Source organism: Brucella sp. HL-2, assembly GCF_025846885.2.
In the GTDB taxonomy this organism is placed as follows: Bacteria; Pseudomonadota; Alphaproteobacteria; order Rhizobiales; family Rhizobiaceae; genus Brucella; species Brucella quorumnocens.
In genome coordinates this window covers 1-114,343 of the sequence record NZ_JAOYTK010000012.1, presented here as the reverse complement: position 1 = coordinate 114,343, position 114,343 = coordinate 1, and the positions used below count along the sequence as shown (strand labels likewise).

Here is a 114,343-nt window from a genome sequence, read left to right as displayed (position 1 = left end):
GTGAAGTGTTTTCAACCACCGAAGCAAGAATCCTTCGCTTTTTGAAGCAAGGCGGATGTGATGTTCAGGACTCTGTACGTGATACGCACGTCCTGCTTGTGGGAGAACAGGGTACGATCGCTGCAACGCGTGTGGAACTCGAGGCGATGCAGAAGCGCGGCATCCTAAAGTGCGAAGGGCAACGCTTGGTGATCTCTGGGGCTACCCGTAGGACAGCGAGTAAAAGCTTAAAAACTGCGCGCAAGACAGAGACCGTCGAATTTGAACATGGGGAGAGGATTGAAATCAATCCGTCTGAATCCCCTTTGGCTAAGCTCTATCGTCTCCGCAATAGCGATGGCGAGACTTTCATTTCTGACGATGAGTTTCGGGCAGGCGAACGGTTGCGCTCCGATTTTACCCGTGGTTCCATGATGCCATCGATTTCGGCTCGATGGGATGTCGGCATTAGCAACTCAACGCGGTCGGGCTCAGGCGGAATGGCCGAACTCACCGATATTGCGCTTGCAAGTCGGATGCGGGTAGAGCGCGCATTGGAAGCAGTTGGACCTGAATTAAGCGGCGTCCTGATCGATGTGTGTTGTTTTCTCAAAGGTCTTGAGACTGTCGAGCGCGAACGTCAATGGCCGGTGAGGTCAGGAAAAATGCTGCTCAAGATGGGGCTTGCAATGCTGCATAGACATTACAATCCGCAAGGAAAAGAGCGTCCATCTCCCACGGTTCTGCATTGGGGAGCGAGTGATTATCGACCAACTGCCCATCCTGGCCAGGGTTGAATCGGAACGCATCCCGAAAAGTGTGAAACGGTTTTCGGATAAGATGCGCGGATTGACTGCATTGACCTGACCGAAAGTTTAAATAAAAAGCAGTCAAATACGGGGGTGAGAATGCAAAGCAGTCGGCAAAATCTGGAACGAGTTCTGTCAAAGCTGGAGGCGCGTGCGGGCGACGAACAGGTGTTCGGCACGGTCTATGCGAATGAAGCACGTGCTGAGGCCGATGCTTCAGACAAACGCCTGCAAGAAGGGTGCTCGCGCGGTCCACTCGATGGTCGAATTGTTTCGATCAAGGATTTGTTCGATGTGAAAGGGGAGCCGACATTAGCGGGTTCCGTCATTCGCAAATCGGCTTTGCATGCGCAGTGCGATGCAGTCGTCGTGCAGAGATTGAAAGATGCTGGCGCCGTCATTGTCGGCAAAACGCATATGACCGAATTTGCATTTACCGCGGTTGGATTAAACCCGCATTACGGCGTGCCGGGTAATGCGATTGATTCAAATAGAGTCCCCGGCGGCTCCTCCTCAGGAGCTGCGGTTTCTGGAGCTGAAGGCACCAGCGAGATTGCCATCGGTTCCGATACAGGAGGCTCCATTCGCATCCCTGCGGCTCTGAACGGCTTGGTCGGTTTTAAGCCCACCGCGCGCCGCATTCCCTTGGATGGTGCTTTTCCGCTCACGCCCGCTCTTGATTCAATCGGACCTTTGGCAAAGACTGTTGCCGACTGCATTCTTGCAGATGCTGTAATGGCTGGTGAAGCGCCCATTCTGCCAGAGGCAGCATCATTAAGCGGTCTGACTATAGGATTGCCAAAAGGGCTACTTTTGTCAGAGTTGGTGCCGGAGGTGGCGGCTGCGTTCGATTCCGCAATTTCAGTTCTGGTTGCAGCTGGTCTGCCGATCGTTGAACTGGAATTGGATGATCTCATTCTTCAACTACGCGATGCGACGCGCATCGGTTCGATCGTTGGCATCGCGGCCAGTCGTATTCATGCCGAAACATGGCTCAAAGACCCAGATGCGAATGTCGATGACAGGGTAAAGCATACGCTTTCAAAGCGGTTGAACGTCTCCGATGAGGACTTCGCGGCGTTGATGCATACGAGAACAAGGCTCGTATCTGAAGTGGATCAGCGGCTCGCTGGTATCGATTTTTTTGTGACGCCGACAACGCCGATTGTCGCGCCCACAATTGCATCGGTCAGCGAGGGTGCTGCGGAATATGATCGCGTTGAGGGGCTTTTGTTGCGAAATACGCAAATTGCCAATCAGTTCGATCTTTGTAGCATAACACTACCCCTACCAGTTACGGGAATGCCGGTCGGTCTGATGATGACAGCACGCAATGGAACCGACAGGCAGTTGTTGTCCGCAGCACTTTTAGTAGAGCAGTTGCTAAAGCATGTCGCAGTTAAATGAACCCATTTGAGCGCGACATGCTCTACAGCATAATTCTTTAAACTTGAATCAGTTTAAGGTAAAATTATGCTGTAAATATAAAGTGTTAGAGCGACCTTTGTGTGCCCAAGGGCGCGCACGGCGCTCTAGGCTGAAACTTTCAGCGCTTCGGCATCACGACGGATACGCGCAACCATGGAACGCAGACCATTTGAGCGCTGCGGTGTGAGGTGCTCATCAAGCCCGAGTTTTTTGAGCACTTCTTCTGGATCAGACGAAACGATTTCTGAGGCCTTACGGCCCGAATAGAAAGCCAGCACAATAGCGACCAGACCCCGCACGATATGTGCATCGGAATCACCAAGAAATTCGATAACCGGATCGTTGCCTTCATGCGGAATGGTTTTGAGCCACACCTGGCTGACGCAGCCCTGCACTTTGTGCACTGCATCGCGGGCGTCGTCTGGATAGGCTGGCAATTCCTTACCCAGATCAATCACATAACGATAGCGGTCTTCCCAATCGTCGAGAAATTCGAAGTCGGAGATGATGCTGTCGATGGTGGTAGTCATGATACTTGCCCGAAATCCATTTGGTATATGCGGCCTATATAGTGATAAAAGCCGCAAACGTCACGGAAAACCGTTAGTCTTTGTGGGAATTGCGCCGGTTGGATAATGCGTAAGAATAGATAGTTAGAGCGGTTCCGACGATTCGATCTTAGCTGGAACCGCTTTAAGCGTGCGCAGTGCCACTGAACGCGGCGTGGGAATCGGAACAACGTGTGATGGGCTTTGTGTCGGCTCCGCTGGCAGCTCGTTCTTTGCGATAATAGGCTCATCCGGTAGAGGCGCTTGTTGTTTCGCGCCGAAACGATCACTCAGATATTCGAGTATGCCGCCACTACGTTGGAGCATTCCGCTTGCGGCGTTCGAAAGGATTGATGTTCCGTTTTCACAGAATGATGGGTTGTTTACGCAGAGCTTGCCGATTTCCAATGCTGTTTTGCCATTGGCCAATAGCTGATCAACGGAGTCGGGCTCGCCTTTGGCCTGAACTGGAGCCTTTTGAGGTGGGGTTTTTTCGTCCGCAGGAAAGAAGTGCGGCATTACCATGAATGCCAGCGACAGCCAGATTACGGATTTGATGAGAAAACGGATCATTACGCTCGGGGGGTGTTGGCCGGGATTGGTGGGATCATTGTCCTCTCAATTTGAAAAGATTCCGTAACCAAGTCGTTAGAGCATAATTCCTTAAACTTGGATCAGTTTAAGGTAAAATTATGCTCTCATTTTAAAGTGTTATAACAATATCCGATGAGTGGGACTCATGGGATATTGGTTAAGCCCGTGTGGCGATTGAACCTTTTCAAGGCGTGATGCGTCAGCATCTCAGCGCCTTGGTGTTAGAGCGACCTTTGTGCGCCCAAATGGGTGCACGGCGCTCTAGAGCCTGTTCGAGGTGTTTTGTTGGCACTTCTCAATGTGTCGATATCCACCATCTGTTTACCATAGCGGAAAAACTCGGGCTCTGATCTGTCAGATTCTGCATAGAGACGCTCAACATGCTCTCGCTTTATCGTTTCTTTAAAGCCTCACCTGCAATTCTAGCGTCAACAGGCAGATCCCTGATGGACATGCCACGCGAGTATTGAGTGAGTAAGGCAAGTTGAACGCCATTCTTTTAAACGTAGCACAGACCGTAGGCACGCAGGTGCAGGCGCTTGCGCGTTTTCACGAACGTTTTTGCCAGCGCTGGGCCGAGCAGTCAGATGCTTTGACGATTCGTGTCGTCGGTTCGTTTATGCTCGTTCCTGTTCTCCTGTTTGCAGCAGTGCTTGCATCGGGCGTTACGACTGATTTTGCAGCGTTTGCTGTGCTCGCCGCCAGTTTTGCCGGTGCGGCGATGATTTTCTGTTCGTTGAGCCTTATGGGCTTAAGCGCCGGTGTTCTTGGTACACTGAACTTTGCAATCTATGGAGCGGCTCTTGCCGCGATAGGTGCGTTTGCGAATACCAGCAATATTGCTCTTTGGGTGATGGCAGCAGCATTGCCTCTTGAGGTCTGGTTTGTAAGCCGCAAGCCTTTGGCAACGTCCGCAGCTGTTGCGGCTGCAGGCTTGGTTCTCAGCGTTTTAGCACTGACAAGCAGTATTGCAGTTGCGGGTGGATCACTGGCCTCGCTGATCGTCGTGATGCTTTATATGGCGAGCCTCGTTGCTCGCAGCTTCACAATCAAAAGTGCTGTTGTCTCGAAGCCGCTCAATCAGCAAAAGCCAGTGGTGTCAAAAGGCGATGTTCAGCTCTCAATGGATTTTGAGGGTATCATTTCCGAAATTGACGCACAGTCGGCTGCACTTCTCGGCGTCGAACCTAAGATGTGCGAAGGCGTGGCATTCATCGACCGCGTTCATGTCGCTGATCGGGTAGAATATCTTTCACTTCTTGCAGACTTGCGTTCGGGGCGTTCTACGCGCCCGGCGGATATACGCCTGCGTACGCTTGAAAATGGCAAACCGGTTTTCCTCACTTTCCGCATGGAAGGCGTAGCTAGCAATGGCGTCATTATACTCGTTGGGCGCTCGCTTGAGGGTGAACAGAAGCTCATCGACGAAATCAATACGCTGAAGGCGCAACTTGAAGCCGAACGCATCGGCAAAGGCCGTCTACTGGCAACGGTAAGTCATGAACTGCGCACGCCGCTGAACTCAATCATCGGCTTCTCAGATATGTTGTCGCATGAAATGGGCTGTCAGCTGCAGAATGAAAAGCAGCGCGAATATGCAGGCCTTATTCATAAGTCGGGCCATTATCTGCTCGAACTGGTGAACTCGGTTCTTGATAACTCGCGGCTTGAAACCGGCACTTATTGCATTGAACCGCAGAGCTTCAATTTCCGCGATGCGGCTGAAATGTGTGCCGCGGTCATGCTCCCACAGGCTGAAAAGAAGGGCCTCGCTCTTTGCCATCGCGTAAATGCGACTACGGGAGAAGTGGTCGCGGACCGTCGTGCAGTGCAGCAGGTTTTGCTCAATCTCACAGCCAATGCGGTAAAATTCACGGAACCAGGCGGTTGCGTCACAATCGATGCGTCCCGTGTGATTGTCGGTGGCCGGCCTCAACTCGAAATCGTCGTTTCCGATACTGGTATTGGTATCGATCCAGAAGACATGCAGCGCATTGGATCGCCATTCGTGCGGGCCGACAATAATTATACACGCGCGCAAGAGGGAACTGGTCTTGGCCTGTCAGTGGTCAAGGGCCTGGTGGAACTGCACCAGGGCACAATGCAAATTAAAAGCTGTGTCGGCGAAGGAACGGTCGTAACCGTTCACTTGCCAGTGGCCGGTCCGCAAAAACTGTACGAACAGGAATCTTTGGGAGCAGAAGATCAACAGCAACTTGGCACGGTGATTGATATGCACCGTCACCAGGGAGAACGGAATAATGAGTGGCAGAAAGACGAAGTCCGGGAACAAAGCCCAGAGCGGATCGATGCGCAAACCCGCAAAACAGCATAGTCTCGGTCGCCGCCTGCTCAAATTCTTTTTCAGCTCGGCTTCCGCGCTGGCGATTTTCGCTGGCGATTTCATTGTACGTAATCCCGTCTTAACCGGCGGCGCAACTGCGTTTGCCGTAGTATTGGGCTTTGTTTCGGCCAATGCGCTCTGGTATCAGCCGGAAGCACATAATGCCGTCTTCTTTAAAACGCGGGCGGACTTCGTCTTCAAGGCGACACCGCGTGCAGTTCTGCCCGGAACGGCTGCTGTAACTAAAACCGAAGAGACACCAACGAATACTGTAGGTACAGACACGCCTGAGTCGACCCCGTCGCAACCACAGACCGAAGCCGCAGAACTGTCTCCGGATCGCCTGCAAGTGACTGGCTCTATCGATGAAATGCTGCCTGCACTTGCGCCTAATGCCGATATTGAGATCGCACGGCTGCAGCAAAGATTGCTGACGCTCGGTATCTACCAAGGCGCAGTTGATGGCTTCACTGGGCCGCAGACGCGTGAGGCTATCGATCGTTGGCAGGCTCTCCAGAAGAAGGTCGGTGTTCCGGCGCAAAATAGTGCAACTCAGATGGCAAATGAGGATGATGTGGCCAAGGTTATCGACCTGGCCGTACCGTCACCCCGTCCTGAGCCTGCAGTTATGAAAGTCGATGCAACCGCCAAACGCGCGCCGGATCTTGCTTCGCTGGAACGCAAGCCAGCACAAGAAAAGAAGCAGATGGCGGTCACGCCGGCTGTGCAACAGCAAGCTAAGATTTCCTCACAGGACATCGTTCGCGTGCAGGCCGGTCTGAAAGCCTTTGGTAATGAAATGGTGAGCGTTGACGGTGTGCCCGGTAAATCCACACAGGATGCAATTCGCGAATTCCAGAAGCTGTTCAACTTGCGTGTAACCGGCGAAGTTGATGCTGCGTTGATCTCTAAAATGCGTGAAATTGGTCTCATAAGTTAGGGTCTGTTGAGAATTAGGATTTGGAGACCGGTATGAGAGAAAATCGTTCAGCTTCAGCAGCAAAGCCGATGGTGGAGCATATCTCCATCAAGGCTTTGCGACGCAAAAATGGGGTATTATCACCATATCCTTCGGACGCGGCGAATTTCACTGCAGAATGCGTCGAACAGGCCCTCATGGTGTTTACACCACTTCGGCCGTCTCGTCAGTTCTGCAACAAAATGCGTGCATGCGACGCTGGAAACCCAGAGCATTTCCTGTTTAAGATGAATCGTTAGAAATGCTCTATCTGTTTGTTTTTGTGCAAGTCTTTTTCCCAAAACCGGTTCTCACTTTTGGGGGACATGCTCTAGTTTTCAACAAACCCTATGCCGGGTGACACATGCGTCTGACATCGGATTTCTGGGTCTCAGCATTGATACGCAAAGTACAGAGCGAGGGCGGTTTTGCGTATCTCGCCCGCCGAGGTTCGAAAGAAGCGGGCGCTATCTTCATCAAACTCAGTTCACGCTTCGGCACCTGCGACCTCTACTCGCCAGCTCCGCAAACGTCCTATGAAGAGAATACTGATGGAGAACGCATGTTTTTGCGCATTCTCCATGATGTTGACGACATCAGAGCAAGCGAGCGCATGGAGCGCGAAGTTCGCTTTGATCCTGATCTGTGGCTGATTGAGTTAGAAGATGTGGCCGACCCGGCGAGCCTATTTTCGATTTCACCGGATAATTTATAGGCTCGTGCGCATTGTTGCCGGGCTTTCGTCGGCAGCGGTTGCCATCTCGCGTAACTTACTGCGCAGCAGTTTCGACATATCATCGGCCTTCCAGCGACGGACAAGCATCATCGCTTTCTCGCGGTCAATGGAACGGTAGATCTGAATGAATTCGCGCAGACTATGGCGGTCCGCCGCAACTGGACCCAGGATTGCTGACATCGTCATGAAGCATTCGGCAGCTGAAAGCCCGAGTGCACGCAAAGCTATAGGCAGGTATGATTCCGGCCACTGACCGATGATGCGATCCGCACGTTCAAACGATACGTCCAATGAATCGGCCAATGCCGTGCGGAAAATCTGATCATCAATCAGCAGCGCCGTGTCTATAAGATGTTCAGGTCCTGAAAGCGCACTCGTGCCAAAAAAGGACGGCTGTTGGGATGAACCGTCATTTGCTTTTTCATTGATGCTTAAACCGACCGAAGTGCTTGGCCTATCGGTTTCAAGGCCGGCAAGGTTTTCCTGCAACGCCAACAAGCGATCAATCGCCGGATCAGCGAAGCTTCGCAGGACACCTTTTAGAATTGGGTCATCAGATTGCCTGCGCGCGATGGCACGGGCATGGGCAAGGCCATTCTTACCGATGATCTCGACGAGATCTTCTGACCGGAGAACTAGAGAACGCAAAAGGATAGGTGCGGATATCTCAACAGGTTCGTTTGCCAGCGACAGGACAAGACGGCGCGGTGCGTCTTCGATATGCGCGAGCGCATGTGCTGCTTGCCGTTTGCCGCGCATGGTAGCGCGTTCAAGAAGCGGAAATGTCAGGTCTTCGAGCTGATGAGCTTCCTGGCGTCCGGGGCGCGTGATCGAGGCAAACGCAGCTATTGCAGCGACCAGAAGGTCGTCTACTTTGCTGCCATCAGCTCTTGATTTTGATTGGTTCCGATTACCTGAAATCTCTTCCAGGACGCGGAACTGATCGTTTGTCACGCAAGGTACTCCGGTAGGCTAAAACTATTAACGCGGCCTGCCGCATGTCGGCAGATTGGATAATAGGTACGAAGCCTTAGCAACTCATTAACCGTGAGTGAGAAAGCGTCTGTTTTGCAGGTAGTTAGAGCGGTTTCAGTCCCGCTTTTGGCTAAAATGCTTTAACCCGCTTCATATGGTAGACAACTGGCTTGGGTGAAGAAGTTCTTCACCTGTTGCTGCCAGCTTGCATCTGGAATGAAACTCCGCAGGACAACTGCTGCCTCGCTAACATCCTGTTCGATAATGATGGAGCGACCATCATTCTGCACGCCCTCGGCGCGAAGAGCCGCAATGCCGATCGGATCAGCGATGATCAGATCAAGCTCGCGGTCTGTCGATACATTGTCGTTGAGGCTGTAAAGATTATCGCCATTGGGCGCATAAACAGACAGCGACCAGAAAGGCAGATTGCCCTCCGCGGTGATATGTACCGGCCCATCCGTGAGATCGAAGCGGCATGCTGCCTGTTCCATCAGCGGATCCTGATCACTTACCAGTCCTGATTTCTCAGATAAATGATGAAAGCGATAGGCATCACCCAAAGCTTCTAAATGCGACCAGGCATTTTTGCTGGAGTATAGCGGGACGAGCAACAGAACGGCGATATGTACGATAGCGGCACCTACCAGACCAAGAAGCAACAGACGGAGGAGTTTAGCCACGGCACGCCTCCACATTTGCAACAGGCACAATACGCGGCATGACAAGATCAACCAGTCCGGAAGAGCTTGCAGCGGGTGTGTCGTAGAGCGTCATGACCAGCACAAAATTGCCGCTTCCTTCGACCGGAAGCCAGTTGTCGGGGCTGGCATTCGGCCCGATGGTGACTTGTACGCTACCGTCGTTGTCGTAAAGCACTTCGCGTGAGTGGAGTGCTGGCTGGAGGCCAGCGCGGGGTTTTATCGGTTCCAGATTGGAATTGGCCGGATAGAGGGTCCAGAAACGCGCGGACGGTGTGAAACCGCTCAGACGGTAGCTGCATCCGCTTTTAAGCTCACGTCCGTTGCTATCGCGGCGCGCATAAAAGGGAAGCCCTTCCGCAGTTCCCAGTGCGAGATAGGCTTTGCGCGCGGCACGTGCCTTGGAATAAGGGTCAGCATCGGTTGTGCCAGACGCCGGATAGGCATTCCATGCCCCAAGCTGCAATTCGCCGAAGCCGTCAAAATGGTCGAGTGTGTAATCGGTTGCCCATATGCCGCCGCCAAGCGCAATAGCCAATACCGTCAAGACTTTGAGAATTGTTTTCAGCATTCTAGAGCGTTTTTGGTTTAGTTTTGGTCATTAGAAATGCTCTATCTCTTTGTTTTTGCGCACATCTTATTCGGAAAACCGGTTCCCACTTTTCGGGATGTGCTCTATGCTCAAAGTACCGATACTTTGGTGCGTCCGGCAAGAGCCGGAACAGGCGGTGCGTTGCGGAATTTGTCGTTAAGCTCCTTGAGCGCTTTCGTGGCTACTGGCGAGAGGACACGTGGTGGCGCCACCATCATTTCGTCCGGCTTATCTGTCGAGGCAATTTTGGGGGCAGTCGTCTTTACTGGTACCGGGAAGGCCGGCGTAATACCCGGTATCGGCTTCAGATCGATATTCTGATGGGCATAGCTCATCATCCGCTGCCAGGCCATGGCAGGCAGAACGCCGCCGGTCAGATCTTTCATTGGAGTAAAGTTGTCATTGCCAAACCAGACTGCGGCAGTGAAGTTGCCCGTAAAACCTACAAACCATGCATCGCGATAATTCTGCGTCGTTCCGGTTTTGCCGCCGACGCGTGTCATCGGCAATGCCGCACGGCGAGCCGTGCCGCGTTCAGGAACCTGCACCAGCATGGAATTCATCTCGAAAGCGGCTTTCTCGGACAAAGCGCGATGAGGCTTGGGTGCATCGCGGGTGAAATCCCAGAGTACCTTGCCCTCCGACGAAACGATTTGCGTGAATGCGTGACGATTGCCAGCCATGCCGCCATTCGGGAACACGTTGAAGCCTGTTGCCTGATCCATCACGGTCATCTCAGACGTGCCAAGCACCATCGTCTTGTGCGAAGAAATCGGCGATTCCACACCCATGGCTTTGGTCAGCGCCACAATAGGAGCTGTGGTTAGATGATCGCGGGCTAGTCGCACTGGAACAGAGTTCAGTGATCGCACCAGTGCAGTTGTCAAATCAACACGACCCGCGAAACTGCGACCATAATTGCGGGGAGACCAATTGCCCCAACTAATCGGTGCGTCGGAAACAATTGTGCTAGGCGTCAGGCCCTTTTCCATTGCTGCCGCATAAACGTAGGGCTTAAACGACGACCCAGCTTGGCGGAGTGCCTTTGTCGCGCGATTAAACTGGCTTTCGCCGTAATCACGTCCACCGACAAGCGCGCGCACCGACCCATCATTTGCGATAACAACGGTTGCAGCTTCGGAAACATTATATTCCTTGCCGTGCTGGCGGAGATGAAATTCGAGTGATTCTTCGGCAGCTTTTTGAAGGTTGCGGTCGAGTGTCGTGCGCACGGTCAGCGTATGTTGCGGTAGTTTCCCCGCAACCTTTTTCACTTCTTCAAAAGCCCAGTCGAGGAAATAATCTGGACTTTCATTCTTGGCGCGATCGATCACACTTGCTGGATTGCGGCGCGCAACTGCGACCTGACCATCGCTCATGAAGCCGCTTTCCACCATGTTGGAAAGAACGACGTTTGCGCGTGCACGTGCGGCCGGAAGATTGACATGCGGTGCAAATTTGGCGGGCGCTTTGAACAGGCCTGCCAGCATTGCGGCTTCGGCAAGGTTCACATCCTTGATATTCTTACCGAAATAAAACTCGGATGCCGCCGCTATCCCAAAGGTGCCGCCGCCCATATAGGCACGGTCGAGGTAAAGCTGGAGGATCTCTTTCTTGGTGAGATTGCTTTCAAGCCAGAGAGCGAGAAACGCTTCTTTGATCTTTCGCTCGAGGGTGCGTTCGTTGGAAAGAAACAGGTTTTTGGCCAACTGTTGCGTGAGCGTTGAGCCCCCCTGAACAACACCATTGGCACGGAGGTTCTGGCTCAGTGCACGACTAAGGCCCCAGAAATCGATGCCGTAATGATCGAAAAAGCGTCGGTCCTCTGTGCCGAGGACGGCCTTGATGACATGATCGGGAAGTTCATCAATCGGTACAGCCTGGCGATGCAAGATACCGCGCTGGCCAAGCTCGTTGCCGTAGCGGTCGAGAAATGTAACGGCATAATCGTCCTGCGCGCGCCAGTCTTTCTTGGTTTCTTCGAATGCGGGCATGGCAAGCCCCAGCATAACGACAGAACCTATGACGCCGAGGGTGAAACTCTCATCCAGAACTTCCACGACAAGGCGCCGGAAGCCGCGTACACGAAAGCGACGAGAGAAGATGGCGATATTTTCCCACCACTCCCCGGCGTAAAAACGAAGATTGTAGAGACCAGAATCGATCCAGGCATCAAGGCCAATCAAACGCGAAACCCGGAATGGTTTGCGCTTTTGCTCTTCAGGATCTTTTTTCGCCGTTTTACGCATAAACTCTACTTCGGCACCGAGAAAATTGGGAGACGAGCAAAACCTGCCCGTCAATCATAACAGATTAATAAGCGAGAACTCACGTTAATTAGTAAACGAAATCCATAAAACTTTTGGGAAAAAAATCAGAAATAGGAAAATAGTCCTTGACGGCGTAACGGTGGTTTGCTATCAATCAGATACAGTCAAGAAAGTGTGACTGATGCTGATACAGCCTCGATACCCCCGGCTTTATCAGCACCCAAAACCCCGGAAGCAAATTGCTTTCGGGGTTTTGCGTAAAAAAGAGGTTCAAACTTACTACAAAGCATATTGGGCAAAGCTCTTTGAAAACGCGGAAAATTGACGAGTGCCGTGAGGCTCGGGTCAGGCTGGCTTTTCGCCTGCAAATGAAACACGCCGTTGCCGTCAATGAGATAGCACAGGTGATGGGCTGTTCTGAAAGACAATATCTTTACTGGTTAAAATGTCTTGGTCTTGATGAGCAGATATTCACCAAGCCATCCGGTACGGAAAGTGCCCTGCAACGGTTGCAATCGGAACTCAACAAACTGATCGATGGCGATGAACTACCGGATAAGAGCAAGGCCGAAGCCCTGATGGCGCTGGCCAAGGCTGTTAAGACTGTCGGTGAGCTCGCTTCCGAAACGGCTCCGTCCGAACAAGGTCGCGACACCGGCGCGCTGGTGAGCTTGAGTGAAATTAGTCGGGCTTTGGCACTCATTGACAGGAGAATTGACGAACTTGCACAAAGGCGCGCGCAAGAAATTCTGGGGCGCGGACTTGACGCGACAACAGATAATGGCGGCGGAATGCGAATGGCTGATCAAGGCGCGTGACGCGCAATTGCCGCCATCGGGTGACTGGCGGATCTGGCTAATTCTTGGTGGGCGCGGTTCCGGAAAAACAAGGGCAGGCGCCGAATGGGTGTCTGGTATGGCGCTCGGGCTCAAACCTTTCGCAGCGCGGGCCTGTGGACATATTGCACTTGTCGGTGAGACTTTTGCCGATGCGCGCGAGGTGATGGTGGACGGTCCATCGGGTATTCTGTCTGTCTCACGTGCCAGTCGCCCACGTTATGAGACAACACGTCGGCGGCTCCTCTGGGATAATGGTGCTGTGGCATCGCTCTATTCCTCCGAAGACCCGGATAGCTTGCGTGGTCCACAATTTGATGCCGCATGGTGCGATGAGTTGGCGAAGTGGAAGAACCCGCAAGCCACATGGGACATGCTGCAATTTGGGCTCAGACTGGGTGATTTTCCCCGCCAGGTTGTGACAACGACGCCACGTGCAGTGCCATTGCTGAAAACGCTGATGACCGACAATTCAGTGTCCATGACACATATGCGGACATCAGAAAATGCCAGCAATCTGGCCGAAGGCTTCATGCAGACCATCAATCAGCATTATGCCGGCACGCGGCTTGGACGGCAGGAACTGGATGGAGAGCTGATTGAAGAACGTGCGGGTGCTTTGTGGTCGCGGGAGCGGATCGAACAATGTTTCGAACGGGAAGCGCCACAGCTTGTGCGTATTCTGGTGGCCGTTGATCCACCCGCTTCCTCGGGCAAGTCATCGGACGCCTGTGGGATAGTCGTTGCCGGTCTTGATGAAAATGGCGTGGGCCATGTGCTTGCTGATGCAAGCATGTCCATGGCCAAACCGCATCAGTGGGCACGACGCGCGATTGCGCTCTATCACAGCTTTGAGGCGGATGCGATTTTGGCCGAAGTCAATCAGGGGGGCGAGATGGTTGCGGCAGTTCTTTCGGCAGAAGACGTCTCTGTGTCTGTTCTGATGCGGAGGGCATCGCGTGGCAAGTGGTTGCGCGCGGAGCCGGTGGCAGCACTCTACGAACAAGACCGGGTTCGACATACCGGACGCTTTCCGGCGCTTGAGGATGAAATGTGTGATTTTGCGCCCGAAGGACTATCAAGCGGACGTTCGCCGGATCGGCTCGATGCGCTGGTTTGGGCCTTGGGTGAGCTAATGCTTAATGCAGATCGAAAGCCGCGTATCCGCCGCTTCGGTTGAAAATTCAGAGAAATTGGAGAGCCAATATATGGCGTGGAACTGGCCGTGGCGCAGAAGTGCCGCGAATGCACCCTTGCATTCTTATGACGGACGGCAGACCAAGATGGCGAACGGCTTTGTGGCCTTGCATATGGAACGTGGGCCTTCGTGGATCGCGCGGGATTATATATCGCTCGCCCGCGAAGGGTTTATGCGCAATCCGGTGGCGCACCGCTGCGTGCGTCTGATTGCAGAAGCGGCGAGCAATGTGCCGTGGTTGCTTTATGAAGGCTCTACCGAACATGAAATACATCCCTTGCTTGATCTCATTGCAAGGCCCCAGGGAGGATTGGACGGTAGCAGTTTCTTCGAGAGGCTTTACGGGCATCTGCTGATTTCCGGTAATGCCTATGTGGAGCGTGTCGATTTGCCGAGTGGTCGCATGGAATTGCATCTTTTGCGGCCTGAGCGGGTAACACTTGAAACATCGAGCGATGGCTGGCCGCAATCGCTGATCTATCGTTCTGGCAACACAAGCAGAGCCGTATCGCTTTCTGGATCGACCGCTTCTGGGCTGCATCTTAAATTGTTCCACCCGCTGGACGATCATTATGGATTTCCGCCGCTGGAAGCAGCCCTTATGGCGCTCGATATTCACAATGCGGCTGGTGCCTGGAACAAAGCTTTGCTGGATAATTCTGCTCGTCCATCCGGTGCGCTGGTTTATGCACCAAAAGACGGTGGCAATCTAACGGAAGAGCAGTTTGAGCGGCTTAAGGTGGAGCTGGAGGAAGGATATACGGGAGCATCAGGCGCGGGGCGTCCGTTGCTTCTCGAAGGTGGGCTTGACTGGAAGGCCATGGGCTACAGCCCGCAGGATATGGATTTCATCGAGGCAAAGAACGGTGCTGCACGTGACATCACACTGGCTTTTGGCGTGCCGCCGATGCTGCTCGGTATTCCGGGCGACAATACTTACGCCAATTATGCAGAAGCCAATCGCGCCTTCTATCGCCTGACTGTTTTGCCACTGATCAACCGCACGGCCAAAGCGCTGGGCTGCTGGCTGGGGCCACTGTTTGGTGATGATCTGAGACTTGAGCATGATTCAGACCGGATTGAGGGATTGTCCCTTGAGCGCGAGTCCTTGTGGCGGCGTGTCTCGGAGGCTTCGTTCCTGAGTGACGATGAAAAACGCGATGCAGTTGGTTATCAGTCGCGTGCAGAAAGGAGAACGCCATGAGCAATCTGAGCGAAACCGTCCTAACTTCTGATGCGACATTGGTGTGGTTCGCAAAAATTGCTGGAGCCGTGGCAGGTTCCGCAGTCTCGCTCGCCTATATGTTGCCGAACGGCAAACGCGAGGCAGCGATACGTTTCGCAGTCGGTATCATATGCGGGATGGTTTTTGGCGGCGCAGCAGGGGTGAAGATCGCAGAAACGCTGTCGCTACAGGCCCTTCTTGGACGGGCGGAACTGATGTTGATGGGATCGACTGCTGCAAGCCTTGCCGCATGGTCCGCGCTCGGCGTTCTCAAGCGACTTGCTGAACGAGTAAAGCAGGCGCCGCTTCCCGGATTTCCATTTTCTGAGAGGAACAGGAATGAAAAGTCCTGAATTCAGGCTTGAAACCAAGCGTGCCTCTCTTGCTCTGGAAGAGGTTGAAATTGACGGCAGCTTCTCAGGCTACGCCAGTGTCTTTGGTCTGCCTGACCTTGGTAATGACGTTATCGAAAAGGGCGCATTTGCGAAGTCGCTTTCATCGCGAAAGTCATCTGGTGTACGTATGCTGTGGCAGCACGACGCTGCCGAACCGATAGGTGTCTGGACAGATATCAGGGAAGATGCCCGCGGGCTTTATGTCGAAGGCAGGCTTGCCAAAGGTGTCGCGCGGGCACGCGAAGCGCTGGAGCTGATGCGCGCGGGTGGACTTGATGGGCTGTCCATCGGCTTCCGAACGGTCAAGGCCCGCAAGGATGGGCGTACCGGCTTACGTCACATTGTTGAAGCGGATCTATGGGAAATCTCGGTGGTCACGTTTCCGATGCTGCCACAGGCGCGGATTAATAACCTGAAGGCTGATTTGCCAACAGTCAGACAGTTTGAACGCTGGCTCACGCGGGATGCGGGGCTGAGCCGTTCCTCTGCACGTACGGTTATAGCAAAAGGCTATGCAGCACTTGCAGCTTTTCACGACAGGAACGGGCGGGAAGCCATCCAGTCAGACAACGCAGGTCTCGCACAGCGTATGCGCGCCGCCTGCAACATGATGTCTTTTAAATAATCAGGATCAATATGAAAAATATCAATGCAATCCCGCTCGAAACCAAGAGCGTGGAAACGAAGGCGCTTGGCTCGAATCTTGGCCCCAATCTTGGTAATGACGGCGATGTGTCGGAAGCCTTCGATGAATTCATGACAGCCTTCTCGGCTTTTCGCGAGGCCAATGATGAACGCCTGAAGAAGGTTGAAAAAAGTGCCGATGTTGATGTGCTTTTGCGCGATAAGGTTGATCGCATCAACCGCGCTCTTGACGAGCAGAAACAGGCGCTTGATCAATATGTGCTAAAAACTGCGCGCCCGCCAATGGGCAAGAATATGCCTGTCGCCAATGTCGAACATAAACAGGCTTTCGATGGTTATGTTCGTCGTGGCGATGAACAGGCGCTGCGTGGTATCGAGTTGAAGGCGCATTCTTATGCGTCAGGCCCGGATGGTGGTTATCTTGTGCCGGCAGAACTCGAAATGGAAATCGGCCGCAGGCTGGCGGTGCTTTCCCCGATCCGCGGCATCTCCAGCGTACGCCAGGTCTCAGGCGCTATCCTGAAAAAGCCGTTCTCGGTTAGTGGTCCTGCTACGGGGTGGGTCGGCGAAACGGATGCGCGTCCGCAGACGGCTTCGGCAAAGCTTGCGGAACTCCAGTTCCCGACCATGGAAATCTACGCCATGCCAGCGGCGACCTCATCACTGCTCGACGATGCCGCAGTCAATGTGGAACAGTGGATTGCTGAGGAAGTGGAAGCAGCTTTTGCTGAACAGGAGGGCGCTGCGTTCATCACCGGCAACGGTGTGAACAAGCCGATGGGCTTCCTGAGCTACGATACGGTCGAGGATGCAAGCTGGACCTGGGGTAAGATCGGACACATCGCAACTGGTGTTGATGGTGCGCTGCCTGCTTCGGATCCGTCCGATAAGCTCATCGAGCTCATCTATGCGCTGAAAGCCGGTTATCGACAGAACGCAAATTTTGTCATGAATCGTAAGACCCAGAGCGTGTTGCGGAAGCTGAAAGATGCGGACGGCAATTATCTCTGGCAGCCACCTGCAGCCGTTGGTGAAAAAGCTTCACTGATGGGCTTTGGCCTTGTTGAGGCTGAGCATATGCCGGACATTGCTGCTGGCAATACTCCAATTGCTTTCGGCGATTTCGAGCGTGGCTATCTGGTTGTAGATCGTATTGGTTTGCGTGTTTTGCGCGATCCATATTCTGCCAAGCCGTATGTGCTGTTCTATACCACCAAGCGTGTGGGCGGTGGCGTCCAGGGTTTTGATGCGATCAAGCTTCTGAAGTTTGTAGCTTAAAGACGCGCGACAGCGGTTTTGCTGTCATTTTTTACAGTCCTTTTTGGGAAACCCTGCCGATTTTGGCAGCTAGATTCAGTTCGCGAACACGTTGAATCTTTTTCTGGGGTGTCATGCGTAACTGTCTGATTTGAGAGTTATTTTAAGGGGAAAATAAATGACAATGTTTCTTGTCACGCCACCGGCGCTCGAGCCGGTGACGGTCGCTGACGCGCGCGCGTTTTTACGAATTTCTACCGAGAGCGAAGACGACATTTTGCGGCGTCTTGTCAAAACGGCCCGTGAGCTTGTTGAAGCCGAAACAGGGTTGGCACTCATCGACCAGACATGGCGTTTGCGAGTGGACCGCTGGCCGCGTTCAGGGCGTCTGGCGCTGTTCAAGTATCCGGCGAAGGCGGTGACGGCTGTGGTTGCTTATCAACCGGATGGAAGTGCCATCAGCATGGAACCGGAAGAGTTCATGCTTCAGCATGGCCGCCGGCCGCAACGCGTTTACATGGCACAATATCCTGAAGCGCAGTCATTCTGCGGTCTTGAGGTGGACTTCATTGCCGGGTTTGGCGAAACTGGCGTCGAAGTGCCAGATGCGATCAAACAGGCGATACTCACTCTGACTGCGCACCTATACGAAAACCGTGCTGGCCTCGACAGCAAGCAGGCGGAACTTCCGCCGATCGTCGGTCAGATGGTGGATAGCTGGCGACGCATATCCCTATGAACAACGTGCTGTTTATTGACCCAGGCCAGCTCACAGCTGAGCTGGCCTTGGAAGCCATGCATCCGGCTGCAGATGGCATGGGTGGTTATCGTGAAACATGGTCGGAAATTGCGTCCGTATGGGGGCGCATCGAACCCATATCGAGCAACCAGAGAGATTTTGGAATTCGCCCACGTCCAGAGATAACGCATCGCATTCTGGTGCGTTATCGCGCGGATATTTCATCCGATCAGCGTTTACGCAAAGGCGGACGCATATTTGTGCTGCGTTCAGTACACGATCCGGATGAAAGCGGACGCTACCTCGTTTGTCTTGCTGTGGAGGAGGGACGTTGAATCTCACCATGACGCTGACCTTTGAAGGTCTCATACGAGCGCTGCGTTTCAGGCAGGCAGCTGTGCGAGAGGATATTGCCGTCGGGCGTAGGGACACCCGAGGTGACAAGCAAAAATCGAGCGGGGATCAAAATGAAGAATGGCGCGAGCGCATTGCAGAAAGCACTTTATGAGGCCTTGAAGAACGACGACGAACTTATTGAAACTCTTGGTGGTGAACACGTTTACGATCACGTGCCACCTAAAACACCTTTTCCCTATGTCACGTTGGGTGAAACACTCAGTAAAGACTGGAGTACAGCAAGTGAGCCGGGGGGCGAGCATTTTCTCAATATCCAGATATGGGCGCGCGAGGCAGGGCGCAAACGCGTGCTTGATATTGCCGGGCGCATTGCCACGCGGCTCGACGAGGAACCGCTCGAAGTGAATGGTCATCGGGTGATCAATCTCATGCTGACCGAAGTTTTGGCACGTAACACCGACGGTTTCGGCAGTTATCTTGGCACCATGCGTTATCGCGCCGTGACCGAACCTGCTGATTAGAGCGCATCCCGAAAAGTGTGAAGCTATTTTCGGACGAGATGCGCTCAAAAACAAATACTTAGAGCGGACCCGTTCTAATCGTTAGATATTACGCGTTTCCGGATGCAAATCCTATTTTCATTTAGCTGGAAATGCTCAAATCAAGGATCAATAAATGGCAGCTCAACGCGGCAAGGACATCTTGCTGAAAATCGCGACCGGCGAAAGTACGTATGAAACTTGCGCTGGCTTGCGCACCAAGCGCATCGCTTTCAATGCCGAAACAGTTGACGTAACGGACGCCGATGCGGCTGGTCGCTGGCGGCAGCTACTGGCTGGAAGCGGTGTGCAGCGCGCTTCAGTTAGTGGATCAGGTATTTTCAAAGACGCGGCTTCAGATGCATTAATCCGTAGTCTGTTCTTTAATGGAGATATCCGCAACTGGCAGATCGTGCTGCCAGATTTCGGCACCATTACCGGGCCGTTTCAGATCGTAGCGCTTGAGTATGGCGGCAATCACGACGCTGAAGTGACTTTCGAGATAGCGTTGGAATCGGCGGGGCTGATTACCTTTGGAGAGGTTCTATGATGGTCAATCGCCATCGTGGCGAGGTCGCGGCAAAACTCGATGGCCGCGACTGGACACTCTGCCTTACACTTGGCGCGCTTGCGGAGTTGGAAGCGGCATTTGAAGCAGATAATCTCTCAGACCTCATTGCACGCTTTTCGACAGGCCGACTTGCAGCCCATGATATGCAGCGCATCATTTGCGCGGGCCTCCACGGTGGTGGTCATAATGTGAGCTATGACGACGTTGCGGAAATGCGAGCTGAAGGCGGTGCAGCCGGGTTCGCATATATCGTTTCATCACTTCTGACAGCCACATTCGGAAGTGCTGAAAAGCCGGAAAGCGATTCCGCGTCAAACCCTTGAGTGCCGCAGTTGAATCAAGTCCTTCACATAAACCTTTCCCATGGGCTGAGGTGATGCGGGCAGGATTTGGTTTGCTGCGGCTTTCCTCAAAAGACTTCTGGGCAATGACCCCGCGTGAATTTTCAGCGGCCTTGAGGCCCGTATCGCGCAACACAAACGCCCCCTCGCGTGCGGCGCTTGATGCGCTCATGCACGCTTTTCCCGACAGGTAATTTAAATGACAGACGAAACTGTAACCGTTTCCGTTGAGGCGGATACGAGCGCGTTCGATCGTGCGTTGACCGATCTTGAAAAGCGCTCGTCAAGCTTCGGCTCCAACCTCACGACGGCACTCAAAAGCGCTATCGTTTCCGGTAAGGGACTGGAAGATGTGCTGCGCGGCCTCGCAAGCAACTTGGCCGGCTCGGCACTTTCCGCCGGCCTTCAGCCGCTACAAAATTTAGGCTCGTCGCTGATGTCGGGCATGATGACTGGTATTCGTGGCATCATGCCGTTTGCCAAAGGCGGTGTGGTTTCCAGTCCGACTTACTTTGGCATGGGCAATGGTTCTCTGGGCCTGACCGGAGAAGCTGGCGCAGAAGCCATTCTGCCGCTCGCGCGTGGTGCTGATGGACGACTTGGAGTTGCCACCGGCGGCAATTCTGGAAAACCTGTGCAGGTCGTCTTCAATATGTCTTCGCCTGATGCATCCTCTTTCCGCAAATCTGAAGCGCAGCTTTCAACCATGCTGGCGGGTGCGGTCCGTCGCGGTGCCCGGAGATTGTGAGATGGAAGCCTTTCATGATGTCCGGTTTCCACTCGGAGTCTCTTTTGGCGCAACCGGTGGCCCGGAATGGCGTAATGAAATCATTACACTCACATCCGGTATGGAAAAGCGCAACGCACGCTGGGCACATTCCCGTCGCCATTTTGATGCAGGCACAGGATTGCGTTCGCTTGATGATCTGAAAGCAGTGCTTGCCTTCTTCGAGGCCCGGCACGGTTCGCTCCATACTTTTCGTTTCCGCGATCCGTTCGACTTTTCATCTGCTGCCGGGAGTGTGGCACCGTCGCCGTTCGATCAACAGATTGGCGTTGGCAACGGAATACGTGCGAAATACCAGCTCATCAAACGCTATGAAACTTATGACCGTCCGATTACACGGCCCGTTAGTGGATCGGTGCAGATTGGCGTCGACGGAGTGCGGCTCGCGGAAGGCGAGGCTTTCACAATCGATAATGTGACAGGTAGCGTGATTTTCATGCCTGATTATCTGCCCGGAGAGGGAGCCACCGTGACGGCTGGGTTTCTGTTCGATGTACCAGTGCGTTTCGATACTGACCGGCTGATGGCCAGCATTGCGTCGTTTCAGGCAGGAGAAATCCCCTCCATTCCGATCATTGAGGTCAAAGCATGATTCGTGTTCCGACAGCGCTTGAATCACACTTGAAGGGTGACGTCACAACCCATTGCTTTGCCTGGCTTATAAGACGTTCGGATGGTGCCGTGCTTGGTTTTACAGACCATGATCGTGACTTGTTTCTGGATGGAATTGCCTGCGAGCCTTTGACTGGTCTGAACAGTAGCGAAGCCACGACAACGCTCGGGCTTTCTGTTGCGGGCGGCGAGGTCGAAGGCGCTCTGTCGTCAACACGCATCAGCGATGTTGATATCGAGCAGGGGCGCTATGATGGGGCGGTCATAGAAAGCTATCTGGTCAACTGGTCAAGCTCTGAACAGCACATGCTTTTGCGACGCTGGACAGTTGGAACGATCAGCCGATCGGGTGGCCGATTTGTCATGGAACTGAAAGGCGCTGCGGCGGCTTTCGATGCCGTTTGTGGCCGCCGGATACTACGTCAATGCAACGCTGTTTTAGGCGATGAACGCTGTGGTGTGAACCAAATCGATCCACGGTTCTCTGCTTTTGGTTCGGTCAATGTTGCCGAGGGTGCTGTGCTGATGGTGAGTGGACTTCAAGGATTTGCAAGCGGCTGGTTTGCGGAGGGACTGCTGACCTGGACGAGCGGCAAGAACGCGGGGAAAGCAATTCGTGTTCTGGGGCAGAATGGCAGCAGTCTGCGCCTGATCGAGTCGTCGGTTTTGCCAGCGAAAGTTGGTGACACGTTTCGCATTGTTGCCGGCTGCGACAAGAGCTTTGCCACCTGCAAAGCAAAATTTTCAAATGGCACCAATTTTCAAGGCTTTCCGCACCTTCCCGGGAATGATGCAGCCTTTGCCTATGTGAGCGGCGGTAACGAATATGACGGAAGTGCATTGGTGCCATGATGGTTGTCGAGAAAGTTTTGGCCGAGGCCGGAAACTGGATAGGGACGCCCTATCGCCACGGCGCATCAATGCGCGGTGTAAGCTGTGACTGTCTTGGGCTGGTCCGTGGTATTTGGCGGACGCTTTACGGCGATGAGCCAGAACATCCGGGGATCTACGCCCCTGACTGGGCAGAGGCTGCATCGGGCGATCCGCTCATGGAAGCGGCGCACAGGCATATGAGAGTGCGTGTCAGCAGTGCTCCCCAACCGGGGGACTTGCTCATCTTCCGCTGGCGCGCCGATGTCGCGGCGAAGCATCTCGGCATCATGATACGGGAAAACCGTTTTATCCACGCCTATGAGGGGCATTGCGTGATGGCGTCTGCACTGGTGCCGCAATGGCGAAAGCGTATCGCCGGAACTTTTATCTTCCCTGAAGCGAAAGTGTGAGTAATGGCAACAATCGTTCTGCAAGCGGTCGGTGCTGCTGTTGGTGGTATTTTTGGCCCCGTTGGGGCCGCGATCGGTGCTGGTTTGGGCGCTATGGGGGGCTATGCCGTTGATACCGCGATCATCAACTCGACCCGCCATATGGAGGGTGCACGTCTCAATGGTGGCCGCGTAGCAACAGCAGAAGAAGGTGCAGCACTACCCTTTGTCTACGGCACGGCACGACTTTCAGGTACATTGATCTGGGCGACACGGTTTGAGGAAAAGAAAACCACCGAACGCCAAGGCGGCAAAGGTGGTCCGAAAGTGACCAGCTATAGCTATTTCGGTAACGCAGCCTATGCTGTTGCGGAAGGCGAAATTGCTGGCATCCGTCGTGTCTGGGCTGATGGTCAGGAACTTAATCTCACTGAAGTCGATATGCGTATCTATCTGGGCACGCAGGAACAACAGCCCGATCCTTTGATTGAGGCCAAGCAGGGTGCAGGCAATGCGCCTGCCTATCGTGGCACTGCTTACGTGGTGTTTGAGCGTATTCCGCTTGATGTGTTTGGAAATCGTCTACCGCAATTTCAGTTCGAGGTCATGCGGCCGGTTGGTAAGGTGGCGCGCGATATTCGTGCTGTCGCGCTCATTCCCGGGTCTACCGAGTTTGGCCTCTCGCCAAGTCCGGTCAGTGACAGGCCTTTCCCTGGTGAAAGCCGCACGCTCAACCGCAATGAGAAGCGCGGGCACAGCGATTGGACTGTCGCTATTGATGAGTTGCAGATGCTCTGCCCGAACCTGCGGCATGTGGCGATTGTTCTGCCGTGGTTTGGCAATGATCTGAGGGCTGGTGCGTGCACCATTCGCCCGGGCGTCACGCATCAGAATTCATTGTCGTCGAGCCGGGCCTGGAAGGTAGAAAATATCACGCGTGCTGATGCGCACCTTATTTCGACCAGTGGTGAGGGTGCTGCTTATGGCGGCACACCTTCAGATCAGAGCGTAATCGATGCAATCCGTGATGCGAAAGCGCGCGGCCTGAAGGTAACGCTTTATCCGTTCATCATGATGGACGTGCCAGCCGATAATCAATTGCCATCACCATATGGCGGTGTCGGCCAATCAGCCTATCCATGGCGCGGGCGGATCACTTGCCATCCTGCAATCGGTGTAGCTGGCTCACTTGATAAGACAGCCGAGGCAGGAAATCAGGTCACAGCTTTCGTCAACGGAACATGGGGTTACAGGCGTTTCCTGAATCACTGTGCAAATCTGGCGTTGCAGGCCGGTGGCGTCGATGCCTTTTTGCTTGGCTCAGAACTGCGCGGGCTCACCAGCATCCGCGACAGTCGTGAAAGCTTTCCGTTTGTCACACACCTTTGCACACTCGCCACTGAGATGCGCACAAAGCTTGGACAAAGCTGCCGCATTACCTATGGCGCGGATTGGACCGAATATTTTGGTTATCAGGCGCAGGATGAAACCGGCGATCTGTTTTTCAATCTCGATCCGCTGTGGTCACATCCTGCGTTGGATGCAATTGGTATCGACAATTATATGCCGCTTGCCGATTGGCGGGATGACGATTTTGATGGGGGGAATCCTGATAGCTTCGAAGGCCCTTATGATCTCAATGGTCTGACAACCAGCATAGAAACGGGTGAGGGCTTCGACTGGTATTATGGGAGCAGCGAAGATCGTGTTGCGCGTATTCGTACTCCAATCAGTGATGGGCTTGCTGGTAAACCTTGGGTCTATCGCTACAAGGACATTCGCGCGTGGTGGAGCAATCCCCATTATAATCGCATTGATGGCGCGGAGGCTGCCACACCGACAGCTTGGGTGCCGCAATCCAAGCCGATCTGGTTTACAGAACTCGGATGCCCGGCAGTCGACAAAGGGCCGAACCAACCCAATGTCTTTCCTGATCCCAAATCATCGGAAAATGCGACGCCTTATTTCTCAAACGGTTCACGCGCCGATATCGGTATGGATCGTTTCCTGCGCGCACATTTCAGACACTGGCCTGAAAACAACCCGGTCTCGTCGGTGTATGGCGGTTCGATGCTGGACATGGATCGCGTTTATTTGTGGTCTTGGGATACGCGACCATTTCCGGAGTTTCCGCTGAAAGGTGACGTATGGGGAGATACGCCGAACTGGCGCCTCGGTCATTGGCTTAACGGGCGTATCAGTGGAGTTTCGCTTGATGAACTGATAGCTGCCATATTGGCGGACTTTGGATTGCCAGAGGCCGATTGTGCCGCGGCCGATGGGCACCTCACTGGTTTTGTGATTTCGGAACCGTCAACAGCACGTGGTGTTCTGGAGCCGCTGATGAACGTGTTTGGCGTCCATGGTTTTGAGCAGGCCGGGCGGTTCGTATTTCGGAGCGTCGCTCGTGCGGCACCGACGCTTGATGTAGTGCATATGTTGGTCGAGCCACAGGATGGCGAAGCATTGAGTTCTGTTCTCGACGATCAGGGCGATCTGCCTTCTATTGCCGAACTATACTGCAACGATCCGATGCGTGACTTTCAGGTGCTTGGGGCCTCTGTGCGTCGGGATACAGGGCAGGGCACGGAAAGCCTTAGCCTGTCTGGTTCGATGGAAACTGGGCAGGCAACGGCTCTCGCCGAAAGCTGGATGGCGCGCCGCTATGCTGAACGGCGGACCGCGAGTTTCTCTTTGCCGTGGTCTGAAGCAGCGCTTCACGTCGGCGACCGTGTCCGGCTTGATGCCTTGGGCGGCGGGCGCGACTATGTCGTAACGGCGTTGGAAGACGGAGAAGTACGGGCTATCAAAGCCGTCGCACTTGCACCGAATATTGTGTTTGCAGACAAAGGTGAAACTCCCAAGCTTCCGCCGGGAAAACCGGTCTCCGATATGAAGCCGATTTTCCATCTCATCGACCTGCCGCTTTGGCCGAGCGCGGAAGATCCCGCTGGTCAGTTCCGCATCGCTTGTCATGCGAAACCATGGCGTGGCGTCGCGGTTTACGCCTCACCGTCTGATGATGGCTTTGCCGAACGTAGCCTGATCAGCGAGCGCGCTGTGATGGGTGAACTGACAAAGCCAATTAAGGGAGCTCCAAGCGGACGTTTGATCGACGGGAATGCGATAGAGCTTGTGCTTTATTCAGGTGAACTGGGATCAAAGCCGCTTGCTCAGATTCTGAACGGGGCCAATACGGCGTTTTTAAAATCTCCCAATGGAAAATGGGAAGCTTTTCAGTTTCTCGAAGCAGAGGAAATCGGACAAAACCGCTGGCGATTGAGCAGACTTTTACGCGGGCAGCTTGGTACGGAAACAGAAAGCCTTATTGAGAAGCCAGTCGGAACCCCGTTTGTATTGTTTGATGGCGGAGTGCAGGGCATAGGACTGCACGCTTCTGAAATAGGGCTTGAGCTTAACTGGCGTATAGGGGCAGCAGGCAAATCATTCTCGGATGAATTTTTCGATACAGTGAAAGCGATCGGCGGCTTGCAAGCTCTGGAGCCTCTAAGCCCGGTACATCTCAAGACTGAGCAACTCGAGAATGGCGACTTATCCTTTCAGTGGGTCAGGCGAGGGCGGATCGATGCTGATAGTTGGATGGGCGCGGATATCCCGCTTGGTGAAGAGCGTGAAGTCTATCAGGTGGAAGTCTGGCAGTCCGATAAGCTGGTGCGAAGTGCACAGGTGCAGACCACGTCCTGGATCTATCCGAATCCAGAGCGCTTTGCTGAACTCGGCACGAATGAATTCCAGATTCGCGTAGCAATGGTGAGTTCCAAAACAGGAACTGGTGATTTCACTACGCTCGATACTTCAAACATTCTGTTAAAATGAAAAAGGAAATTGCATGATTGAAGATAAGCCTTGGTATCTGTCTCGTACTGTTTGGGCTGGATTGGTCGCTCTGTTTTTATCGTTGGCAGGCGCTTTCGGCCTTATCAGCGATACGGTCGATCAGGGTGCTTTGACCGATATATTGCTGCAACTTGCGACCGGTATCGCCAGCCTTATTGCTGTCTTTGGCCGCTTAGGAGCAACTTCGCGCATTTCATAATTTTACAAAGCGTGATAGCAAAGTTTTGAAAAGTGGCATAGTTCCGGAATGTTGACGAATGCTCCGGATAATATTATGCATAAAAACAACAGTTTAGAATGGCGTCAGCCGGGGGTATCTGGTTGATGCTGTTCTACAGACCAAAATTCCTTTGGGTCTATAAGCAGGGTGATCGTTCATGCATCGTTCAGCTGAGAGGCGCTATATAAGGGACATGATGAAACAGAACCCTGCTCTCAAAATTTTCGCGCTTCTGGCCGTTAGCATTGGTCTGTTGCCGGTTGATGCCGGTGCTTTGCCAATCGCTACGCCACAGAAGTCTAATCTTCTGGTCGCCGCTGCTGCGGATTGTGCGGCAGTGGGCGAACAAGTGGCTGCCTCACAGGGTGGCCAGTTGGCCAAGGCAACCCCGACCACACAGAATGGCCGCGCCATGTGTGTGATTGTGGTACTCGTACCTGGTCGCGATGGCGAACGCCCGCGCCGTGTAGAAGTAGCCGTACCCGCACAGTAGAGCAGTTCCAGTTACGATCGAATTGTTGAAACCGCGTCTCACTGTTTGTTCTTGCGCATTCTCCTACGCAAAACCGCTTCGCTCTTTTGCTGGAAATGCTTTAATGCGTCCCTGCGAGGAGCCTCAAACTTGCGTATCCTGATCGTTGAAGACGACAAGGACCTGAACAGGCAGCTCTCGGATGCGATGGTTGCCACAGGTTATGTTGTTGATAGTGCTTTTGATGGCGAAGAAGGCCATCATCTGGGCGACACCGAACCTTACGATGCTGTGATCCTCGATATTGGCCTTCCGCAGATGGATGGCATCAGTGTTGTGGAACGTTGGCGCCGCAGTGGTCGGACCATGCCGGTTCTGATGCTGACAGCGCGTGATCGCTGGAGTGATAAGGTTGCCGGTATTGATGCTGGTGCCGACGATTATGTCGCCAAGCCTTTTCATATGGAAGAGGTTCTGGCTCGATTGCGTGCATTGATCCGTCGCGCTGCCGGCCACGCGTCATCGGAATTGGTCTGCGGTTCTCTGCACCTAGATACAAAGACTTCAAAAGCCAGTGTGGACGGCGTGGCGTTGAAGCTGACTTCTCATGAATATCGTCTGCTTTCCTATCTCATGCATCATATGGATGAGGTTGTTTCGCGGACGGAACTGGTCGAGCATCTATACGATCAGGACTTTGACCGCGATTCCAACACGATCGAAGTTTTTGTTGGCCGCCTGCGTAAAAAGATGGGCGTCGATCTGATCGAGACAGTCCGCGGCATGGGCTATCGCATCCGCTCGGACGGGCAAAATGACACGAAGGGGAACGGGAACTGAAGCTTTTAAGCGTTTTCCCCCCTTTGCGTTCACTTGCGATACGCGTCGTCACCCTTTCGACGCTCTGGGTCATCCTGGCACTCGTCGTTGTGGCCACGCTCATCAGTACCCTTTACGGCGATGCTGCACGCAACAATTTCGAACGACTTCTGACAGCGCATCTGTTCAGTCTTGTTGGTGCGGTCAGCATATCGCCGGACGGTACGCTTCAAGGTCGGCCCGAGCTTGGTGAACTGCGTTATTCCAGCCCGCTGTCCGGCTGGTATTGGTCTGTTGATCCCGTTACTTCAAACATTAATGGCAAGTTGCAATCACTATCCTCAGTAGGGCGTATTGTGCCTGAATTACCAGTAAATCAGGCACCGTTTGATAGCTCGTTTATGCGCAGCTATACGCTGCCGGGCTTAAATGGTGAAGAGCTCTATATCGTCGAAACGGAAGTCGTTCTTGACAATGAAAACCGCGTTGCGCGCTTCCGCGTGATGGGTAACTTGAGTGAAGTCATGAACGAAATCTCTGATTTTCGCAGCAAGCTTGCTTTTTATCTGGCGATTTTCGGACTTGGCAGCGTCTTTATCAATGCTGGCATTATTCTATTCGGCTTGCGGCCACTCGATAAGGTCCGTCAGGCATTGACCGACATTCGTGAAGGTCGATCAGCGAAGCTCGATACATCGCTTCCGATTGAAATTGCACCGCTCGCAAATGAGATGAATGCGCTGATTGAAAACAACCGGCGCATTGTTGAACGTTCGCGCACACAGGTCGGCAATCTTGCGCATTCGCTGAAGACGCCTCTTTCGGTCTTGACCAATGAGGCGCGGGCGATGGGGGGCGAACAGGGGCGGGTTGTTCTTGAGCAGAGCGAAGCTATGCAGGTGCAGATACAGCATTATCTGCAACGCGCTCGTATAGCGGCACAAAGAGATAGCGTCGTATTCAGAACTCAAGTCACTCCAGTGCTTGAGCGGATGGAACGGGTGACTGCAAAGCTCAACCCGGCGTTCAAAATCATATTCAGAAATGTGTTGCCGGACGCCGTTTTTGCTGGCGAAAAAGAAGATCTGGAAGAGATTGTCGGTAATCTGCTGGAGAATGCAGGTAAATGGGGCCGCAGGCAGATTAAGATTATTTTGCGACCGGCCGCAGATGCGCAACGGCAGTTTGAGATTTTGATAGAGGATGACGGTCCTGGCCTAGCTCCTGACAAGATCGAACAAGCACTCAAACGTGGCAATCGTGTCGATGAGACCAAACCGGGCACGGGGCTTGGATTGGCAATCGTTCAGGACACTGTGCGGGAATATGGTGGCATCTTGCATTTGGACAAAAGCAACTTGGGCGGACTACAGGTTCGCGTTGTGTTGCCGCTAACTGAAGATTGATAGTTGTTTTTGCCACGAGGCGAACTAGAAGGTTAGACTTATTAGCTGCATCCTACGATAGTATGCATGCTCACTTTTTATGAAGGCCGGTTTGTTATGATAATGGTATCAAGGTTTTCTGCTCCTCTTCTGATCGCTTCGATGGCGTTCATGCTTGCTGCCTGCGGAACATCCGGTGGTGGAAAAGGTTTGGGACTGACTTCGCTTGGTGGGTCGTCTTCATCGACAGAAACGCGTCCGAACTTGCTGGCAACGCTCGGGAATGGGCTTTTGGGCAGTTCGGCAGCGCAGTTGACCGCAAGTGACCGCAAGAAGGCACTTGAAGCGGAATATAGGGCCCTTGAATATTCGCCTGCTGGTAAAGCAGTTTCATGGAGTGGCAGCGGATCGACATCTGGGGATGTAACGGCGGCACAGCCTTACCAGGTCGGTTCGCAAAACTGCCGCCAATATACCCATACTTTTACGATTGCAGACCAACTGCAAACCGCGCGTGGTACAGCGTGCCGTAACGCCGATGGCAGCTGGACGCCGCTCAACTGATCGCTCTAAAGCACGATGCGTAAAATCAAAGAGTTAGAGCGTCCTTTGTGCGTCCGAAAGGACGCGCGGCGCTCTAAGCCTTTGCGGCGAATTGCCCTAGTCTGCAACTTCAGGCAGGTTAGTGTTGGTTTTTCCCTCGGCTGAGATTAAGTCTCAGCCATGGAATTCTGGTTGACTGCCGCACTGCTGACTCTTGCAGCTACATTGACTGTTTTGTTGCCGTTGACACGGAACAAGCAGGAATTTTTGCCCCCTGAAAAGAACGACCTGGAAGTGTATCGCGACCAGTTGCGCGAGGTTGAGGCCGACGCTGCGCGTGGCATGATCGACGCTCCCAGTGCTGAACAGGCTCGTATCGAAATCTCCCGACGCATCTTGAATGCCGAAAAGGCCAGTGCGGAATCGGCTGCCAATATGCAGAAAGCTCGATCCGGTCGGGTGCTGGCTCTCGCAGCGGTTCTGGCCGTTCCTTTGATCGCCTGGGGCATTTACCCGCTTTTCGGAACGCCTGACACGCCCTCGATGCCATTGGCGGCACGTCTGGCGAATAGCCCGCAAAATAGCTCGGTTGATGAACTTATTGCTCGTGCCGAAGCGCATCTTGCGCAAAACCCCGGCGATGCACGCGGATGGGATGTATTGGCACCGATTTATCTGCGGATTGGTCGCGGAGCTGATGCAGTCAATGCCTACCGTTCCGCAATTCGCCTTGAAGGTGAAAACTTCCAACGAATTCTTGGTCTTGGCGAAGCTTTGATCGCAGTATCCGGTGGGCCAATTACCGCCGAGGCAGAAGGTCTGTTTGAAAAAGCGGCTGCGCTTGAGCCTGATGACATCCGGCCTCAATATTACCTCGCGCAAGGCGAGATGCAGGATGGTAATGCAGATGGCGCGGTAAAAAGGCTACAGACGTTCCTTGATAAAGCACCGGCAGATGCGCCTTGGCGTGCACAGGTTGAGCAGACCATTGCGCGTATCCGCGGAATTGCTCCGCAAGCGCCTGCGAACGGTCCTACAACCGAGGATGTTGACGCTGCGGCCTCAATGAGCCCTGAAGATCGTCAGGCTATGGTTGAAGGTATGGTTCAACGTTTGGACGAAAGTCTTCGCGAAAATGGCGGGGATATCGATGGCTGGAAGCGACTTGTGCGCTCATATATGATCCTTAATCGCCGGGATGATGCACTTGATGCGCTGAAACGTGGAGTTGCGGCGTTGGATGGTGAAAAGCGGGATGAGCTAACAGGCTTTGCCGCAGGACTGGGTTTGGAAGCAGGGAGCGCAACACAATGAGTGCGACCGCAGAAAGCAGTGGACGTAACACAAAGCCAAAGGGTAGTTTAACCCGTACAGTCGGCCAGAGAAAGCGCAAGCGCCTGATATTGATCGGCGGTGCTTTGGCTGTTCTCGCTGTCGCGGTTGGCCTGATGCTTATGGCTTTTAATCAGGACATTCGATTTTTCCGAACACCTGCCGATTTGACTGAACAGGAAATCACTTCGGGTGCCCGGTTCCGTTTGGGAGGCCTTGTTGAAGAAGGCTCCGTGATGCGAGAAGGCAGCGAATTGCGCTTTACCGTCACAGACACAATCAAGACCGTTAAAGTCGTCTTCGAAGGAATTGCTCCTGATCTTTTCCGTGAGGGACAGGGCGTCGTCGCGGAAGGCCGCTTCGGTTCTGACGGTGTATTTCGAGCTGATAATGTGCTCGCCAAACACGATGAAAATTATGTCCCGAAGGACCTCGCCGACAGCCTGAAGAAAAAGGGCGTTTGGGAAGGTCAATGATGGGAAACGGACCAGTAATCGGAATTGGACAAAGCTTATGAATGTCGAGATTGGCCATTTCGCGCTTGTTCTGGCACTGGCTTTGTCAGTGGTTCAGTCTATCGCGCCGGTCGTGGGTGCGCAGCGTAGAGACATGCAGTTGATGGGGGTTGCAGTACCAACTGCACTGGCCGTCTTTGCGTTGATTGCGTTCTCTTTCATGGTTCTGACATTCGCCTATGTCGTCTCTGACTTTTCGGTCCTTAACGTGGTCGAAAACTCCCATTCGCAAAAACCGATGCTTTATAAAATTACCGGCGTTTGGGGCAATCATGAAGGCTCTATGTTGCTGTGGGTGCTGATTCTTAGTTTCTTCAGTGCGCTGGTTGCAGCCTTTTCCGGCAATTTGCCAGAAACCCTGCGTGCGAACGTTCTCGGCGTTCAGGGCTGGATTGGAACTGCCTTTTTGGCCTTTATCATTTTCACTTCCAATCCATTTACGCGCATTATTCCAGCACCGATTGAAGGTGGCGATTTGAACCCGATCCTTCAGGATATAGGTCTCGCGATCCATCCTCCGTTGCTCTATCTCGGCTATGTTGGCTTTTCTGTATGCTTTTCCTTTGCTGTCGCTGCCCTGATCGAAGGTCGTATTGATGCGGCATGGGCGCGTTGGGTTCGCCCTTGGGCGCTGGTCGCATGGATGTTCCTGACGGGCGGCATTGCAATGGGCTCTTACTGGGCCTATTACGAGCTCGGCTGGGGCGGCTGGTGGTTCTGGGATCCGGTCGAAAATGCGTCCTTCATGCCATGGCTGGTTGGAACGGCACTGCTGCATTCAGCGATTGTCATGGAAAAACGCTCGGCCCTCAAAATCTGGACAGTGCTGCTCGCGATCCTGACTTTCTCACTGTCGCTTTTGGGAACCTTCCTTGTGCGTTCCGGCGTGTTGACGTCAGTGCATAGTTTTGCGACCGATCCGGGACGAGGCCTGTTCATTCTCGCTATTCTTGCCATCTTCATCGGTGGTTCTCTGTCGCTTTTCGCTCTTCGCGTTCAGAGCCTGTCTTCGGGCGGATTGTTCCAACCGATCTCGCGCGAAGGCGCCTTGGTCTTCAATAATCTCTTTCTCACAACCGCTGCCGCAACTGTTCTTATCGGTACGCTCTATCCACTCTTGCTGGAAGTGTTGACTGGTGACAAGATTTCGGTCGGCGCTCCCTTCTTCAACATGACCTTCGGGCCATTGATGATCCCACTGCTGTTCGCTGTGCCTTTTGGTCCGCTGCTTGCCTGGAAGCGAGGAGATCTATACGGCGTTGCGCAACGGCTGATGACTGCATTCGCATTGTCACTCATTACGGTCGGTATTGTGATTTGGCGCAGCGAGGCTCATTCCGTGCTCGCAGCGCTTGGCATCGGTCTTGCTGTATGGCTGATCCTTGGTAGCTTGACTGATCTCTGGTTGAAGGCCGGTATCGGCAAGGTTTCCGCGAGCAAAGCGCTGTTGCGCTTTAAAGGACTGCCACGTTCGGTATTCGGGACAGCTCTTGCGCATATTGGCCTTGGCGTGACTTTGCTCGGTATTATAAGCGTCACGACGTATGGTACCGAAAGTGTACTGTTGATGCGCCCGGGGGATACGACAAAGGTTGCGGATTATTCGCTACGCTTTGAAGGTCTACGTCCTTTGACCGGTTCAAACTTCACAGAAAACCGCGGCACGTTTACACTGCTGGATTCATCACATCGTGACCTGGGTCTGATCGAACCGTCTAAGAGGTTTTTCCCGGCCCGTCAGATGCCAACCACTGAATCAGGCATCCGTACTTTATGGTTCAGTCAGGTTTACGTGGCTTTAGGCGATGAACCTGGCAATGGCTCCATCGTGGTGCGCGTTTGGTGGAAGCCGGATGTAACGCTGATCTGGTACGGTGCGCTCATCATGATGGTGGGGGCGATGTTCTCGCTCGCTGACCGTCGCCTGCGTGTCGGCGCTCCATCAAAGGCGCGCAAGTCCGCATCAAAGAAAGCAGAGGCGACAGCATGAGGATATGCAAACGTCTTTCCTTGCTTCTTCTGGGATTGTCGCTGGTATTTAGCGGATCAGCCGCTCTGGCTGTCAATCCAGATGAAGTGCTCGGCGACCCTCAGCTTGAAAAACGAGCGCGAGAGATATCGGCGGAACTTCGCTGCATGGTCTGTCAGAACGAATCGATTGACGATTCAAATGCCGAACTGGCGCGCGACCTGCGTGTTCTCGTGCGTGAACGCCTGACTTCTGGCGATTCTGATAAACAGGTGATGGACTTTGTCGTCGATCGTTATGGCGAATTCGTTCTGCTTAAACCTCGCTTAAATGCACAGACAGCGCTTCTGTGGGGCTTCCCGGTGCTGATTCTTTTGATTGGCGGGATTGCTTTGACCATTGCGTTCCGTCGGCGCAACACTACAACCGAAGTCCAAAAGCCGCTAACAGCGCGAGAAAAAGCCGAGCTTTCCAGGCTTCTCGACGATAAGTGAGCTAATATTCTATTCTGATTTTTTTCTCAAACCTTACAAAACTTTCATCTTCCGGAAATTGAGCGGTAAGGTAGCCCGAACTATCTTGAGCTCTATAAAGGATTATAGGACCGGATTTGCCTTGGTGGGAATTCTACGTCCGAGATTGCTGCTCGTAAGGAGAGACAGATGTCGAAGATTATAACTTCAAAGTATCGCAAGGGTGTTGCAGCGGTAGCGCTGTCAGCCGCGCTTGCCGGTGCGTTCGTCGCAACTGGCCCAATGGGCGTGATGAACAATGCCCGCGCCGAAGCAGTCAGTGTCACTCCGCCTCAGCAGGCAGGCTTTGCCGATCTGGTTGAAAAAGTGCGCCCGGCAGTCGTTAGCGTTCGCGTCAAGAAGGATGTGCAGGAAGCGGATAGCCGTGGCCAGCAGTTCGGGACACCTCCCGGTTTCGATCAGTTGCCAGATGGCCATCCGCTGAAGCGCTTCTTCCGTGATTTTGGAATGGAGCCGCGCGGTGACGCACGTCCAGATAACCGCCGTCCGGGCAATCGTGGCAAGCCGCGTCCGGGTCACGAACGTCCTGTGGCACAGGGTTCCGGCTTCTTCATCTCCGAAGACGGTTACCTCATTACAAACAACCACGTTGTTTCTGACGGTGATGCCTACAGCGTCGTTCTTGATGATGGCACCGAACTCGATGCGAAGCTGATCGGCACTGATGCGCGTACCGATCTTGCTGTGCTGAAGATCGATGATGCCAAGCGCAAGTTCACATATGTAAAGCTCGGCGATGACAGCAAGATCCGAGTCGGTGATTGGGTCGTTGCTGTTGGCAATCCGTTTGGTCTTGGTGGTACGGTCACATCCGGTATCGTTTCGGCCCGCGGTCGTGACATCGGTGCAGGTCCTTACGATGATTTCATCCAGATTGATGCTGCTGTTAACAAGGGCAACTCCGGTGGCCCAGCTTTCGATCTTTCAGGTGAAGTCATTGGCATCAACACTGCAATCTTCTCGCCTTCAGGCGGCAGCGTAGGTATCGCCTTCGCAATTCCTGCATCGACTGCCAAGCAGGTCGTCGACCAACTGATCAAGAAGGGCTCTGTTGAGCGTGGTTGGATTGGCGTGCAGATCCAGCCAGTCAACAAGGATATTGCTGCTTCACTTGGTCTTGCAGAAGAAAAGGGTGCGTTGGTAGCCTCTCCTCAGGCGGATGGTCCTGCGGCAAAGGCAGGCATTAAGTCTGGCGATGTAATCACGGCGGTTAATGGTGAACCGGTTCAGGATCCACGTGATCTGGCCCGTAAGGTTGCCAATATCGTTCCGGGTGAAAAGGCTGCTTTGACGGTCTGGCGCAAGAACAAGGCTGAAGAAATCGACATTACGATTGCCGCTATGCCACAGGATCTCGGCAAGGCGGACAGCCAGTCTGGCGGGAGTGATACGGAGCAAGGCGAAACGCTCGACTCGTATGGTTTGACGGTCACGCCGTCGGAAGACGGTGACGGCGTTGTTGTCACCAATGTCGATCCCGATAGCGATGCGTCTGACCGTGGCATTCGTTCCGGTGACATCATTGTTTCGGTTAACAATCAGATTGTTAAGAGCACCAAGGATATAGACAAGGCAATTGCTGAAGCCTCAAAGGCTGGTCGTAAGGCTGTGCTGTTGCAGCTTCAGAGCAACGACCAGAGTCGCTTCGTAGCCCTTCCGATCGATCAGGGATAATGGTTGCGTGAGGCAAAGTATCTGAAAATAAAATGCCAGGCGGAGAACCCGCCTGGCATTGCTTCATTTTCTCCAACGATCCGGTTTATAGTATCGCCATGAAGATTCTCGTTATTGAAGACGACCGCGAAGCGGCCCGCTATCTTGAGAAGGCCTTTACTGAGGCCGGACATTCTGCCGACATCGCCGGCGATGGCGAAATCGGTTATGCGCTGGCTGAAAACGGCAATTATGATGTGCTGGTCGTTGATCGCATGTTGCCCAAGCGTGACGGTCTTTCTGTAGTCGCCGGATTACGTGCCAAAGGCATGGAAACGCCGGTACTCATTCTTTCCGCCCTCGGCGAAGTGGATGACCGCGTAACTGGTTTGCGCGCAGGCGGTGATGACTACCTGACCAAGCCCTATGCATTTTCTGAACTGCTTGCACGTGTTGAAGTTCTGCAACGCCGCTCAAGCCCACGCGAAGCAGATACAATCTACCGCGTTGGCGATCTGGAACTCGATAGGCTTGCCCACACAGCGCGCAGGCAGGACGTGGATATTACCCTCCAGCCACGAGAGTTTCGTTTGCTTGAATATCTGATGCGCCATGCAGGACAGGTGGTAACGCGCACGATGCTGCTTGAAAATGTCTGGGATTATCATTTCGATCCTCAGACCAATGTGATTGATGTGCACATCTCACGACTTCGCAGCAAAATCGAAAAAGGCTTTGACGGTCCGTTGCTGCATACCGTTCGTGGTGCGGGCTATATGCTCAAAGCCGGGCGCACTAAAGCCTCTACTGCGAGTGCCAAGGTGGAATGATGGGTCGTTTCTCTGCGCTTATGCGCACGACGGCAGCGCGCCTATCGACGCTTTATCTCCTTTTGTTTGCCGTAGGAGCGGTAGCACTGGTCTTTTATATGACCAATCTTTCCGCCTCCATTATCAACAGTCAGACTCAGGAAGCGCTGGGCGAAGAAGTCGCAAGCATCGGTAAGGCCTATGCGCGGGGTGGTATTCCGCAACTTGTGCGCACGATTGATTACCGTTCACGTCAACCCGGCGCCTACCTCTATCTGGTCGCAGACCCGTCTGGTCGTATTCTATCCGGCAATGTTGAAGGTGTTGAACCAGGCGTGCTGGATACGGATGGGATTGTCGAGCGCGCCTTCAAATATCGCCGTTATGGTGAGCAGGGAACCGAGACTGAACACCGTGCGATTGCAGTCGTGATTGCATTGCCTAATGGCATGCGCTTGCTGGTAGGTCGCGATTTGGGTGAGCCGGAGCGTTTCCGCGATCTTGTACGCAGTTCGCTTATGTTGGCTCTCGGTATTATGGGTGTCGGTGCGCTTCTGATCTGGTTCTTCGTTGGGCGGCGTGCACTTAAGCGCATCGATGAAGTTTCGCGTGCTTCGCAGCGCATTATGGATGGCGACTTGACAGGGCGATTGCCGGTTAATGGTTCCGGGGATGAGTTTGACCGTCTCTCCAGCAATCTCAATGTCATGCTTGGGCGCATTCTTGAACTGAATGAAGGCTTGAAGCAAGTTTCCGATAATATTGCGCATGACCTCAAGACACCACTCACACGTCTGCGCAACCGCGCTGAAGAGGCGTTATCAGGGAAGAAGGCTGGTCCTGAATATCGTGAGGCGCTGGAAGATATCATCGGTGAATCTGATCAGCTGATCCGCACGTTCAATGCGATTTTGATGATCTCACGTCTTGAAGCAGGCTATTCGGCTGAGAATTTGGAAAACATGTCGGTCGCATCTATCGTCAGTGATGTGGCTGAAATGTACGAGCCGGTTGCCGAAGATGCGGGTGCCACTTTGACACTTAGCACGCTTGATGATGCGCCGCTGCATATCAACCGTGAGCTTGTGGGCCAGACCGTCTCCAACCTCGTTGATAATGCGATCAAATATGCGCTCTCAGGCGAGAACCCTGCTGTCGTTACACTTTCCATGGAGCGTGATTCACAATGGGTGCGCATCGTGGTCGCTGATAACGGCCCAGGCATTCCAGAAGACAAACGCGAGCAAGCGACTGAACGGTTCGTACGGCTTGAGGAAAGCCGTACACAGCCGGGAGCGGGGCTTGGTTTAAGCCTTGCCAAGGCGGTTATGAAATTGCACGGTGGTGCTCTGCGTCTGGAAGATAATGGACCCGGCCTGCGTGCAGTACTTGAGTTTCCCTTGCCGAAGGACGCACAATCTTAAAGCATTTTCGGCAAAAGTGGGAGCCGGTTTTGCGTAGGATAAAGCGTTAAAACAAATAGTTATAGCGGTTCCAACTAAGACTGAATCGTTGGGACAGCTATAAAGTGACATGCTAGAGGGGATCATGGCGGCTGAAAATTCAAAGGAACTGCTTTTCGACCGTAACCTTTGTGGGCTGGCACCGCTTGATTCTGAACGAGCACAATCCTTTCTGACTGATCTTGAAGAACGGGCAAAGGAAGACGAGCTTGGTCGCGTCATCGCACTGCTGAACAATGAGAAAGCCAGGAGCTTTCTTGCAGCCGTTCTTGATCTGTCGCCGTTTATTCGTGAATCCTTGATCCGTAAGCCGCGCATTCTTGATAGAATTGCAACAGCCGCGCCCGAAGAGGCACTCGCCGATATTCTTTCCGAGATTACCGCATCCGGCACGGAAGAGGGCGTCACAGAAGCTTCTTTGATGAGCAGTCTGCGCCAGCGAAAACGTGAGGTGCATGTGCTGATCGCGCTTTGTGATCTGGCGCAAATCTTCAATACAGAAACGACAACGGGCTGGCTCACCGATCTGGCCGAAGCTTGCACGGGTGCCGCCATCCGCTTTCTGCTTCGCGACGCGGACAGTGCGGGCAAGATCAAACTGCCCGACCGTGAGAACCCTGATAAGGAATGCGGTTGGATTGTGCTTGGCATGGGCAAATTCGGCGCGCGTGAACTCAACTATTCCTCTGATATCGATCTTATCGTCTTTGTTGACGAAACGCGTCCTGCTATCGGTGATCCCTACGAATGCGTTGATACGTTTTCGCGGATGACACGGCGTCTGGTTCGCATTCTTCAGGATCGCACGGCAGACGGCTATGTTTTCCGCGTCGATCTGCGTTTGCGTCCTGATCCAGGTTCGACGCCTTTAGCGATCCCAGTTGGTGCAGCCCTTCACTATTATGAAGGGCGCGGGCAGAATTGGGAACGTGCGGCGATGATCAAAGCGCGCCCTATTGCCGGGGATCGTGAGTCCGGCAAACAGGTGTTGGCTGAGCTAGCCCCTTACGTTTGGCGCAAATATCTCGACTACGCGGCAATCGCTGACGTCCATTCCATCAAGCGGCAGATCCACGCCCATAAGGGGCACGGCGATATTGCCATTCGCGGCCATAATGTGAAGCTCGGTCGTGGTGGCATCCGCGAGATCGAATTCTTTGTGCAAACACAGCAGTTGATTGCAGGCGGACGGTTCCCTGAATTGCGTGGTAATCAAACTGTCCCGATGCTCGGAAAGCTCGCAGAGCGCGGCTGGATCAGCGAAAAAGCCCGCGATTGCCTTGCCAAAGAATATTTCTTTCTCCGCGATGTAGAACATCGCATTCAGATGATTGCCGACGAACAGACCCATATTCTGCCCGAAGACGATGAAGGCTTTGCTCGCGTCTCTCATATGATGGGTTACGCTGATACCGCAGAGTTTTCCGAAGTGTTTCTGTCAGCTCTCAAGGTTGTCGAAAAGCACTATGCCGCGCTGTTCGAACAAGCGCCGGAGCTTGGTTCCTCCAGTGGCAATCTCGTTTTCACCGGCGATGTAGACGATCCGGGTACTTTGGAAACGCTGGCCTCGATGGGCTATGAACGTCCCAGCGATATCTGCCGCGTTATCCGCACATGGCACTTTGGTCGCTATCGCGCCACGCAATCAGCAGAAGCGCGCGAACGCCTCACTGAACTGACCCCAGCCTTATTACAAGCCTTTGCTGCTACCAAGCGCGCCGATGAATCGCTCTTGCGTTTCGATGGGTTTCTGCAAGGCTTGCCTGCGGGCATTCAGCTTTTCAGTCTGCTGCAATCCAATCCGCGTCTTCTCAATCTGCTCGTGATGATCATGAGTGCGGCGCCACGACTTGCCGAAATCATCACAAGGAAGCCGCATGTTTTCGACGGTTTGCTTGATCCGGCGATTTTTTCCGAAGTACCAACCCGCACCTATCTTGAAGAGAGGCTCCGAGCATTTCTGGGCGCTGCAACCGATTTTGAAGAAGTTTTGGATCGCCTTCGTATTTTTGCGGCTGAACATCGCTTTCTGATCGGTATCCGTCTGCTGACAAGTGCAATTGATGGCGTCCGTGCTGGGCGCGCCTTTTCCGATCTGGCTGAGCTGATGATCGGTAAGGCCTTCGTGGTTGTTGAAGCCGAACTGCAACGGCGTCATGGTAAGGTTAAGGGTGCTAAGGTAGTGCTTCTTTCGATGGGCAAGCTCGGTAGCCGCGAACTGACCGCAGGCTCTGATGTCGATCTGATCCTGCTCTATGAACATGACAAGGATACTGAAGAATCCGATGGTGAGAAGCCGCTGGCTCCGTCACAATATTACATCCGGCTCACACAGCGCCTCATCGCTGCACTCTCCGCTCCGACTGCCGAAGGTGTGCTTTACGAAGTCGATATGCGATTGCGCCCATCGGGCAACAAAGGCCCTGTCGCAACCCATATTGAGTCATTCGGAAAATATCAGCGCACAGAGGCTTGGACATGGGAACACATGGCTCTGACGCGCGCACGCCCAATTCATGGCGATGCTGCATTCATAGATTTCATCAAGGGTGAAATAGAGGATGTGCTATCCACCAAGCGCGATACGACGAAAATAGCCAAGGACGTGCGTGAAATGCGCGACCTCATTTATCAGGAAAAGCCACCGCGCGACGATTGGGATTTCAAGCTGAAACCCGGCGGTATTGTCGATCTTGAATTCATAGCGCAGTTCGCGGTTCTCGTTGGAAAGGTCGCAAAGACCCCGCGTCCTCTTGCAACTGAGGAAGTGCTTGCTGGCCTTGATCCCTCATTCGCCGATCCAGCAACAATTGATGCTCTGGTTGAAGCGCATCGCTTCTATACCAATCTCAGCCAAACAATACGTCTCTGCCTTGGCAGTGACGCCACGCGTGAAGAGTTCATTCCTGGAATGATTGATATTCTCTGTCGCGCTGCCGAGCTGCCGGACATTAAACGCGTGGAGCATCACCTGACGGAACTGGCCTCGAATGTTCGAACCAGTTTTGACAAGCTGATAAACTGATTATGCTGCGTGGGTTTCAGTATGTTGGCTGGAGGCAATGGCCTGTCTCCGGTCAGGTATGCATACCGAGACCACGGTTCCAATGCCTTCAGTTGAGCGGATGCGCAGCCAGCCGCCATGGAGTTCAGCAAGAGATCTGGTGATCGCAAGGCCTAGACCTGAGCCAGTATGCGATTTTGTGAACTGGTTCTCGACCTGCTCGAACGGCTGACCGATTTTCCGCAGAGCGGATTTCGGGATACCGACGCCAGTGTCCTGAATAGTCATGAACAGAGCTGATCCAGTCTTCCGTGCGCGAACCGTGATGCGTCCATTGTGAGACGTGAACTTCACCGCATTGGATAGAAGGTTGATCAGCACTTGCTTGACGGCACGGCGATCCGCATTGAGCTGCATGGCTTCTTCAATACGCGTCTCAACTGTGATGTTTTTTTCATCTGCTTGCAAAGAAATCATGCGCACAGTTTCATTGATCAGCGGACAGAGGTCGATCTCCTCACGATCAAGCGAAAAGTGGCCCGCTTCGATCTTCGACATATCGAGAATGTCATTGATCACGTTGAGCAGGAAATTACCGCTGGTGTGAATGTCGTTGATATATTCCTCATAGCGGTCGGAGCCGAGTGGCCCGAAAGTGCCAGCCTGGATCATTTCGGAGAAACCGATGATTGCATTGAGCGGGGTGCGCAACTCGTGAGACATATTGGCAAGGAATTCGGACTTGGCGCGGTTTGCAGCTTCCGCGCGTTCCTTTTCCTGACCGTATTTGCGAGCCAGCTCTGATAGTTCACGTACGCGGTCGCGCTCACCTTTACGGGCAATGGACAGGTCGTGAATGGTCGCCATCAGGCGTCGTTCGCTATCCACCAGACGTTCCTGATGCTGCTTGATCTGGGTAATGTCGGTGCCGATGGAAACCAAACCACCGTCCTGTGTACGGCGTTCATTGACCTGTAGCCAGCGCCCATCGCTCAGTTGACGTTCGAAAGTCTGACCACCAGCGCGATTATGCTCGTTCGCCATGCGACGTTCAAAGCTGAATGGACGCGTATGCGCATCAACTTCGTTGCGCGGCACGCCGGGCTTGAGTGTCCAGACCGGAAGACCTGCGTATTCGCTGAACTTGGAATTGGCCATCACCAGACGGTTATTGGAATCCCAGAGAACGAATGCCTCGGAAATATTCTCGATGGCTTCCCGGATACGCATATCGGCTTCTGCCGTCTGCTGCGCAAAGCGATGCTGTTCACTGACGTCGAATGCAATGCCGACGAGGTGCAGATCATTTTCGGACGCGATCTCGGCACGAACCCGCATCCAGACCCAAGAACCATCCGCATGGCGCATACGGAAAACGCGATCCACATGCGAAATGTCACCAGCCGCTGCCTGTTCCGCAATCGAATAAAGATCGCCGTCTTCTGGATTGATGATTGCAGACACGTCGCCAAAGGCAAGCACAGCATCCTGCGCCTCATAGCCGAGCATCTCATACATGGAGCGCGACCAGTAGATGCGTCCGCGTGCCATATCCCAATCCCACAGACCACCACGACCACGCGCAAGCGCCATATCGATACGACGCTGGATCTGGCCGGAAAGATCGTCGGCTTCGCGGGCACGCGCTGCCTGACTGAAATAGGCATAGAGAATTGCAAACATCACTCCGGTCGTGCCTGCAAAGAGCGTCACGTTAAGCGATACGGCGCGTTTCCATTCAGCAAATATCGTGCTTTCCGGTTCCGCTGCAATGATAGCGTAAGGAACAGTCATTGGTTTTGACACTGTGCCGTAGGCAGCTTCTCCGTTCATGACGACTGTCAAAACGCCAGCACGTTCCGCAAACATAAACAGGGGCTGGATGTCGCTAAACACATCATCGGCCTGTTTGCCAACGATGTTGGTTGCGGGGCCGGAGGCTGTGACGATGACTGAATCGTCATTGACCAGAGCAATCGTCATGCCGCTCGAAGAAAGACCGCGGGAGCGAAATTCCGCAATGGTATTATCAAGATCTTTGGGCGCCATTTGCGCACCAGCCTGCGTGCCATTGGCTGCACGCTCGATCATCTGCGCCAGATTGGCAGTCGCGGCGGACAAGGCTGCCTTGTGCTGCAATTCGATGTCTTCGCGCCACGATAACATCGAGAACACGCGCGCCACGCCAAGTATGATGAGAAAGATGATGATGAGGGCCGGAACAAGACGACGCAATACGGGCTCAACCGCCACGAACTTACCGTAGGCAGGACCCGCAAGAAGCTTGGCATGCCCCGAGAGCCTGCCTTTCTTCCGCTTCCGTCCCGAGTCGCGATGCTTCCCCGCCGTCGCGTCGTACGCGTCGGTGCTTGCCATCTGTTGGCCCCTCTTGATTTGCCGTGACAGTTCCCAAGATGCGCCGGAAGCGCTGTCCGCCCGAAACTGCTTGAACTGAAATCTCTACTCAAAATGTTTCGGAATACGCCATCTCCGAACAGCTTCAATGAATCAAAAGTGATTCGCGCTGTCCAGTGAATTCGTTAACGAGATGTAAAAAACACCGCCGCCGCACTTGGTTTTTCTGTTGAATCTCAACCTGTTAAGCGGAATCAGTTTGAGAGAGTGCTCATCTAACATCATGAAAAGACTCATGAAAGCCGTAAGTCTTTGCAGGTTTTATGCGGTTTTTCTTGGATGACGGCAGAACGGTTGCGCCCGGCCCATTTTGGGGCCGAGCGTAACGAATCAGCAAGTAGCAATATATGATTCGCGAATCAGGCGAGGGTTCGGTCCACGATGTCGCGAAGATCGGTCGACAGCTTAGGAGTTCCGGCGATGCGAGCCAGTGCAGCACGCGCATATTCACGACGCGTATCTTCGAGTGAGCGCCATGAGCGCAAAGCAGTGAGAAGGCGCGCTGCAAGCTGCGGATTCTCCGGATCGATCGCGAGAATGATATCGGCGAAGAAACTATAAGCCGCACCATCCTTGCGATTGAACCCGGTTGGGTTGCTTGCAGAAAAAGCCCCGATCAGTGCACGTACCCGGTTTGGATTGTCGAACGAAAGGAGCTTGTGTTTAGTAAGCGCACGAACGGCATCAAGCGCTTTTTCGCCGGGGCGTGTTGCTTGCACGATAAACCACTTGTCCATTACTAACCCGTCGTCACCAAACCGCTTTTCAAATGATGCAAGAGCGCCCTGAGCTTCATGGCTGTCACCAAAGCGATGCACCAATACGCTGAGAGCGGCTGCGCGATCGGTCATGTTATCGCCGTCAGCAAACTGCTGGGCAGCGCGGGCAGGGGTGTTTTCGTGTCGGCTGAGATAGTCGAGAAGCACGTTGCGCAATGCGCGCTTGCCAGCTGATACGGCATCTGGCGAGAACGTTCCTTCCTGCTGCAAGCTTGCATAAAGCGATGCGAAATTGCCCGCATAAGCGGATACGATTGCCGTGATGAGGTGATCGCGGCTTGCGCGAATTGCATCAGGGTCAACATTGTGACCCATCTCACGCGCTATATCGCTTTCAGTCGGTAAGGTCAGACAAAGTGCTCGGAAGGCCGCATCAAGCGTTTCGTCGGAGGCAACGCGCCCTGCAAGTTCAATGATCCTGTTGTCAATTTCCGGTTCATGGCTGCCCCGCACACGTTTGGCACCGTCGAGCAGGGCTTGCGTGAAAATGCCAGTCAGGGCCTGCCAACGAGCGACAGGATCGCTGTCGTTCAATGCCAGGAATATACGGTCGTCCGCATCCAGCGGGGAGATCAGATTGATTGGCGCGGAGAAGCCACGTAGTAATGACGGGACGGGGCGCTCTTTGATGCCATGAAAGACGATGGTTTCCGAGGCCCGATGTAGATGGATAACACCATCATGAGCATCTCCGCCCTCGACTGATGAGGGCAGAATATCTTTGCCGTTTGATCCCAGAAGGCCAAAGGCGATCGGAATATGCATTGGCTTCTTTGTTGGCTGCCCAGGAGTCGGTGCGAGCGATTGCGCAAACTCTATGGTGAAGGTTTCTTTTTCAGCATTAAAGTCGAAACTCGCTTCGACTTTGGGTGTTCCAGACTGATCGTACCAAAGCGAGAATTGTGAGAAATCCTGTCCAGAAACGTCAGCAAAAACTTTGATGAAGTCTTCAATGGTCGCCGCTTCTCCGTCATGGCGTTCGAAATAGAGGTCCATGCCTTTGCGGAATAATTCAGGACCGATGATGGTGCGGATCATGCGCACGACTTCCGAGCCTTTTTCATAGACTGTCGCCGTATAAAAATTGTTGATCTCGCTATATTCGCGCGGACGAACCGGGTGCGAAAGGGGGCCGCTATCTTCCGGAAACTGCTGCGCTTTCAGGATTTTCACTTCCGCGATGCGTTTCACAGGGCGCGAGCGCTCATCCGCAGAAAACTCGTGATCGCGATAAACCGTCAGGCCTTCCTTGAGGCACAGCTGGAACCAGTCGCGACACGTGATGCGATTGCCGGTCCAGTTATGAAAATACTCATGCGCAATAACCGCTTCAATGCCTGCATAATCAACGTCCGTTGCTGTATCGGAATCAGCCAGCACGTATTTATCGTTGAAGACATTGAGGCCTTTGTTTTCCATTGCTCCCATATTGAAGTCGGAAACTGCAACGATATTGAAGACGTCCAGATCGTATTCGCGACCAAATTTTTCCTCGTCCCAACGCATGGAACGCTTGAGTGCATCCATGGCGTAAAGCGCGCGATCCTGTTTGCCATGCTCGACATAAATAGCGAGATCGACTGGGCGTCCTGATTGCGTGGTGAAATGGTCTTTCACAACATCGAGCGAACCCGCGACAAGGGCAAAGAGATAGGACGGCTTCGGATGCGGGTCATGCCAGACGGCAAAATGCCGATCGGCATCGCTTGGCACAACACCGTGCTCAACGGGATTGCCATTCGCGAGCAAAATTGGGGCGGCTGTCTTCTTGGCGTCAATGCTTACCGTATAAACGGAAAGCACGTCCGGCCGGTCATAGTAAAAGGTGATGCGACGGAAACCCTCCGCTTCGCACTGTGTGCAATAGACGTCGCTCGACCGATAAAGCCCTGAGAGCTGGCGATTTGTCGTCGGATTAACTTCGGTGACGATCTCAAGCGTAAAACGGTCTGTATCGGGCAGGTCGGTGATTTCGAGCTGATCGGGCGTCACTGAATAGCCGTTGTCGCTAAGCGATGCTCCGTTCAGGCTCAAACTGATCAACTTCAGCTCATCGCCGTCCAAAATAAGTGGCGTTCCTGCAGGCGTGCCCGCTCGGCGCTCGATGGTCAGTTGGGCGCGAACGATTGTCTTTTCCGGCTCAAGGATGAAGTCGAGTTTCGTTTCTGGAATAGCGTAAGGCGTTGGGCGATAGTCTTCGAGGCGGAATGTCTGACCAGTTTCAGTACGCATTGCGAAACTCTTCTTTGAAGCGCATCCCGAAAAGTGTGAAACGGTTTTCGGGCAAGATGCGCGTTGAAATAAATCATGAGAGCGCCGATCGGGGTCAATCAAATCGAAAGGCGCTCCAAGCACTTCGATGCAAGAGTCGTATCCGGCTTTTTAGCAAACGACAAGAAAAGCGAAGTTGCTCAATATTTTTTACATGCCGCTCTCTGCTTGGCTGGAACTTTATTACGAACAGGCCTATGGATAGCGCAATAACTGTAATTTCCCGCCATGCTCCATATCTCCCGATTAAGGAATTGCGTTGTGAAGTCCCTTCCGGACGCGGCCTCCGCAAATGTTCAGGTCAGCGAAACTATCGAGCCTGATCTACTTCAGAACAACCCGATGTTGGGGATAAGCCTTAAAGTCGCTTCTGTCGCTGTTTTTGTGGGCATGTCGACCTTGCTCAAAGCTGCTGAGGGCATTCCACTTGGTCAATTGATCTTCTTCCGTTCATTCTTCGCAGTACTGGCGATCCTTGTCTATTTCGCTCTGCGCGGGCAACTCTCCGGCATTCTTCAAACCCGTCACGGATTCAGTCACTTCTGGCGCGGGATGGTTGGCGTGGGTGCGATGTCACTGAGCTTTTATGCCCTGACCAAGCTACCTTTGCCTGAAGCAATTGCGATCAATTACGCGTCTCCCCTAATTGCTGTGGTGCTGGGCGCTCTAATCCTGCATGAAGTCGTCCGGCTTTATCGCTGGAGTGCGGTGATTATCGGCCTTTTAGGCGTAATGATCATCATCTGGCCACGCATGACCTTATTTGCTGAAGGCAATGTCGGACATAACGAAGCCATGGGTGCGCTTGCGGCTCTTGGGGGGGCGGTCATGGCTGCTTTTGCGATGATGCTGGTGCGTCGCCTTGTGCAGACAGAGCGCACCTCGACAATCGTTATCTATTTCTCGATTTCCGCCAGTGTTATTGCGCTGGTCAGTGTTCCGTTCGGCTGGGTTATGCCGACCGGACCACAGCTCGCAATGCTGATTGGTGCGGGTATTGCTGGTGGTATCGCTCAAATCCTTCTGACCGAATGCTATCGGCATGCACCGATGAGCACGATTGCACCATTTGAATACACATCAATGCTGCTTGGCCTGGGGATAGGCTTTCTGTTTTTTGGTGATATTCCGACTTTTGAAATGCTCATAGGCAGTGCCATTGTCATGGCAGCCGGCGGATATATCATCTACCGCGAGCATCAGCTGGCGATTGAACCACACAAGGCTAATACCCCCCAACAGTCACAGTAACCTCATGCTTGCCCCGGCGGTCCCTCAGCGCGCGGATCAAGCTGCATTGTTTCGGGTGTCGATTGACCATCGGGCGTATGGAACTTGAATTCAGTTTTCTGATCACTGATTGCAGGACGCTCGAACCGCCGAATACGCCAGAAGGCGTGTAATCCGTAGATTGCATAGGCAACGGCCATGGTCACGAAGAAGCCAGACGCGCCGATGAGATCCATCATAGGGCCTGAAATTGCCGGTCCAAGCACACTGCCGCAGCCATAGATTATCAGCAATCCGCCGGAGATTTTCACAAATTCATTGGCATCGGCGTAGTCATTGGCGTGCGCTACATTGAGACTGTAGATCGGGTAGAGCACAGAGCCGAAAAGAAACATCATGATGTAAAGCGCGTAAGGCGATGTTGGATGAATCAACAGCATGACAGCCGACAGGACAAACCCGATAACACCGGCTATGACCATCACAATTCGACGGTCTACGAGGTCAGAGGCACGACCGATTGGGTACTGAAAAATTGCGCCACCGATCATGGCGCAGGCAAGCATGGTCGCGATGCCAAAGGTTGTAAGCCCATTCATTTCGCCATAGATCGCAGCGAGAAAGCTCCATGTGCTAGCCACAATACCAGCAATGAAAGAGCCAATGGCGGCAGCCGGAGAGCGGCGATAGAGGCCTTTCAAATCGAGTGAAGCCTGAGTAAGCGGGTTTGGCGATTGCGCACTTGAAAGTGTAGTCGGCAGCAGGGCGCTTGCATAGATGATGGCGCAGACGATGAAGAGCGTAACGGTCGTCGCATCGCCAAATGGCAGGATATATTGTCCACACATCAGACCAAGCATGGTGATGATCATATAGAACGAGAAAATCTTGCCACGCGTTTCATTTGTAACGCGTTCATTCAGCCAACTTTCGATAATCATGTAGGAGCCGGCAAGCGAGAAGCCTGCTATGCCGCGAAAGATCATCCAGGCATAAGGGCTTATGATCAGTGAATGCAGGAGCAGTGCAATGGAGAGGAGTGTCAGCAAGGCTGAAAACACGCGCACATGCCCGACGCGTCGCACCAGATGTGGGATCAGGATGCAGCCCATTGTGAAAGCCAGTGAATAGGAAGTTCCCATCCAACCGATAGTCGTGGTCGACCAGCCTTCGATCCCGCCACGGATGGGCAGGAGAATACCCGCAAGCCCACCTGCAAGCAGCATGAGAAATGTGCTTGCCAACAAGGCGGCAATGGGCAGGAGCTGTCCAGCCATGATGAACTCCACGAAGGGCTATATTGTCCACACGGACTATATTTAAAGAATACCTGTTACCGTCAGGCACCGTTCAAAATGCGAACTACTGCATGTTTGCGGCATGTTGGTGACAGTCTTGCTGCCGATGCCACCGAAATGAAGGAATATCAATCGCCTAATTCGGCGAGCTTCATTTTTACAGCGAGAAAATCACGCCAGGCAAAGCGCTTCTGTGCGGGCGTGCGCAGCAGATAAGCCGGATGCAGTGTTGGCATAACAGGAATTTCAATGCCTGAAGGCGTGCGATGCACTTTCCAGTTGCCGCGCAGGCGCAAAATACCTTCAGCCGCCCCCGTCAACGCCTTACCGGCAGGACCGCCCAGTGCGACCAGTATTTTCGGTGCCGCAAGTTCAATCTGCCGTTCAATAAATGGGCGGCACAATTCAGTTTCGACCGGCGTGGGTGTACGATTGCCCGGCGGACGCCATGGAATTGTGTTGGCGATATAGACATTCTCGCGCTTGAGACCAATAGCCTCGATCATTCGGTTGAGCAGCTGTCCGGATTTACCGACGAACGGTAGTCCTTCTATGTCCTCATCACGCCCCGGCGCTTCACCGACAAACATGATGTCTGACGATGGATCGCCGTCTGCAAAACAGAGGTTTTTTGCAGTGAACTTTAGATTGCAGCCATCAAATGCTGCGAGCTTTTCGCGCAGTTCTTCCAGCGTTGCAGCTTGGGAAGCTGCTTCACGGGCAAGCGCGATCTGCGCGCCGTCTGGAACGTCAGTTGCAGCCTGCACAGGGCGGCTTGTGGGTGAGGGGACTGCTGCTTGGCGCGGCTGCTGTTGTTGCGGACGCGCGCGGTCTGTTTGCGCCGTAGATCTGTCTTCCTGCGCTGGTGCCGACCGTGCCAGCTGACGCTGTGGTTCTGCAAAGCGATCGATTGGCGTGTCGGAAAGTGGCATGTCGACGCCCGCTTCCGCGTAAAAGCGAAGCAGACCTTCCATTTCCAGTGTTTCCCGGTCATCGATCATGTTTTTACCTCACAGATTGAGGTGGCGAATTTTGACGTCGATTGCAAGAGCGTAGCGCATAATTCCGGTTTATAGAGTGATTAAAGCATGTCTCCCCAAAGTAGGAACCGGTTTTCGGATAAAGACATGCGTAGAATCCAACCTGCATGTCTCCCAAAACTGAGAGCTAATATTTTTATGAAGGGACGATGCGTTGCGTCACAATAGCCCACAACCAGACGGTTGGCCGTTTAAGAATTGACGTTTACGTTAAGGTCAATACTATGAAGGTACTTTTTGCAGTGATTTTGGACAATTGGACGCATATGCGACAGTCTTTAACTCTGCGAGAGGGTAAAGCAACTGGAGCGCATGCGGAATAAGTAAGAGCGTTTTCGGATATGATGCGCGTTAGAACAAAACGTTAGGGCGCGATCTGATGTATTCGGATTGAAAGCGTTTTAAGGGGAAACAAGGCCTGTCCGAATATGGTTTATCCCCATTCGCGATAGGTTCATGAGCAAAAACAATTGGATGCATTGCCCGCGCTGAAATAGTGAGGGGAAAATGTAAACCCGACGGAGGCACAAATGTCCGAAGCCCCAGCAATCGTGAGCCAGGAGCTTCCCGAGCGCGAGAGCATGGAATTTGATATTGTGATTGTTGGCGCAGGCCCTGCTGGCCTTGCTGCGGCTATCCGTTTCAAACAAATCAATCCCGAATTTTCAGTCGTCGTTCTTGAAAAGGGCGGGGAAGTCGGCGCTCATATTCTGTCAGGCGCAGTCGTCGATCCAAGTGGTATCGATCAACTGCTGCCGGGCTGGCGTGATGAAGAGGGACACCCGTTCAAAACACCAGTAACCGCAGATCATTTTCTGCTGCTCGGTCCTGCAGGCTCGGTGCGTCTACCGAATTTCGCCATGCCGCCATTGATGAACAATCATGGCAATTACATTGTGTCTCTTGGCAATGTCTGCCGCTGGCTTGGTACCAAGGCTGAAGAACTTGGCGTTGAAATCTATCCGGGCTTTGCGGCGACTGAAGTGCTTTATAATGATGAAGGCGCTGTGATTGGTGTCGCAACTGGCGACATGGGCATTGAACGCGATGGCACACACGGTCCGAACTATACGCGCGGCATGGCTCTGCTCGGCAAATATGTGTTGATCGGGGAAGGTGCGCGCGGTTCGCTTGCCAAGGAACTGATAGCGAAGTTCAAGCTTGATGAAGGTCGCGAGCCAGCAAAATTTGGTATCGGCCTCAAGGAACTTTGGCAGGTTGATCCATCCAAGCATAAGCCGGGTCTGGTGCAGCATTCGTTTGGCTGGCCGCTCGATATGAAGACCGGTGGCGGCTCATTCCTCTATCACCTCGAAGACAATATGGTTGCGGTCGGCTTCGTGCTGCATCTCAACTACAAGAACCCGTATCTGGCTCCGTTCGAAGAGTTTCAGCGTTTCAAGACACATCCAGCGATCCGGGATACTTTTGAGGGCGGCAAGCGGTTGTCCTATGGCGCTCGCGCCATTACTGAAGGTGGCTTCCAGTCGGTACCAAAGCTTTCCTTCCCTGGCGGCGCACTAATCGGCTGTTCGGCCGGTTTTGTGAACGTACCACGCATCAAAGGGAGCCATAATGCAGTCCTGTCGGGCATTCTTGCTGCCGATAAGATTGCAGAGGCTCTTGCCGCTGATCGAGCCAATGATGAGCCGATCGAGATCGAAAACAGCTGGCGCAACAGTGCAATTGGCAAGGACCTCAAAAGAGTCCGCAACGTCAAGCCATTGTGGTCCAAGTTCGGAACGGTCGTGGGTGTGGCGCTTGGTGGCCTCGATATGTGGACCAACCAGCTTTTCGGATTTTCGTTCTTCGGTACGTTGAAGCATGGCAAGACCGACGCGCAGGCACTGGAACCGGCAGCGAAGCACAAAAAGATTACCTATCCAAAGCCGGATGGTGTGCTGACTTTTGACCGCCTCTCATCAGTGTTTCTGTCGAACACCAATCACGATGAAAACGAGCCTGTTCATCTGCAGGTCGCGGACATGAAGCTGCAGCAGATATCTGAACACGACGTCTTTGCAGGACCATCGACACGCTACTGCCCGGCAGGTGTTTATGAGTGGGTTGATGCTGATGGCAATTCAGCGGCTGATCCGCAGGCCAAGGATGTTCGTTTTGTAATCAACGCGCAGAACTGCGTCCACTGCAAGACTTGCGATATTAAGGACCCGAACCAGAACATCAACTGGGTTCCGCCACAAGGCGGCGAGGGACCTGTTTACGTAAACATGTAATGTTCACGGGAAAGCAGAGTTAACAAAAGGCGGTTTTAAACCGCCTTTTTTATTGGAGCATAACTGATTGGGTTTCTGGTTCGTCTTCATCTTGTCGTTGAGGCAAGGGAACTGAAAACTCTAGCCTTACTGGCAGGTGATCGGAACCAGCTTCTTCGCGTGAAGCGGCGACAGGGGCTTCGATGTCAGGACTCACCAAAATCTGATCAATTGGCAGGCCAATGAAAGATGCGAGTTTTACAGGCAGACTTTGGGGCATCCATGTGCCACCAATACCGGTGATGGCTTTTGTACTCGACGCTTTTTCGATGCGATAGACTGCATTACTCCACGGCGTAGCATTGAAATCACCGGCAATGATTGAAGGACCGGTGATCTTTTGCAGTTCCGGCACCAGCGCATTGATGACAGTCGCCTGACTAAAAGGCCATGGCAGGACCGAGTGATAAGCTGCGACATTGACCCTTGTGCCGCTGAAATCGATGGAAGTCATGGCAAGGCGGTCATCGTCAAGACAGGTCTGCTCGCTACCTTCGCTGAAGGGGCGGCGTGACAGAATGCCGACACCCATATTACTCCCGTCTTTGTGACATTCAAAATGATAAGGGTAGGTGCCCTTCAGAATGTCGATCCACGTGGCCCAGTCTGAACCAGCTTCCTGATAGGTGATGACGTCAGGCTTTTCCTGCGCGATCATTTGCAACACGCGCTTTGGCTCAGGATTATTGTAGCGCAGATTGATCTGAACCAGACTATAGCGCGCACCTGCCACAGGAACATTAGCCTGTGCAGAGGTTGATCCATCAAGCAAATTGCGTGCCGCACCAAGTGTCGTGCTGAATGCAAGGATCGCAAACAACAGGATCATTGCACCTTCGCGCCGCATCATTGTGAACAAAAGCGGGATTGCGAGCAATGCCATCAGAATTGCAAGATATGGACGGAAATGAGCGAATGAATCAAGCGCGGGATGCGCTGATCCGAGAAAGCCAAGCACAAGTGGAACTGACACCAGAACAGCGGTGATTAGCAGAAAAAGTGAAAGGTTTTCCCGGCGTTTTGACATGATACGCGTCTAGTCGCTGATTACGGCGCCATGATGGAGAGAGGGTAGTATGTATTCGCGAAAAACATACTACCCCACTCACCTATTGCCCTACTGACTTATTTTTATTGGAAGGCTGTCTCGTAGAAGCTTCTGAGCTTGCGTGAATGCAGTCTCTCATCCGGCATTGCCGCGATCTTTTCCATCGCGCGAATACCGATCTGCAAATGCTGAGCGACCTGACGCTTATAGAATTCTGTCGCCATGCCCGGCAGTTTCAGTTCGCCATGGAGCGGTTTGTCGGAAACGCAGAGAAGTGTGCCGTAAGGAACGCGGAAGCGGAAGCCGTTGGCGGCAATCGTGGCCGATTCCATATCCAGCGCAACCGCACGCGCTTGCGAAAGACGCTGAACCGGACCGCGCTGATCGCGAAGTTCCCAATTCCGGTTATCGATTGTCGCGACCGTGCCGGTGCGCATAATGCGCTTGAGATCATAGCCTTCAAGACCGGTGATTTCTTCGACAGCTTCTTCAAGTGCTACCTGAATTTCGGCAAGCGCTGGCAGAGGAACCCATGCAGGAAGGTCGTCATCAAGGACGTGATCTTCGCGCATATAAGCATGCGCCAGCACATAATCACCAAGCTGCTGACTGTTGCGCAGACCTGCGCAATGACCCAGCATTAGCCATGCGTGTGGACGCAGCACCGCGATGTGGTCTGTGATGGTCTTGGCATTGGAAGGGCCGACGCCAATATTGACCATTGTAATACCAGAATGATCAGCGCGTTGCAGATGATAAGCTGGCATCTGCGGCATGCGTTGTAGTGGAATTCCGCTGCTGGGCGCCGATTCACCTGCGCGCGTTATCGCATTGCCGGGCTCGACAAAGCTTTCATATCCACCGCCGCCTTCTGCCATAAGCCTACGGGCATAATCACAAAACTCATCCATGTAGAACTGGTAGTTGGTGAACAGGACGAAATTCTGGAAATGCTTGGGGCTTGTCGCCGTATAGTGCGCAAGGCGGTGCAGCGAGTAGTCCACGCGCTGCGCGGTGAAAGGTGCCAGCGGCATTGGTTCACCGGGAATTGGATCGAAATCTGCATTGACGATCTTGTCGTCGGTTGCCGCCAGATCCGGTACATCGAACAGATCGCGCAACGGATGCGTGAAGGCATTGGCAACCGATGCCTCGACATAAGTACCTTCAATGAAAGCAAAATGAATAGGAATTGGCGTGGCCGATTCCCGAACCGTGACTGCTACGCCATGATTGCGCATCAGAAGGCGGATTTGCTCGTTGAGATAATGATCGAAGAGATCTGGCCGCGTGATCGTGGCCGAATAGTCTCCGGGTGTGGTCACATGACCGAAAGCGAGACGCGTATCCACGTGGGCAAAGCTGGAAGTAGATAGGCAGATTTCAGGATAAAATGCGCGATAGCGTTGCGGGCGAACTTCACCCCGTGCAAGCTGCTCAAAAGCCTTGCGCAGAAATTCGGTATTACGATCATAAAGCTTGCGCAGCGCGGCAACCGCCGCGCCTGCATCGGTAAAAACTTCCGGCTCCACAAAGGGAGGGGTTTTGATATCAGGGATGAAAGTTTGTTCGATTCGCTGTGTCATGGCTTAGTATAGCAAACTCCATGACAGTCGCATGTCCCTGTTTATGCACTTCTTTGCAGGCTCACATAAAGCACAAGACCGGCCCCGCTTATATGTGCTTTCTGGCCGATTTGCGTATAGGCGAATGTTGCAGCAGGCCCAGTGAATACGGCAGTGAACAGCAGAACGCGAAGTGCAATACTTACGGAGATACGAAAGCGGGACATCATAATTGTTGGCCTCCGCTCATATGCTTGAGGTGCATCGCTGTAATGGGGGCAACGACTGGCTGATCACGATAAACGTCATATTTTCGATCAACAAAAAGGCCAGCAATGATCGCAATCCCCGCGATCATCAGACAGACTATTGTAACGCGCCACAGCAGCATGGTTCCCCCGACTATCGAAATTGTTCGTTCTACGGGTTTGAGTTTACGGGTCTCACCTGAACTGCTCCTGAGAGCCGCATTCATCCGGCGTTCAAAAATATTGATGTTTCATTAACTTGATCGCTTCGCTCTTGTGCCGGGCTACACGGAGCCTATGTTAGCCCGCATCGGAAATGCGGACAAAGCCAAGAAAGCGGGAGACAGATACCCATGGCTGAACAGACAAAACCCATTGAGCTTTACTATTGGCCTACCCCGAACGGCTTCAAGATTAGCATTATGCTGGAGGAGCTTGGTGTTCCTTATGAAGTCAAATATGTGAATATCGGCAAAGGTGATCAGTTTCAGCCGGATTTTCTCAAAATTGCGCCGAATAATCGTATGCCAGCCATAATTGATCCTGAAGGCCCGGGCGGCGAGCCAATTTCGGTGTTTGAATCGGGTGCCATTCTGCAATATCTCGGTCGAAAGTTCGGCAAGTTTTATCCGACCGATGAACGCAAGCGTGTGGCCGTCGATGAATGGCTGATGTGGCAGATGGGCGGACTTGGGCCGATGTCGGGGCAGGCCGGACATTTCCGTGTCTATGCGCCGGAAAAGGTGCAGTACGGTATTGATCGCTACACCAATGAGGTTAATCGCCTCTATGGCGTCCTGAACCGTCAGCTTGAAGGTAAGGAATATATTACAGGCGAATATTCTATTGCTGACATGGCGAGTATCGGCTGGATCAATGCTTACAAGAATTATGATCAGAATCTGGAAGATTTTCCAAACCTCAAGCGCTGGCATGAAACGATGAACACGCGTCCGGCTGTGCAGCGTGGCCTTGTGGTCGGCAAAGAAGAGCGAGAAAAGTCTAATCTGGCAAATGACAAGGAAGCTCAGAAAATCCTGTTCGGCCAGAAGGCTCGCTAAATAGCGGTTTCTACAGCGCATCCCGAACGGCCTCTCGGTTCAGATGCGCGGAAAAATAATAAAGCACCGATCTGCTTCTGTCAGATCGGTGCTTTAATTGCTGCTCTCATGCATTGCTTATTGGCGTGTCAGGCTTTCGCTCTTGCAGATCAATCCGCCCATAACGCATCCGGATAGCGATAGCGTGTTGCCTTTAACGCTGGCCTTGCCGGTATAGGTCTTGCCTTCATCAAGCTTGTTGACTTCGCCCTTATAGGTGCCGTCTTTACCGGACATCGAGCCGATTGACTTGCCCTTATACTCACCGGTCTGCACGGTGCCGCAGTATTTGCCGCCACCACATGCAGCGTAGCTGATGATCGTGCCGTTTGGACGCTTCCATGTGCCTACAATTGCCTCATCGGCAAATGCTGGAGCAGACAGACCCGCCGTCAATGCAACAGCTGCAGTCATTCCCATAATAAAATTGCGGATCATGCATTCCTCCCAAAATGCCACAAGGTTTCAGGCCTTGCAGAATACTTACGCAAACGTAAACGTAATCGAGTTTTGGTCGGAGCGGAAGAGGGATAATTTGCGTGCTCGAATTCGCTGATAGCAATGTTTCCAGAATGCATCGCCAAAAGTGTGAAGCGGCTTTGAAGCCAAATACGGGGTAAATAAAAGCTAGAACATCGATCTCATTCATTCAGTTCTGAACACGCTTTGGCACATCAATCTGCACCATGGTTATCATCTGGTTTCCAAGCGAGAAGGTGAAAAACATCCCTATTTCCGAAAAACGCTGTAATTCAGATGGTTTGGATGTTTAACGAATTCCCAAGTTTACTCCTTGTTGGGATTTCGTTGTCCCCTTGTTAAGCATCTGTTTTAACGCGCATTTTAATCCTGTCGCTTATCTTAAAGACCATGAACGGAACGACAGATCCGACAGTTCCAAGACGGTGAAAGCCAGTCTCGGAAACAAAGAGCGGACGGTTCTCGGGATTTAACAGGGACAAAGAAAAATGACACAGTTTCAGAGCGTTACGCAGCACGACAAAGCAGGTTCCCAGGATCGCATTCTGCTGGAGATGGGTTTGAAATACGCTATCGGTCGTGACTGTGAAATCGATGTGGTCGAAGCGCATAAGTGGCTCAACATCGCAGCCATTCGTGGTAATCAGAAAGCTGAGCTCATGCGCAATCAGGTGGCGGCGACCATGAGCAAGACAGAGCTTGCTGCAGCTCTTCGCGGTGCGCGCGAATGGATGACTGCGCACTAAGATTGCTTGATTACTGACAAAAAAGCCGCCTCATCAGGCGGCTTTTTTATTAGCTAATACCGAGATAACGCCCCGGCTTGTGGTTAATTGCAATGATGGCGTTCATCGCTATCGCACCCACCAGTGAAAGCAGCATGTTTTCCAGAGGGATGAAAAACAGCGATCCAAACATGATGAGGACATCGAGTCCAAGCTGAAACCAGCCAGCACGAATGCCGTAGGCATCCTGCAGATAAAGGGCGAGAATGTTGACGCCACCAACACCGGAGCGGTGACGGAACAATGCCAATACCCCCATTCCCATCAAGGTTCCCCCCATTAGTGCTGCGAAGAGCGGGTTGATCGAACTGAAATCGACACATAACGGAATGACTTTTGCGAAGAACGACATCAGCGCGACTGCGATGAATGTCCTGATCGTGAATGGCCAGCCCATACGCTTTGCTGCAAAATAATAAAATGGCAAATTAATCAGAAAATAAAGCAGGCCAAATCCGATGCCGGTGGCATACTGGATCAAAAGGGCGATGCCAGCGGTGCTACCCGTCATCAGCGTCGCTTGACTATAGAGCGTAATGCCCAGCGCAATGAAGGAAGTGCCAATCAGCATGGCGATCGCATCTTCGTAAAGACGGTGACGATCGAAACCCATTGCGCTGGTAACATCAGCAAGCGGGGAGGCGCTATCTGCGATATCGGCCACGTTTAACTCCAGAGCTGCGAAAACCGGTAATCCGGACAAGATTGCACAAATGGCTCGAACTAAAGTTCCGCCATCTGAGTGCAAGTAAATTCGCGCTGTACTGATGGGCGAGTGCTCCACGCGCCAGCGTCAAGTCTTGGGAGACATCGCAAATATAGCATTCAGAGAACATGCCCGCACTGCTTGAAATATTGTTATTTTAGGTGGGGCTTTGTTGATTTCACGCAATTCCTAAGCGTCAATTTTTTAATAATATTTCGTGTTGTGCTTTAACGAGAAAACGCTTCACATCGCCCGGCGTGCGCAAATGATATTTTTGCAGGTGGGAAGAAGCCTCTTCAACAAAAGAAAGCGCCCGAATACGGCCATTTTTACGATAATTGGCGACAAACTTGAAAAATTCCCAATCAAAGCGTTCTGCACAGCCTTCAGCCATATCCGGGCGCGACCGGCCGTAATGGCGAAACGTTCGCCTTATGATTCGCCAGAGCCGTCGCGGCGTCGAAATATCGAGAAATATGAGCATATCGGCACGTGATGCGCGGTGCGCCATTGTTTCGCTATGATTGCCTTCGAATATCCATTCATCGCGATCAGCAACCTGGTTCGTAAGACGGCCGATCTCGTTGCGCGGGCGCATAACCCAGTTGGCTTCCCAGTAAATGGTGTCGATGTGAATCACAGGTAGACCACTGATTTTTCCGAGCATGCTTGCAAGGGTAGACTTCCCCGAGCCAGCGCCGCCAATGATCATGATCCGTTGTGTCACTTGGATGTCCCCGCATTTTAACTCTGTTCCAATAAAGACAGGACAAGAGTTTGGAACTACTATATATTTACTTTGTGTCATTCAAATTTACGTAACGTCTAAAGAATGACAGTTAGAAATTTTGTATTGTAGACAGTGGTAATATTAAGCAACTGATTGACAGTCAACTTGCCTGGCATCAAGCTAGTTGGTGGATGCGAAACTTTAAAAGGTATAAAGACCGGCAAAGCAGACTGATGTTTTGATTGTCGCGATAAGCGATCTGCGAACGAACCAAAAAAGCATTTCCGACAAAACTGCGCGGCAATTTTGCGTAAGGATAATGCGTAGAGACGGAACGGTTAGGACGTTTCAATCTTAACTGAGCCGTTCTGGAGTGCATCCCGAAAAGTGTGAAACGGTTTTCGGAAAAGATGCGCATTGAAGCAAAGAGTTGAGGCGCGCAGATCTGAAAAATCAGATCGAAATGCGCTCAAGAGCAACGAATTCAATAGCCCGTATCCGACAGGGAGCGACGAGATGTCTATTCGTACCATCACAGCCTTGGCTGGCACAGCAATCATTTTGAGCGCATCTGCCTTTGTTTTTTCATCACCGGCAAGTGCGCTGACTATGAAAGAATGTAGTGCGAAGTATCAGGCGGCCAAAGATGCTGGAACACTGGGCGATGCTAAGTGGAATGATTTCCGCAAGACGCAATGCGGTGACGATGCCGCAGCCGCTCCAGCGGCACCTGCAGCGCCAGCGAAGAAAGCGGCAGCACCAGCTAAAAATGCAGCCGCACCAGCAGCGGATGATGGGGCGAAGAGCCTCACAATGAAGCAGTGCAGCGCCAAGTATCAGGCAGCTAAAGATGCCGGTACCGATGGTGGCACGAAATGGAATGATTTCCGCAAATCGGAATGTGGCCCAGGCGCTGATCCAGTTGCTCTGACCACCGACGGTAATTCGGAACCTGCGGCACCAACCGCAGCCGCACCACGCGGCGTGAAGTTTCCGACAGCAGTTTCGTCGAAGTTTTCGAGCGAATCTCCAGGCAAGGCCCGCATGCATACCTGCCTTGAGCAGTATCATGCAGCCAAGGATGCAAATGCATTGGGCGGTCTGAAGTGGGTTCAGAAGGGCGGCGGTTACTACAGCCTTTGCAACGCACGGCTAAAGGGCAACTCGTAATTTTGGAGCTTTCCTGTTAAATGAAATGACGGAAACCGTGTTCTGCTTAAAAATTTTAAATCTGGGACGGCTTATAAGTCGGCTTGAACTTACACCGTTTTAGAGAGAAGGGGCCTTGCAGATCTGCAAGGCCCCTTCTTCTTTTAGAGCGCCGTTGCCGTAACGTTTAAACTAAGTAGCAGTGTTCCTGCGAAGTGAGACGGTTTCAGGCTCTCTTGAACCAGCTACTGATGCCAACCACAAGCCAGCCCAAAATCATCAAACTTCCCCCTGTAGGAGCTGCCATTGGGAAAAGTCGGTTGCCGGTCATGTCTCGCATGAACAGATCACCGCAGAATAGCACCAGTCCAGCCACTAATAACGCACCACCAATATTCGCAATGCGGCTGTTAGGAACAATCAATGACAACACCAGAAGGGCAGGAGCGTGGCCGATAAGCAGCGGCGCTATCGCACCTAAATGATTCTCACCTCCATGCGCCGCACCCGCATACGCAGCTATTGCGAGAGCACCACAAAGGCCGGCAAGTGTACCAAACAGAACATTGCGAGGTTGGGTATCATGTTGATCAGACATTGGATTCTCCGCAGTTAGGCGATGTTCAGGGCTTTTCGGGCGTCAGCAATTGCTTCAGGCAGTGCTGCTTCAAATATGTCCATCTGCTTATCGATGCCAACGCTCACACGAATGCAACGATCCAGCACCGGAGCACCGGGTTTGCGGACAAAAATATCGCGCTCAATTAGCCCATTGAGAATGGCAGTTGCGAAAGTTCCATCATGCCCGCAATCAATAGTGACGAAATTTGTAGCTGAGGGGATAGGCTTCAACCCATGACGCGTCGCAACAATTGCGATTCGATCTCGTCCAGCATGGATTTTATTGACCACACCACGCAAATAATTCTGATCTTTCAACGCCGCGATTGCTGCAGCTTGGGCAATCCGATTAACGGCAAAATGATCGCGAACCTTGTCGAAAGACTTGATCGCATCGGCGCAGCCCAGAACATAACCAACTCGAATCCCTGCAAGTCCATAAGCTTTTGAGAAAGTGCGCATGCGCAGGATGTTCGGGCGATCCAGTTCAAAGGCTGGGAATGCAGATGCGGGGCCAGTTTCGCAATAGGCCTCATCGAGAATAAGCATTGTGGTTTCTGGAATGCGTTCAATAAACGTCTGAATATCCGACCCTTCGTGCCAAGTACCCATGGGATTATCTGGGTTGGCGATGTAAAGCAGCGCCGGATTTTCCTTACGCGCCTTTTCGATCAATGCGTCCAGGTCAGGCCTATCCTGATTATATGGGACCGTCAGCAATGTTCCGCCGAAACCTGCGACGTGATAGTTGAATGTCGGATAGCCGCCAAGCGAGTTGATGACTTTGTCGCCTTGCTGAACATATTGCCTCACCACAAGACCAAGTAAAGCGTCGACGCCTGCACCTGGCATGACATTTTCGGCTTTTACATTGTGATGAGCTGCAATTGCATGACGCAGCGCATAGTTCTCCGGATCACCATACTTCCATACTTCGGAAGCCTCTTGTCGCATGGCTTCTATGACAGAGGGAGCAGGGCCGAAGCTGCTTTCATTTGCGCCTATACGAGCCGAAAAAGGCTTGCGACGCTGAAGTTCGAGCGTTTCTGGGCCAACAAAAGGGACAGTGGAGGGGAGGCTTTCAACAAGCGGCGTAAGACGAGGCGATGCCATAGTGTTTCCGGTCAACTTGGTCTGATGGGACAGAGCAGCAGAATGGTAACAGCGATGCGATCTCACCGACTGGTTCAGTGCCCCGGCACCCGATAAAGGATCAGACAGGCATAGCAACTTGTGACAAGCCTTGCCACATCGCTTATTCGAAATTTATGATTACGTGTCACACGATCTCTATCTGCATCAAATGCAAAAACGGCTCACCTGTATTCGTCTCAAAGACAAGATCGCAGCATTTGGAAAATTTGCGGAGGGAGTTAGCGTTTAGCTGATCGTTTAAAGCGGTTCCAGTTAAGATTAAATCGTCGGAACCGTTGTAAATATTTGTTTTTACGTATTGCCCTTGCGAAAGCCGCTTCACACTATTTGCTGTGAGTGCTTTCAAGAACATCTCTAACGCTAGAGACGGTTCTCAAGCCGAACGTATGTCGTATCGAAATATTACGGCGCGAGTATCTGTTGCAATGGTTCAATGTCGGTGGCGCGCAGCTGTTCTTCGCAGAAATTACACGACTGCCTGTCATCAAGAACTGTGCGAGCTCTTATCGTCAATCACCAGTCGAACGACGCGCTCGTGCCCGGAGAAAAACGTGCTCGTGATGCTCCATAGGTCAGCAATCGATGTTTCCACTAAACCGACATAGTCCATTATTCATGTATCGATGGCACATGAATACACATAACTTAACATAGCTTCGTTACTTGATTTCGCGCATATGTCGCGAAACCCTCTCTTTGGGAGATTTACCTTAGCGAATCTCCAGAACCTTGACGCAGGAATCGAGATCATGTGTGGCAAGGTGGGCGTAACGCATTGTCATCTGCAGAGTCTGGTGACCGAGCCACATCTGCACACGCCGTATATCTATGCCGCCGCGAACGAGATGCGACGCGCATGTATGGCGCAGAATATGTGGAACGACTTGGTCATCAGTGCCAAGTCCTACCTCGATTTTCGCATCATTCCATATTTGGCGGAACCGCACCTGATTGAGCATGGAGAAGGGCCCCTTCAGCCGCTCATGCGCAATTTCAGTAGATTTTCGTGCACGTTTAGTCAGTGGAACAGTGCGACTGCGGTTTGACTTGGTCAGCCAGAATGTAACGCGATGCTCCTGAATATCATTCCAGGTGAGGCCAATTGCTTCGCCAAGACGGCAGCCGCTGTCGACAAGGAAAACCGACAGGCGGTAGCTATCCTCGCAACGCGATTTGACAGCAGCAAATAAGCGCTTCTCTTCTTCATGTTCGAGAAAACGGATGCGTCCCGCCCGCTCTTTCTGTCGGACAAACTCCGGCAGACTGTAAACGTCCCCCATTTTGTGCGCCTTTCGCAGCAGCTTGCTCAGCGCAGCCATCTTTCTATTGATGGTTGCATTGCTGTTGCCGCGCTCACGAAGCGAACCTATGACGGAGTCGAGCATTTCTTGATCGAAACCAGAAAAGCGAATGCCTTTCAAAATTTCGTCGATCTCACCAAGGAACGATTTCACATTATACTTGTGTGAGCCATCATCCCAAAGGATGTTGATATACTTTCCGGCTAATTCTGCCAAAGAAAACTGCTCTACGAGCCGGTGCTTCAGGCTTTTTACGGATGTATATTCAAGGTTGTAATCGATAACCGGCGAATAACCTTCGCCTCCATCGATCCTCGTGCCCCCAACGACGATCATAGCAAGTCCCCCACTTTTTTATGGGAAGCATGCATAAAGAAATAATTCATCGAGTACAAGATAAGTGAGCTAACTTTATGTGGAGACATGTTTCGATCCTTAATTAGAACCCATTGCCCCCCATTGTTCGTCCCCGCAACTCCCTCATTCCGATTCCGTCGAGATCCCCATCTCACAAGAATCAGTGTTCACGTTTTCGTGAACGCTCCCCGAATGACTGACGCCAACGGTTTCCCGCTGGCGTCAGATGCTTAAGCGTAGTTCTGATTAGAACGAACGCTGGAAGCGGATGATGCCGCCGAACGCATCTTTGTTTTCGATAATGCCAGCCTGACGGAGTGGATGATCGCTATCCCAACGGGTGTAGTTGATTTCTGGCGTGATGGTGAAACCAGGAACCAGCTGATACGCAACGTTTGCTGCGATTGCGGTCTTGCCCCAATCTTCGTAAGCGCCCTGAAGGTTGAAGGTTGCCTTGTCGGTAGCCTTGAACTTTGCGCCGCCCCAGACAGCCCAATCGCCGCCCCAGTTGCCGTACATGCCGATAGGAGCTTCGTAAGAAGAGTAGCCGCCCTGTACCCAGACCGAGAACTGGTCAGTTACATTTACGTCCAAACGAACCTTACCAGCCCATTCTTCGAGATTGGAATCATAGGCAGCAACAGCTGCGATCGAACCCCAACCCTGTGCATACTTAAGACCACCGACAACGTGCGGCATGTAGTCTTCAATGCGGTTATCGAATAGTGCAGTTTCGATAATGCCGTCACCATCAAAATCACCGTCTGTCTGGTAGCCGTCGCCGCCCTGTTCGAGCGATAGAACTGCCGAGAAGCCGTTGCCACCGGTGAAGGTGTAGCTGATCAGGTTAGTGCGGTAGACGCCAGCAGCAACCACGTCATCGTTGATGATGTCGCCGAGGTAGCCGGTGAAGGTGTGGAATGCCGATTCATCGAGGCCGAGACGCAGACCACCGAGCTGAATGTAAGCAAAGTTCAGTGTGTGGCTGCCCTGATCGCCGTTCGTGAAGTTGAAGCGGTTTTCAGTGTAGGTCTTAAGGGTGCCGAGTTCGGTTTCCGAAGCAGTCGACGTGCGGAGCGTAAAGCGTGTGTTCTTGCTCCAGGTCTTTGCATCAACGCTTGAGTAAGGATCACGGCCAGCAGCTGCGTCGTAACGAACATAACCATGGATGCGCAGGCAGGTTTCGGTGCCTGGGATGTAGAAGTAGCCAGCGCCGTAAGCATCGCAAACGCGGACATATTCAACGGCTTCTGGCTCTGGCGCGACGATTGCGTCTGCGGCCTGAGCGCCGGTAGCTGCAACCAGAGCTGCAGCGGAGCCGAGAAGAAGGCTCTTGATGTTCATTTCTGACCTCCAGTCAAGAATCGACCGCGGTCAAAAAAGGGAAATAAATACAATACCTTGATTGATTTCAGGTTTTTGAATCAGAAAATGACAAGAATCGGCCAAGCCTCAAAACGGAGGTTTCATGCGCTGTTAGGCGGACAATGGTAAGCTATTCTAAGGGAAGAACACTGCCTGGAAGGTCAAAGGTCGCCGGTTTGGCGATGGCGGAGAGGATGGGATTCGAACCCACGAGACCCTTATGAGGTCTACTCCCTTAGCAGGGGAGCGCCTTCGACCACTCGGCCACCTCTCCGGTAAAGGCGAGATAGCCGGTACGCTTCATCATTTCAAGCGATTTGCGCAGCTTACCGTAAAATTCCCAGCATAATTTCACCTTTTATATATAGGCGCGTGTGAATAAGCCGGAATTACGGGCTTTTGCCCTCATCTGAAACAACGGACACACTCCGTGTCCAGACAGAGATTCGGATGGTTTTGAGCAGTCGCAGGATTTATCGCGCTTATTAAGTGGGGACGGATGCCATATTTGGCTCAGTAGCAGCAGGATTCGGGCGCCAATCTGTGCGTAAGAGTCAAAAAATACATGTTTTCAATCATTAAGACCCGTTAATTGGCGTTTACAAACATTAACAAAACCTAAAATCCACACTCCAAAGGGGGCAATTTCGTGTCATTTCTGCAACAACCGTCCCTCATAGAGGCTCCAGAAAGGTTGGGAGTGATATTCGATGTTGAAACGAAAAAGTTGGCGAGTATCTTCACATCCAGAAGAAGGAGCGCTTCGGGGCGACTTTTTCATCAGGGGATGGGGACAGGTTGTCCTTCAGCCAAATCAGAATGCCCAGACCCATTTTTAACTTTGACTGGAGGTCAGAAATGAACATCAAGAGCCTTCTCCTCGGCTCCGCTGCAGCTCTGGTTGCAGCTTCCGGCGCTCAGGCTGCCGACGCAATCGTCGCACCAGAGCCAGAAGCAGTTGAATATGTCCGCGTTTGCGATGCTTACGGCGCTGGCTACTTCTACATCCCAGGCACCGAAACCTGCCTGCGCGTATCGGGCTATGTTCGTTACGACGTTGCTGGTGGCGATGACGTTTACGCTCGTGGCGGTAGCATCAGCCGCGGTGTTGATGGTAATTCGATCACCCTCGGTGGCAAGGATCGTGACACCTACGCTCAGAAGGCACGTTTCACGCTTCGTTTCTCGACTGCTTCGGAAACCGAACTCGGTACCCTCAAGACTTTTGCTGAAACTCGTTACGACTGGAACGACGGTACCAACGGTTCGTCGGGCGATCTTCGTTACGCATACATCCAGCTCGGCGGCCTGCGCCTCGGTCTCGATGAGTCGAACTTCGTAACCTTCACTGGTTACCTCGGCGACGTCATCAACGACGACGTGATCCTTGCTGGCGGTTACCGCACCAACGCAATCAGCTACACTTTCACTGGCGGCAACGGCTTCTCGGCTGTAATCGCTCTTGAACAGGGTAACGACAAAGACGTTGATTTCAACGGCGTTATCGATGACTACACACCACACGTTGTTGGTGGCCTGAAGTACGCTCAGGGCTGGGGCTCGATCGCAGCTGTTGGCGCATACGATGCAGTTAACGAAGAATGGGCCGGTAAGGTTCGTTTGGACGTAAACGTAACTGACCAGTTCTCGGTTTGGGTACAGGGCGGCTACAAGTCGAATGACGACACCTACTACGGCGCTGTTGATGCAAACGGCAACTTCCGTGGCATTCGCGTAATCGACAGCTTCTACGGCACCTGGGGTGGCGATTGGGCTGTTTGGGGTGGCGCGAAGTTCAAGGCAACCGACAAGGCTACCTTTAACCTTCAGCTCGCTTACGAAGACGCAAAGACCTTCGCAGCTACTGCAAACGTAGCTTACGAACTGGTTCCAGGCTTCACCATTACTCCAGAAGTTTCCTACACCAAGTGGGACGACAAGAATTCTGTCCTCGACGGTCAGGACGCTTGGCAGGGTATGGTTCGCTTCCAGCGTTCGTTCTAATCCTTACGGATTGGTTACAGGAAACCCGGCAGCATGGCTGCCGGGTTTTTTGTTGTCTGCAATTTTCAAAACGATTCTGCTAAGATGGAAACGTTGGAACAATCAGTTGTTTCCACCCATAATCCTACGCAAAGTAGGCTTCCACTTTTGTGGGAATTGCTCAAAATTCAGCATAGGTCTTGCTTTTTGAGACATGACGGTTTCTCTGGTGGCATCGATAAAGACGGATCTATCTAGTTGGAGAAGCGGACTTATGTTGAAGTGGTTTTGGCCAGGTGTGACATGGACTGCGGCGCTAACTTCATTGGCGCTATGGTTTGGTGCAGGCCGGGTCGAAGCCGATATAGCTGAACGCACGGGGCAGGCGCTCGCGCCTTATGCCTGGACTGGCTTTGATGTCGATGGCCGTGATGTGATCTTAAAAGGCATGGCTCCAGACCCAGAATCGCGGAAGGTCGCGGTTAAGTCTGTACAACAGGTCAATGGCGTCGGTGATTTTTCCGATCTGACAACCATTCTGCAGGCGGCAACTCCATACGTTTTTAAACTAATCAAAAGCGGGGAGGGCATCGTTCTCTCGGGGTTCATTCCCGACAATGCCATGCGTGATTCGATCATGAGTGCAGCTGAAACGGCAGAACAAGGCCGATTGGTTGACGATGAAATGGCGCTTGCACGCGGCGCTCAGCCCGAGTTCGAGGATCGTGTGCACTTCGTGATCGATCTAGCCAAGAAATTTTCCGAGGCTGAAATCGAAATCTCAGAAGCGACATTCTCGGTCAAGGGGGCTGCACTCAACGATGCGACGTATAGTGAGTTGTCTGCTGTTCTGAATGCGCCTTTACCCCATGGGCTGCAATTATCGAGCTCCAATATTACAAAGCCTTGATATCATTTTGCCAATAAGCGGCCTCATCCCCCGTTTCTTCTCTTTATCCAATTGACACCGGGCGCTTCGCTGCCTTTCCTGTATATATTGACAGGTGCTTCGGATTGAATGGCAGGCGGATTCCATATGCTTTATCTTGCGGAGATGTTTTGGCCAGTTCTTTTGCTTTCGGCGATGATTGGTGTGGCAGTGGGTTGGCTTACCGCTGCCAAGTGAACAAGAACGGACAGATTTCTGGTGGTCCCTGGGCGGACTTGCCAATGGGTGCGGGGTTTTTGATTTGCCGCTGTGGCCATCGTGGCCGCACGCAAGTGCGTAGAGTATGAGGGAACCTACATGCCGATGTTGATCATTCAACTGGCGATTCTTATTGCAGTTGCTTTTGTAATTGGCTGCGTTTTGGGACGCCTTATCAGAGGCAAGAAAGCTGCGGACACCGATAAGGAAAACACCATTATCGCGGCAGCGCTTTCAAAGCCCGCGGTCGACGAAAATCCAGAGGCGGTCGCGTCGACCAAAGCCGTCGTGGCGGAAGAGCCTTTGAAAGATAAGTTCAAAGTAGTGGCAGAAGCGGTCGAAGAACCTATGCCACAGGCAAAAACAGAAGAGCTCGAATCCGATCCAGAATCTATAGAAGAAGTTCTGGTTGAAGAGCCAATCGCGGAATTCCAAGATCCTGATCGTCCAGAGCTGCTTGATACACCTTTGCGCGGAAAGCCGGACGATCTGACTGCAATCAACGGTATTGGCAAGGCAGTGGAAGGAATGCTGCAAAAGCTCGGCGTATTTCATTATGCGCAGATAGCCCAGTGGAATATGGAAGAATCTGCTTGGATTGAACGCCATATTGGATTTTCCGGACGTGTTGCTCGCGAAAACTGGACTGTTCAAGCAAGCAAACTTACCGAGGCCACACAGCGCGCAGTGCCCAAGAAGAACGCAAAGCCAAAGAAAGCTGCTTCGAAATCGAAGGCTCCAACTCGCACCAAAAAAACGCAGGCTTAGAATAAGCCTACTGCTACTTCCACATGAAAAGTTGAATTCTAGCGCGTTTGGGTCGGTTGAATCAGTTCGGCGCTCTAACGTCGGCCATAGATCAGGTCAGTGCGTATATCGGCACTGCCTGTAAGGCGTGCTTTATAAACTTCATAATTCTCCATCACGCGCTGAACGTAGTTCCGCGTTTCAGAAAATGGAATGCGCTCAATCCAGTCGACAACTTCTTCGATTGGTTTGCCACGCGGATCGCCATATTTTTCCACCCAATCGGCAGCTCGGCGGGGCCCGGCATTATAACCGGCAAAGGTTAGTACGTAAGATCCATTGAATCGGTCGAGCTGTTCGCCAAGAAAATGTGCGCCAAGCGTCGCATTATAGGCCGCATCGGTTGTGAGTTTGGGCGCAGAATAGGCCATTCCATTGCGGGTTGCGACGCTCTTCGCGGTGGCTGGCATTAGCTGCAACAGCCCGCGTGCACCAGCTTTTGAAACCGCGCCAACATTGAATTCGCTTTCCTGGCGAGCAATTGCATAAGCAAGCGCCTTGCCGGAACCACTGATATTTGCATGTGCCGGAATGGCGCCGATCGGGTGTGATAGCGCACCAACGTCCAGTCCACGGAAGGCGGCGGTCTTGCCGACGCGAAGAGCGAGATAATGGTTCTCGTTCTTCTCCGCCATCACAGCGAGGAGCGCCAATTCTCCCACGCTGCTGAGTTCTTGCGATAGCTGCGTATAAAGAGCGGTTGCGCGGTTTCCGTAGCCGATCTGTTCAAGACGCTTGATGGCTTGCACTGCGGGGCGGCCGGAGAAACGCACACGTTCGGCATCGGATGGTCTTGGATAGGCGAGCTCGGGCGCTTTCTCACTGAGCTTGGCTGCAGAGAGCTGTCCATAAAATGTGGTGCCAAAATGTGCAGAGCGGCGATAATAACCGTTCGCATCACCACCAGCACCCGCCTCTGCTGCTCGCCCGAGCCAGTAATAGGCGCGCGAAGCGGAAATTGGACGTGAGGAAATCTCGGCTATCTTGGCAAAATGCGGTGCTGCAAGCTTCGGTTGCTTTAATGCACGCAATGCATACCAACCGGCATGGAATTCCGCTTCAGCAGCCATTGTCGGTGATTCTGCGGCATGTGCCGCCGCTAGCCTATAGGCGAGCTGTGGCTTGTTAATATCGAGAAGCTCGCGCGACAGGATGCGACGCTCCACCCACCACGCGTCTGGATCAACCAGTGACGCGGAGTCTTTCGGAGCTTTCAGCATCAAGTCTGTTGCTTCGCTGAAACGATCTGCACGGCGCAGAAAACGAATCTGCAAGAACATGTATGCAGGATTCGAGTGCCACGAGCGATCTACGTCGGCGATAGCCTTTGCTGTGTTCGGTGACTTCTGTGCCAATGCTGCATAAGCATTATAGAGTGACTGCGCTTGCGCGGGGCCCGCCAGAAGTTTAGCCGACTGCATGCGATCGTTATAAAGGGAGCGCAGAAGGCGGCGTTGATGGTCATCGCGTGTGAGAACGCTCGCAAATTCTTTCAGCACTCGCGTCTCGTCATCAGCCGACAGGCGTTCGGTCGCCCACCATGGGGCGAGAAGCTGATGTGCTTTTGTGTCGTTTCCTGTGGCCAAGTATGCCCGTGCAAGCGCGATCATGCCCTCAGTTGTCTGCGGGCGTGTAGTGCCGAAAGTGGCAATTACAGTTGCAGCAGGCGCATTTTCCTTGAAAAGTGCACGTTCCGAATTGCGACGCAATGCGCCCATACCCGGCCAGCCCGGCAGTTCCGAGGCAGCCATTGCAATTTCAGCACTCGGCACGCCATCCATTCCCGATGCCGCTATCGACCAGGTCAATATCTGACGGTCAAGCGAGCCTTTTGTCATGCCGTTGCGATAGGCGATCGCGCCCGGAATATCGCGTGAATAGAGCGCATCAAGGCCGCTTTTCAATGTTCCACTGATTGTCGCCGGGTTCTCAACACGATTGAAGGAAGACGTGATAACCGGATCGGGGGTGGCGGGACGTGCTTTTGGCGTAACCAGATTGATCGGAGATTCATGTGTGGCAGTAGGTGCAAACGGACGTACCAGCGGTGTGGGAACATCCGTTGGCAAAGATGACTGGGCATAGGCAGCCCCCATCTGTCCCGCAAGAAGCGAAGCAGCAATAATCAATCCACTCGAAAAGAGCGCTCTTTGCTTTATTGGCATATCTATATTTTTCTTACACATGATCTAACGAGAATAGAGTGCCTGATTGCGGGTAAAATATTGTTCAAATCTGGCTTTTCTAAGCCTGATCGATAGGGTGTTTGTTCTGTATAAGACTATGATGCCGATGCGTGAAGCATTGGTTAATAAATGGTTATGTTTTTCTTTTCGATCATTTACCTAAGAGCTCCATGACCTTTGAGCAAATGCTATGCGATCAGGTCGAGTAGATTGACAAAAAAGCAGAGGAATTTTTCGCAAAACTGTCATTTGGAAGCTGATTTGGGCTAGCCCCCCGCTTGCCGGATTTGCACTGCGAGACTATGGTGCAACGCCTTGCAGCTATTCTGGCGCGGTTAAAAGCCAGTGTGGTATTGTCAGGTTCTGTCTTTATTTCTCAGGAGTTCACTGATGCTGAAAGGCTCGATTACTGCACTTGTCACGCCATTCGATAGTGAAGGAGCGTTCGACGAGAAAGCTTTTCGTGACTTCGTGAACTGGCAGATTGAAGAAGGCACTAAAGGTCTTGTACCCGTTGGCACAACGGGCGAAACGCCGACCTTGTCCCATGATGAGCATAAGCGCGTCATTGAGGCCTGCATTGAAGTAGCAGCAGGTCGCGTGCCGGTGATTGCGGGTGCAGGTTCCAATAATACTGTCGAAGCAATCGAACTTGCTCAGCATGCCGAAAAAGCGGGCGCAGATGCAGTTCTTGTCGTCACTCCCTATTATAACAAGCCGAACCAGCGCGGCCTCTATGAGCATTTTTCACGGGTCGCACGTTCGATCTCGATACCGCTCATTATCTATAACATTCCGGGCCGCTCCGTCATTGATATGACTCCGGAAACCATGGGCACGCTTGTGCGTGATCACAAGAACATCATCGGTGTGAAAGATGCGACAGGCAAGATTGAGCGTGTTTCCGAACAGCGCGGCACGTGTGGCAAGGACTTCATCCAGCTGTCCGGCGAAGATGCGACCGCTCTCGGCTTCAATGCACATGGCGGCGTCGGCTGTATTTCAGTGACGTCCAATATTGCGCCACGTCTTTGCGCAGAATTTCAGGATGCCTGCCAGGCTGGTGACTATGCCAAGGCACTGGAACTACAGGATCGCCTGATGCCATTGCACAAGGCGCTCTTCATCGAGCCCAATCCTTCGGGGCCGAAATATGCTCTGTCGCGCCTTGGTCGCGTTGAAAATGTTCTTCGCTCGCCAATGGTTGTAATCGAAGCAGCAACCGCTGAGAAGATCGATCAGGCCATGAAGCACGCCGGTCTCACGAATTAGAGTATTTCCAGCCAAAGTGCGAAGCGGTTTTGCGTTGGATGTTGGATAATGTGTTTAAACGAGCTTTCAGAGCGTGTTTCTATGCGATCCATCAGCAGAAAATACGCTCTAAGGCTGCTAATTTTGCCCGGTTGAGTGATTTTTACGCTCTTGCTCATGCGAGAGCGTTTTCATTTCCGGCAATGAGCTTTATATGGTGCCATTATGAATAAGCCGAAAAACTCTCCCGCCCGCAAAATGGTCGCTGAAAACCGTAAAGCGCGCTACAATTTCGAGATTTCTGATACGCTCGAAGCTGGTCTGGTTCTGACCGGCACCGAGGTTAAGTCCTTGCGCGCCAATCAGGCCAACATTGCTGAAAGCTATGCGAGCTTTGAGAACGGTGAGTTCTGGCTGATCAATTCCTATATTCCGGAGTATACGCAGGGCAATCGCTTTAATCACGAGCCGCGCCGTTTGCGTAAGCTGTTGATTAGCCGTCGCGAAATGGCACGGATTTTCAATTCGGTTTCACGCGAAGGCATGACCGTCGTTCCGTTGAAGTTATACTTCAACGATCGTGGTAGAGCTAAGCTGGAAATCGGCGTGGCGCGCGGTAAGAAGAATCACGACAAACGTGAGACTGAGAAGCAGCGCGACTGGAATCGCGAGAAATCACGTCTTCTGCGCGATCGTGGCTGAGGCGAAAATACTGTTCAAAGAAAAAGAGCGCTGAAAGGCGCTCTTTTTATAAATGATGCAAAAGGGTTCATGAAGTTCGAAATTATGAAGCTGCACGAACCGGACGATTGCGCATATCAGTAGTCTTCGTCAAGATCTTCGTCCTGACGGCGCTGCTGTTGCTGTGGGCGTTCCGAAGGATCGCGGCCAATTTCAGCTTTCAGCGAAACCAGATCGATAAAATGATCCGCCTGACGGCGCAATTCATCGGATATCATCGCAGGCTGTGTCGTCAGAGTGGAAACGACGGATACCTTACGACCCTTGCGCTGCAATGCTTCGGCAAGCGAACGGAAATCGCCATCGCCAGAGAAGATTACGAAATGATCGACGGTGTCGGTGAGCTGCATGGCATCGACGGTAAGCTCGATATCCATGTTGCCTTTTACCTTGCGGCGGCCTGTCGAGTCGGTAAATTCCTTGGCTGCCTTCGTGACAACCTTATAGCCGTTGTAATCGAGCCAATCGATGAGTGGACGGATCGATGAATATTCCTGATCCTCAACCAGAGCCGTATAATAATAGGCGCGCAGCAAATAGCCGCGTTTCTGGAATGCCTTCAAAAGTTTACGGTAATCAATATCGAAACCGAGTGTTTTTGAAGCTGCGTATAAATTGGCGCCGTCAATAAATAGCGCAATTTTTTCACGAGAATCGAACATCGTGCAATATATCCACTCTGCGGCCGGTAGGGAGTGGGCCTGCGACCGCGTATTCAGATTTGTTTCTTAAACGGCGGGGGTATTCATTTTTACCAATGACGTTTATTGCGTTCTACGGAGATATTATAGAAAAACAAGCAACTGATGGTTGTTATTTGATCAATCTTAATTACTTTTACGCGATATTTCGATATAGCAATCGATAATCGATCAAAATCTATTGTTCCAATTTGATCCAGATCGTGTATTTGTCAGACAGATTAATGAACAGTTGTATCTTAGCCTAGATTTCTGAGCCTTGTCGTTGGTGTTTTGCGCTTTTGCTTGTAATTTCGGCTCACAAGCGTTATGTGCAAGAAAAATTCCGTTAAAGTTTAAGAAATGAAAGGGACCGCCTATGGCCCGCGTCACCGTTGAGGACTGCGTAGATAAGGTCGAGAACCGTTTTGAACTGGTTCTGCTGGCCGGTCACCGTGCCCGCCAGATTTCTCAGGGCGCCCAGATCACGATCGACCGCGACAACGACAAGAACCCAGTTGTCGCGCTGCGTGAAATCGCTGACGAGACACTTTCACCGGATGATCTGAAGGAAGACCTGATCCATTCGCTGCAGAAGCACGTTGAAGTTGACGAACCGGAAGCTGCTGCTCCTGCCCAGATCACCGATGCTTCCGATGCGTTGGCTGAAGGGATTGCCGAAGCTGGTGAAGACGATGTCGTTTCCTTCGACCGTATGTCGGAAGAAGAACTGCTTGCTGGTATTGAAGGCCTCGTTGCTCCAGAAAAGAACGACGACTTCTAATCGTCGCTCTGCTGATCAAGTATTTCAGGCAAACGTCGAAATGAGTTTTGCCTCATTGAATACTTGAATACAAACAGGCCTTGGTTTTTTGCGTGCGCTTCGGCTTCCAGGCTGTGGCGCACGTTTTTATGTGCATGGCAGGCTGGGAATTGAGATTAGCTTTTGGCTTGCCACTGAGACGTTTGTGACTGAAATTAAGCCTGTTGGCAGAAAACAGGTCCGGCAACTCGCAAATTGTTATATTTTTTAGTGATTTCCGTTCAAAATGACCGCTGCGTACGTGACTGGTAGGGAGTTTCTGTAAATGATGCGCCAATATGAGCTTGTAGAGCGTGTTCAGCGATACAAGCCTGACGTCAATGAGGCGCTTCTCAACAAGGCGTATGTTTACGCTATGCAGAAGCATGGCAGCCAGAAGCGTGCTTCCGGTGATCCATATTTTTCCCACCCGCTCGAAGTTGCAGCAATTCTCACAGATATGCATTTGGATGAAGCAACGATTGCGATTGCTCTCCTGCATGACACGATTGAAGACACTACAGCTACCCGTCAGGAAATCGATCAGCTGTTTGGCCCGGAGATTGGTAAGCTCGTTGAAGGTCTGACCAAACTCAAGAAGCTCGATCTGGTTTCCAAGAAGGCAGTGCAGGCGGAAAACTTGCGCAAGCTGTTGTTGGCTATTTCCGAAGACGTGCGCGTGCTTCTGGTGAAGCTTGCAGATCGACTGCACAATATGCGTACTCTTGGCGTGATGCGCGAAGACAAGCGTCTGCGCATTGCTGAAGAAACCATGGATATCTATGCGCCACTCGCTGGCCGCATGGGTATGCAGGACACGCGCGAAGAGCTCGAAGAACTTGCATTCCGCTATATCAACCCGGATGCATGGCGTGCGGTAACGGATCGGCTTGCAGAGCTTCTTGAAAAGAACCGTGGTCTTCTACAGAAGATCGAAGAAGACTTGTCTGAGATTTTCCAAAAGAACGGTATCAAGGCGAGCGTTAAGAGCCGTCAGAAGAAGCCTTGGTCGGTTTTCCGTAAAATGGAAACCAAGGGTCTGTCGTTTGAACAACTGTCCGATATTTTCGGCTTCCGCGTCATGGTTGAATCGACACAGGATTGCTATCGCGCACTCGGTCTGATCCATACCACCTGGTCGATGGTTCCAGGTCGGTTCAAAGACTATATTTCGACACCTAAGCAGAACGACTATCGTTCCATCCATACAACGATCATTGGCCCATCACGCCAGCGTATCGAACTGCAGATCCGCACGCGTGTCATGGATGAAATTGCAGAATTCGGTGTGGCGGCCCATTCGATCTATAAGGATCGCGGCAGTGCCAGTAATCCGCATCAGATATCAACCGAAACCAATGCCTATGCTTGGCTGCGCCAGACTATCGAGCAGCTTTCCGAGGGCGATAACCCTGAAGAGTTTCTCGAACATACCAAGTTGGAATTGTTTCAGGATCAGGTATTCTGTTTCACACCAAAAGGTCGTCTCATTGCGCTTCCGCGCGGGGCGACGCCAATCGATTTCGCCTATGCGGTTCATACCGATATTGGCGACAGCTGCGTTGGCGCCAAGGTCAATGGCCGTATTATGCCGTTGATGACAGAGCTCAAGAATGGCGACGAAGTCGACATCATTCGTTCCAAAGCGCAGGTCCCACCTGCCGCATGGGAGTCGCTTGTTGCAACGGGCAAAGCGCGCGCCGCAATCCGTCGCGCAACGCGCTCGGCGGTTCGCAAACAGTATTCCGGCCTCGGTATGCGTATTCTTGAGCGCGCTTTCGAGCGTGCAGGAAAACCTTTCAGCAAGGATATTCTCAAACCTGGTCTGCCGCGTCTGGCTCGCAAGGAAGTTGAAGATGTTCTGGCCGCAGTTGGTCGCGGTGAACTGCCATCTACCGACGTTGTGAAAGCAGTTTATCCTGACTATCAGGATACGCGTGTTACCTCGCAGAACAACCCTACCAAGACCGGTGAAAAGGGCTGGTTTAATATCCAGAACGCCGCTGGCATGATCTTCAAGGTGCCGGAAGGTTCTGAAGGTGCGCAAGAAGCCGTGGCTGATGGCGAAAGGCCAAAGCGCAAGGCCTTGCCGATCCGTGGCACCAATTCCGACTTGCCTGTGCGTTTTGCACCGGAAGGCGCTGTGCCGGGCGACCGTATCGTTGGTATCATGCAGCCGGGAGCAGGGATCACGATCTATCCGATTCAGTCACCTGCACTGACCGCTTATGATGATCAGCCGGAGCGCTGGATTGATGTGCGCTGGGACATTGATGAGGGGATGCATGAACGCTTCCCGGCACGGATCAGTGTGTCTGCAATCAATTCGCCTGGGTCTTTGGCTGAAATCGCGCAGATCGTGGCGTCGAACGACGCCAATATTCATAATCTCTCAATGGTGCGGACAGCGCCCGACTTTACTGAAATGATTATTGACGTTGAAGTGTGGGACCTTAAACACCTCAATCGTATCATCTCTCAATTGAAAGAAAGCGCGAGCGTCAGTGGCGCAAGGCGCGTGAACGGATAAGGCACAATGAAAACCGAAGACGTCCTTGCTGTCTTCCGCGAAGCGGGAGCGATCCTTGAAGGCCATTTTATTTTAACCTCTGGCCTGCGCAGCCCTATCTTCTTGCAGAAGGCACGCGTTTTCATGCATGCCGACAAGACCGAAAAGCTCTGCAAGGCATTAGCCGAGAAGATCAAGGCGGCTGGCCTCGGACAGATCGACTATGTCGTTGGACCTGCAATCGGCGGGCTTATTCCGTCCTACGAAACCTCGCGGCACCTTGGGGTGCCGTCGGTCTGGGTGGAACGCGAGAATGGTGTATTCCGTTTACGTCGTTTCGATGTGCCGAAAGGATCGCGCGTCGTGATCGTGGAAGACATCGTCACCACGGGGCTTTCGATTCGCGAAACCATTGATTGCATGAAGGACGTTGGCATCGAAGTCGTAGCCGCCGCTTGTATCGTGGATCGTTCAGCGGGCAAGGCAGACGTCGGCACAAAGCTTATCTCACTTGCCGAATATGCAGTGCCAGCCTACTCGCCAGACAATTTGCCGCCAGAATTGGCTGCAATCCCTGCGATTAAGCCAGGTAGTCGCAATATTTAAGCGGCTCCTACTATTGTATTGATTTTACTAGACGCGATTTCCACCCTGCGGCGAAATTGCGCTTTGCGGTATTTGTTTTGCACCCTTAATTTAGGGGGAAGGGCAAGCCCATGCCCATCCCCCTGTTTAGGAATATGTCGTGGCTGTTGCGCCTCTAATTTTTGATCCAAAATCTCCATATCGGGCTCCATGCGGTGTGTGCGTTGATTGCGATGTACGTCGTATGGCGGTTTGCTCTGCACTCGATGACGGCGATCTTGGCGCGCTTGAAGCTATCATGACTTCCAAGAAGCTTGATGCAAACGAAATGCTAGTGGAAGAGGGCGATCCGAAACGCCGAGTTTTCAGCCTGACTTCGGGCATGTTGCGCATCTATACGTCGCTGCCTGATGGGCGCCGCCAGATTGCCGGTTTTCTGGTTCCTGGCGACTATCTCGGTCTGGCTGACGATGATGTCTATTCGCAATCGGCGGAGGCTGTTGTCCCTTCGGTCCTTTGCGCCTTTTCTTCCAAGGAAATGGAAGCATTGATGGTTAGCTTTCCGAAGCTCAGGGAACGTCTTCACCAGATGACGCGTGAAGCGCTGCGCACTGCGCGCGACAACCAGCTTGTGCTGGGGCGTCTTGCTCCGGTGGAAAAGCTTGCGAGCTTTCTTTTGGTTTTGGCCGCGCGTGCTGAAAAGCGAGGCGATAGGGCCAATCTCGTTCATTTGGCGATGAACCGTACGGATATTGCCGATTATCTCGGCCTGACGATTGAAACTGTCAGCCGCAGCTTTACCAAGCTAAAGACACAGGGCCTGATTCAGTTGCTTGATGCAAACACCGTCGAGATATTATCGCGTCGCTCACTTGCAGCCGTTGCCGGAATGGATATTGAAGCCATCTGAGCAACTCTCCACTTGGAGAATGTTTCAAAAGAATAGATAGAGCGGTTCCAAAACTTAAGTCGTAAACCAAGCCGCTCTGATCGCCATTTATTTGTTTTCATTTCGTTGATTTAAATCAATGAAGGTTTCTTGAACCGCCACTACACCTGATCGTGGAAATTGACGCAGCACAGTCAAATGCTGCTCTGTCTTAACGAGGTGAACAGGTGTCATTGTGGCTGGCAAATACAATATCGGCTGTCAAGTATGTGGGCTTCCTTGCCGCATCATGCCGACTTGCCCCGCAGAATGCCCGTTTGCGTCCTCGTCCAGTACGCGTAGTAGCGACAGGTTATCACCAGAACGCAAAACGCGCGGGGCGGAATCATCATGCATGAAGCCACGATAAGACGTTATGCAGCACTTGCTGTTCCGCGCTATACATCATTCCCGACCGCTGCAGATTTCGCGCCAGTCACGCCGGGCAGCACCCGCAGTTGGTTGCGCCAGATCGGCCCGGAAGAAAGCGTCTCGCTTTACATCCACGTGCCGTACTGCAAAGAGATTTGCCACTATTGCGGCTGTCATTCCAAAATGGCGGTCCGCGAAGATGTCATCGAGAATTTCGTTGTCGCGCTGTTAAGCGAGATTGAAACAGTAAACACAAGCCTGACAGCTCGTCCAAAGGTTGTGCATCTACATTGGGGCGGGGGCACTCCTTCTATTCTGCATACCACGCAGTTCAAGCGCATTATGGCGGCTTTGAGTCTGGCGTTCGATTTCGATCCAGATATGGAACATGCGATTGAGCTCGATCCGCGTACGGTCAATCCTATTCTGGTGAAGACCTTGGCGTTGATAGGCGTAAACCGCGCCAGCCTTGGCGTGCAGGATGTCGATCCCGATGTGCAAAAGGCTATTGGCCGCATTCAGCCTATTGAAACGGTAATAAGAGCCGCGACGCTGCTGCGTGAAGTGGGCATTGATAGACTGAACTTCGATCTGATCTATGGTCTGCCGCTTCAGACGGTGAAAAGTCTTCGCGAAACCTGCGAGCGCGTTGCGGCGATGACACCTGATCGCATTGCCTGCTTTGGTTATGCGCATCTGCCACAGCGTCGTGCCAATCAGCGACTGATTGATGAAAGCATTCTGCCCGATGCCGACGAACGGTTCGCACAGGCAAGTGCTGTTGCTGAAAGTTTTCTTGGCTTCGGCTATCAGCCGGTTGGCATAGACCACTTTGCATTACCGGACGATACCCTGGCCATTGCAGCAGAAAATGGCACGTTGCATCGCAACTTTCAGGGATACACGACGGATCGTTGTCATACGTTGATTGGGTTTGGCCCCTCATCGATTTCGCAATATCCAGCTGGTTACACGCAGAATATTTCCGATGTCGGGCAATACAGCAAGCGCGTCGTGGCGGGGGATCTTGCAACTGTGCGTGGCTATACAATGCGCGACACTGACAGACTTCGTGCAGGTATTATCACCGCGCTTATGTGCAACTTCCGCGTTGATCTGAACATAGCCGCTCCGGGCGTCGAGTTCTCCGACGAGCTGGCCTTGTTGCGCCCACTGGTGGCTGACGGTCTGGTGGAAGTGCGCAACGGCGTCATCAGCGCAACAGAAGATGGAAAGCCGCTGATCCGCTTGGTAGCAGCGACATTTGATGAGTTTCGCAGAGAGAGCATGCACGGCTTCAGCTTCGCCGTGTGAGAGATTGCGCACTTTGCGGCAAAGGCATCGCAATGTGCGCCAGAACAAAGAAGTAGGGTGCATTTCACTCTATTCAGAGCTGCCGCTGCACCGGGCCGTCAAAAGGTCAGTGGCATCAGGAGCACCGTTCGTTGGGGGATGAACGGTGCTCCACTTTTTTAAACTATCGATGCGTCCTTATCGAGCTTTCTCGATCTTCGGCAGGAAGATAGTCAGCAATCCGAGAAGGGGAAGATAAGAGCATATCTGATAGACAAACTCGATGCTCGTCCGATCTGCCACCACACCCAGCGCCGCTGCCGCAATGCCGGCGATGCCGAATGCAAGGCCGAAGAACAGTCCTGACACCATTCCCACACGTCCCGGCAGCAACTCTTGTGCGAAAACAATGATTGCAGGGAAGGCGGAAGCCAGCACGAAACCGATAATAACAGTGAGAACGGCTGTTACTTCGAGGTTCGCATAAGGCAATGCCAGCGTGAACGGAACGATGCCGAGGATCGAAACCCAGATCACGGTGCGCGTACCGATCTTGTCGCCGATAGGACCACCGACAATTGTGCCCGCTGCAACCGCACCGAGGAACAGGAACAGCAGCAACTGCGATGCCTGAACGGTCACGCCGAAATGGCTGATCGTATAAAAGGTGTAGTAGCTCGTGAGGCTGGCCATGTAGACATACTTGGTAAAGATCAGCATGGCGAGCACAGAGATCGACGCAATAACCTTGTTGCGCGGCAATGGCAGTGTCTTGTCAGGCTTCGGCTTGCTCTTATTAGCGAGATTGTGCTGGTTGTACCAGTTTCCGACATACCAGAGCAGCGCCATGCCAATCAGTGCTGCGATCGAGAACCACGACACGCTGGCTTGTCCAAAGGGCAGAACGATAAAAGCTGCAAGCAACGGGCCGATGGACGAGCCGAAATTGCCGCCCACCTGGAACATCGATTGTGCGAAACCATGACGACCACCGGATGCGAGACGTGCAACGCGAGCGGCTTCCGGATGGAACACAGATGAACCGAAGCCAATGAAGGCTGCACCGAGAAGCAGAACCGAATAGTGATGCGCGGACGCAAGTAGGATCAAACCGATCAGCGTGCAGCCCATACCGAATGGCAATGAATAGGGCATAGGACGACGGTCGGTATAGATGCCGACGATTGGCTGCAAAATTGAAGCCGTGACCTGAAAGGTGAAGGTGAGCAAGCCGATCTGCCAGAACGACAGGCTGTAATTGTCCTTGAGCATCGGATAGATGGCCGGAAGGAGCGACTGCATCATGTCGTTCAGGAAGTGGCCCATACTCGTGGCCAGAATAATGGCGAGAACCGTATTGTTTGCGCCAGTGTTTGAAGGCTGCTCGGCAGCACTCATGCTCATAGTCCTACTCCGAAGATAATCCGTGAGGGAAATTTCCTCATAATTTGCGTTGGTTGGGCAGGGAGCCCAATTCGAATGTTTTCGAATATTTCTAACCTGACCCCTTCATAATTATATTGTTTCGCGCCTGCTTTCGTGATTTGGTCCATTACTTTCGAGAGTGGGCCAAAGCAGATGAAGCTGAAATCGCCACCGGGGCTCTTGTTGCCGGGCAGTGAGGACCTGCAAAAGTTCCATGAACAGCGCATTGAGATGCTGGAACACTTGAGCGGACCGGTGATCGCGCTGCCGACGAAATATCCGGATGGCTATTTTGTACCGCGTCACAGCCACAGTCGAGCGCAGCTCTTGTGTGCTTCACAAGGAGTGGTTCTGGTCACGACGGATGCCGGTCGCTGGTTGATCCCTGGGGATCATGCCATGTGGATTCCGGCTGGTGTAAAACATTCCGTCGAAATTGTCGGCGATGTCTTTATGCGCTCAATCTATATTGCGCTCGACGCCATTTCGGGTGTGCCCGACTATTTGCACGTGGTTGGCATGACGGACCTGATGCGTTGCCTCATCATCGATGCGACGTCGGTCGACAGCATCCCTGAGCCGGGCAGTCGGGATGCTTTGGTGATTGAGTTGATCCTCAGAGACTTGCACACCTTGCCACAAAGGCCGCTCGGACTGCCTTTTCCGGCCGATCCGCGTTTGCAAAATCTCTGTCGTCAATTCGTGAAAAAGCCGTCAGCGCGCGCGACAATCGATGAATGGGCGGATCGTATGGCGATGAGCCGACGCTCATTCACTCGCCACTTTCAGCGCGAAACAGGCGTGAGCTTGTCAGTGTGGCGCCAGCAGGCCTGCCTTTTTGCAGCAGTTCCGCGCCTTACGGAAGGCGAAGCGGTCACAAGCGTGGCGCTTGATCTGGGCTATGACAGTGTTTCCGCCTTTACGACAATGTTTCGCCGTATGCTGGGTGTATCACCGAAGTTCTATTTGCCGCGTCTTGATGGAGCGCCGTTTGAGCGCAGCGATAGGATCTCTGCTGCATCTCTTGAACAATAATAACAATTGTCTCGGTGCGTAGAGAACAGTATGAGAAGTTTATGTTATTCCAACGTCGAAATCCGCCGACCCGCAAAGAGCGCCTAAGGCTGCTGGTCTGGCCGCGTCGTTCATTCGCTCGCTCGTTTAAATATGGTGGCAAGCGCGTGCTACGCATTACTGCGTCTCCACATGCGGTGGCTGCAGGTCTGGCTGTTGGCGTTTTCTCGGCTTTTACGCCGTTTTTTGGTTTTCATCTGATTATAGCAATTGTTCTGGCTTATTTTCTGGCCGGTAATATTGCTGCAGCAGCGCTGGGAACCACGCTTGCCAATCCGCTGACGCTCCCGTTCATCTGGGGCAGCACTTATGAGCTTGGCCGCTTTGTCATCAGCGGCGATATTGAAAGCGCGCCGCCTTTGCATCTGGGACATGCTCTTCAGACGATGAAGTTCGGAGAAGTCTGGACACCTCTACTCAAGCCGATGTTGTTCGGCTCGACCATATTGGGCGCAGTTTTTGCGGTGGTCGCCTATTTTGTGACGCGCTTTGCGGTCACTGCTTTCCGTCGTCGCAGGCTCGAACGACTTGCTGAAAAGCACAACAAGCACCATGTCCGGGGGCCGCAGAAAATATGATCATCGGCATTGGTAGTGATCTGATTGATATCCGCCGCATCGAAAAGACCCTTGAGAAGCACGGTGATCGTTTCACCCAACGTGTTTTTACCGAGCTAGAACAAGCAAAATCAGATGGCCGCAAACAGCGCGCTGCATCCTATGCAAAGCGTTTTGCCGCAAAAGAAGCTTGTTCCAAGGCGCTTGGCACTGGTCTTTCGAATGGCGTTTTCTGGCGTGATATGGGGGTTGTCAATACACCTTCGGGCAAGCCGACCATGCAGCTCACCGGCGGCGCGGCTGAGCAACTGAAACGCATGCTGCCAAAAGGCAAACGCGCTGCCATACATCTGACAATTACCGATGATTTTCCTCTTGCGCAGGCTTTTGTCATTATCGAAGCGCTGCCAGAAACCGAATAATGCATGCTGCGGAAAAGCGAAAACGCCTTTCCGATAGCGGCATGCGCCAAACAATTGCGATTGTGGCAGGTAAACTCCTGCTCATAATCGTGCGAGGTAGCGGTGATTGGATTGCTTCGAGCAACCTTAGCCGTTATTAGATCGCACATCGGCAAGCGGAGATACAATGAGCGTGTCCAGCAAAAGTGAAACTAAAAAATCAGGCGGCCTTGGCGAAACCGTCAGCGTTATCGTGCAAGCTCTCCTGCTGGCACTGATTATTCGCAGCCTGCTTTTCCAACCTTTCAGTATTCCGTCCGGCTCCATGCGCCCAACGCTACTGGAAGGCGACTATCTGTTCGTATCGAAATATGCCTATGGCTATTCGCGCTATTCACTGCCGTTCGGTCTTGACCTCTTCTCCGGTCGTATTTGGGGAACTGAGCCCAAGCGTGGTGACGTCGTAGTGTTCAAGCTGCCCAGCGACACCAATGTCGATTACATCAAGCGTGTGATCGGTCTTCCAGGTGATCGCGTGCAGATGCGTGGCGGCGTTCTCTACATCAATGATGTGGCTGTTAAGCGCGAGCGGGTTGGCACAATCGACAATCCTGATGTGACCGAAGTCAATCGTCCAGTTGAAGTCTACCGCGAGACACTGCCGAATGGTGTGACTTACGATACGCTTGATCTGGCACCAAATTCTATCGGTGACGATACGCGCGTATTCGAAGTGCCTGCCGGTCATTATTTTATGATGGGCGACAATCGCGACAACTCGCTCGATAGCCGTTTTGGCGTTGGTTATGTGCCTTTTGAAAATCTGGTCGGTCGTGCAAACATTATTTTCTTCTCGATTGCAGACAAGTCGAGCCCGCTCGAAATCTGGAAATGGCCATCTGATGTTCGCTTTAGCCGCCTCATTTCTTGGGTGAGTGGTGAGCCGCATACTGCCGTAACCGGAAACTGAAATGGTCTCCGAGAATAAAACAGCAGCAATTCTGGAGGAGCGCACGGGACACCGTTTTCTCAATCTGAAACGGTTGGAACGTGCGCTCACCCATTCGAGCGTCCAGGCACCTTCACGTGCCAATTATGAACGGTTGGAATTTCTTGGCGACCGCGTGCTTGGTCTCGTGGTTGCTGAGATGCTTTTCGAAGCCTTTCCAGATGCGCCGGAAGGGGAATTGTCAGTTCGCCTTAATGCGCTGGTCAATGCCGAAACCTGCGCCGCAATTGCCGATGAGATTGGTCTTGCCGATTTGATCCATACCGGCTCCGACATCAAATCCCTCAATGACAAGCGTCTGCTTAATGTTCGTGCCGACGTCGTCGAAGCATTGATTGCGACCATTTATATGGACAGCGGACTGGAAGCAGCACGCGGTTTCATCAAACGCTATTGGCAGAAGCGGTCTCTTGAGACCGGAGCCGCACGTCGCGACGCAAAAACAGAACTACAGGAATGGGCGCATCAGCAAGGCAATGTGCATCCTGTCTACGCAATTGTAAGCCGCAGTGGCCCTGATCATGATCCGCTTTTTACAGTTGAAGTGGCCGTGAAGGGATTTGCGCCCGAAACAGGCGAGGGGCGTTCCAAGCGCATTGCTGAGCAGGCTGCCGCAGAAGCAATGCTTTACAGGGAAACTGTCTGGAAGCGGGACAGTTCTGCGTGACGCGTGAATCAGCATTCTTTTAGAGCGCCTTGTGCTCTGCCGGGTGCGCAAAGGTCGCTCTAACAGTTAATTTTGCCGCATAATTTTACCCTAAACTGATCCGAGTTTAAGGAATTATGCAGTAAGTGAAATTCGGCTATAATCGGATCAACAGCGACAGTGGTGGGCCGTCGCATCGGCAGAGCGGTTTGGGCGAGGACCGTTTCCTGCTGCCAAGATTACATAGAGCAATTCCAGCGAAAGTGGGGACCGGTTTACGCCGGGAATTGCGCAAAACAAAAGATAGGGCGATGCCTGTTCTTTCAAGAACAAGTCCGCTCTCAAAAGGATAAGCAATGAACACTCCGACGACGCCGTCAGCCGGCGAAACTGAAACCGGACAGACCCGTTCAGGCTTTGTTGCGCTGATTGGTGCGCCAAATGCCGGAAAATCCACGCTGGTCAACCAGCTCGTGGGTACGAAGGTTTCCATCGTCACGCATAAGGTGCAGACAACGCGTGCACTGGTACGCGGCATTTTCATCGAGAACAACGCACAGATCGTGCTCGTCGATACGCCCGGTATTTTCCGGCCTAAGCGCAGGTTGGACCGCGCGATGGTCACAACGGCCTGGGGGGGCGCGAAGGATGCAGATATCATCCTCGTTATCCTCGACGCGCAGGGTAGCCTGAACGAGAACGCCGAAGCGCTTCTCGAAAGCATGGTCAACGTGCGCCAGAAGAAAGTGCTGGTTTTGAATAAGGTAGACCGTGTTGAGCCGCCAAAGCTGCTTGAACTTGCGCAGAAGGCAAATGAAAAGGTCGCCTTTGACCGCACCTTCATGATCTCGGCGCTCAATGGTTCGGGCTGCAAGGACCTCGCAAAGTTCCTGGCGGAGACCGTTCCGAACGGCCCATGGTATTATCCTGAAGACCAGATTTCGGACATGCCGATGCGCCAGCTTGCGGCGGAAATTACCCGCGAAAAGCTTTATCTGCGCCTGCATGAAGAATTGCCTTATTCCTCGACGGTAGAAACTGAACGCTGGGAAGAGCGTAAGGACGGCTCGGTGCGTATCGAGCAAGTGATCTATGTCGAGCGCGAAAGTCAGAAGAAGATCGTTCTCGGACACAAAGGCGAAACGATCAAAGCGATCGGACAGTCAGCACGTAAAGAGATCAGCGAAATTCTGGAACAGAATGCGCATCTCTTCCTGTTTGTGAAAGTCCGGGAAAACTGGGGCAATGATCCTGAACGCTATCGTGAAATGGGCCTCGATTTCCCGAAGTAACCCAACAGGAATCGGGTAAACATTTATCCTTGGAATGGCGTGATAGCCGCGCATAATTCAGAGAATCGTTCGGTTTTGGTATAGAATTATGCGCAAAAAGGAATCTGGTAAAACACCTCTATGGAATGGCGCGATGAAGGCATAGTTCTCGGCACACGGCGACATGGCGAAACGAGCGCCATTGTCGAAGTGATGACGCGTGAACATGGCCGTCATATGGGTATGGTGCGCGGCGGGCGCTCCCGCCGCATGCAGCCGCTGCTCCAGCCCGGCAATCATGTCGATTTGGCATGGTGGGCACGGTTGGACGAGCATCTGGGCAGTTTTACAATTGAGCCACTTGGCTTTGCGGCAGCGCGCCTTATTGAAACGCCTGTTGCTCTTTATGGTATCCAGCTTGCGGCTGCGCATTTGCGGCTTCTGCCAGAACGCGACCCGCAAGGCGCGCTTTATGAAACGCTGCGCCTTATCATCGAGCATTTCGATGATCCTCTTGCATCTGGTGAGTTGCTTCTGCGATTTGAAGTGATGATGCTTGAAGAGCTGGGGTTCGGTCTTGATCTTAAGGAATGTGCAGCCACCGGCGTTCGCGAAAATCTGATTTATGTGTCGCCCAAATCAGGACGTGCGGTCTGTGGTGATGCAGGAGCGCCTTGGGCTGACAAGATGTTACCATTGCCCGCCTTCGTTAACAGCACATCGGTACGCCCCTCCTGCTACGACGATCTCAACGATGCTTTCCGAATGACAGGTTTTTTCTTCCTGCGCCATGTGTGGGAACCTCGTGCACAAACCCCACCCGATGCACGCGGCGGGTTTTTGAATGCGATAGCGCGCACAATTAGTTTGCAACAGGCAGGCTGAACACGTTGCCCTCGAAGGCATCTTTGCCGCGTCCGATGGCGCGAATAGCTGCGACCATGCGTCCCTTGCGAGCGAGTATCTCGTCGGCCAATTCTATCAGGCGCATATTGGGTGTGGCAGACGGTGAACGCTCACGCAATGTTCTAGCGAGCTGAGCTTCATCAAGCTGTGCGTCAAAAGACAGTGCTGCGATATAGGCCGCCGCCGTCGAACGCGATACTCCTGCATAACAGTGGATCAGCAACGGCCTGGCCCTATCCCAAGTGGACGTAAATTTCAGCAACTGTTCGACATGAACGCTTTCCGGCATCACCAGCCCATCGCGTGGTTCAACAATATCATTGAAGATAAGGCTGAGACGTTTCGTGGTGCCAGATGTTGAAGGCACATCACCGCTGCTAAGCGTTACCATATGGCTCGGCTGATGCAATTCGATTTGGGCTTCGAACTTTGAGAGCGGACTGACCACGATATAAGTCATGGTCTACTTCTTTCGGGCCTGGTCTAAAGTAGCAAATCGAGCGAGAAAGTCGTCCTGAACGCTTTGCGTCGGCCGCGGGGTAATATCGAGCCCAGCTGGATCAAATCCTCGTGGGCGTCCAAAATACTTGATAGCCTCAGCTTCCGTAAATCCTGCAAGCCGTGTCGCCTCAAAATAGGCAGCCACCTGATCAGCCCGCTTGATCAGCCTCTTGAGCGATGCGGATATGGAAGCTGGCAGGGAAAAACGTAAGTGAATGGCACTTTCCAGTCGATCTTCAATCAGTTTGTAGTTGCCGCCCATCACCGCCTTGAACGGCGAAATCATATCGCCAATGACGTATTCTGGACCATCGTGTAGAAGTGCGAGCATCTGCCATTCAATGCTGGCATCGGGAACAAGTCGGTTGAAAATCTGCTCAACCAGCAGTGAATGCTGTGCCACCGAATAAGCGTGCTCGCCAACAGTCTGTCCGTTCCAACGCGCAACGCGTGCAAGCCCATGCGCGATATCTTCAATCTCTATATCAAGTGGCGACGGGTCGAGCAGATCAAGCCTGCGTCCAGACAGCATACGCTGCCATGCGCGATCTTTGCCCGAAGTGCGGTCTGCTGCTGCCATTAAGCTTTATCCGCTTCAGTCGTTGGGAACGTGAAGGCCACATGCGGCGGCAAGAGAAGCGTGATTTCGATCTCACCAGCCATAATGGCCGCGCTGGAATCGAGCGCATCTTTCACCCTATCAATCCTTGCAAGGGCGAGGCCTATCTTGCCAGAAGAACTGCCAAGTGTTCCGATTTCGCGTCCATTGACCGTAATCGACGTACCCATGGCGGGGAGCGGCGTGTCGGATTTTACGACGAGCACACGGCGGCGAGGCGTACCGCGATGATGCATGCGTGAGACGACTTCCTGCCCGATGAAACAACCTTTCGGGAAGGTCACACCCCCCGTCTGGTCGAAATTGATGTCGTGCGGGAAGACGTCATTATAGGCGAAGTCAGCTTCGCCTTCGGCAATGCCATACTCGGCACGAAGCGCGATCCATGCGCTCTCGTCGCTAATGTCGCCAGCTTTTCCATAGATGCGAATAACGTTCAGCTCTTCCGGAAAGCGGGTATCGCGCTTGCCAGATTGCCAGATTGAATCATCTTCTGAAGAAGCGGAATCAGTCTGCCAGCAAACGCTGACAAGTGATTCTGGCGATTGGATAATTTCTGCTTTGGCGCGCAGACGATAGAGCGTCATCCGCTTGGCAAAATCGGCAGCGATGCCCGCTGGCATATCGAACCGAAGCCCGTTGTTGATGCGCGACACGAGGAAGTCGAACATGATCTTGCCTTGCGGAGCGAGCAGTGCGCCCGGTTTCAGTTCATTGGCACCGAGCTTATCGAGATTGGTCGTAATCACCGCCTGTACGAATTTTTCCGCGTCTTCGCCTGTGATATGAACCAGTGCTCTGTTGGAAAGATTGATCGTTTCCGCTACCGTCGCCATCGCTTCTTCCTTGCCTTTATAATCATCGTTACGTAAGCCGCATTGAAAAGGCTCGCAAGTCCCATTCAGCCAGCAGGAGACAACAATGGTCCAAACGTTTGATACGATCCTGAAAGGTGCAACCATCGTCAACCATGACGGTATAGGTCGGCGCGACATTGGCATTCGTAACGGACGCATCGAGGCGATCGGGTCGCTTTCGGCCAATTCCGCTGGCGAAGTGATCGATTGCACTGGCCTGCATATCCTGCCAGGCGTCGTTGATAGTCAGGTTCATTTCCGTGAGCCGGGACTTGAGCATAAGGAAGATCTGGAAACGGGTTCGCTTGCAGCCGTTCTGGGTGGCGTTACGTCAGTTTTCGAAATGCCGAACACCAAGCCGCTGACAACCTCTGCCGAAACGCTGGAAGACAAAATCCGTCGTGGCCGTCATCGTATGCATTGCGATTTTGCATTCTGGGTCGGCGGAACGCGTGAGAATGCCAATGATGTTGCAGAACTTGAGCGTTTACCAGGCGCTGCTGGCATCAAGGTTTTTATGGGCTCATCGACCGGCAACTTGTTGGTTGAGGACGATGACGGTGTTCGTTCCATTCTGAAAAATACGCGCCGTCGCGCAGCGTTCCATTCGGAGGACGAATTCCGTCTGAAAGAACGTGAAGGTCTGCGGGTTGCTGGCGACCCATCAAGTCATCCTGTTTGGCGCGATGAAACTACCGCACTGCAATGCACCGAACGTCTGGTGCGTATCGCACGCGAAACCGGCGCGCGCATTCACGTGCTGCATATTTCGACGGCGGAAGAAATCGACTTCCTGCAAGGTCATAAGGACGTGGCGACCTGCGAAGCCACTCCGCATCATCTCACACTGTCGGCTGACGAATATGCGACGCTCGGCAATCTCATTCAGATGAACCCGCCGGTACGCGACAAGCGCCACCGTGACGGCGTCTGGAAGGGCGTTGATCAGGGCATTATCGATGTGCTTGGCTCCGACCATGCGCCGCATACGCTGGAAGAAAAGCAGAAGCCGTATCCGGCATCACCTTCCGGCATGACCGGCGTTCAGACACTGGTGCCAATCATGCTCGATCATGTGAATTCCGGTAAGCTTTCGCTGGAACGCTTTGTTGATCTTTCGAGCCACGGCCCGAACCGCATTTTCGGCATGGCACGTAAGGGCCGCATTGCCGTGGGTTATGATGCCGACCTGACCATCGTCGATATGAAGCGTCGCGAAACCATCACACATGATCAGGCTGGCTCAAAGGCTGGCTGGACGCCTTATCACGGAAAGACTGTCACGGGCTGGCCGGTTGGCACTTTCGTGCGTGGCATCAAGGTCATGTGGGAAGCGGAAATCGTCAACCCGAATAAGGGCGAGCCGGTCGAGTTTCTGGAAGCCTTGCCGCGTCGTTGATAGTGGATTGATTGGCGTGAATTGTCCCATCTTTGTCCGATGACATTCTTTCGGGCTGGATTGTAGGGATTATTGTCTTCTTGTATAAATTCACAAGGAGCACAAAATGTCCGCCACTGATACGGCACTTCTGGTTATCGATGTTCAGGAATCCTTCCGCCATCGCCCTTATTATCGTGATGAGCATGTTGCTGCTTACATCGAGCGTCAGCAGGCTCTGATCGACGGCGCGAAGCGCAAGGGTATCCCCGTTGTGCAAATCTTTCATGTTGAAAATGAAGGACCGTTTTCTGAAGCTTCGGGCTTCGTGAAAGCGCTGGCACCGATCACGATCGAGCCGGATGCCGTTTTCCGCAAGCGTCGCCATAGCGCACTCGTTGGGTCGGGGCTTGATGTGTGGCTTATTTCCAACGGAATCAGACGGGTTATCGTTTCCGGAATCCGTACTGAACAATGCTGCGAGACGACGACGCGACACGCTTCTGATCTGGGTTTCGATGTAGATTACGTCGGCGAGGCGACCCTCACATTTCTGATGACCGATGTGAATGGTCGCGAGTGGAGTGCCGCCGAAATCCGTGCCCGTACCGAGCTGGTACTCGCAGATCGTTTCGCGCGGATTGCAACGGTCGAACAAGCTCTTGCAGGCAGGGCAGAACGGAAAGCTGCATGAACCAAACCGTTGACAGCCACAAAACTGTCCGGGTCTTTGTCGTTGTCCCGCCACGCACGCTTTTGCTTGATGTGGCGGGGCCGATAGAGGTTTTGCGTAAGGCCAATCTTGAGCAGAGCGAAGTGCAGTTTGAGGTGACATTTATCGGGTCATCGCAGACGGTGTTGAGTTCAATTGGCCTCACGATTGCCAATATTGAGCCTCTGCCAGAAAATCTACCGGACGGCGCGTTGGTCGTCATCTCCGGCTCGGCGGATGTCCCATTAGGAGGTGTCGGCAACAGTCGCGAAGAGGACAATGTTCTTGAAGCGCAGATTGTAAGTTGGATGCGGCGCGCTATCCGTCCCGGCATCAGGTTGGTTTCAATCTGTTCGGGCGCGCTTCTGGCGGCACGCGCAGGTTTGCTTGATGGTTATGCTTGCACAACCCATCATTTGGCGATTGATGAACTGAACCGATTGGCCCCGACATCACGCGTCTTGCAAAATCGGTTGTTTGTGGAAGATCGGGATCGGCTGACAAGTGCGGGTATCACCTCGGGCATCGATCTCATGCTGCATATCGTGGCAGAAATTGCAGGTCATGCATTGGCATTATCAATTGCGCGTTATCTGGTCGTCTACTTGCGCCGCAGTGGGGGAGATCCACAGCTTTCGCCTTGGCTGGAAGGACGTAATCATATGCATCCAGTGGTGCATCGTGCACAGGATGCTATTGCGGAAAATCCCGCAGCCAGTTGGTCGGTGGAAAAACTGGCTGACATCAGCGGCGCAAGCCCGCGCAATCTCTCTAGACTGTTCAACGAGCACGCACATATGAGCGTGACGGACTATGCAAATAGGCTGAAAGTCAGTCTGGCCCGCGAGATGCTGCTGAATTCTGCGCTCGATATGGAAAACATCGCTCAGCGTGCTGGCTTTGCGTCCACGCGGCAGTTTCGCAGAGTCTGGGAGCGGATTTACGATGCCCCACCAAGCCGAATGCGAATGCTTGCCGCAGCTATTGATTCTTACTGAAGAATACGTTCAGGCAGGAAGGTGCCGGCGATAATCTGTTCGCGCATTTTCTCGATGAGGTCGAGAGCGCTGTCTTCGCCCGCAGAACGCATAAGTTCGGTCAAAGCTGTGGTGAAAGCAGCTTCAGCAAGAATTTCAGGCTCGATCCCTTCGGAAATGCCGTCAGCCCAGGCTTCATTCTGGTATTCGATTGCCACGAGCTTCTTCTCGCGGGCAATCATCTCGTCCAGATCTGCTGGCATGTGTTCCATCGATTTCATCCCGGCTTGCGCCCTTCTTTCTGCATTAGAACACCGTGCGCCTGAATGGGCGCACAAAGGTCGCTCTAACAGTTTAATTTGTGCAGTCGCTGGTTTCTCACCACTATCGGGAGTGCAAACGCATGCAGCCTGACTGTCGCTTTAAGACAGTGTTAACAGATTACAGCGGATTTAAATGAGGCAATTTATGCCCATCCGCACAAGACTGAATAATTGGTTAATTGCCATAACGCGATATGATCTCGTTCGACAAGCTTTCTCCCTCTTTCATGTAGCGGTCAATCGCCGCAAGAGCAGAAGGCGTACAGCGGACATAATTGTCGCTGAAAGCACGATATCCATGGTTGAAACTGGAAACGAGGCGCAACCGGTCTGCTTCACCGGGATTTTCAGCCGCAATAATGGCGTCCATCCGGTCTCGCCACTCGCTGCTGGTTTCTCCACAAAGATTACGCAAATAGTGGAGGGAGCCGAGAACTTCTGCAATGCGCAGCATTTTGCCCTCATAAGGAGCATCCTGCGCAGAAAGGGCCGGGGAAACCATACCCAGCCACGAACTTACCACCAACAGGGCCACCAAGAGGGAAAGCCAGTTGCTTTTCAAAAGTAACCTCTCCTTTAGAGCTGCCTTTTCGCTCGAAATCGCGGCCACTTCAAGGCGACTAGTGGATCGAATTTTACGTTTGAATCCCGACTGACGTCCACACGGTTTCCAACGTTGAATTCGAAAAATCAACTAGATTCATATACTTGGTAGTGGTCTTTTGAATTCCGAGATTTGTTTAACGTCTGTATCAAGGGATGCAAATGTCGGAATTAGACCGCTAGGTGGGTCAGGAAGTGCGATTGTCTTCCGCTTCAGCCACAGAGCGTGCCACATCCAGTGTGCTGTCGGTGACACTCGCGCTCGCCATTTCTTCCACGGTCAACCAATGGATTGCTGCAGCGTCGTCGCCTGCCTGTTCAATGCCCGAAACATCAAACGCTCGATAAACGGAAAGAAAATAGCTCTTCTCATAGGCCTTGCCTTCGAGCGCCAAATCAACCGTGATGACGTGGCTGAGCGAGCCTGCATCGAGTGCAGTTTCCTCTTTCAGCTCACGGACTGCTGCTGCCTCAGGAGTTTCACCGGCCTCAATGCTGCCTCCGGGAAAGGCGAGCCAGCCCTTCCATGGCTCTTTGCCGCGTTCAACCAGCAAAAATCGGCCATCACGACGGCAGATGAGAGAGACACCGTGGATTTGAAGAGGGGCAGGGATGACGGGAACTGTAACCATATTCAAGCTATGATCTGGTCAGCCTGCTTTGGCAACAGCAAACCCCACTTGACCATTCCGACAAAAGCCTGAACATGGCCGCCATGTGTGGACGTTTTTCTCTGACTGCAAGCCGCGAAGAAGTTGAAGCATTGCTTGGTGCGATGATTGATGAGGATTTTCCTCCCCGTTATAATATCGCGCCGACCCAGCCAATACTCTCTATTCTGGCAGGCGAAACCCCACCGCCGGGAAGCAATCGCCCCGGCCGGAGCGGTATGCTGGTTCGTTGGGGCTTTGTGCCGTCATGGGTGAAAGATCCCAAAGACTGGAATCTGGTTTTCAACATTCGCTCTGAAACTGCGGCAGAGAAGAACTCGTTTCGCGCGGCCTTAAATCATCGACGGGCCTTGATTCCGGCTTCCGGTTTTTACGAATGGCGGCGTGAGGGAAAGAATAAGGCGCAAGCCTATTGGATCAGGCCGCGCCACGGCGGGATTGTCGCTTTTGGCGCGCTGGTCGAAACCTGGAGCAGTTCCGATGGCTCGCAAATCGATACTGCGGGCATTTTGACGACAAACGCAAACGGATTGCTGCGGCCTATTCACGAACGTATGCCGGTGGTGGTGAAGCCAGAGGATTTCGCTCGTTGGCTAAACTGCAAAACCTTGCTTCCAAAAGATGTCGCCGACATTATGCGTCCAGTTCAGGATGACTTTTTTGAAGCCATTCCGGTGTCAGACAAGGTCAACAAAGTTGCCAATACTTCACCAGATCTGCAGACAAGAGTGGAAGAAAGCTTGACGTCAGAACAGTCTCTGCCAAAAAGAAAGAAAAAGTCAGGGCCGGAGGAGGATTCGGGCGACCAGCTTTCGATGTTCTGATCACTTACAGCGGCTCCACTTAAGACTGAATAGTTGGAGCCGCATAGCTCATTGTTTTATGCATTTGCCTCACGCAAAACCGCTTCGCGCTTTTGGCTCAAATGCTATAATTTCAGGAAAGTCATCCGTGTTCTCAGCAGCTTTTTCAGGCTTTTTTCTTGGTGCGTCACTTATCATCGCTATCGGTGCACAAAACGCGTTCATCTTGCGGCAAGGCCTGCTGCGACAGCATGTCTTTATTCTGAGTCTAATCTGTGCACTTTCAGACGCGCTGCTGATCGCCGCCGGTGTTGCGGGGCTGGGTACGCTGATTGCTCAATCACCAAAGCTAATCTCGTTTGTTACGCTTGCAGGCGCTGCGTTCCTGTTCTGGTACGCGTCGGTCGCATTTCGCCGCGCGTTTCATCCAGAAGCAATGCAGGTGAGATCGAACGGCAGTGTCAGCCTGAAAGCTGCAGTTGCTACCTGTCTGGCGCTGACTTTCCTCAATCCGCATGTCTATCTCGACACGGTGGTATTGTTAGGCAGTCTTTCTGCCCGCTATGAAGGTTCTGCCCGCGCCGCTTATGGTGCAGGCGCGGTGATCGCATCATTTGTTTGGTTTTTCTCGCTCGGATATGGGGCGCGTCTGTTGCAACCCATCTTTGCGAAGCCTGCGGCCTGGCGGGTGCTCGATTGCATCATCGGTGTTGTGATGGCGCTAATCGGCATCAGCCTTCTAGTCAGATTCTTTAACAGCTAGAATTGAGCTGCGCATATTGTCGTTACGGGCTTCGCCCTTACGGTTCTTCTTATTCATGAGTGCTGCAAGGAGCACGGCAGGGCCGATTTCACGATACTGATCAATCAGCTTGTCTTGTCGTGGTTGCGGTTCACTTTTAGGCATTGGTTCATTCCTCTTCCAATTACACTCACTATTTTGTGATTGATTGAGACGGAATGAAGGCTGTTTGGAGCCGGTTTTGGGGAATTCCGGTTAACAGCTGTGAAGGTTTAACACGGTTGCCGAAATACCACAGCATTCTCGGCTATCCCCAATCCAGCTCATTATTCTCGCGTATCCAACAAACAAAACCGCTTCATCCTTCTTTTGGAAATGCTTTATTTCGCTCGAACTTTTCCAAAAGCTCTTGACGGGGATAAAGTCGAGAGAGATAAGTAGCGTCATGAAAACGCCGACCACAATCATTTGTACTGGTTCGATTATTATTGGCTAGCAGCTTGCTGGCCCGGCCGTTTTCGTCTCCCCTACCATAAAACAGGATGATAACGCCCCGGCCAGTCGGCTGCGGTCCTTCGTGCCCGTATTTCTGGTCCTTTTGGGGAAATAAAATGGCTGACGCGCCGCAACTACGTCTGTACAACACCGCAACTCGCGCGAAGGAGGACTTTGTCCCCATCGATACAAACAATGTGCGCATGTATGTATGCGGACCGACTGTTTACGACTTCGCCCATATCGGCAATGCGCGCCCGGTCATTGTCTTCGATGTGCTGTTCCGTTTGCTTCGTCATGTCTATGGCGAGGCGCATGTCACTTATGCACGTAACATCACTGACGTTGACGACAAGATCAACGCACGTGCGGCGAGCGAATATCCTGATCTCCCGCTCAATGAAGCAATCCGTCGGGTAACAGAGGGCACAAACAACCAGTTTCAGGCGGATATCAAAGCGCTGGCAAACTTAGAGCCTTCGAGCCAGCCACGTGCGACTGAGCATCTGGATGATATGCGTGACCTGATTGAGAAGCTGGTTGAGCGCGGTGTCGCCTATGTTGCCGATGACCATGTACTTTTCTCGCCGTCTGCAATGAATACGCTGGGCGGCGCACGTTATGGCGCGCTCTCGCACCGTCCTTTTGATGAAATGCTAGCTGGCGCCCGTGTTGACGTTGCATCTTACAAGCGCGACGAGATGGATTTCGTACTCTGGAAGCCATCGCGCAATGGGGAACCCGGCTGGCCATCGCCTGCGGGCATTCAAACGCTTGGCCGTCCCGGTTGGCACATCGAGTGCTCGGCCATGTCCATGGCCAAGTTGCTGTCACCTTTTGGTGGCGGCCTGCAGTGCGATGATCCGTATAAGAACCAGTTCGACATTCATGGTGGCGGTATCGATCTCGTGTTTCCGCACCATGAAAATGAGCTTGCGCAGTCATGCTGCGCATTCGGCACTGAGCGCATGGCCAGCATCTGGATGCATAACGGCTTCCTGCAGGTCGAAGGACAGAAGATGTCGAAGTCTCTCGGCAATTTCATCACCATTCGCGATGTGTTGAATGATGGTCTACCGCAGCTTGGTGTGTGGGACGACAAGGCTGCGCGCGATCGATGGGTCGGTCTGGCTGCACGTCTTTCGATGCTGCAAACGCATTATCGCGAACCGATCAACTGGACGGCACAGCGCCTGGCAGAATCCGCCGAAGAACTGCATCGCTGGTATGGATTGCTGCGTGATGCAGATTTCGCAATGCCGTCTTCGCTTTCGTCGGTTGGTGAAGTTGCGGAAGCACTGTCAGATGATCTGAATACCTGGACTGCAATCACGGCGCTGCGCAAGGTATTCAAAGCCAGGGACGTTGCAGCTTTGGGCGAAGGTATGACGCTGTTAGGCTTGCTCGACCCTTATTTCGTGACAGCACAGGACGTACCGGTCTTTGCAAAGGCTGATGTCGACACGGCTGCAATTGAAGCATTGATTGCCGAGCGCCTGCGTGTGATCGCCGACAAAAACTGGGCCGAAGCTGATCGTATTCGCGATGAATTGCTGGCAGAGGGTGTGCAGTTGAAGGATGGCAAGGATCCTGCCACCGGCGAACGCATCACGACTTGGGATGTGGTAAGCTAACTGCCTTTTAATTGGAGGGAGGATGCCATGACGCTTGATAACAAGCCGCTTTATAGTGGGGGATGCCAGTGCGGTGCGGTGCGCTTTCGTGTAGAAGGCGCACTCGGCTCAGCTTCGATCTGTCATTGCCGCATGTGCCAGAAGGCGTTTGGCAATTTCTATGCGCCACTGGTTTCAGTTGGGGAAGCAAACCTCACATGGACCCGCGACGAGCCAAAGCGCTTCCAGTCATCCAATCACGTCAAGCGCGGGTTCTGTCCTGAGTGTGGAACCCCGCTCACCTATGAGGCGCCGGATGGCGTAGCGCTCTCCATCGGCGCTTTCGATGCGCCGGAAGAGATCGAACCCACGGTTCAATGGGGCGTCGAGGTCAAGCTTCCCTATGTCGATAACCTCGCAAAACTGCCCGGTTACGAAACAGAGCGTGATCCGGAAAGTATCGAGTTTGTAAGAACCATGGTGTCCTACCAACACCCAGACCACGACACTGACAACTGAAAAAGCCATACATTCTAACGGCATATACCCACCGACAGGCAGGCAAAATGGCACGCGAGCGCATATATATCTACGACACGACTTTGCGGGAGGGACAGCAAACGCACACCGCCCGCCCACAGCCGCGTAGCGTGCGAGGACGGGCAAAGCCGAAAACGGGAGTTTGTTGTACAGTCCTGATGGCGGGGGATGAGTGATGGCACGTGAACGCATCTATATCTACGACACGACTTTGCGGGACGGACAGCAAACTCCCGGCGTTGATTTCTCTGTCGAAGACAAAAAAGCGATTGTCATTCTGCTCGAAGAATTGGGCGTCGATTATGTTGAGGGTGGCTATCCCGGGGCGAACCCGACCGATACTGCTTTCTTCAAAAAGCGTCAGACTTCGCGCGCCAAATTTACAGCTTTCGGCATGACCAAGCGCGCCGGAGTCTCTGCCTCCAACGATCCGGGTCTGACGGCCCTTTTGCAAGCTTCAAGCGATGCAATCTGTTTCGTGGCGAAGAGCTGGGATTATCATGTGAGGATCGCGCTCGGCTGTACCAACGAGGAAAATCTGGAATCGATCACAGCCTCGGTTACAGCCGTTCGTATGGCTGGCCGTGAAGCGCTGGTCGATTGTGAACATTTCTTCGATGGCTACAAAGCCAATCCGGAATACGCGTTGGCGTGCGCGAAGGCTGCCTATGAAGCTGGCGCGCGCTGGGTCGTTCTTTGCGACACCAATGGTGGAACGCAGCCATCAGAAGTGGCGGAGATTATCAATGCTGTGAAAGCACATGTTCCGGGCGAAAGCCTTGGCATTCACGCGCATAACGACACCGAACAGGCTGTCGCGGTTTCGCTTGCTGCAATCGATGCAGGCGTGCGCCATGTGCAGGGAACGCTTAATGGGATCGGCGAGCGCTGCGGCAATGCCAACCTTGTTTCACTCATCCCGACGCTAGTATTGAAACCGTATTGGGCTGATCGCTTTGAGCTCAGCGTAAAGCCTGATGCTCTCAAAGCCATCACCCGTATCTCGCGCGCCTTCGATGATATTCTTAACCGGGCACCGACAGAGCAGGCTCCTTATACAGGCACATCTGCCTTCGCTACCAAGGCAGGCATTCACGCGTCGGCGCTACTCAAAGACCCGCAGACTTATGAACATGTTCCGCCTGAAACTGTCGGCAATCGCCGACGTGTCATGGTGTCGGATCAAGGCGGCAAGTCGAATTTCATCGCGGAATTGGAGCGTCGTGGCATCCGCGTCGCCAAGGATGACGTGCGGCTCGATACGTTGATCGTGCTGGTCAAGGAGCGTGAAGCGGAAGGCTACGCCTATGAAGGTGCGGATGCGAGCTTCGAACTTCTGGCGCGAGCCATGCTCACGCCACAGCCGGAATTCTTCAAGGTAGATTCCTTTCGCTGCCTCGTCGAACGACGTTTTGATGCCAACGGCATGCTGAAAACGGTTTCCGAGGCCGTGGTTAAAGTTGAAGTCGATGGCGAGATGCATATGTCGGTTGCCGAAGGCCATGGTCCGGTCAACGCGCTAGACATTGCGCTGCGCAAGGATCTTGGGCGCTATCAGGACGAAATCGTGGACCTTGAACTGGTCGATTTCAAGGTGCGTATCCTCAATGGGGGTACCGCAGCTATCACCCGCGTTCTGATCGAATCGGGTGACGCAACAGGCGCACGTTGGCGCACGGTCGGCGTCTCCGACAACATCATTGATGCATCGTTTCAGGCGTTGATGGATTCGGTCAATTATAAGCTGATGAAGAACCGTTCGCTCGCGGGTTTGGTGGCGGCGGAATAGCCGTCGCTCTTCACGATCATTGATGCTTTGATCAGTTTAATTGAATAGATTTTATGGATCGATGGGCGCATAGCAAAATATCCAGCCCTAAATAGCCCTCGGCTTTTGGGGGTTTTTCTTATTGCGGAGATAGAAATGGCCGAGCAAACCTTATCCGGAGGCCAACTTTCGGATGGAAGCCGTGGCTTCATGATGGCTATGGGGGCTTATGGTCTTTGGGCTCTCTTGCCTTTCTATCTTAAAGCGCTGTCACATCTGCCTGCGCTCGAAATCGTCGCCCATCGCGTTATTTGGTCGGTTCCTGTGGCGGCAGTTCTGCTCCTTGCCATCGGCCAATTCCGAACAATCCTTGATGCTTTGCGCAAGCCGCGAATGCTCGCTATGGCCGCATTGACCGCCGCACTGATTACCATCAACTGGTCGGTCTATGTCTGGGCGGTTGCACATGATCAGATTATCGGCGCAGCACTCGGCTATTATATCAACCCGTTGTTTAACGTGGTTCTTGGCGGACTGTTTCTTGGAGAACGTCTGACCAAAGTTCAATATATCGCTGTCGGGTTTGCTTTCGCGGCGGTTCTTGTTCTCACATTCAATGCCGGTGGTCTGCCATGGGTTTCGCTGGTTTTGCCCCTGACTTTCGGCCTCTACGGCTTTTTCCGTAAGTCCCTGCCGATGCCACCTTTGCAAGGCTTCACGCTCGAAGTCGTCATTCTGTCGGTCCCTGCACTTGGCTATGTTCTGTGGTTGACGGCAAATGGTCAGGATCACTTCTTCTCAGGGGAATCCGTATCGAATATCTGGCTGCTTTTGCTGGCGGGCCCATTCACGGCTATTCCGCTCATTCTTTATGCGGGCGGTGCAAAGCTTCTGCGCTATACGACGCTCGGCTTAATGCAGTATCTCACACCGACATTGCTGTTCGTCTTCGCGATCTTCATCTTCCATGAGCCGTTCTCGCATGCACAGCTTGTGGCTTTTGTGCTGATCTGGGTCGGTTTGATAATCTATACATGGTCCTCTCTCTCCGCACATCGCAAGGCGCGAGCGAGCGCTTGATAAATTTAACTTGAGCATTCGTGCTTTATTTCCGTTGGATTATGGCCACAGGAGCCATAATTTAGCCGTGCTCTGGCCCTCTGGTCCGTCTTCTATTTCAGATGGAATTTGGAGACGCTCACTGCATGCTATTTCGCATTGCCCGCAGGGATAAGCAGATTCATGTTGTTGTATCCCCGGATCTCGCGATCCGGTCCGATGCTTCATATGCTGCTTTGTCTGCTGTGCATGCAAAACTCGCACCGCTTTCGCAGCGTACTCTCAAACCCCTCGAACGTATTCGCTTTTCATTTCATACCCACATTCGTGCCTGCATAGCGCTTGCCTCAGCAACGTTGTTGGCAGGTGGGGCCATGGTTCTGTTAACGGGCGGCTTGGTGCGTCATGGGCATGCGTCTCAGCCGGTTATGGTTGATCCCACGACACTCGTTCATAGCCGCGCTGCAATGAAGGAAGCCCGCTTACTTCCCCAGAATAATCTCGACGAGAACCGCCGGATTGCCAAGCGCATCGATATTGCGGAAGGCACCGACGATGGCGAGGCGACGCTTTTTACTTATCAGCATGTCATTCTTGATTTGGAAAATGAGAGGAGTCCGCAAGGTCTGATAAGTCACAGTCCTTCAAAAGTTGAACGGCGAGGGGACAGCGCCTCTATTCATGATACGGAAATATCAGCACTCGCCAATCAGAAAGGCGTGCCGCTAAATGTAAGTTTCGCGAAGCCTGCCGGTATAGCCCATCAGGCAGCTCATGAAATCGTTCTCGCTCCACAATCGCGTGAGAAGGTGGGCGTGCTCATGCAGGCGGCTGATGTTGCTGCAGAAGATGCTGCAAATCTGGAACAGGCACTCGGGCGAAAAGACCTTGTTCCCGGTGACAATCTGGTGCTGCTTCTGGATCAGTTGCCTAACAAACCCGCGCACATAACCATGGCGCGGTTTCGGCATGGCAGCGCGTCGGACTCGGTTTATGGCCGCACAGATGATGGTGTCTTCCGCGCCAATGATAATCAGCGGCTTTTTGCGCGGCTTTCTCATGATGCGATGCTCTCGGCATCACATCCCGCTGTCGCGATTCGGACTGATGGCTCCATTCAATCTCGACTGATTGCAGCAGGGGCTCCACGCGCTGTTGCAGACGATGTGAAGAAGCTTGCTTCTGAAAATAATGTGTCTCTCCAGAAAGGTGCCAACGGGGCCGATAAAATAGATCTTTTGTTTCGTGAAAGCGTAGACACTGATCCGGAACTGGTCTTCGTCGAGTTTACGTCGCACGGCGAGAGCAAACGCTTATACAGACATGAAGTTGAAGGAAACGCCGATTACTTCAACGAGGACGGCTCCTCGATGACCAAATATCTCATGCACAAGCCATTGCCGAATGGTCGCCTAAATGATGGCTTCGGTTGGCGTGTTCATCCCGTTCTGCATGTTCGCAAACATCATAACGGTGTCGACTACGATGCCCCGATCGGTTCTCCTATTGTTGCGGCGGGCGACGGAACCGTAGAGCTGATTTCATCGCAAAAGGGCTATGGCAAGTATGTCCGTATTCGCCACCAAGGTGGCTACAGCACCACCTATGCTCACCTATCCGCTGAGGCTAAAGGCCTGAAAGTCGGACAGCATGTGAAGCAGGGGGAGGTTATCGCCTATGTCGGCTCAACCGGTTATTCGACGGGTCCGCACCTTTATTACGAGTTGAAAGTCGGCGATCATTATGTCGACCCGCTGAAAGCGCAGCTCAATGCGGGCGAAAAGCTTACAGGTTCATCCATGTCGAGTTTCCGTTCGGAAATTGATCACGTGGACAAGGTTTTCAAACAGATGAACCTTACGCCGATGACAGCTGCTCCCAACTCCAGTTTCGATCATACCGGGCGATAAGCATTCGCGAGTGCGACGAATTCTTCGACGCTCAGGGTTTCTGCACGGCGCGTACCGTCGATGCCGGTCTTTTCCAGCAATGTGGCACCACCAACAGGTTTCAAGCTCTGACGCAGCATCTTGCGGCGCTGCCCGAAGGCTGCCTGTGTGATCTGACCCAATGCGTCGGCACGGCACGGAAGCGGTTCCTCGCTTGGTGTAATATGCACCACCGACGACATCACCTTGGGCGGCGGTGTAAACGCTTGAGGCGGCACATCGAAAGCAATCTTCGAACGCGTTCGCCAACCTGCCAGAACGCCGAGGCGTCCGTAATGATCACTATCGGGAGCGGCTACAATGCGTTCTGCCACTTCACGCTGAAACATCAGTGTCATGGACGAATAAAATGGTGGCCATGGCTCTGTCAGAAGCCAGTTGAGTAACAACTGCGTACCGACATTATAAGGCAAGTTGGCAACGATGCGCGGCTTTGGACCATCTGGAAACAGCGTTTTGAAATCCTGCTCCAATGCATCGCCGGCAATAATACGCAAACGTCCCGGATAATGTGCCTCTATCTCTGCAAGCGCATCAAGGCAGCGTTCATCGCGTTCGATTGCCGTCACATAAGCACCTTGGGCGAGAAGGGCACGCGTAAGCCCGCCCGGGCCGGGACCGACCTCGATAACCGGCTGATCCTGCAGATTGCCAGCCTGTCGTGCAATCTTCGATGTTAGATTTAGATCGAACAAGAAGTTTTGCCCAAGCGACTTTTTCGGCATCAGGTCGTGCCGTTCAATCACCTCACGCAGCGGCGGAAGATTGTCGATGCTCATGATTTCCGCCTTGCTTGGTTTTCTGCAAGTTCCTGCGCCAGTCTTATAGAAGCAATAAAGCTATCTGGTCGTGCGATGCCTTTTCCGGCGATATCGAAGGCTGTACCATGATCCGGCGATGTTCGGATGAATGGGAGGCCCAGCGTGACATTGACCGTCTCGTCAAAGGCGAGCGCCTTGGCAGGGATAAGCGCTTGATCGTGATACATGCAAATAGCAACATCATAAGTTGATCTTGCAGGTGCATGAAACATCGTGTCTGCGGGTAGTGGCCCCCAGGCATTGATGCCTTTGCGCTGCAATTTTTCTACTGCTGGACGGATGATGGCATCGTCTTCCTTGCCAAGAGCACCACCTTCACCCGCATGAGGATTGAGACCGGAAATAGCAATTCGAGGCGCGGCGATGCCGAAGCGATCAGTCAGCTCCTGCGCTGTGATATAGGCTACTTCCAGAATGTCATCCTTCGTCAATACCCGCGGCACTTCTACGAGTGGAATGTGGATCGTGACAGGCACCGCGCGCAGCTCTGGACCAGCAAGCATCATTACAGGGATGACTGTGCGCCCAAGATGCTGGCTCGCGAGTTCTGCGAGAAATTCGGTGTGACCGGGATGCTTAAAGCCAGCATCATAGAGCGGTTTCTTTGCAATAGGGCAGGTGACAATGGCCGATGTCTCACCACGTAATGTCAGGGCTACGGCGCGTTCAATTGCTTCTATAACTCCGGCTGCATTCTCTGGAAGAGGCCTACCGGGGCTTTCCTTGTGCGCATTGACGAGCGGCAACACAGGTAGCTTATCGTTGAAAATATCAGCGGCCTCTGCTGATGCCTCTATTGTGGCAATCGGCACAGTCAGACCGAGATGCTGCGCGCGGGCAGCCAGCTGCTTTGGGTCAGCAATTAGCATGAAGGGAGGCAGAGAAAGCTCTGTACGTCTTAGCCAGGCGCTAAGAGCAACATCAGCTCCAACGCCTGAAGGATCGCCAATGCTCACGGCGAGCGGAGGAACCGGTTGATTAGGCATAGCTATTTTCTCGGCTAATGAAATAAGGGGGCAAAAGCCCCCTCAAATTATACGGACAGATTATTACTGCCAAGGCACTGAAACGTAAACTCAACGATTTACGATTGTTGCCTTCTCACGGAGTTCCTGCAGATACTTCTTGCTCATTTCATCTGCCTTCTTTTCCTGTCCAGCTTCAGAATCTGTGCCTTCCATGGAGAAAACGAGCTGAGCAACACGGTCGTCCGATACCTGTCGGGTCGAGCAGACTGCCAGAAATTCGACGCCTTTTTCGGTGTCATGCGGTGGTGTTGCGCGGTTGGCACCGGTTGCTTTGACATCCTTCGCCCAATCGCCGGGCAGCTGCTGTTCGATGATGCGGCCAAGGTCGCGAACCGTAACGTCGATCATTCCTTTGGTCAGCTGACGGGTAGAATCGCAGCTCTGAAAGCGTGAGCGCAATGCGTTTGCTTCCTGACGGCGCTTGGCCAGCAGGGCGGGCGAACGTTTCGAGCTAGGGACAACGAAAATCACCTGCTGAAGCTGATATTCGGTTGCAACCGGCTTCTTGCCGCCATCTTTCAGCATGCGCTGCACAGCATCCTGCTCGCTGACCATACCAGTTGAGCGGAAACGTGCACTTACAAGGCGGCCCCAGCCCATCTGGACCATGATGTATTTCTTAAAGTGATCAGGGGTGATGCCGGCCTGATTCATGACCTGATTCAACTGCGCGACACTCATCTTGTTGCGCGTAGCAAAACCTGCATAGGCTTCGTCGACTTCTTTATCAGAGATGTTGACGCCGCGTGATTTCATTTCCACGCGCTTCAGCATTTCCTCGGTCAGTTCTTCACGTGCAACCTGATTGAGATTGCCGCCTTTACGCTGCAGCTTCAAGAAAGCCGCACGGCGCTGAATATCGCCATTCGTGATTGCATTGCCGGAGACAATGACCTTGACCTCCGTTCCGCCGGCAGCAAAAGCCGGGTTCAGGGTCGCAGCCGTTCCAAGCGCCGTCACACATACGGCAGCGCCTAGCAGGGAGGCGAATAGAGGTCTTGCAAACATCATCTTTCTTTCCCGATTTCCTTCAGGTTGGTGTCCAAATAACGCCTTCAAAGTGAGCTGGCGTATCAGAAGCCAATCATATTATGATGCCTGTATAGAGGAGCCAAAGCGGCGAAACAATGACCCTTTAGCATTTTGCGAGGTTATAGCAGGCACTAAACTGAATAAAATCGATAAAAACCTAAGCGTTATTTGAATATCAGCAGCAATGCCGACGCATAAAAGGAAAGAGCGGAAACAAGGTCAATTGTTTCCGCTCTTTCTAAGTTTAGAAGGTTTGAGCACCGCTGCCGATGTCGCCAAGCGTTCGGAACGATATATTGAAACCTACACTATGCGATGCTTTATCCTCTCCCGGATTGCGGGTCTGAACGTAAGCCATCGAGTAAGTGAAACACTCGTCATCATAGGCAAGGCCAGACGATGCCCGAACTAGTGTATCTGATACGAGATCATAAGTTCCCGAGCCGAAAACACGCCAATTTGCATCAAGACGTGCAGTAGCTGCACCCGTGACTTCTTGTCTGAGATCGGCATATCCATAGGCTGGCTGCGGTGCAATATAGGCATATTGCGCCGAAACGGACAGCTTCTGCCAGCTCTGTTGCACTTCAAGTTCACCGCGGCGGACATTTAGGCTTTCTTTGTCAAACCGTCCACGTGCAGCAAGTGCAAGACCTGTCGAATTGGATGTGCCAATCATGGCAACATAGTCAGAACGAGCGTCCTGCAGGCCTGAATCAGCGCCGACATTCACAAAATCGCTTGTACCGAAGGAGTTCACGCCGCCGAGCTGGAACGATTGTCCAGCAAGCGCATAAAGCCCCCAGTCACTATTGCTGAAATTACCGGAGTAACGCAGGCCGAGATTGGCGCGAGTGCCGCCTTCGACGCGGTCATACCCCGAAAACTTGTCGCGCGAGAACAGGTTGGTCGCATCGAATACGAAGCTCTGAGCATCTTCGTTTGGAAGCTGGCCAGCATAACGTTCATTATTGCGCATATAGATCTGCGCAATTGGCTCAAGAATATGCGTCGAGCTGGTGGTCGAAAACAGGATCGGCCAACGCAATTCAAGACCTGCCGTTGCCATTGCCCGCAACGCTTCAGACCGAACCACAGCATCCGTATAACCGGCGACAGCAGGATCAAAGTTGGAATTTGCGCTGATAGCATCGCCGCGCAGGGCCAAAAGCGGCGTAATTACCAAGCCTGCTGGCGTGATAAATGTGCGCTTCCACTCAGCCTCAGTTGTGAACCGAGCATTCGTGCCGCTAAAGCCAGGAATTCGCGGGTAGTAAATCGAGTTATTTCCCGGATTAAGGGTATAATTCGCATTCTGACGATACAGAACCTGCGCATTGGTAGTGATGTTTAGCTCACCGCCATAGACCGGATCAGGTAATGTGTAGGAATAGTCGAGGCTTGGGAAAACCCAAGGCTGCTTCGAATGCATTTCTGCATCTTTATATGTGCTCGTAAGCGGATACGATTCCTGCACATTGAAGCGATAGAAGTTGAGATCGAAATAGTTCCGGTTATTGATGCCCGTCAGATAGATCTTCGAAACCTGCGTCTGCGCATTATAGCCTTCGAGGTTATAGGTACGGCTGAAATTGCGATCAGTCTGAGCCATAACGTCCCAGCCGAATTTCCAGCGCGAATTGATATCGAAGTCACCCTTCGATGCCACCATGCCGCGGTTATCTTCGCCGCGATCAAGAGTGTCGGCGTCGAACTCGCCAGGTTTCATCTGATGAATACCAGCGATCTGCAGATTATAGCTGCCGTTTTCAAGGCGATGGCGCCATTCAGCCTGCGTCAGGAAGCCTTGCTTCGTGTAAGCAGTCGTTGAAAGCGTCAGGTCGTAATTTGGAGCGAGAGCCCAGAAGTACGAATTCTTGATGCCAAAACCAAGATCGTCCTTGTAGGCGAAGCCTGGAAACAGGAAGCCGCTTTTGCGCTTGACGGTCGGGTCAGCCATTTCGAAAGCTGGAAAATAGGCCAATGGCATACCGAAAAGCTCAAACTTACCGCGCTCGAAACGCACGGTTTTGGTCGCACTGTTCCAGATGATCTTGCGTGCCTTGATCTGCCAGAGAACTGGCTTATCAGGATCTTTTTCGCAAGCCTGACAAGCAGTGTAGACACCATTGTTAAAGGTGGTGATCTCACCATTGCTACGCTCGGCACTTTCCGCTGCAAAGCGCGTGTTGTCCGTCGTCTCAACGCGCAGACCATTTACAAAGCCGTCGCGGAAACTATCCGTCACATCAAGGTGATCGGAGTAAATCTTGTTGCCGTCGCGTTCGACAATTTCGACATTCCCGGTGGCGGTCATGCGACGGGTCTGTTGATTATATGTCACTTGATCCGCAACGAGGCGATTGCCGTCATACTCGATACGAACTTTACCTTGAGCGGTAACAACGTTCACATCGCGATCATAGACAAGCTCATCCGCCTGCAGAAGCATACGCGCATTGGGATCACTCTTGTAATCAGCTCCAAGAGCATCCTGCGCCTGAACCTGCGTAGGGATAATTGCAACTGAAATGAAAGGTATAGCAAGGGCGCACGCCAAGGCAGACCCGCGAGCAAGACGCGAGAACAAATGGGGCAGCACCATGCGGGCGTTACTCAAACCCACTAACCATCCTCCTTATGCAACAAAAAGGAGATACCAAAGAATGTTGCAATAATAACTGGAACCCAAGCAGCAACGAATGGCGGAACGAATCCCGCATTCCCGAATGCCTTCACCAGCACCGAAACGACATAAAGCATGAAGCCAGCAACAACACCACCCAGAATCATCGCGCCAGACTGACCAAAACGCACAAATTTCAGGGACACTGTTGCAGCAATGAGAGTCATGGCCATCAGCAATGCAGGCAATGCCAGAAGTGACTGGTATTGCATATCAAATGCGTTTGCCGAATAGCCAAAAGAACGCGCAACTTCGATCTTGTGACGGAGCTGCGTGAACGGAATTGTATCAGGGGAGGCGAGCTTCTCTTCCACATATTCCGGACGCAACTGCGTTGGAATGTTGAAGCTCTCCAGTTTGCGCGGTTCCTCGCCACGCGAGAATCGTGTGACGTCAGTTAGTTCCCAATGACCATCCATAAGTTTCGCGGTGCGAGCGTCATAACGGTCCTTGATCTTCTTTTTGTCATCGAACTGGATGAACGTGGCGTCAGCAAGTGTTGCGCCACGATCAAGAATGCTTTTGGCCCCGATGATAGTTTCGCCCTCATCGGTTTTTTGGCGCAACCAAGGATCACGCAGTGCAGAAACATCTGTCACCTTACCGTTTTTCCAGTTGGAAGCGATCTCGTCGGCTTTAGAAAAGCCATAGGCGGCAAAAGGATTAAGAATAAAGATCGTTGCCAGACCAAACAGCAATGCGCCGAAGCAAGCAGGCAACAAGAATTGCCACGCAGAAACGCCGACAGAGCGCGCAACGACCAGCTCATACTTGCGATTGAGCGAAATGAGTGTCGCCATTGCCGAGAACAAGGCGACGAAGGGAATCATCTGCTGCATGATGAATGGAACGCGCATGGCAGAAATGCCAAGTGCGGCCCATACGGTATAGCCGGGCAGGTTTGCGAGCTTGCTGGCGTTTTCCGTAAAATCGAGAAGGAGCGCCAGCGCAAAAATGCCGAACAGAAAATAGAATGTGATCTGTACATAGCGTGCAAAGAAATAGCGCCCAAGCGTCCAGCCGATCATGCGCGACCTCCAGCATCTCCGCGGAATCTTCCAAGCAAACGGTTATATGTGCCAGACACACGAACCCTCAAACGATCGAGGCCGTCGAGAATGCGGTCATTCCATTTGTCGGGAATTCCGATGCGTCGACCTGTGACGAGGGCATAGCCAGCGAGCAGGATCACACTGAGCGGAATGAGATACATGATGACGATATAGGTTTCGTCCTTATCGGCGCGATCGGCAGAAAAGTAACCGGCCCAATAGACGAGCAGCGCGGTGCTGATTGCTGAGAATGATGCGGAGACACGCGCTTCACGATGAGACCGGGAGTCGCCGGCAAAGGCTAGCGCAATCATCGCAAAAACAACCGGATAGAGCCATTCCGTCAAGCGACGATGCAATTCTGCCTTATAGCGCAAAGGTCGCGTTTGCAAAATCGGATCATTCGGGTCTGGATTGAGCAGATAATTCAGCGGTCGATCTTTAGCGTAGATGACAAAATCATCGCCAGCAGAGGTAAACTGGCTGAGATCGAACGCATAGGAATTGAACTTGATGATTGAAACGGTGCCGTCTGAAACATCGCGACGCTGAACTTCGCCGTCTTTCATCAGCAGCATGTCACCCGCTGGCGTGCTGGCGATGTTGCCATCGGCGGCATAATAAATCAGGTCAAGCGAAGGGTCGCGGGAATCGGCTATGAATAACCCGCCGATGCTGCCATCGGCACGGCGCTCGGCGATCTGGATATAGAGATTATCTGCGAGTTTGCGAAAGCTGCCTTCCTGCACAACGACATTGAGCAAATCCGCACTCGCATTGGCGATCATCGCGCGCATGTTCATGCGGGCATATGGATCGACATAGTTTGCGACCAGAAAGGAAACCACCGAGATAATGGCCGCGAGCATAAGTATCGGACGCATTACTGCGCTACGCGGCGCACCAGATGCGTTGATAACCACGAGCTCGGAATCCTGGTTCATCGTCGAGAGCGTCTGCGTAATTGCAATAATCAGCGCAAATGGCATGACCAAAGGAATTGCAGAAGGGATCAAGAGGGAACTGAACTGTATAATAGTCTGAATGGACTGGCCGCTTGTGGTGAGGAAGTCGACACGTTGCAGCACCTGCACAGTCCACGTGATGCCCACTGCGGCGCCTAGCACCGCAAAGAACATGATCGCCACGCGGCGCAGGATGTACAACTCAATCAATTTCATAGGCGGAGTTTACATCCCGGTTCCGTTGAAGGAGCCTGTCCCTAAAGAAACAATGCTCGTAAATGAATATTCAGTCTAATTGCACTTGGCTAAAATTAGCCGAAGAAATTTGGTTAACAGATTACTAAAGATTTCCAGCCGAAGCTAGCGCAAGCTTCTCTAAATGGAGAGAGCCGACTGTTGCAACCTGTTTTTGCTGAACATAGGTGGGGACGGAAACGGAGCTTGGCAAGTTGTCACCGAAGTTAACGCAAAACTGATTTTCATGATGCGGCGGACTTGCCGTTTCGCCATATTCGTCTCACATGAGTAAGGAAAAGTCGCGACACAATCGTGTCATCTCATTGTCTGGCCTCTGTTTGGAGTTGTTATGTCGAAACGTCCTTCTATTTCTTTCAGTGAATTTTCAGCACCTCAAAAAGGCGTAAGCATCGTTCTGGTTACCAAGGGTGGAGGCTTTGCAGAAGAAGCGGGGCTGGCAGTTGGTGGAGCTGAAAAGATTGCGCGCATAGCCGAAATCTCGGGCTTTTCGGGTGCTTTGGGTAAAACTGCAGAAGCAATTGAAACTTCCAACGGTGGCGTAGATAAGATCGTACTGGTTGGTGTGGGTGAGCCCGGCGAACTTGGCAATGACGACTGGATCAAGATCGGTGGCGCGGCATTCTCGCGAATCGGTAAGTCCGAACGCGCAACGGTGACACTTGCTCTCCCTGAAACCACGATCGCTGGCGACGAAGCAGGCGACGTGGCTCTGGGAATGATTCTGCGTTCATACGAGTTCAATCGCTACAAGACGCGCAAGAACGAAGAGAACGGCGAGCCGAAACACGCAGCTAAGATCAATATTCACACTGCCGATGTACACAGTGCCAAAAGAGCTCTTGAAGCTGCTGAGGCCGTGGCTGATGGCGTGTTGAAGGCGCGTGATCTTGTTAATGAGCCAGCCAATATTCTCGGCCCTGTCGAGTTCGCTGAAGAGGCAGAAAAGCTAGAGAAACTTGGCGTAAAGGTTGAAGTTCTTGGCGAAAAGGAAATGAAGAAGCTCGGCATGGGTTCGCTTCTGGGCGTTTCGCAAGGGTCCGTTCGTCCACCGCGTCTTGTCATCATGGAATGGCAGGGAGCGAAGGCCAAGGAAAAGCCAGTCGCTTTCGTCGGTAAGGGCGTGGTGTTTGATACCGGCGGTATCTCAATCAAGCCTGCTGCTGGCATGGAGGAAATGAAAGGCGACATGGGCGGCGCCGCAGCTGTAACCGGTCTGATGCGCGCCCTTGCAGGCCGTAAAGCCAAGGTTAACGCAATCGGCGTGATCGGTCTTGTTGAAAACATGCCTGATGGCAATGCACAGCGTCCGGGTGATATCGTGACATCGATGTCTGGCCAGACTATTGAAGTCATCAACACCGATGCCGAAGGCCGCCTCGTGCTGGCCGATGCACTCTACTACACCATTGATCGCTTCAAACCGAAGTTCATGATCAACCTTGCAACCCTGACTGGCGCTATCATGGTGGCGCTCGGCACACATCACGCAGGTTTGTTCTCGAACGATGACGAGCTTGCAGACCAGCTTTACGACGCAGGTCAGTCGACCGGCGAAAAGCTGTGGCGCATGCCGCTGGGCAAGGAATACGACAAGATGATCGATTCCAAATTTGCCGACATGAAAAACAGCTCGGGCCGTTATGCAGGTTCGATCACGGCGGCGCAGTTCCTCAAGCGTTTTGTTGGCGATACTCCTTGGGCGCATCTGGATGTTGCCGGAACCGCCATGGGTTCTCCAACGAACGAATATAGCCAGTCATGGGCTTCGGGATATGGCGTTCGACTTCTCGACCGTCTCGTCCGCGACAATTTCGAAAGCTGAATCTGATTCAGGAACAACATGTTGGGGCGAAAAAGTGAATCACTTTCTTCGCCCCAACGAATGCTTTAAAGAGAGCGCATGGCTGAAATTCTCTTTTACCACCTCACAGAATCGACACTGGATGAAGCTCTGCCGGGGCTCGTCGAGCGTTCGCTTGGGCGCGGTTGGCGCGTGACTATACAGGCGGTAAGTGATGAACGGCGCGATGCTCTCGATAGCCTGCTGTGGACCTTTTCCGACACATCCTTCGTCGCACATGGCACCGATAAGGAACCGCATCCTGAGCAGCAGCCAGTATTGCTGACGACGTCTGACGCCAATCCCAATGGAGCGACGGTTCGCTTTTTGGTGGAAGGTGCAGCACTTGAGCAGGCAGGGGATTATGAGCGTCTTGTCGTTATGTTCGATGGGCATGATCAGGATCAGCTGGACCATGCACGGGCTCAGTGGAAAGCCTTTAAGACGGAGAACCACGATTTGACTTACTGGCAACAGACAACAGATCGTCGCTGGGAGCGCAAAGCCTGATGCGTGCCATTTTCGTCGCAATGATTGTTGCGGGCTTCGGTCTCGCACTTGGTTATCCTTGGTATGTGCGCCATTTCACGGGTCATGAGATCGGTCGCTGGCCGATCCTTGAAAGCCGCCAGAGTGGATTTATCACACAGGAAATCCCGCTTTCGGCAAGCGACGCGCCGGTGCGTATTTTTCTCGATGCTGTGCCATTGCCGGGCTATGTGCCAGCTGAGCGTCGTTCAGCTGTAACGCTTGCTGTTAGCCGCAATGGCATGCCGGTGCTGTCGCAAGGTCTCGATTTCGCATCCACAAGCAGTTCAATCAATACGGATCGTCCTCAGGATGGCAGTGTATTGCGTCAGAGTGCGGGCGATATAGACCCTATTTTATCCGGCACTTATGCCTTTCGAGCCGTTCAGGGCAACACGGACGGCCTGCAACTGTCGAAAATAGATCTTGTTTTGAGGCGAGGCGCTGAAGAAGCGGATGAGACCTATACAACGATTGGTCTCATCCTCGGTGTGCTCGGCGTCTACGCGCTGATGCGTACACGCATTCGTCGGCGGGTTGATTAGAGCATGTCTCCCAAAAGCGGGAACCGGTTTTGGGAGACATGCGTAAAAACAAATAGTAAGACGCATTTCTAACGATTCATCTTAAACAGGAAATGCTCTAGGGTCCAGACTCAATTGAGCCACCATGTGACGATGGCAGCGATATAGCATGTGGCTGTAAAGTTCAGCATGAGCTTGTCATATCGTGTCGCGACCCTCCTCCAGTCCTTGAGG

General features: G+C 52.8%; 109 protein-coding genes and 1 tRNA gene (1 of these 110 cut by a window edge). 72 read left to right on the top strand and 38 right to left on the bottom strand.

Annotation, left to right across the window (positions count from 1 at the left end; genetic code table 11):
• Together OIV19_RS14645 and OIV19_RS14640 are read left to right on the top strand one after the other, a co-directional pair.
• Nucleotides 1–776, top strand: the 3' portion of a protein-coding gene (locus tag OIV19_RS14645) for a DUF6456 domain-containing protein (protein ID WP_264232089.1). The gene continues 4 nt to the left of window position 1, outside the view; the window shows 776 of its 780 coding nt (coding positions 5–780); its start codon lies beyond the left edge, outside the window; it ends in the stop codon at nt 774–776.
• A gap of 111 nt (nt 777–887) precedes the next feature.
• Nucleotides 888–2,195 (top strand): amidase, encoded by a 1,308-nt coding sequence (locus OIV19_RS14640; RefSeq protein WP_264232088.1) that lies wholly within the window; start codon nt 888–890, stop codon nt 2,193–2,195.
• Between the two features lie 125 nt (nt 2,196–2,320).
• On the opposite strand, the gene OIV19_RS14635 is transcribed toward OIV19_RS14640, so the two are convergent.
• On the bottom strand, nt 2,321–2,746 hold the full coding sequence (locus OIV19_RS14635) for a SufE family protein (protein WP_264232087.1): 426 nt from the start codon (nt 2,744–2,746) through the stop codon (nt 2,321–2,323).
• Between the two features lie 123 nt (nt 2,747–2,869).
• A complete protein-coding gene (locus tag OIV19_RS14630) occupies nt 2,870–3,337 on the bottom strand; it encodes a hypothetical protein (protein WP_151091400.1) in 468 nt (155 codons plus the stop codon).
• Nucleotides 3,338–3,842: 505 nt separating this feature from the next.
• Between OIV19_RS14630 and OIV19_RS14625 the strand changes: the two genes are divergently transcribed.
• The 4 genes from OIV19_RS14625 (at nt 3,843) to OIV19_RS14610 (ending at nt 7,375) form a co-directional block, all read left to right on the top strand.
• Nucleotides 3,843–5,693, top strand: coding sequence for a sensor histidine kinase (locus OIV19_RS14625; protein WP_264232086.1), 1,851 nt, complete (start codon nt 3,843–3,845; stop codon nt 5,691–5,693).
• Nucleotides 5,668–6,642: a peptidoglycan-binding domain-containing protein gene (locus OIV19_RS14620; protein WP_264232085.1), complete on the top strand. Its 975-nt coding sequence runs from the start codon at nt 5,668–5,670 to the stop codon at nt 6,640–6,642. The genes OIV19_RS14625 and OIV19_RS14620 overlap by 26 nt, the downstream gene beginning before the upstream one ends.
• 32 nt (nt 6,643–6,674) lie before the next feature.
• The gene (locus tag OIV19_RS14615) at nt 6,675–6,920 is read left to right on the top strand and encodes a hypothetical protein (protein ID WP_264232084.1); all 246 of its coding nucleotides are present in this window, start codon (nt 6,675–6,677) and stop codon (nt 6,918–6,920) included.
• Between the two features lie 104 nt (nt 6,921–7,024).
• On the top strand, nt 7,025–7,375 hold the full coding sequence (locus OIV19_RS14610) for a DUF1491 family protein (RefSeq protein ID WP_264232083.1): 351 nt from the start codon (nt 7,025–7,027) through the stop codon (nt 7,373–7,375).
• Here OIV19_RS14610 and OIV19_RS14605 read toward each other — a convergent pair.
• From OIV19_RS14605 to OIV19_RS14590, 4 genes are all read right to left on the bottom strand, one after another.
• Nucleotides 7,370–8,350 carry a DUF2336 domain-containing protein gene (locus OIV19_RS14605; RefSeq protein WP_264232082.1) on the bottom strand — a complete coding sequence of 327 codons (981 nt, stop codon included), beginning with the start codon at nt 8,348–8,350 and terminating at the stop codon, nt 7,370–7,372. The two genes, OIV19_RS14610 and OIV19_RS14605, sit on opposite strands and share 6 nt — an antisense overlap.
• 161 nt (nt 8,351–8,511) lie before the next feature.
• A complete protein-coding gene (locus tag OIV19_RS14600; RefSeq protein ID WP_095446258.1) occupies nt 8,512–9,054 on the bottom strand; it encodes a DUF1254 domain-containing protein in 543 nt (180 codons plus the stop codon).
• On the bottom strand, nt 9,047–9,643 hold the full coding sequence (locus tag OIV19_RS14595) for a DUF1214 domain-containing protein (RefSeq protein ID WP_264232081.1): 597 nt from the start codon (nt 9,641–9,643) through the stop codon (nt 9,047–9,049). The genes OIV19_RS14600 and OIV19_RS14595 overlap by 8 nt, the downstream gene beginning before the upstream one ends.
• 110 nt (nt 9,644–9,753) lie before the next feature.
• Nucleotides 9,754–11,913 (bottom strand): penicillin-binding protein 1A, encoded by a 2,160-nt coding sequence (locus OIV19_RS14590; RefSeq protein WP_264232080.1) that lies wholly within the window; start codon nt 11,911–11,913, stop codon nt 9,754–9,756.
• Nucleotides 11,914–12,302: 389 nt separating this feature from the next.
• Between OIV19_RS14590 and OIV19_RS14585 the strand changes: the two genes are divergently transcribed.
• From OIV19_RS14585 to OIV19_RS14440, 30 genes are all read left to right on the top strand, one after another.
• Nucleotides 12,303–12,752: a hypothetical protein gene (locus OIV19_RS14585; RefSeq protein WP_264232079.1), complete on the top strand. Its 450-nt coding sequence runs from the start codon at nt 12,303–12,305 to the stop codon at nt 12,750–12,752.
• On the top strand, nt 12,715–13,950 hold the full coding sequence (locus OIV19_RS14580) for a terminase large subunit domain-containing protein (RefSeq protein ID WP_264232100.1): 1,236 nt from the start codon (nt 12,715–12,717) through the stop codon (nt 13,948–13,950). Before OIV19_RS14585 ends, OIV19_RS14580 begins: the two co-directional genes overlap by 38 nt.
• Before the next feature lie 28 nt (nt 13,951–13,978).
• Nucleotides 13,979–15,172 carry a phage portal protein gene (locus tag OIV19_RS14575; protein ID WP_264232099.1) on the top strand — a complete coding sequence of 398 codons (1,194 nt, stop codon included), beginning with the start codon at nt 13,979–13,981 and terminating at the stop codon, nt 15,170–15,172.
• Nucleotides 15,169–15,546, top strand: coding sequence for a DUF6107 family protein (locus OIV19_RS14570; RefSeq protein WP_264232078.1), 378 nt, complete (start codon nt 15,169–15,171; stop codon nt 15,544–15,546). Before OIV19_RS14575 ends, OIV19_RS14570 begins: the two co-directional genes overlap by 4 nt.
• On the top strand, nt 15,533–16,213 hold the full coding sequence (locus tag OIV19_RS14565; RefSeq protein WP_264232077.1) for an HK97 family phage prohead protease: 681 nt from the start codon (nt 15,533–15,535) through the stop codon (nt 16,211–16,213). Before OIV19_RS14570 ends, OIV19_RS14565 begins: the two co-directional genes overlap by 14 nt.
• An 11-nt stretch (nt 16,214–16,224) precedes the next feature.
• The gene (locus OIV19_RS14560; protein ID WP_264232076.1) at nt 16,225–17,511 is read left to right on the top strand and encodes a phage major capsid protein; all 1,287 of its coding nucleotides are present in this window, start codon (nt 16,225–16,227) and stop codon (nt 17,509–17,511) included.
• A gap of 157 nt (nt 17,512–17,668) precedes the next feature.
• On the top strand, nt 17,669–18,229 hold the full coding sequence (locus OIV19_RS14555; RefSeq protein ID WP_264232075.1) for a head-tail connector protein: 561 nt from the start codon (nt 17,669–17,671) through the stop codon (nt 18,227–18,229).
• A complete protein-coding gene (locus OIV19_RS14550; RefSeq protein WP_095446267.1) occupies nt 18,226–18,564 on the top strand; it encodes a phage head closure protein in 339 nt (112 codons plus the stop codon). The genes OIV19_RS14555 and OIV19_RS14550 overlap by 4 nt, the downstream gene beginning before the upstream one ends.
• Nucleotides 18,565–18,696: 132 nt before the next feature.
• On the top strand, nt 18,697–19,107 hold the full coding sequence (locus tag OIV19_RS14545; protein ID WP_264232074.1) for a DUF3168 domain-containing protein: 411 nt from the start codon (nt 18,697–18,699) through the stop codon (nt 19,105–19,107).
• A gap of 154 nt (nt 19,108–19,261) precedes the next feature.
• Nucleotides 19,262–19,675: a phage major tail protein, TP901-1 family gene (locus tag OIV19_RS14540; RefSeq protein WP_264232073.1), complete on the top strand. Its 414-nt coding sequence runs from the start codon at nt 19,262–19,264 to the stop codon at nt 19,673–19,675.
• Entirely contained in the window at nt 19,672–20,019 is a 348-nt protein-coding gene (locus OIV19_RS14535) for a gene transfer agent family protein (protein WP_235901703.1), read from the top strand. Before OIV19_RS14540 ends, OIV19_RS14535 begins: the two co-directional genes overlap by 4 nt.
• On the top strand, nt 20,016–20,231 hold the full coding sequence (locus OIV19_RS14530; RefSeq protein WP_264232072.1) for a rcc01693 family protein: 216 nt from the start codon (nt 20,016–20,018) through the stop codon (nt 20,229–20,231). Before OIV19_RS14535 ends, OIV19_RS14530 begins: the two co-directional genes overlap by 4 nt.
• A gap of 5 nt (nt 20,232–20,236) precedes the next feature.
• Nucleotides 20,237–20,785, top strand: coding sequence for a phage tail tape measure protein (locus OIV19_RS14525; protein WP_264232071.1), 549 nt, complete (start codon nt 20,237–20,239; stop codon nt 20,783–20,785).
• A 1-nt stretch (nt 20,786) separates the two neighbouring features.
• Nucleotides 20,787–21,416, top strand: coding sequence for a phage distal tail protein, Rcc01695 family (locus tag OIV19_RS14520; RefSeq protein WP_264232070.1), 630 nt, complete (start codon nt 20,787–20,789; stop codon nt 21,414–21,416).
• The gene (locus tag OIV19_RS14515; protein WP_264232069.1) at nt 21,413–22,288 is read left to right on the top strand and encodes a phage/gene transfer agent baseplate hub protein; all 876 of its coding nucleotides are present in this window, start codon (nt 21,413–21,415) and stop codon (nt 22,286–22,288) included. Before OIV19_RS14520 ends, OIV19_RS14515 begins: the two co-directional genes overlap by 4 nt.
• On the top strand, nt 22,285–22,719 hold the full coding sequence (locus OIV19_RS14510) for a C40 family peptidase (RefSeq protein ID WP_264232068.1): 435 nt from the start codon (nt 22,285–22,287) through the stop codon (nt 22,717–22,719). Before OIV19_RS14515 ends, OIV19_RS14510 begins: the two co-directional genes overlap by 4 nt.
• 3 nt (nt 22,720–22,722) lie before the next feature.
• Nucleotides 22,723–26,535: a baseplate multidomain protein megatron gene (locus tag OIV19_RS14505; RefSeq protein WP_264232067.1), complete on the top strand. Its 3,813-nt coding sequence runs from the start codon at nt 22,723–22,725 to the stop codon at nt 26,533–26,535.
• A 13-nt stretch (nt 26,536–26,548) separates the two neighbouring features.
• Nucleotides 26,549–26,755, top strand: coding sequence for a hypothetical protein (locus tag OIV19_RS14500; RefSeq protein ID WP_095446276.1), 207 nt, complete (start codon nt 26,549–26,551; stop codon nt 26,753–26,755).
• Nucleotides 26,756–26,972: 217 nt separating this feature from the next.
• The gene (locus tag OIV19_RS14495; protein ID WP_095447859.1) at nt 26,973–27,269 is read left to right on the top strand and encodes a hypothetical protein; all 297 of its coding nucleotides are present in this window, start codon (nt 26,973–26,975) and stop codon (nt 27,267–27,269) included.
• Between the two features lie 129 nt (nt 27,270–27,398).
• The gene (locus OIV19_RS14490) at nt 27,399–28,088 is read left to right on the top strand and encodes a response regulator transcription factor (protein ID WP_095446277.1); all 690 of its coding nucleotides are present in this window, start codon (nt 27,399–27,401) and stop codon (nt 28,086–28,088) included.
• Between the two features lie 74 nt (nt 28,089–28,162).
• Nucleotides 28,163–29,473, top strand: coding sequence for an ATP-binding protein (locus OIV19_RS14485; RefSeq protein ID WP_264232098.1), 1,311 nt, complete (start codon nt 28,163–28,165; stop codon nt 29,471–29,473).
• A gap of 96 nt (nt 29,474–29,569) precedes the next feature.
• Nucleotides 29,570–30,016, top strand: a complete 447-nt coding sequence (locus OIV19_RS14480) for an RT0821/Lpp0805 family surface protein (protein WP_264232066.1) — start codon at nt 29,570–29,572, stop codon at nt 30,014–30,016.
• Between the two features lie 159 nt (nt 30,017–30,175).
• Nucleotides 30,176–31,309, top strand: a complete 1,134-nt coding sequence (gene ccmI, locus OIV19_RS14475) for a c-type cytochrome biogenesis protein CcmI (RefSeq protein ID WP_095446279.1) — start codon at nt 30,176–30,178, stop codon at nt 31,307–31,309.
• The gene (gene ccmE / locus OIV19_RS14470) at nt 31,306–31,803 is read left to right on the top strand and encodes a cytochrome c maturation protein CcmE (RefSeq protein WP_095446280.1); all 498 of its coding nucleotides are present in this window, start codon (nt 31,306–31,308) and stop codon (nt 31,801–31,803) included. Before ccmI ends, ccmE begins: the two co-directional genes overlap by 4 nt.
• Before the next feature lie 37 nt (nt 31,804–31,840).
• Nucleotides 31,841–33,832, top strand: a complete 1,992-nt coding sequence (locus tag OIV19_RS14465; RefSeq protein ID WP_264232065.1) for a heme lyase CcmF/NrfE family subunit — start codon at nt 31,841–31,843, stop codon at nt 33,830–33,832.
• Nucleotides 33,829–34,305: a cytochrome c-type biogenesis protein gene (locus OIV19_RS14460; RefSeq protein WP_264232064.1), complete on the top strand. Its 477-nt coding sequence runs from the start codon at nt 33,829–33,831 to the stop codon at nt 34,303–34,305. Before OIV19_RS14465 ends, OIV19_RS14460 begins: the two co-directional genes overlap by 4 nt.
• 168 nt (nt 34,306–34,473) lie before the next feature.
• Nucleotides 34,474–36,018 (top strand): Do family serine endopeptidase, encoded by a 1,545-nt coding sequence (locus OIV19_RS14455; RefSeq protein WP_264232063.1) that lies wholly within the window; start codon nt 34,474–34,476, stop codon nt 36,016–36,018.
• Between the two features lie 98 nt (nt 36,019–36,116).
• Entirely contained in the window at nt 36,117–36,827 is a 711-nt protein-coding gene (locus tag OIV19_RS14450; RefSeq protein ID WP_095447861.1) for a response regulator transcription factor, read from the top strand.
• Nucleotides 36,824–38,230, top strand: coding sequence for a sensor histidine kinase (locus tag OIV19_RS14445; RefSeq protein WP_264232062.1), 1,407 nt, complete (start codon nt 36,824–36,826; stop codon nt 38,228–38,230). The genes OIV19_RS14450 and OIV19_RS14445 overlap by 4 nt, the downstream gene beginning before the upstream one ends.
• A gap of 124 nt (nt 38,231–38,354) precedes the next feature.
• The gene (locus OIV19_RS14440) at nt 38,355–41,294 is read left to right on the top strand and encodes a bifunctional [glutamine synthetase] adenylyltransferase/[glutamine synthetase]-adenylyl-L-tyrosine phosphorylase (RefSeq protein ID WP_264232061.1); all 2,940 of its coding nucleotides are present in this window, start codon (nt 38,355–38,357) and stop codon (nt 41,292–41,294) included.
• On the opposite strand, the gene OIV19_RS14435 is transcribed toward OIV19_RS14440, so the two are convergent.
• The gene (locus tag OIV19_RS14435) at nt 41,295–43,649 is read right to left on the bottom strand and encodes a PAS domain-containing sensor histidine kinase (protein ID WP_095446286.1); all 2,355 of its coding nucleotides are present in this window, start codon (nt 43,647–43,649) and stop codon (nt 41,295–41,297) included.
• Between the two features lie 398 nt (nt 43,650–44,047).
• On the bottom strand, nt 44,048–46,699 hold the full coding sequence (pepN, locus tag OIV19_RS14430; RefSeq protein WP_264232060.1) for an aminopeptidase N: 2,652 nt from the start codon (nt 46,697–46,699) through the stop codon (nt 44,048–44,050).
• Between the two features lie 381 nt (nt 46,700–47,080).
• Here pepN and OIV19_RS14425 point away from each other — a divergent pair, with 381 nt between their 5' ends.
• Nucleotides 47,081–47,989 carry a DMT family transporter gene (locus tag OIV19_RS14425; RefSeq protein WP_264232097.1) on the top strand — a complete coding sequence of 303 codons (909 nt, stop codon included), beginning with the start codon at nt 47,081–47,083 and terminating at the stop codon, nt 47,987–47,989.
• A gap of 2 nt (nt 47,990–47,991) precedes the next feature.
• Here the strand turns inward: OIV19_RS14425 and OIV19_RS14420 are convergent, their stop codons facing one another.
• The gene (locus OIV19_RS14420) at nt 47,992–49,245 is read right to left on the bottom strand and encodes an MFS transporter (RefSeq protein ID WP_264232059.1); all 1,254 of its coding nucleotides are present in this window, start codon (nt 49,243–49,245) and stop codon (nt 47,992–47,994) included.
• Between the two features lie 149 nt (nt 49,246–49,394).
• A complete protein-coding gene (locus OIV19_RS14415) occupies nt 49,395–50,267 on the bottom strand; it encodes a uracil-DNA glycosylase (RefSeq protein WP_264232058.1) in 873 nt (290 codons plus the stop codon).
• 569 nt (nt 50,268–50,836) lie between these two features.
• Between OIV19_RS14415 and OIV19_RS14410 the strand changes: the two genes are divergently transcribed.
• A complete protein-coding gene (locus OIV19_RS14410; RefSeq protein WP_264232057.1) occupies nt 50,837–52,543 on the top strand; it encodes an electron transfer flavoprotein-ubiquinone oxidoreductase in 1,707 nt (568 codons plus the stop codon).
• 49 nt (nt 52,544–52,592) lie between these two features.
• On the opposite strand, the gene OIV19_RS14405 is transcribed toward OIV19_RS14410, so the two are convergent.
• The 3 genes from OIV19_RS14405 to OIV19_RS14395 form a co-directional block, all read right to left on the bottom strand.
• Complete coding sequence (locus OIV19_RS14405) at nt 52,593–53,609, bottom strand: endonuclease/exonuclease/phosphatase family protein (RefSeq protein ID WP_264232056.1); 1,017 nt, start codon at nt 53,607–53,609, stop codon at nt 52,593–52,595.
• A gap of 104 nt (nt 53,610–53,713) precedes the next feature.
• Nucleotides 53,714–55,216, bottom strand: coding sequence for an AMP nucleosidase (locus OIV19_RS14400; RefSeq protein ID WP_264232055.1), 1,503 nt, complete (start codon nt 55,214–55,216; stop codon nt 53,714–53,716).
• 41 nt (nt 55,217–55,257) lie between these two features.
• Complete coding sequence (locus OIV19_RS14395) at nt 55,258–55,425, bottom strand: hypothetical protein (RefSeq protein ID WP_264232101.1); 168 nt, start codon at nt 55,423–55,425, stop codon at nt 55,258–55,260.
• Nucleotides 55,426–55,796: 371 nt separating this feature from the next.
• On the opposite strand from OIV19_RS14395, the gene OIV19_RS14390 reads away from it, so the two are divergent.
• Nucleotides 55,797–56,504, top strand: a complete 708-nt coding sequence (locus tag OIV19_RS14390; protein ID WP_095446294.1) for a glutathione S-transferase N-terminal domain-containing protein — start codon at nt 55,797–55,799, stop codon at nt 56,502–56,504.
• Between the two features lie 117 nt (nt 56,505–56,621).
• On the opposite strand, the gene OIV19_RS14385 is transcribed toward OIV19_RS14390, so the two are convergent.
• The gene (locus tag OIV19_RS14385) at nt 56,622–56,981 is read right to left on the bottom strand and encodes a DUF2147 domain-containing protein (RefSeq protein WP_095446295.1); all 360 of its coding nucleotides are present in this window, start codon (nt 56,979–56,981) and stop codon (nt 56,622–56,624) included.
• Between the two features lie 530 nt (nt 56,982–57,511).
• Between OIV19_RS14385 and OIV19_RS14380 the strand changes: the two genes are divergently transcribed.
• Complete coding sequence (locus OIV19_RS14380; protein ID WP_264232054.1) at nt 57,512–57,769, top strand: SEL1-like repeat protein; 258 nt, start codon at nt 57,512–57,514, stop codon at nt 57,767–57,769.
• Between the two features lie 49 nt (nt 57,770–57,818).
• Here the strand turns inward: OIV19_RS14380 and OIV19_RS14375 are convergent, their stop codons facing one another.
• Nucleotides 57,819–58,472, bottom strand: a complete 654-nt coding sequence (locus tag OIV19_RS14375) for a YitT family protein (RefSeq protein WP_151091426.1) — start codon at nt 58,470–58,472, stop codon at nt 57,819–57,821.
• Nucleotides 58,473–58,710: 238 nt separating this feature from the next.
• Nucleotides 58,711–59,226 carry a P-loop NTPase family protein gene (locus OIV19_RS14370; RefSeq protein ID WP_264232053.1) on the bottom strand — a complete coding sequence of 172 codons (516 nt, stop codon included), beginning with the start codon at nt 59,224–59,226 and terminating at the stop codon, nt 58,711–58,713.
• 534 nt (nt 59,227–59,760) lie between these two features.
• Here OIV19_RS14370 and OIV19_RS14365 point away from each other — a divergent pair.
• Nucleotides 59,761–60,414, top strand: coding sequence for an antifreeze protein (locus tag OIV19_RS14365; RefSeq protein WP_264232052.1), 654 nt, complete (start codon nt 59,761–59,763; stop codon nt 60,412–60,414).
• Nucleotides 60,415–60,619: 205 nt separating this feature from the next.
• On the opposite strand, the gene OIV19_RS14360 is transcribed toward OIV19_RS14365, so the two are convergent.
• The 5 genes from OIV19_RS14360 to OIV19_RS14340 all read right to left on the bottom strand — a co-directional run bounded on the left by OIV19_RS14360 (nt 60,620) and on the right by OIV19_RS14340 (nt 65,466).
• Entirely contained in the window at nt 60,620–60,991 is a 372-nt protein-coding gene (locus OIV19_RS14360) for a DUF423 domain-containing protein (protein WP_264232051.1), read from the bottom strand.
• Between the two features lie 14 nt (nt 60,992–61,005).
• Nucleotides 61,006–62,127, bottom strand: a complete 1,122-nt coding sequence (locus OIV19_RS14355; protein WP_264232050.1) for a pyridoxal phosphate-dependent aminotransferase — start codon at nt 62,125–62,127, stop codon at nt 61,006–61,008.
• Nucleotides 62,128–62,879: 752 nt separating this feature from the next.
• Nucleotides 62,880–63,806: a site-specific integrase gene (locus OIV19_RS14350; protein ID WP_264232049.1), complete on the bottom strand. Its 927-nt coding sequence runs from the start codon at nt 63,804–63,806 to the stop codon at nt 62,880–62,882.
• Nucleotides 63,807–64,073: 267 nt separating this feature from the next.
• On the bottom strand, nt 64,074–65,171 hold the full coding sequence (locus OIV19_RS14345) for a porin (RefSeq protein ID WP_264232048.1): 1,098 nt from the start codon (nt 65,169–65,171) through the stop codon (nt 64,074–64,076).
• Nucleotides 65,172–65,375: 204 nt separating this feature from the next.
• A tRNA-Ser gene (locus OIV19_RS14340) sits at nt 65,376–65,466 on the bottom strand.
• A 584-nt stretch (nt 65,467–66,050) separates the two neighbouring features.
• Here OIV19_RS14340 and OIV19_RS14335 point away from each other — a divergent pair.
• The 3 genes from OIV19_RS14335 to OIV19_RS14325 all read left to right on the top strand — a co-directional run bounded on the left by OIV19_RS14335 (nt 66,051) and on the right by OIV19_RS14325 (nt 69,090).
• Nucleotides 66,051–67,196 carry a porin gene (locus OIV19_RS14335; protein WP_151091429.1) on the top strand — a complete coding sequence of 382 codons (1,146 nt, stop codon included), beginning with the start codon at nt 66,051–66,053 and terminating at the stop codon, nt 67,194–67,196.
• 253 nt (nt 67,197–67,449) lie between these two features.
• Nucleotides 67,450–68,085 (top strand): BON domain-containing protein, encoded by a 636-nt coding sequence (locus OIV19_RS14330; protein WP_264232047.1) that lies wholly within the window; start codon nt 67,450–67,452, stop codon nt 68,083–68,085.
• Between the two features lie 336 nt (nt 68,086–68,421).
• On the top strand, nt 68,422–69,090 hold the full coding sequence (locus tag OIV19_RS14325) for a helix-hairpin-helix domain-containing protein (protein WP_264232046.1): 669 nt from the start codon (nt 68,422–68,424) through the stop codon (nt 69,088–69,090).
• A 74-nt stretch (nt 69,091–69,164) separates the two neighbouring features.
• Here the strand turns inward: OIV19_RS14325 and OIV19_RS14320 are convergent, their stop codons facing one another.
• Nucleotides 69,165–71,225, bottom strand: a complete 2,061-nt coding sequence (locus OIV19_RS14320; protein ID WP_264232096.1) for a lytic transglycosylase domain-containing protein — start codon at nt 71,223–71,225, stop codon at nt 69,165–69,167.
• A 480-nt stretch (nt 71,226–71,705) separates the two neighbouring features.
• Between OIV19_RS14320 and dapA the strand changes: the two genes are divergently transcribed.
• Entirely contained in the window at nt 71,706–72,587 is an 882-nt protein-coding gene (gene dapA / locus OIV19_RS14315; protein ID WP_095446307.1) for a 4-hydroxy-tetrahydrodipicolinate synthase, read from the top strand.
• Nucleotides 72,588–72,791: 204 nt separating this feature from the next.
• Nucleotides 72,792–73,268: an SsrA-binding protein SmpB gene (gene smpB, locus OIV19_RS14310; RefSeq protein ID WP_094576523.1), complete on the top strand. Its 477-nt coding sequence runs from the start codon at nt 72,792–72,794 to the stop codon at nt 73,266–73,268.
• 116 nt (nt 73,269–73,384) lie between these two features.
• On the opposite strand, the gene OIV19_RS14305 is transcribed toward smpB, so the two are convergent.
• Nucleotides 73,385–73,969: a LabA-like NYN domain-containing protein gene (locus tag OIV19_RS14305; protein WP_094576525.1), complete on the bottom strand. Its 585-nt coding sequence runs from the start codon at nt 73,967–73,969 to the stop codon at nt 73,385–73,387.
• Between the two features lie 397 nt (nt 73,970–74,366).
• On the opposite strand from OIV19_RS14305, the gene rpoZ reads away from it, so the two are divergent.
• From rpoZ to pyrE, 3 genes are all read left to right on the top strand, one after another.
• Complete coding sequence (gene rpoZ / locus OIV19_RS14300) at nt 74,367–74,771, top strand: DNA-directed RNA polymerase subunit omega (RefSeq protein WP_024897324.1); 405 nt, start codon at nt 74,367–74,369, stop codon at nt 74,769–74,771.
• Nucleotides 74,772–75,075: 304 nt separating this feature from the next.
• Nucleotides 75,076–77,319 carry a RelA/SpoT family protein gene (locus tag OIV19_RS14295; protein ID WP_095446309.1) on the top strand — a complete coding sequence of 748 codons (2,244 nt, stop codon included), beginning with the start codon at nt 75,076–75,078 and terminating at the stop codon, nt 77,317–77,319.
• 6 nt (nt 77,320–77,325) lie between these two features.
• Entirely contained in the window at nt 77,326–77,904 is a 579-nt protein-coding gene (gene pyrE, locus OIV19_RS14290) for an orotate phosphoribosyltransferase (RefSeq protein WP_264232045.1), read from the top strand.
• Here the strand turns inward: pyrE and OIV19_RS14285 are convergent.
• Nucleotides 77,901–78,083 (bottom strand): hypothetical protein, encoded by a 183-nt coding sequence (locus OIV19_RS14285; protein WP_167388287.1) that lies wholly within the window; start codon nt 78,081–78,083, stop codon nt 77,901–77,903. The two genes, pyrE and OIV19_RS14285, sit on opposite strands and share 4 nt — an antisense overlap.
• A gap of 44 nt (nt 78,084–78,127) precedes the next feature.
• Between OIV19_RS14285 and OIV19_RS14280 the strand changes: the two genes are divergently transcribed.
• Both OIV19_RS14280 and hemN read left to right on the top strand, forming a co-directional pair.
• A complete protein-coding gene (locus OIV19_RS14280; protein WP_264232044.1) occupies nt 78,128–78,793 on the top strand; it encodes a helix-turn-helix domain-containing protein in 666 nt (221 codons plus the stop codon).
• Nucleotides 78,794–79,162: 369 nt separating this feature from the next.
• A complete protein-coding gene (hemN, locus tag OIV19_RS14275; RefSeq protein WP_264232043.1) occupies nt 79,163–80,497 on the top strand; it encodes an oxygen-independent coproporphyrinogen III oxidase in 1,335 nt (444 codons plus the stop codon).
• 177 nt (nt 80,498–80,674) lie between these two features.
• On the opposite strand, the gene OIV19_RS14270 is transcribed toward hemN, so the two are convergent.
• Nucleotides 80,675–81,880, bottom strand: coding sequence for an MFS transporter (locus OIV19_RS14270; protein WP_024897329.1), 1,206 nt, complete (start codon nt 81,878–81,880; stop codon nt 80,675–80,677).
• A gap of 204 nt (nt 81,881–82,084) precedes the next feature.
• Between OIV19_RS14270 and OIV19_RS14265 the strand changes: the two genes are divergently transcribed.
• The 7 genes from OIV19_RS14265 to recO all read left to right on the top strand — a co-directional run bounded on the left by OIV19_RS14265 (nt 82,085) and on the right by recO (nt 87,744).
• Complete coding sequence (locus tag OIV19_RS14265) at nt 82,085–82,936, top strand: AraC family transcriptional regulator (protein WP_264232095.1); 852 nt, start codon at nt 82,085–82,087, stop codon at nt 82,934–82,936.
• 41 nt (nt 82,937–82,977) lie between these two features.
• Nucleotides 82,978–83,553 carry a type IV secretion system effector BspA gene (gene bspA / locus OIV19_RS14260; protein ID WP_095446314.1) on the top strand — a complete coding sequence of 192 codons (576 nt, stop codon included), beginning with the start codon at nt 82,978–82,980 and terminating at the stop codon, nt 83,551–83,553.
• Nucleotides 83,550–83,954 (top strand): holo-ACP synthase, encoded by a 405-nt coding sequence (gene acpS, locus OIV19_RS14255; protein WP_095446315.1) that lies wholly within the window; start codon nt 83,550–83,552, stop codon nt 83,952–83,954. Before bspA ends, acpS begins: the two co-directional genes overlap by 4 nt.
• 166 nt (nt 83,955–84,120) lie before the next feature.
• Nucleotides 84,121–84,903: a signal peptidase I gene (gene lepB / locus OIV19_RS14250; RefSeq protein WP_095446316.1), complete on the top strand. Its 783-nt coding sequence runs from the start codon at nt 84,121–84,123 to the stop codon at nt 84,901–84,903.
• Nucleotide 84,904: 1 nt separating this feature from the next.
• Nucleotides 84,905–85,609 (top strand): ribonuclease III, encoded by a 705-nt coding sequence (gene rnc, locus OIV19_RS14245; protein WP_151091435.1) that lies wholly within the window; start codon nt 84,905–84,907, stop codon nt 85,607–85,609.
• Between the two features lie 335 nt (nt 85,610–85,944).
• Nucleotides 85,945–86,880 (top strand): GTPase Era, encoded by a 936-nt coding sequence (gene era, locus OIV19_RS14240; RefSeq protein ID WP_095446318.1) that lies wholly within the window; start codon nt 85,945–85,947, stop codon nt 86,878–86,880.
• A gap of 120 nt (nt 86,881–87,000) precedes the next feature.
• Nucleotides 87,001–87,744 (top strand): DNA repair protein RecO, encoded by a 744-nt coding sequence (recO, locus tag OIV19_RS14235; RefSeq protein ID WP_095446319.1) that lies wholly within the window; start codon nt 87,001–87,003, stop codon nt 87,742–87,744.
• Here recO and OIV19_RS14230 read toward each other — a convergent pair.
• The 3 genes from OIV19_RS14230 to ygfZ are packed head-to-tail and all read right to left on the bottom strand — an operon-like array spanning nt 87,722 to nt 89,721.
• Nucleotides 87,722–88,225: a tyrosine phosphatase family protein gene (locus OIV19_RS14230; protein ID WP_264232042.1), complete on the bottom strand. Its 504-nt coding sequence runs from the start codon at nt 88,223–88,225 to the stop codon at nt 87,722–87,724. The genes recO and OIV19_RS14230 overlap by 23 nt on opposite strands.
• A gap of 3 nt (nt 88,226–88,228) precedes the next feature.
• On the bottom strand, nt 88,229–88,846 hold the full coding sequence (locus tag OIV19_RS14225; RefSeq protein WP_264232041.1) for an HD domain-containing protein: 618 nt from the start codon (nt 88,844–88,846) through the stop codon (nt 88,229–88,231).
• On the bottom strand, nt 88,846–89,721 hold the full coding sequence (gene ygfZ / locus OIV19_RS14220; protein ID WP_151091438.1) for a CAF17-like 4Fe-4S cluster assembly/insertion protein YgfZ: 876 nt from the start codon (nt 89,719–89,721) through the stop codon (nt 88,846–88,848). The genes OIV19_RS14225 and ygfZ overlap by 1 nt, the downstream gene beginning before the upstream one ends.
• An 85-nt stretch (nt 89,722–89,806) precedes the next feature.
• On the opposite strand from ygfZ, the gene OIV19_RS14215 reads away from it, so the two are divergent.
• The 3 genes from OIV19_RS14215 to OIV19_RS14205 all read left to right on the top strand — a co-directional run bounded on the left by OIV19_RS14215 (nt 89,807) and on the right by OIV19_RS14205 (nt 92,830).
• A complete protein-coding gene (locus tag OIV19_RS14215; RefSeq protein WP_264232040.1) occupies nt 89,807–91,141 on the top strand; it encodes a dihydroorotase in 1,335 nt (444 codons plus the stop codon).
• A 106-nt stretch (nt 91,142–91,247) separates the two neighbouring features.
• Nucleotides 91,248–91,814 carry an isochorismatase family protein gene (locus tag OIV19_RS14210; protein WP_264232039.1) on the top strand — a complete coding sequence of 189 codons (567 nt, stop codon included), beginning with the start codon at nt 91,248–91,250 and terminating at the stop codon, nt 91,812–91,814.
• The gene (locus OIV19_RS14205) at nt 91,811–92,830 is read left to right on the top strand and encodes a GlxA family transcriptional regulator (RefSeq protein WP_095446325.1); all 1,020 of its coding nucleotides are present in this window, start codon (nt 91,811–91,813) and stop codon (nt 92,828–92,830) included. Before OIV19_RS14210 ends, OIV19_RS14205 begins: the two co-directional genes overlap by 4 nt.
• Here OIV19_RS14205 and OIV19_RS14200 read toward each other — a convergent pair.
• The 3 genes from OIV19_RS14200 to OIV19_RS14190 form a co-directional block, all read right to left on the bottom strand.
• Nucleotides 92,824–93,081 (bottom strand): hypothetical protein, encoded by a 258-nt coding sequence (locus tag OIV19_RS14200; protein ID WP_191793042.1) that lies wholly within the window; start codon nt 93,079–93,081, stop codon nt 92,824–92,826. The two genes, OIV19_RS14205 and OIV19_RS14200, sit on opposite strands and share 7 nt — an antisense overlap.
• Nucleotides 93,082–93,307: 226 nt before the next feature.
• Complete coding sequence (locus OIV19_RS14195; protein WP_095447863.1) at nt 93,308–93,634, bottom strand: TIGR02301 family protein; 327 nt, start codon at nt 93,632–93,634, stop codon at nt 93,308–93,310.
• Between the two features lie 289 nt (nt 93,635–93,923).
• Nucleotides 93,924–94,367 (bottom strand): NUDIX hydrolase, encoded by a 444-nt coding sequence (locus tag OIV19_RS14190; protein WP_095446326.1) that lies wholly within the window; start codon nt 94,365–94,367, stop codon nt 93,924–93,926.
• 83 nt (nt 94,368–94,450) lie between these two features.
• Here OIV19_RS14190 and OIV19_RS14185 point away from each other — a divergent pair, with 83 nt between their 5' ends.
• Nucleotides 94,451–95,230, top strand: a complete 780-nt coding sequence (locus tag OIV19_RS14185) for an SOS response-associated peptidase (RefSeq protein WP_264232094.1) — start codon at nt 94,451–94,453, stop codon at nt 95,228–95,230.
• A 127-nt stretch (nt 95,231–95,357) separates the two neighbouring features.
• Nucleotides 95,358–95,972, top strand: a complete 615-nt coding sequence (locus OIV19_RS14180) for a LysE/ArgO family amino acid transporter (protein WP_095447864.1) — start codon at nt 95,358–95,360, stop codon at nt 95,970–95,972.
• On the opposite strand, the gene OIV19_RS14175 is transcribed toward OIV19_RS14180, so the two are convergent.
• Nucleotides 95,949–96,116 (bottom strand): hydrolase, encoded by a 168-nt coding sequence (locus tag OIV19_RS14175; RefSeq protein WP_264232038.1) that lies wholly within the window; start codon nt 96,114–96,116, stop codon nt 95,949–95,951. The two genes, OIV19_RS14180 and OIV19_RS14175, sit on opposite strands and share 24 nt — an antisense overlap.
• A 446-nt stretch (nt 96,117–96,562) precedes the next feature.
• Between OIV19_RS14175 and cysS the strand changes: the two genes are divergently transcribed.
• From cysS to OIV19_RS14145, 6 genes are all read left to right on the top strand, one after another.
• Nucleotides 96,563–98,080 (top strand): cysteine--tRNA ligase, encoded by a 1,518-nt coding sequence (gene cysS / locus OIV19_RS14170; RefSeq protein WP_264232037.1) that lies wholly within the window; start codon nt 96,563–96,565, stop codon nt 98,078–98,080.
• Between the two features lie 27 nt (nt 98,081–98,107).
• Nucleotides 98,108–98,578, top strand: a complete 471-nt coding sequence (locus OIV19_RS14165) for a GFA family protein (protein ID WP_095446330.1) — start codon at nt 98,108–98,110, stop codon at nt 98,576–98,578.
• Nucleotides 98,579–98,625: 47 nt separating this feature from the next.
• The gene (locus OIV19_RS14160; protein WP_318579776.1) at nt 98,626–98,775 is read left to right on the top strand and encodes a 2-isopropylmalate synthase; all 150 of its coding nucleotides are present in this window, start codon (nt 98,626–98,628) and stop codon (nt 98,773–98,775) included.
• Nucleotides 98,775–100,388, top strand: coding sequence for a citramalate synthase (gene cimA, locus OIV19_RS14155; RefSeq protein WP_095446331.1), 1,614 nt, complete (start codon nt 98,775–98,777; stop codon nt 100,386–100,388). Before OIV19_RS14160 ends, cimA begins: the two co-directional genes overlap by 1 nt.
• A gap of 135 nt (nt 100,389–100,523) precedes the next feature.
• Complete coding sequence (gene rarD, locus OIV19_RS14150; RefSeq protein WP_095446332.1) at nt 100,524–101,447, top strand: EamA family transporter RarD; 924 nt, start codon at nt 100,524–100,526, stop codon at nt 101,445–101,447.
• Nucleotides 101,448–101,548: 101 nt separating this feature from the next.
• A complete protein-coding gene (locus tag OIV19_RS14145; RefSeq protein ID WP_412535026.1) occupies nt 101,549–103,336 on the top strand; it encodes a M23 family metallopeptidase in 1,788 nt (595 codons plus the stop codon).
• On the opposite strand, the gene rsmA is transcribed toward OIV19_RS14145, so the two are convergent.
• From rsmA to lptF, 6 genes are all read right to left on the bottom strand, one after another.
• Nucleotides 103,321–104,154, bottom strand: a complete 834-nt coding sequence (rsmA, locus tag OIV19_RS14140) for a 16S rRNA (adenine(1518)-N(6)/adenine(1519)-N(6))-dimethyltransferase RsmA (RefSeq protein WP_095446334.1) — start codon at nt 104,152–104,154, stop codon at nt 103,321–103,323. The two genes, OIV19_RS14145 and rsmA, sit on opposite strands and share 16 nt — an antisense overlap.
• Nucleotides 104,151–105,182, bottom strand: coding sequence for a 4-hydroxythreonine-4-phosphate dehydrogenase PdxA (gene pdxA / locus OIV19_RS14135; protein WP_095446335.1), 1,032 nt, complete (start codon nt 105,180–105,182; stop codon nt 104,151–104,153). Before pdxA ends, rsmA begins: the two co-directional genes overlap by 4 nt.
• A 90-nt stretch (nt 105,183–105,272) precedes the next feature.
• Complete coding sequence (locus OIV19_RS14130; RefSeq protein WP_264232036.1) at nt 105,273–106,235, bottom strand: peptidylprolyl isomerase; 963 nt, start codon at nt 106,233–106,235, stop codon at nt 105,273–105,275.
• A gap of 265 nt (nt 106,236–106,500) precedes the next feature.
• Nucleotides 106,501–108,861, bottom strand: a complete 2,361-nt coding sequence (locus OIV19_RS14125; protein ID WP_264232093.1) for an LPS-assembly protein LptD — start codon at nt 108,859–108,861, stop codon at nt 106,501–106,503.
• A gap of 20 nt (nt 108,862–108,881) precedes the next feature.
• Entirely contained in the window at nt 108,882–109,970 is a 1,089-nt protein-coding gene (gene lptG / locus OIV19_RS14120) for an LPS export ABC transporter permease LptG (protein WP_095446338.1), read from the bottom strand.
• On the bottom strand, nt 109,967–111,175 hold the full coding sequence (gene lptF, locus OIV19_RS14115; RefSeq protein ID WP_264232035.1) for an LPS export ABC transporter permease LptF: 1,209 nt from the start codon (nt 111,173–111,175) through the stop codon (nt 109,967–109,969). Before lptF ends, lptG begins: the two co-directional genes overlap by 4 nt.
• 370 nt (nt 111,176–111,545) lie before the next feature.
• Here lptF and OIV19_RS14110 point away from each other — a divergent pair, with 370 nt between their 5' ends.
• The 3 genes from OIV19_RS14110 (at nt 111,546) to bspB (ending at nt 114,130) form a co-directional block, all read left to right on the top strand.
• Nucleotides 111,546–113,039, top strand: a complete 1,494-nt coding sequence (locus OIV19_RS14110) for a leucyl aminopeptidase (RefSeq protein ID WP_264232034.1) — start codon at nt 111,546–111,548, stop codon at nt 113,037–113,039.
• A 78-nt stretch (nt 113,040–113,117) separates the two neighbouring features.
• Entirely contained in the window at nt 113,118–113,567 is a 450-nt protein-coding gene (locus tag OIV19_RS14105) for a DNA polymerase III subunit chi (protein WP_095446341.1), read from the top strand.
• On the top strand, nt 113,567–114,130 hold the full coding sequence (gene bspB, locus OIV19_RS14100) for a type IV secretion system effector BspB (RefSeq protein ID WP_264232033.1): 564 nt from the start codon (nt 113,567–113,569) through the stop codon (nt 114,128–114,130). Before OIV19_RS14105 ends, bspB begins: the two co-directional genes overlap by 1 nt.
• Nucleotides 114,131–114,343 lie beyond the last annotated feature (213 nt).

What these genes read in the sequence shown, in the direction of transcription:
- OIV19_RS14525 (WP_264232071.1), top strand. Translation starts at nt 20,237, where the DNA reads ATGACAGACGAAACTGTAACCGTTTCCGTTGAGGCGGATACGAGCGCG.
- OIV19_RS14325 (WP_264232046.1), top strand. Translation starts at nt 68,422, where the DNA reads ATGCCGATGTTGATCATTCAACTGGCGATTCTTATTGCAGTTGCTTTT.
- lptF (WP_264232035.1), bottom strand. Translation starts at nt 111,175, where the DNA reads ATGAAATTGATTGAGTTGTACATCCTGCGCCGCGTGGCGATCATGTTC.
- OIV19_RS14635 (WP_264232087.1), bottom strand. Translation starts at nt 2,746, where the DNA reads ATGACTACCACCATCGACAGCATCATCTCCGACTTCGAATTTCTCGAC.
- cimA (WP_095446331.1), top strand. Translation starts at nt 98,775, where the DNA reads ATGGCACGTGAACGCATCTATATCTACGACACGACTTTGCGGGACGGA.
- OIV19_RS14560 (WP_264232076.1), top strand. Translation starts at nt 16,225, where the DNA reads ATGAAAAATATCAATGCAATCCCGCTCGAAACCAAGAGCGTGGAAACG.
- OIV19_RS14575 (WP_264232099.1), top strand. Translation starts at nt 13,979, where the DNA reads ATGGCGTGGAACTGGCCGTGGCGCAGAAGTGCCGCGAATGCACCCTTG.
- OIV19_RS14285 (WP_167388287.1), bottom strand. Translation starts at nt 78,083, where the DNA reads ATGGAGATTTTGGATCAAAAATTAGAGGCGCAACAGCCACGACATATT.
- OIV19_RS14640 (WP_264232088.1), top strand. Translation starts at nt 888, where the DNA reads ATGCAAAGCAGTCGGCAAAATCTGGAACGAGTTCTGTCAAAGCTGGAG.
- OIV19_RS14175 (WP_264232038.1), bottom strand. Translation starts at nt 96,116, where the DNA reads ATGCCTAAAAGTGAACCGCAACCACGACAAGACAAGCTGATTGATCAG.
- cysS (WP_264232037.1), top strand. Translation starts at nt 96,563, where the DNA reads ATGGCTGACGCGCCGCAACTACGTCTGTACAACACCGCAACTCGCGCG.
- OIV19_RS14380 (WP_264232054.1), top strand. Translation starts at nt 57,512, where the DNA reads ATGACACAGTTTCAGAGCGTTACGCAGCACGACAAAGCAGGTTCCCAG.
- OIV19_RS14195 (WP_095447863.1), bottom strand. Translation starts at nt 93,634, where the DNA reads ATGGTTTCCCCGGCCCTTTCTGCGCAGGATGCTCCTTATGAGGGCAAA.
- OIV19_RS14205 (WP_095446325.1), top strand. Translation starts at nt 91,811, where the DNA reads ATGAACCAAACCGTTGACAGCCACAAAACTGTCCGGGTCTTTGTCGTT.
- OIV19_RS14550 (WP_095446267.1), top strand. Translation starts at nt 18,226, where the DNA reads ATGAACAACGTGCTGTTTATTGACCCAGGCCAGCTCACAGCTGAGCTG.
- OIV19_RS14460 (WP_264232064.1), top strand. Translation starts at nt 33,829, where the DNA reads ATGAGGATATGCAAACGTCTTTCCTTGCTTCTTCTGGGATTGTCGCTG.
- hemN (WP_264232043.1), top strand. Translation starts at nt 79,163, where the DNA reads ATGCATGAAGCCACGATAAGACGTTATGCAGCACTTGCTGTTCCGCGC.
- ccmE (WP_095446280.1), top strand. Translation starts at nt 31,306, where the DNA reads ATGAGTGCGACCGCAGAAAGCAGTGGACGTAACACAAAGCCAAAGGGT.
- OIV19_RS14535 (WP_235901703.1), top strand. Translation starts at nt 19,672, where the DNA reads ATGATGGTCAATCGCCATCGTGGCGAGGTCGCGGCAAAACTCGATGGC.
- rnc (WP_151091435.1), top strand. Translation starts at nt 84,905, where the DNA reads ATGGTCTCCGAGAATAAAACAGCAGCAATTCTGGAGGAGCGCACGGGA.
- pepN (WP_264232060.1), bottom strand. Translation starts at nt 46,699, where the DNA reads ATGCGTACTGAAACTGGTCAGACATTCCGCCTCGAAGACTATCGCCCA.
- bspA (WP_095446314.1), top strand. Translation starts at nt 82,978, where the DNA reads ATGTTATTCCAACGTCGAAATCCGCCGACCCGCAAAGAGCGCCTAAGG.
- rarD (WP_095446332.1), top strand. Translation starts at nt 100,524, where the DNA reads ATGGCCGAGCAAACCTTATCCGGAGGCCAACTTTCGGATGGAAGCCGT.
- OIV19_RS14465 (WP_264232065.1), top strand. Translation starts at nt 31,841, where the DNA reads ATGAATGTCGAGATTGGCCATTTCGCGCTTGTTCTGGCACTGGCTTTG.
- recO (WP_095446319.1), top strand. Translation starts at nt 87,001, where the DNA reads ATGGAATGGCGCGATGAAGGCATAGTTCTCGGCACACGGCGACATGGC.
- OIV19_RS14455 (WP_264232063.1), top strand. Translation starts at nt 34,474, where the DNA reads ATGTCGAAGATTATAACTTCAAAGTATCGCAAGGGTGTTGCAGCGGTA.
- OIV19_RS14520 (WP_264232070.1), top strand. Translation starts at nt 20,787, where the DNA reads ATGGAAGCCTTTCATGATGTCCGGTTTCCACTCGGAGTCTCTTTTGGC.
- OIV19_RS14160 (WP_318579776.1), top strand. Translation starts at nt 98,626, where the DNA reads ATGGCACGCGAGCGCATATATATCTACGACACGACTTTGCGGGAGGGA.
- OIV19_RS14185 (WP_264232094.1), top strand. Translation starts at nt 94,451, where the DNA reads ATGTGTGGACGTTTTTCTCTGACTGCAAGCCGCGAAGAAGTTGAAGCA.
- acpS (WP_095446315.1), top strand. Translation starts at nt 83,550, where the DNA reads ATGATCATCGGCATTGGTAGTGATCTGATTGATATCCGCCGCATCGAA.
- ccmI (WP_095446279.1), top strand. Translation starts at nt 30,176, where the DNA reads ATGGAATTCTGGTTGACTGCCGCACTGCTGACTCTTGCAGCTACATTG.
- OIV19_RS14295 (WP_095446309.1), top strand. Translation starts at nt 75,076, where the DNA reads ATGATGCGCCAATATGAGCTTGTAGAGCGTGTTCAGCGATACAAGCCT.
- OIV19_RS14585 (WP_264232079.1), top strand. Translation starts at nt 12,303, where the DNA reads ATGAAACACGCCGTTGCCGTCAATGAGATAGCACAGGTGATGGGCTGT.
- lepB (WP_095446316.1), top strand. Translation starts at nt 84,121, where the DNA reads ATGAGCGTGTCCAGCAAAAGTGAAACTAAAAAATCAGGCGGCCTTGGC.
- OIV19_RS14330 (WP_264232047.1), top strand. Translation starts at nt 67,450, where the DNA reads ATGTTGAAGTGGTTTTGGCCAGGTGTGACATGGACTGCGGCGCTAACT.
- OIV19_RS14405 (WP_264232056.1), bottom strand. Translation starts at nt 53,609, where the DNA reads ATGTCAAAACGCCGGGAAAACCTTTCACTTTTTCTGCTAATCACCGCT.
- OIV19_RS14630 (WP_151091400.1), bottom strand. Translation starts at nt 3,337, where the DNA reads ATGATCCGTTTTCTCATCAAATCCGTAATCTGGCTGTCGCTGGCATTC.
- OIV19_RS14415 (WP_264232058.1), bottom strand. Translation starts at nt 50,267, where the DNA reads ATGATCGATGACCGGGAAACACTGGAAATGGAAGGTCTGCTTCGCTTT.
- OIV19_RS14350 (WP_264232049.1), bottom strand. Translation starts at nt 63,806, where the DNA reads ATGATCGTCGTTGGGGGCACGAGGATCGATGGAGGCGAAGGTTATTCG.
- OIV19_RS14495 (WP_095447859.1), top strand. Translation starts at nt 26,973, where the DNA reads ATGAAACAGAACCCTGCTCTCAAAATTTTCGCGCTTCTGGCCGTTAGC.
- OIV19_RS14390 (WP_095446294.1), top strand. Translation starts at nt 55,797, where the DNA reads ATGGCTGAACAGACAAAACCCATTGAGCTTTACTATTGGCCTACCCCG.
- OIV19_RS14420 (WP_264232059.1), bottom strand. Translation starts at nt 49,245, where the DNA reads ATGGCTGGACAGCTCCTGCCCATTGCCGCCTTGTTGGCAAGCACATTT.
- OIV19_RS14395 (WP_264232101.1), bottom strand. Translation starts at nt 55,425, where the DNA reads ATGATGTCCCGCTTTCGTATCTCCGTAAGTATTGCACTTCGCGTTCTG.
- OIV19_RS14105 (WP_095446341.1), top strand. Translation starts at nt 113,118, where the DNA reads ATGGCTGAAATTCTCTTTTACCACCTCACAGAATCGACACTGGATGAA.
- OIV19_RS14360 (WP_264232051.1), bottom strand. Translation starts at nt 60,991, where the DNA reads ATGTCTGATCAACATGATACCCAACCTCGCAATGTTCTGTTTGGTACA.
- lptG (WP_095446338.1), bottom strand. Translation starts at nt 109,970, where the DNA reads ATGATCGGCTGGACGCTTGGGCGCTATTTCTTTGCACGCTATGTACAG.
- OIV19_RS14565 (WP_264232077.1), top strand. Translation starts at nt 15,533, where the DNA reads ATGAAAAGTCCTGAATTCAGGCTTGAAACCAAGCGTGCCTCTCTTGCT.
- OIV19_RS14435 (WP_095446286.1), bottom strand. Translation starts at nt 43,649, where the DNA reads ATGGCAAGCACCGACGCGTACGACGCGACGGCGGGGAAGCATCGCGAC.
- smpB (WP_094576523.1), top strand. Translation starts at nt 72,792, where the DNA reads ATGAATAAGCCGAAAAACTCTCCCGCCCGCAAAATGGTCGCTGAAAAC.
- OIV19_RS14335 (WP_151091429.1), top strand. Translation starts at nt 66,051, where the DNA reads ATGAACATCAAGAGCCTTCTCCTCGGCTCCGCTGCAGCTCTGGTTGCA.
- OIV19_RS14595 (WP_264232081.1), bottom strand. Translation starts at nt 9,643, where the DNA reads ATGCTGAAAACAATTCTCAAAGTCTTGACGGTATTGGCTATTGCGCTT.
- dapA (WP_095446307.1), top strand. Translation starts at nt 71,706, where the DNA reads ATGCTGAAAGGCTCGATTACTGCACTTGTCACGCCATTCGATAGTGAA.
- OIV19_RS14125 (WP_264232093.1), bottom strand. Translation starts at nt 108,861, where the DNA reads ATGGTGCTGCCCCATTTGTTCTCGCGTCTTGCTCGCGGGTCTGCCTTG.
- OIV19_RS14410 (WP_264232057.1), top strand. Translation starts at nt 50,837, where the DNA reads ATGTCCGAAGCCCCAGCAATCGTGAGCCAGGAGCTTCCCGAGCGCGAG.
- OIV19_RS14200 (WP_191793042.1), bottom strand. Translation starts at nt 93,081, where the DNA reads ATGGAACACATGCCAGCAGATCTGGACGAGATGATTGCCCGCGAGAAG.
- OIV19_RS14610 (WP_264232083.1), top strand. Translation starts at nt 7,025, where the DNA reads ATGCGTCTGACATCGGATTTCTGGGTCTCAGCATTGATACGCAAAGTA.
- ygfZ (WP_151091438.1), bottom strand. Translation starts at nt 89,721, where the DNA reads ATGGCGACGGTAGCGGAAACGATCAATCTTTCCAACAGAGCACTGGTT.
- OIV19_RS14320 (WP_264232096.1), bottom strand. Translation starts at nt 71,225, where the DNA reads ATGGGGGCTGCCTATGCCCAGTCATCTTTGCCAACGGATGTTCCCACA.
- pdxA (WP_095446335.1), bottom strand. Translation starts at nt 105,182, where the DNA reads ATGCCTAATCAACCGGTTCCTCCGCTCGCCGTGAGCATTGGCGATCCT.
- OIV19_RS14540 (WP_264232073.1), top strand. Translation starts at nt 19,262, where the DNA reads ATGGCAGCTCAACGCGGCAAGGACATCTTGCTGAAAATCGCGACCGGC.
- OIV19_RS14145 (WP_412535026.1), top strand. Translation starts at nt 101,549, where the DNA reads ATGGAATTTGGAGACGCTCACTGCATGCTATTTCGCATTGCCCGCAGG.
- OIV19_RS14620 (WP_264232085.1), top strand. Translation starts at nt 5,668, where the DNA reads ATGCGCAAACCCGCAAAACAGCATAGTCTCGGTCGCCGCCTGCTCAAA.
- OIV19_RS14210 (WP_264232039.1), top strand. Translation starts at nt 91,248, where the DNA reads ATGTCCGCCACTGATACGGCACTTCTGGTTATCGATGTTCAGGAATCC.
- OIV19_RS14510 (WP_264232068.1), top strand. Translation starts at nt 22,285, where the DNA reads ATGATGGTTGTCGAGAAAGTTTTGGCCGAGGCCGGAAACTGGATAGGG.
- OIV19_RS14365 (WP_264232052.1), top strand. Translation starts at nt 59,761, where the DNA reads ATGTCTATTCGTACCATCACAGCCTTGGCTGGCACAGCAATCATTTTG.
- OIV19_RS14345 (WP_264232048.1), bottom strand. Translation starts at nt 65,171, where the DNA reads ATGAACATCAAGAGCCTTCTTCTCGGCTCCGCTGCAGCTCTGGTTGCA.
- pyrE (WP_264232045.1), top strand. Translation starts at nt 77,326, where the DNA reads ATGAAAACCGAAGACGTCCTTGCTGTCTTCCGCGAAGCGGGAGCGATC.
- OIV19_RS14270 (WP_024897329.1), bottom strand. Translation starts at nt 81,880, where the DNA reads ATGAGCATGAGTGCTGCCGAGCAGCCTTCAAACACTGGCGCAAACAAT.
- OIV19_RS14515 (WP_264232069.1), top strand. Translation starts at nt 21,413, where the DNA reads ATGATTCGTGTTCCGACAGCGCTTGAATCACACTTGAAGGGTGACGTC.
- OIV19_RS14130 (WP_264232036.1), bottom strand. Translation starts at nt 106,235, where the DNA reads ATGATGTTTGCAAGACCTCTATTCGCCTCCCTGCTAGGCGCTGCCGTA.
- OIV19_RS14570 (WP_264232078.1), top strand. Translation starts at nt 15,169, where the DNA reads ATGAGCAATCTGAGCGAAACCGTCCTAACTTCTGATGCGACATTGGTG.
- rsmA (WP_095446334.1), bottom strand. Translation starts at nt 104,154, where the DNA reads ATGAGCATCGACAATCTTCCGCCGCTGCGTGAGGTGATTGAACGGCAC.
- OIV19_RS14190 (WP_095446326.1), bottom strand. Translation starts at nt 94,367, where the DNA reads ATGGTTACAGTTCCCGTCATCCCTGCCCCTCTTCAAATCCACGGTGTC.
- OIV19_RS14545 (WP_264232074.1), top strand. Translation starts at nt 18,697, where the DNA reads ATGAAGAATGGCGCGAGCGCATTGCAGAAAGCACTTTATGAGGCCTTG.
- OIV19_RS14225 (WP_264232041.1), bottom strand. Translation starts at nt 88,846, where the DNA reads ATGGCAGCAGCAGACCGCACTTCGGGCAAAGATCGCGCATGGCAGCGT.
- bspB (WP_264232033.1), top strand. Translation starts at nt 113,567, where the DNA reads ATGCGTGCCATTTTCGTCGCAATGATTGTTGCGGGCTTCGGTCTCGCA.
- rpoZ (WP_024897324.1), top strand. Translation starts at nt 74,367, where the DNA reads ATGGCCCGCGTCACCGTTGAGGACTGCGTAGATAAGGTCGAGAACCGT.
- OIV19_RS14370 (WP_264232053.1), bottom strand. Translation starts at nt 59,226, where the DNA reads ATGATCATTGGCGGCGCTGGCTCGGGGAAGTCTACCCTTGCAAGCATG.
- OIV19_RS14165 (WP_095446330.1), top strand. Translation starts at nt 98,108, where the DNA reads ATGACGCTTGATAACAAGCCGCTTTATAGTGGGGGATGCCAGTGCGGT.
- OIV19_RS14355 (WP_264232050.1), bottom strand. Translation starts at nt 62,127, where the DNA reads ATGGCATCGCCTCGTCTTACGCCGCTTGTTGAAAGCCTCCCCTCCACT.
- OIV19_RS14445 (WP_264232062.1), top strand. Translation starts at nt 36,824, where the DNA reads ATGATGGGTCGTTTCTCTGCGCTTATGCGCACGACGGCAGCGCGCCTA.
- OIV19_RS14450 (WP_095447861.1), top strand. Translation starts at nt 36,117, where the DNA reads ATGAAGATTCTCGTTATTGAAGACGACCGCGAAGCGGCCCGCTATCTT.
- OIV19_RS14400 (WP_264232055.1), bottom strand. Translation starts at nt 55,216, where the DNA reads ATGACACAGCGAATCGAACAAACTTTCATCCCTGATATCAAAACCCCT.
- OIV19_RS14230 (WP_264232042.1), bottom strand. Translation starts at nt 88,225, where the DNA reads ATGACTTATATCGTGGTCAGTCCGCTCTCAAAGTTCGAAGCCCAAATC.
- OIV19_RS14580 (WP_264232100.1), top strand. Translation starts at nt 12,715, where the DNA reads ATGGCGGCGGAATGCGAATGGCTGATCAAGGCGCGTGACGCGCAATTG.
- OIV19_RS14305 (WP_094576525.1), bottom strand. Translation starts at nt 73,969, where the DNA reads ATGTTCGATTCTCGTGAAAAAATTGCGCTATTTATTGACGGCGCCAAT.
- OIV19_RS14500 (WP_095446276.1), top strand. Translation starts at nt 26,549, where the DNA reads ATGATTGAAGATAAGCCTTGGTATCTGTCTCGTACTGTTTGGGCTGGA.
- OIV19_RS14385 (WP_095446295.1), bottom strand. Translation starts at nt 56,981, where the DNA reads ATGATCCGCAATTTTATTATGGGAATGACTGCAGCTGTTGCATTGACG.
- OIV19_RS14480 (WP_264232066.1), top strand. Translation starts at nt 29,570, where the DNA reads ATGATAATGGTATCAAGGTTTTCTGCTCCTCTTCTGATCGCTTCGATG.
- OIV19_RS14280 (WP_264232044.1), top strand. Translation starts at nt 78,128, where the DNA reads ATGGCGGTTTGCTCTGCACTCGATGACGGCGATCTTGGCGCGCTTGAA.
- OIV19_RS14215 (WP_264232040.1), top strand. Translation starts at nt 89,807, where the DNA reads ATGGTCCAAACGTTTGATACGATCCTGAAAGGTGCAACCATCGTCAAC.
- OIV19_RS14615 (WP_264232084.1), top strand. Translation starts at nt 6,675, where the DNA reads ATGAGAGAAAATCGTTCAGCTTCAGCAGCAAAGCCGATGGTGGAGCAT.
- OIV19_RS14555 (WP_264232075.1), top strand. Translation starts at nt 17,669, where the DNA reads ATGACAATGTTTCTTGTCACGCCACCGGCGCTCGAGCCGGTGACGGTC.
- OIV19_RS14110 (WP_264232034.1), top strand. Translation starts at nt 111,546, where the DNA reads ATGTCGAAACGTCCTTCTATTTCTTTCAGTGAATTTTCAGCACCTCAA.
- OIV19_RS14440 (WP_264232061.1), top strand. Translation starts at nt 38,355, where the DNA reads ATGGCGGCTGAAAATTCAAAGGAACTGCTTTTCGACCGTAACCTTTGT.
- era (WP_095446318.1), top strand. Translation starts at nt 85,945, where the DNA reads ATGAACACTCCGACGACGCCGTCAGCCGGCGAAACTGAAACCGGACAG.
- OIV19_RS14590 (WP_264232080.1), bottom strand. Translation starts at nt 11,913, where the DNA reads ATGCGTAAAACGGCGAAAAAAGATCCTGAAGAGCAAAAGCGCAAACCA.
- OIV19_RS14505 (WP_264232067.1), top strand. Translation starts at nt 22,723, where the DNA reads ATGGCAACAATCGTTCTGCAAGCGGTCGGTGCTGCTGTTGGTGGTATT.
- OIV19_RS14425 (WP_264232097.1), top strand. Translation starts at nt 47,081, where the DNA reads ATGTTGGGGATAAGCCTTAAAGTCGCTTCTGTCGCTGTTTTTGTGGGC.